At 68.3% G+C, this 81,652-nt stretch carries 48 protein-coding genes and 4 pseudogenes; 25 read left to right on the forward strand and 27 right to left on the reverse strand.

The annotated features are described in order from the left end of the window. Positions 1-737: 737 nt before the first annotated feature. On the forward strand, positions 738-4,007 hold the full coding sequence (locus tag AC07C1_RS34780) for a hypothetical protein (protein ID WP_478945677.1): 3,270 nt from the start codon (positions 738-740) through the stop codon (positions 4,005-4,007). 804 nt (positions 4,008-4,811) lie between these two features. Here AC07C1_RS34780 and AC07C1_RS34785 read toward each other — a convergent pair. Together AC07C1_RS34785 and AC07C1_RS34790 are read right to left on the reverse strand one after the other, a co-directional pair. Continuing rightward, positions 4,812-5,591: a hypothetical protein gene (locus tag AC07C1_RS34785; RefSeq protein ID WP_442702276.1), complete on the reverse strand. Its 780-nt coding sequence runs from the start codon at positions 5,589-5,591 to the stop codon at positions 4,812-4,814. A 2-nt stretch (positions 5,592-5,593) separates the two neighbouring features. Continuing rightward, entirely contained in the window at positions 5,594-6,184 is a 591-nt protein-coding gene (locus tag AC07C1_RS34790) for an RNA polymerase sigma factor (protein ID WP_478945678.1), read from the reverse strand. 446 nt (positions 6,185-6,630) lie between these two features. Here AC07C1_RS34790 and AC07C1_RS34795 point away from each other — a divergent pair, with 446 nt between their 5' ends. Further along, a complete protein-coding gene (locus AC07C1_RS34795) occupies positions 6,631-6,819 on the forward strand; it encodes a hypothetical protein (protein ID WP_351115448.1) in 189 nt (62 codons plus the stop codon). Positions 6,820-6,908: 89 nt separating this feature from the next. On the opposite strand, the gene AC07C1_RS34800 is transcribed toward AC07C1_RS34795, so the two are convergent. From AC07C1_RS34800 to AC07C1_RS34830, 7 genes are all read right to left on the reverse strand, one after another. Next, positions 6,909-7,037, reverse strand: coding sequence for a hypothetical protein (locus AC07C1_RS34800; protein ID WP_478945679.1), 129 nt, complete (start codon positions 7,035-7,037; stop codon positions 6,909-6,911). Between the two features lie 4 nt (positions 7,038-7,041). Next, positions 7,042-8,301 carry an AlbA family DNA-binding domain-containing protein gene (locus AC07C1_RS34805; protein WP_478945680.1) on the reverse strand — a complete coding sequence of 420 codons (1,260 nt, stop codon included), beginning with the start codon at positions 8,299-8,301 and terminating at the stop codon, positions 7,042-7,044. Positions 8,302-8,850: 549 nt separating this feature from the next. Then, the gene (locus AC07C1_RS34810; protein WP_478945682.1) at positions 8,851-9,942 is read right to left on the reverse strand and encodes a DUF3800 domain-containing protein; all 1,092 of its coding nucleotides are present in this window, start codon (positions 9,940-9,942) and stop codon (positions 8,851-8,853) included. A 733-nt stretch (positions 9,943-10,675) separates the two neighbouring features. Next, positions 10,676-11,296, reverse strand: coding sequence for a hypothetical protein (locus AC07C1_RS34815; protein WP_389527881.1), 621 nt, complete (start codon positions 11,294-11,296; stop codon positions 10,676-10,678). Then, positions 11,297-14,392 (reverse strand): DnaB-like helicase C-terminal domain-containing protein, encoded by a 3,096-nt coding sequence (locus tag AC07C1_RS34820; protein ID WP_478945685.1) that lies wholly within the window; start codon positions 14,390-14,392, stop codon positions 11,297-11,299. A 247-nt stretch (positions 14,393-14,639) separates the two neighbouring features. Then, positions 14,640-15,623 (reverse strand): hypothetical protein, encoded by a 984-nt coding sequence (locus AC07C1_RS34825; RefSeq protein WP_478945687.1) that lies wholly within the window; start codon positions 15,621-15,623, stop codon positions 14,640-14,642. A gap of 2 nt (positions 15,624-15,625) precedes the next feature. Continuing rightward, positions 15,626-15,889: a hypothetical protein gene (locus AC07C1_RS34830; protein ID WP_478945689.1), complete on the reverse strand. Its 264-nt coding sequence runs from the start codon at positions 15,887-15,889 to the stop codon at positions 15,626-15,628. A gap of 622 nt (positions 15,890-16,511) precedes the next feature. Here AC07C1_RS34830 and AC07C1_RS34835 point away from each other — a divergent pair. The 4 genes from AC07C1_RS34835 (at position 16,512) to AC07C1_RS34850 (ending at position 24,547) form a co-directional block, all read left to right on the forward strand. Then, positions 16,512-17,480 carry a lipase family protein gene (locus AC07C1_RS34835; protein ID WP_478945691.1) on the forward strand — a complete coding sequence of 323 codons (969 nt, stop codon included), beginning with the start codon at positions 16,512-16,514 and terminating at the stop codon, positions 17,478-17,480. 176 nt (positions 17,481-17,656) lie between these two features. Then, positions 17,657-19,570 carry a vWA-MoxR associated conflict system protein gene (locus AC07C1_RS34840; RefSeq protein WP_478945693.1) on the forward strand — a complete coding sequence of 638 codons (1,914 nt, stop codon included), beginning with the start codon at positions 17,657-17,659 and terminating at the stop codon, positions 19,568-19,570. Then, a complete protein-coding gene (locus AC07C1_RS34845) occupies positions 19,567-20,577 on the forward strand; it encodes an AAA family ATPase (RefSeq protein ID WP_470781541.1) in 1,011 nt (336 codons plus the stop codon). Before AC07C1_RS34840 ends, AC07C1_RS34845 begins: the two co-directional genes overlap by 4 nt. Next, a complete protein-coding gene (locus tag AC07C1_RS34850) occupies positions 20,570-24,547 on the forward strand; it encodes a DUF3427 domain-containing protein (RefSeq protein ID WP_478945696.1) in 3,978 nt (1,325 codons plus the stop codon). Before AC07C1_RS34845 ends, AC07C1_RS34850 begins: the two co-directional genes overlap by 8 nt. A 238-nt stretch (positions 24,548-24,785) precedes the next feature. On the opposite strand, the gene AC07C1_RS34855 is transcribed toward AC07C1_RS34850, so the two are convergent. From AC07C1_RS34855 to AC07C1_RS34875, 5 genes are all read right to left on the reverse strand, one after another. After that, positions 24,786-27,890 (reverse strand): hypothetical protein, encoded by a 3,105-nt coding sequence (locus tag AC07C1_RS34855; RefSeq protein WP_478945698.1) that lies wholly within the window; start codon positions 27,888-27,890, stop codon positions 24,786-24,788. 612 nt (positions 27,891-28,502) lie between these two features. Beyond that, complete coding sequence (locus tag AC07C1_RS34860; protein WP_478945700.1) at positions 28,503-29,867, reverse strand: AAA domain-containing protein; 1,365 nt, start codon at positions 29,865-29,867, stop codon at positions 28,503-28,505. Further along, complete coding sequence (locus AC07C1_RS34865; RefSeq protein ID WP_478945702.1) at positions 29,864-31,360, reverse strand: hypothetical protein; 1,497 nt, start codon at positions 31,358-31,360, stop codon at positions 29,864-29,866. The genes AC07C1_RS34860 and AC07C1_RS34865 overlap by 4 nt, the downstream gene beginning before the upstream one ends. Next, the gene (locus tag AC07C1_RS34870) at positions 31,357-32,418 is read right to left on the reverse strand and encodes a hypothetical protein (protein WP_478945704.1); all 1,062 of its coding nucleotides are present in this window, start codon (positions 32,416-32,418) and stop codon (positions 31,357-31,359) included. Before AC07C1_RS34870 ends, AC07C1_RS34865 begins: the two co-directional genes overlap by 4 nt. Positions 32,419-32,549: 131 nt before the next feature. Continuing rightward, the gene (locus AC07C1_RS34875) at positions 32,550-33,377 is read right to left on the reverse strand and encodes a hypothetical protein (protein ID WP_478945706.1); all 828 of its coding nucleotides are present in this window, start codon (positions 33,375-33,377) and stop codon (positions 32,550-32,552) included. A gap of 432 nt (positions 33,378-33,809) precedes the next feature. Between AC07C1_RS34875 and AC07C1_RS34880 the strand changes: the two genes are divergently transcribed. The 6 genes from AC07C1_RS34880 (at position 33,810) to AC07C1_RS34905 (ending at position 42,519) form a co-directional block, all read left to right on the forward strand. After that, on the forward strand, positions 33,810-35,054 hold the full coding sequence (locus AC07C1_RS34880) for a metallophosphoesterase family protein (RefSeq protein WP_478945708.1): 1,245 nt from the start codon (positions 33,810-33,812) through the stop codon (positions 35,052-35,054). Between the two features lie 26 nt (positions 35,055-35,080). Further along, positions 35,081-35,287, forward strand: coding sequence for an AAA family ATPase (locus AC07C1_RS34885; RefSeq protein WP_478945710.1), 207 nt, complete (start codon positions 35,081-35,083; stop codon positions 35,285-35,287). Next, positions 35,284-38,496: an AAA family ATPase gene (locus AC07C1_RS34890; RefSeq protein WP_478945712.1), complete on the forward strand. Its 3,213-nt coding sequence runs from the start codon at positions 35,284-35,286 to the stop codon at positions 38,494-38,496. Before AC07C1_RS34885 ends, AC07C1_RS34890 begins: the two co-directional genes overlap by 4 nt. A gap of 493 nt (positions 38,497-38,989) precedes the next feature. Then, positions 38,990-40,585, forward strand: coding sequence for a transposase (locus AC07C1_RS34895; protein WP_478945714.1), 1,596 nt, complete (start codon positions 38,990-38,992; stop codon positions 40,583-40,585). After that, complete coding sequence (locus AC07C1_RS34900; RefSeq protein ID WP_478945716.1) at positions 40,582-41,355, forward strand: AAA family ATPase; 774 nt, start codon at positions 40,582-40,584, stop codon at positions 41,353-41,355. Before AC07C1_RS34895 ends, AC07C1_RS34900 begins: the two co-directional genes overlap by 4 nt. A 129-nt stretch (positions 41,356-41,484) precedes the next feature. Beyond that, positions 41,485-42,519 (forward strand): hypothetical protein, encoded by a 1,035-nt coding sequence (locus tag AC07C1_RS34905; protein ID WP_478945718.1) that lies wholly within the window; start codon positions 41,485-41,487, stop codon positions 42,517-42,519. 139 nt (positions 42,520-42,658) lie between these two features. On the opposite strand, the gene AC07C1_RS34910 is transcribed toward AC07C1_RS34905, so the two are convergent. Further along, positions 42,659-43,219: a putative phosphothreonine lyase domain-containing protein gene (locus AC07C1_RS34910; protein WP_185014965.1), complete on the reverse strand. Its 561-nt coding sequence runs from the start codon at positions 43,217-43,219 to the stop codon at positions 42,659-42,661. A gap of 47 nt (positions 43,220-43,266) precedes the next feature. Here AC07C1_RS34910 and AC07C1_RS34915 point away from each other — a divergent pair, with 47 nt between their 5' ends. Genes AC07C1_RS34915 through AC07C1_RS34925 form a run of 3 tightly spaced genes read left to right on the forward strand, consistent with a single transcriptional unit; the run spans position 43,267 to position 50,506 of the window. Then, on the forward strand, positions 43,267-44,445 hold the full coding sequence (locus tag AC07C1_RS34915; protein ID WP_478945721.1) for a restriction endonuclease-related protein: 1,179 nt from the start codon (positions 43,267-43,269) through the stop codon (positions 44,443-44,445). Then, positions 44,442-47,735 (forward strand): hypothetical protein, encoded by a 3,294-nt coding sequence (locus tag AC07C1_RS34920; RefSeq protein ID WP_478945723.1) that lies wholly within the window; start codon positions 44,442-44,444, stop codon positions 47,733-47,735. Before AC07C1_RS34915 ends, AC07C1_RS34920 begins: the two co-directional genes overlap by 4 nt. Then, positions 47,735-50,506, forward strand: coding sequence for an RNaseH domain-containing protein (locus tag AC07C1_RS34925; RefSeq protein WP_478945725.1), 2,772 nt, complete (start codon positions 47,735-47,737; stop codon positions 50,504-50,506). The genes AC07C1_RS34920 and AC07C1_RS34925 overlap by 1 nt, the downstream gene beginning before the upstream one ends. 119 nt (positions 50,507-50,625) lie before the next feature. Here the strand turns inward: AC07C1_RS34925 and AC07C1_RS34930 are convergent, their stop codons facing one another. Further along, complete coding sequence (locus AC07C1_RS34930; RefSeq protein ID WP_478945727.1) at positions 50,626-52,017, reverse strand: hypothetical protein; 1,392 nt, start codon at positions 52,015-52,017, stop codon at positions 50,626-50,628. A gap of 523 nt (positions 52,018-52,540) precedes the next feature. On the opposite strand from AC07C1_RS34930, the gene AC07C1_RS34935 reads away from it, so the two are divergent. After that, a complete protein-coding gene (locus AC07C1_RS34935; RefSeq protein WP_478945729.1) occupies positions 52,541-53,023 on the forward strand; it encodes a hypothetical protein in 483 nt (160 codons plus the stop codon). Between the two features lie 458 nt (positions 53,024-53,481). Here the strand turns inward: AC07C1_RS34935 and AC07C1_RS34940 are convergent, their stop codons facing one another. The 5 genes from AC07C1_RS34940 to AC07C1_RS34960 all read right to left on the reverse strand — a co-directional run bounded on the left by AC07C1_RS34940 (position 53,482) and on the right by AC07C1_RS34960 (position 60,040). Then, a complete protein-coding gene (locus AC07C1_RS34940) occupies positions 53,482-54,183 on the reverse strand; it encodes a restriction endonuclease (protein ID WP_234525418.1) in 702 nt (233 codons plus the stop codon). Next, a complete protein-coding gene (locus AC07C1_RS34945; protein WP_076968852.1) occupies positions 54,180-54,530 on the reverse strand; it encodes a hypothetical protein in 351 nt (116 codons plus the stop codon). Before AC07C1_RS34945 ends, AC07C1_RS34940 begins: the two co-directional genes overlap by 4 nt. A 687-nt stretch (positions 54,531-55,217) precedes the next feature. Continuing rightward, positions 55,218-57,122, reverse strand: a complete 1,905-nt coding sequence (locus AC07C1_RS34950) for a UvrD-helicase domain-containing protein (RefSeq protein ID WP_478945732.1) — start codon at positions 57,120-57,122, stop codon at positions 55,218-55,220. 3 nt (positions 57,123-57,125) lie between these two features. Beyond that, positions 57,126-59,051, reverse strand: coding sequence for an ATP-dependent nuclease (locus AC07C1_RS34955; RefSeq protein WP_478945734.1), 1,926 nt, complete (start codon positions 59,049-59,051; stop codon positions 57,126-57,128). A 326-nt stretch (positions 59,052-59,377) separates the two neighbouring features. Next, the gene (locus AC07C1_RS34960; RefSeq protein ID WP_478945736.1) at positions 59,378-60,040 is read right to left on the reverse strand and encodes a hypothetical protein; all 663 of its coding nucleotides are present in this window, start codon (positions 60,038-60,040) and stop codon (positions 59,378-59,380) included. 620 nt (positions 60,041-60,660) lie between these two features. Here AC07C1_RS34960 and AC07C1_RS34965 point away from each other — a divergent pair. From AC07C1_RS34965 to AC07C1_RS34985, 5 genes and pseudogenes are all read left to right on the forward strand, one after another. Next, positions 60,661-60,925: pseudogene (locus AC07C1_RS34965) on the forward strand (helix-turn-helix transcriptional regulator). A gap of 159 nt (positions 60,926-61,084) precedes the next feature. After that, positions 61,085-61,972, forward strand: a complete 888-nt coding sequence (locus AC07C1_RS34970) for a DUF6083 domain-containing protein (protein WP_478945738.1) — start codon at positions 61,085-61,087, stop codon at positions 61,970-61,972. 73 nt (positions 61,973-62,045) lie between these two features. Beyond that, the gene (locus tag AC07C1_RS34975) at positions 62,046-62,456 is read left to right on the forward strand and encodes a hypothetical protein (RefSeq protein ID WP_478945740.1); all 411 of its coding nucleotides are present in this window, start codon (positions 62,046-62,048) and stop codon (positions 62,454-62,456) included. Positions 62,457-62,532: 76 nt separating this feature from the next. Continuing rightward, a complete protein-coding gene (locus tag AC07C1_RS34980; RefSeq protein ID WP_478945742.1) occupies positions 62,533-63,990 on the forward strand; it encodes a UvrD-helicase domain-containing protein in 1,458 nt (485 codons plus the stop codon). A 388-nt stretch (positions 63,991-64,378) separates the two neighbouring features. Next, positions 64,379-64,987, forward strand: a complete 609-nt coding sequence (locus tag AC07C1_RS34985) for a hypothetical protein (RefSeq protein WP_478945744.1) — start codon at positions 64,379-64,381, stop codon at positions 64,985-64,987. A 64-nt stretch (positions 64,988-65,051) separates the two neighbouring features. Here AC07C1_RS34985 and AC07C1_RS34990 read toward each other — a convergent pair whose 3' ends face one another. Beyond that, positions 65,052-67,301: a GmrSD restriction endonuclease domain-containing protein gene (locus AC07C1_RS34990; RefSeq protein WP_478945746.1), complete on the reverse strand. Its 2,250-nt coding sequence runs from the start codon at positions 67,299-67,301 to the stop codon at positions 65,052-65,054. Between the two features lie 424 nt (positions 67,302-67,725). Between AC07C1_RS34990 and AC07C1_RS34995 the strand changes: the two genes are divergently transcribed. Then, positions 67,726-70,617, forward strand: a complete 2,892-nt coding sequence (locus AC07C1_RS34995) for a class I SAM-dependent DNA methyltransferase (RefSeq protein WP_478945756.1) — start codon at positions 67,726-67,728, stop codon at positions 70,615-70,617. Between the two features lie 58 nt (positions 70,618-70,675). Here AC07C1_RS34995 and AC07C1_RS35000 read toward each other — a convergent pair whose 3' ends face one another. After that, positions 70,676-71,812, reverse strand: a complete 1,137-nt coding sequence (locus tag AC07C1_RS35000; RefSeq protein ID WP_478945748.1) for a YecA family protein — start codon at positions 71,810-71,812, stop codon at positions 70,676-70,678. Between the two features lie 788 nt (positions 71,813-72,600). Here AC07C1_RS35000 and AC07C1_RS35005 point away from each other — a divergent pair. Further along, a pseudogene (locus tag AC07C1_RS35005) lies at positions 72,601-74,784 on the forward strand (NACHT domain-containing protein); the annotation flags it as partial. A gap of 1,144 nt (positions 74,785-75,928) precedes the next feature. Here the strand turns inward: AC07C1_RS35005 and AC07C1_RS35010 are convergent. Together AC07C1_RS35010 and AC07C1_RS35015 are read right to left on the reverse strand one after the other, a co-directional pair. Further along, complete coding sequence (locus tag AC07C1_RS35010) at positions 75,929-76,504, reverse strand: hypothetical protein (protein ID WP_478945750.1); 576 nt, start codon at positions 76,502-76,504, stop codon at positions 75,929-75,931. A gap of 989 nt (positions 76,505-77,493) precedes the next feature. Continuing rightward, positions 77,494-77,750, reverse strand: a pseudogene (locus AC07C1_RS35015) (IS982 family transposase); the annotation flags it as partial. 63 nt (positions 77,751-77,813) lie between these two features. Here AC07C1_RS35015 and AC07C1_RS35020 point away from each other — a divergent pair. Continuing rightward, a complete protein-coding gene (locus AC07C1_RS35020; RefSeq protein WP_478945752.1) occupies positions 77,814-78,326 on the forward strand; it encodes an N-acetyltransferase family protein in 513 nt (170 codons plus the stop codon). Between the two features lie 5 nt (positions 78,327-78,331). Here AC07C1_RS35020 and AC07C1_RS35025 read toward each other — a convergent pair whose 3' ends face one another. Continuing rightward, positions 78,332-79,372 (reverse strand): hypothetical protein, encoded by a 1,041-nt coding sequence (locus AC07C1_RS35025; RefSeq protein WP_478945754.1) that lies wholly within the window; start codon positions 79,370-79,372, stop codon positions 78,332-78,334. 286 nt (positions 79,373-79,658) lie between these two features. Here AC07C1_RS35025 and AC07C1_RS35030 point away from each other — a divergent pair, with 286 nt between their 5' ends. Continuing rightward, on the forward strand, positions 79,659-79,817 hold the full coding sequence (locus AC07C1_RS35030; protein ID WP_376494626.1) for a hypothetical protein: 159 nt from the start codon (positions 79,659-79,661) through the stop codon (positions 79,815-79,817). A gap of 401 nt (positions 79,818-80,218) precedes the next feature. Here the strand turns inward: AC07C1_RS35030 and AC07C1_RS35035 are convergent. Next, positions 80,219-81,481 (reverse strand): annotated as a pseudogene (locus tag AC07C1_RS35035) (protein kinase domain-containing protein); the annotation flags it as partial. Between the last annotated feature and the right edge of the window lie 171 nt (positions 81,482-81,652).

The raw sequence follows: 81,652 nt of genomic DNA on the forward strand, positions 1-81,652 counted from the left end.
GCGCGCCGTCTCCTCCGGAGACATGACGCGCCGTCACTACGTGACGGAGAGTTGCGCCGCCGCTCCGCGACGGTTTTGTAACGCCACTCCGTGGCGTTACAGGCTGGCTAGCACGGGCACCGGCCCTCGCTTGCCGTTACATAATTGGAGTGGCGGCATCGTGCGGCATCGTTTGGACTTGGGTGCTCATAGGTTTCTGACCTGCTCATTAATCTCTTTAGGCACTCGACTGCAGCGCTGACTTACGTTGAAGCGCCCTGGCGGACGCCCTTCCTGCTCCCAATGTGTACCCATTTATGTAACGCTCTAGAAGCAAGTGCAAATTATGTAACGGCTACTCTTCGTGTTGGGAGTACTGGTCTGAACCTCTTGTTAAATATCCGACGCCTGAAAAGGGTATACAGAAAACCTCCCAGAGGGACTCTGTAACCTGCCGAGAGAATGCATTCACTCCATTTACATTACCTGTTTTCTCGTGGAGTGTTGGTTGTTCTGTACCGATTCTCCCCAGATGGGGTTCTCCAGAGGGGTGAATCGTTGTGTGCGAAAGGTAGAGTATCAGGACCTAATTCGGGGCTCGTTTTTCTTGTGCTCGGATTTCTTTGGTCGGTTCTCGGGTCTTCCGCCGGTTCGTCACGCTTGGGCACCCGGGCCCGTTCCCGGGCCTCCTGGATCGTCCGGGCCACGACGCTGGTCCAGGCAAGACCAGGCTCGGGCCGCGCGGCTACGGTGAGCCGGTGTCTGATCCTCTTGCCCCTGCACAGCAGGCCGGGCCGTCGCTGGCCGCGTGCGTGATACGCCCGGAACTCGTCTCAGCCCTGCAGGCTCAAGGCGACAAGGGCCGGCGGGCGCTGAGCCTGATGCGGGACGCCGCCCACGTCCTGAATAACACCGACGCGTTCCAAACGCCTTATGAGGTGGCGCAATCGTGTCTGCGGGGCGCACTGGACAGTGTCCTGAGTATCGCGGGCGAGGAATTCCACGGGCTGCGCAGTGCCACCAAGGCGGTCACCGAGGCCGCCGGGGCCGTGACGGATGCCTGGCGCCGACAGCACGAGGTGGAGGCTGCGGATCTCGATGTCCTCGCTGATGCGGTTGAGGAGCTGCGCGCCGAGCAAGCGGACCGCGGCGGGTTCCGCACCCGGCAGATCGGGCACCTGGTGGCCGAGCAGACCCGACAGGAGATGGGGCTGGCTGAAACGGAAGCGGCCCGCAGCTGGAGCGCCTTCTACAGCTCCGCCTCCGGTGTGCTGCACGGATCCGACAGCGGGGCCGACGAGACACGCCGCCAGTTCGACGACATCACGGCCGCCATGGAGCAGCTCTTCCTCACCCTGCCCGAGCGGGCGGACCGGCTGCGGGAGCTGGCCCGGCTGGATGCCCCGGTGCAGCAGGACGCGGACGAGGTCGAGAGGATGACCGACCCGCGGGCAGGGATGTACTTCTTCCAGGCCGCTGTGAGCGGGCGCTGGCTCGACCTGCTGCCGATAGCCCGGCTGCTGCCCGAGCAGACGCGCTGGCCGGCCGGGCCGTACCTGCGGCGGCTGCAGGCCGAGGATCCGCAGCGGGTGTGCGCCTGGGTCAAGGAGAACTTGGAGGCGATCTGTGCGCAGGGGCCCGGTGCCCTGTCGCAGGCGGTCGCCGTTCTCGGCGAGGCGGGTATGGCGGCGGCCGCCGTGCTGGCCGATCTGGTGCGCTCCCGGCCGGAGCGGTTCGTCCTGATCCAGGCCGCGTACTGGGCCGTCGGTGTCGCCGTCGCCGAGCGGACGGGGCAGTGGGTCTCCGTCGTGGAGAACATCCTGCGGGACCGCGACTTCACCACGAGCGAGTCGTGGGAGAGTGGGCAGTTGCTACGGGAGCTGATCGCTACCGCGCACCCCGGTGGCCGGCTGCGCACCGGCCCGGACCGGCTCGGGTGGATCATCCGCTCCGCGCTCGCCGGTGTTCTCGCCGGCCATCTCGGCGACCGGGACGCGTCGTTGCAGGCCGAACTCGTCAACGAACTCGGCACGGTCACGCTGGCCGATCCTCCGCATGCGATCGTCGTGACGCTGATGCGGGCCGTGCTCGATCTCGCCCTGGCCGAGGCACGGCTGGGCGTGCCCGTCGCGCAACGGCTGCGGGGTGTGCGCGGCAAGCTGCCCGCCGCCGAGCACCGGGCACGGCTGATGGCCACGCACCTGACCGAATCCTGGCCCCACGACAGCCTGCAGGCCGAGGCTTCGGCCGACTGGTGGCAGACCGCCATCGAGACCGCACGGCAGGCAGGGGGCGGGAGGTGGCCGAACGCCGACCTCGCCGACTTCCTCGCCCTGCTGGACGCCCACTGCCCGCCCGAGCTGCGGCCGCAGATGGAGGTGGCGCTGGAGGAAGCCCTGAGCGTGCCGCCCGACGCGGCGGAGATGCGTGCGTGGGCCGATGCTTTTCCCGGGCCGGTGCCCAGCCCGTGGCGGATCGTGCGGGGGCTGTCGCCGGTGCTGCCCGAGACAGTGCGGGCGCCGTGGCAGCCGGTACTGGCCCTGCTGGAAGAGAAATACGGACCGCCGCCCGGCCGACCTGATCCGGTCATGAAGACCACCACCTCCTGGGTGGAGGCCTACGGAGGGCTCTCCCTGGAGGCCTTCACCGCACAGGCCCGGGCCGAGGGGACAGCTGCCACGGTCACCGCGCTCGCCGCCGCCCCCGTCAACAACGAAGACTATGCTGACGAAGATCGTGCCGGACTGCTGGGCGAGCTCGTGGCCCAGGACCCGCAGGCCTGGGCCGCCGACCCGGCCGTGATCGCGGCGGCCGCCCAGCGCCCTGCGTTGCAGGCTGCCTACTTCAACGCCCTCCACTTCGCCGCCGGCAGCGGCCGCCTGGATGCCGGCGCGCTGGTCCCCGTCGCCGAGGCCGCCTTCGCCGTACGCCCGCAGGAACAGGAAGGCGACGGGCCGGAGGCGGAACAGCTGCAGCTGGTCATCTCCAACCTCCTGCACCACGCCTGGGACAACGGCATGTCGTTGCAGGCAGTGGAGGCGGACGCCGTGACGTGGCTGCGCGGCCTGGTCACCGGCTGGAGCACACCGCGTCTGGACACCCCTTCGCCGCTGACCGCTGCCTCGACGGCGCCCGGCGCCAGCGCCCTGCTGTCCCTTACCGCCTGGGGCCTCCACCACGTGGGACAGACCAGGGAAGGGCTGCCCGAACCGCTGACGGCAACGCTGGAGAAACTCCTGGGCGCTGAGCCGGACGACCAAGCCCTCGCCGTCATCGGGTTCTGTCTCGCCCAGCTCCACGGCCGCGACCCTGCCTGGACCACCAGCCATGCCGACACGCTCCTGTCCCTGGATCACGCCTGGCGCCCCGCACGCGTCTGGCTCACCCGTGGCCGTCCCGATGCTGCGTTGCTGGCCCGGCTGGAACGCACCGGCCTGTGGCATGCCCTGTGTGCGCCAGGGGCCGAAGGCGCCCTCGACAAAGCCTTCCTCACGCTGCTGGATGACTCCGAACCCCTCGGCCCCACGGGGGAGTTCCTCGCTCATCTCGCCGACTGCCCGGGCGGGATCGAGGCCGTCAGCGAGATGCTGTCCCGGTTGGCCACCTACACCACCCACATGGCAAGCAGCGAGGTAGCCGAGCGGGCCGCCGCCCTGTGGCGGGCCGCGCTGGAGGCCCGTCTTGCGCCCGCGGCCCTGCGCGGAGCAGGGCACTTTGCCTTCGCCGACATCCTTGACGAGAACACCTGGCTGGAGCTCACCGCCGCCACCCTCACCCAGCAGCCCGACCTGGAAGACGCCGACCACGCCGCCGAACGCGCCGCCCGCAGCCCGCACTCCCCGTCAGCCCAGCTCATCGCCGCCGCAGCCCTCGACCACGGGTCCCTGGAGGGCTACCGGCGCATCCGGACCGTCCGTCATGCCGCCGCTCTCTACGCCGGCTCCCCCGTCCAGGACACCCCCGAGCGCGAGGCACTGCGCGTGGCCCTGATCGACGCCGGAGCCATCGACGACGCATACAGAAACTGATCGACACCGCTTAAGGACGTCAAACCGGCCGCCGACACCTCTTCCATTTCCTGTTTCCTAGGTGGTCGGCGTGAAAATGACATGCCCCTTCGTCACTCATGCCAGCAACAAGTGAGCACCACCCGTCAGCGCCAACAAACAGGTCACCGCACCTGCATCACTGACGCCCAGACGACGACTTCCACCGACACTCCCCCCGCAGACCATCAACCGTCAGCACACCGCCTGGCAGGGCCTGATGGACGGGCAGCGCGAGCTCCTGGAGGCCATCGGCGTCGTACCCCTGCCGCCGGCAGGAGGGACCCGCCAAAACCCCCAAGGCGGCCTCTGGCGCCTTCGAGCGGGGCGTGGCGGCCCTCGGCCCAGTACAAAGCCCGCACGGGCTCTGTCACGGTCCCCAGGGCCCACGTAGAGCGGCTGGAGGACGGGACGGAGGTCAAGCCGTTTCTCTCGAACAGCAAGAGCAGGCGCGGGAAGCTGAGTGCCGACAAGCTCCAGCAGTTGGCCGACCTCGGGCTGGAGTGGGCAGCGTAGGGGATCCAGGGATGTGGAGTGCTGAAGACCTGGCCCGGGGTTGCAGCGCGTCGGCAGGGCCATGGCTTGAGCGCCACGCTGGTGGCAGAGAAGGTCGCGGAAGCGCCCACCGCGAGCAAGGGACGCAGCAACAGCTGGACGGCGTTCTCGTCGACCGCGGGCGGTACGCGAGCGCACGTCAGAACTGGCGGGCTGAAGGCGCGAGAGCGCACTACGGGACGGTGGCGTAGCAGCCGCACCTACACGCCGGTCAGCTGCCGTTCAGGGAGATCACATGCTGGTGAGCGCAGATGGACAGCGCTCTGGCTCGGCACGGATAACAAAGACACCTGGTCCCTCAGGTTCCGAGGCGCGGCGCACCCGTTCCTCCCACATGGCAGGCCAGCATGTCGCCGCACTCCATCTCACTCCTTCGAGAGGCACCCATTCCAGGTCAGTACTGCGAAGGTCGCTGTCCACGAAGTCGCTCACGATCTCAGTGAGTGCCTCATGCACCAAGTGCAGATCACCTGCCAAGCGCAGCACCTCCTGGCAGGCACGGACGGTGTTGGCAGGAAGCTTGTAGGAGAAGCTGTCGGCCATGGCACGCGTCATCGGTCCAAGGCAATCATTGCCATGCGCCAAAGCACGGACGCGGGCGAGGCCGTAGGCAAGATCGCGCCTGAGAGCGTGTGCCCACCGGCCAGCCACCGCCAGCCAACCTGCGTCCAGTGCTTCCGCAAGCGCGTCGGCGTCGAGCGTCGCTTCAGCGAAGGTGCGAACGATCTCCAAGACCGTGCTACGCAGCTCCATGCGCAATGCCGGGCTGCATGCCCATAGTTGGCGGGCCTCGTCAGCAAGAGAGCCAGAGCTGGACCGATCGAGCGTGCAGGTGGAACCGCTCGTCGGGGTGGAGCGCTGGCCCATAGCATCGTGCAGCCGCTCGCGGATGCGGTCTGGGATCTGCTCCCTGACCCGGCAAACGTGCTCGGTTCCAAGACTGGAAGCGTCCAGCAATGCCTCGAAGTCATCGGACGCCGACGCAGTGTTCTCACCGTGCGCTGTGGTCATGGTTACTGACCTCCCGCCTGCTCGTCGAGCCCCAGAGCGCGAAGCTTGTGGCGGCTCCGGCTCAGGCGCCGCTCCATGGCCTTTTCGGACAGTCCAACCGATGCCGCTGCTTCCCGTTGGGTGTATCCCAGCGCGCGCCTCACCAGCCCATTGCGCAGTTGCTGATCCGAAAGGGCAGCGAGTGCGCGCCTGACCTGATCCTGGATGACAGCAGCCTGATCCGGGTCGACCGCTCCCTCGTCTGCGAGGTCCACGCATGTGGGCTCATCCTCAAGCGAGACCTTTCCCATCGTGCTCTGTGAACGATCTCGGAACCATTGTTCGTACACCGGACGGAAGGACCGGACGCAAGCCCCCACGTAATAGGTCGTCAAACTCGCGCCGCCTGCCTCTTGCCACCGCCTACCCACCAAGCCGTAGGTGCGGAAGAGCTCCAGTCCGGCCAGCACGGTCTCCGTCGCGAGCAGGTAGCGGTCATCCTGGCTCCAGTCGCCGCCATGCCGCACGCAGATCGGCCGCCCCGCCAATCTGCTCTGGCGAAAGATCTCCCCGCTGTGAGTCCAAGCGAGCATGATCGGCCACCCATACTCCATCAGCCGACAGGCGAACCGGTCATAACGGGGGCCAGCGAATCCGTCGCCCCGCAGCGCCGCAACAAGACGGCCATCGGCTGCAAGGCGGGCTACCCGTTCATCAACGGGTAGGTCTCTATCTCCCAGGGACGGAAGGTGTTCAACAAGCCCTCGGTCGGCTTGGGATGGGCGTCCGCCGTCCGCTTCCGGGCGGTCGACATCGATCCCTGGACTCTTCCTTGACTCGTGACGCCTGAGGACGTGCCGAGACGGGCGTGGTTCGCTCACGTCTACGGTCTTAGCTGCCGGGTAGGCCAGTCCCCCCGCGAATCAGCAAAGTTTCTGAGCAGAAGCTCGTGACATGGAGCACAGGGGGAAGAGGACCGCGAACGGGCTACAGCATCAACACCGGAACCCCGGCGATGCAAACACTTTCTGTGTCGTCGCCTCAATCAATCGGAGTAGATGTGAACAGCCAAGAGCAGGGCCCTCTTCTGAGTCAGCGAGCTGCCATCGTGTTCGTTCTCGGCACACTTGCCGGGCTCAGTGCAGGCGTGCTCACAGCCTTCAACGGCGGCAGCCCAGCTGCTGCGCTCCTCGCTGGCGGCGCGGCGGGCGCGGGCGCCGTCCTGTTCTTTCACACGATCATCGGCTGACGTGCAGCCTCAGCCAGGCGTGCACCCCCAATGCGGGCCCCGGGGACGATGGCTGCTCCCCCGGGGCCCGTTGGTGTGTGCGACTAGGGTCAGATCTCTCCGGCCTCCGTGGCGGTGAGCCAGTCGGCGGCCACGGCATCGGTCAGCAGCGCGAGGCCAGTGCGGGCCGGCCGCACCGAGTGGTTGACGTTTGCCGTCGCCGGTGCGGCGGCCCTCACTCACTCAGAACGTGGTGCCGGTCGGAGCGTGCCGGAATCCGGCGGCGATCTCGTGGTGGCGTGCGGGCACCGTGTTCGGGCCGACGCGGACGTAGAACTCCGCGCGCTGTCCGTCGCGGTAGGCGTACATCTGGCCCCCGCCGGAGACTTCGATCGCGAGGACTGTCTTTCCGTCGTGTTCGATCACGCGTGGCTCGTAAGACGGCACCGGCTCCAGGTTGTCCCGGATCATGCCGACGACCTGGAGGACCTGCTTGTCGACGTTCGCTCCCTCGGGCAGGCCCACGATCTGCAGGTCATCGCGGACGCCGATCAGGACGGTGCCGCCGTCCTGCGATGCGAAGGCGGCGATGGTCTTGAGCATCTTCTTCCGAGAGTCGCCTTCCGGGACCTCCAGTTTGCACTCCAGGTGCTTTCCCTCCCCGTTCGCTAGGAGAAGCTCCAGCTCCGGACCGGGCTGCTCCCAGACGACCGAGGCGTCGCGGGCGCGCCCGTACGTGGGGGCCGGGAAGTGGCGCCAGTCCAGCCACTGGTCCGCGCGGCGGAGCATCAGCAGGCTGTCGTGCGCGAGTCCGCGGGGCAACGCGAAGCGGTAGGCGCCGGCGCCGTCGACGGACTGACGCTCGTTGCCCGCCGCCCAGCTCAGCTCAAGTACCGCGCCGTCCAGGTCCTCGCCGTCTACGAAGGCCGTCAGCAGGTCGGGGCCGATGGTGATCTGCTCAAGCCAGCCCGCTCGCTGCGGCAGGACGATGCGCCACAGGTCCGAGCGGCCCGCGTTGCTGTCGTGGGGGCGCTGGTGGAGGAAGGCGCTGAGGGCCTGGTCGAAGTTCAGGAAAGAGGGGCCGTCCCCAATTAGCAGGTCGTTGTCGGACTGGAGCGTGTTGGCGTCCCGGTTGATGGTCCACTCGGTGCGCGGCCACGGCGTGGTCACCCGGTCCCACTCTTGCTGGCCGCGCAGCCGAGATGTGGAGGCGCTGGAGGGCGGCGGGCCGGGGGCGACGACGTGGAGACCGTGGACATCCTGTTCGCCGCCCCGCAGTAGCGCGGCGATCGTCGGGCCGGGCAGGCTCAGTTCCAGGAAGCTCGCCGTGCTGTAGCGCCAGGCCCGCTCCGTCACCGGGGTGTCGTCGTCCAAGGTGACCTGGCCATGGTGCAGTTGCCACTGTTGTGCGTCCGCGACCAGTGCCAGCCGGACGTTCACGGCGGCGCGCTCGCTGAGCATCGCCACCAGTACGGCCGTGTCCGTCTGCCCGTTGTTCGCCATGTCCGGCCTTCCCTCTCCCCCGCAGCGTGTGGAGCCGAACCAGGCGCACCGTCACGGCCCGTGCTCCCGAGCAGGCTACGCCGGGGTACGCGAGCGGGAGACCAAGTGCTGCTGCTCAGCTCAGGCGGTAGCCGAGCAGCTCGAGGCCGGCGGCCGCGGCGCGGGGTTGCGTCGGCGGCCTCCCGCCGCAGTTCCTAGTCCGGGCCAGGGTCACGAAGGGGATTGCGGTGACCGCAGTCCCAGCACTTAACCGTGTCCGGGAGCCTTTCGAATCGCGCGCCAGAGACGCCGTAGGAGCCGTCGACACGGAAGCCGCCGCACTCCTGGCACGGAGTTGCGCGGAAGGATTTGTCACAGCTTGGGCAGTAGCCCTCCGCGATCTCCGTGCCGATACGGATGTTGAGGGAGTCCGCGCTGCTACAGCGGGCGCAGAAGACCTGTTTCGTGTCCATAGCGCTGGTTTACATCAGATCGGTCTCAACGTTCCCCCCGTCGATCCGCCCGAGCATGCTGGCGTGGAACGGCTCGGGGGCGCTTGTCAGGCGCTCTTCACATCCGGTCGCGGCTGAAGGGGTCAGGCCCTTCGGCGGGCACGAGCGATGTCTGCTCGATCAGCGGCAGGATGATCGGACGCAGCAACGCGCTGGCGTCGGTGGGGTTGCCGGTGCCGCCCTTGGCCACGCTTCCCGCCGCGCCAGCGAGCAGGTCGGCAAGCTGAATGGACGCGTGATCATGGGAACTCCCGCGCACTATGCGCTGGATGCGAAGGCGCCGGTGCATGACGGAAGGCGTAGCGCCGACCCCGGAGCGCAGGACGTTTCTGGTCACCTCCAGCCGGGCGTCCGTGAGTTCTCGGTGTTCGTCAGCAAGGACGCTGATCGCTCCCAAGCGCTCACTCCAGGCTCTTGTCAGGGTGGCGAGCGCGGTGTCCAGAAGCTCCAGGTGCGGCGGCTGTTGAGGCGCTACGTCGTCGTGAAGTGCCTCCGCGTGGGCACGCGTGTCCCGAAGCCATCGCAGGGCCTCGGTGACGTTGCGCCGGGTCGATGTGGTCCAGGCCGCCTCCACTTCTTCGTAAAAGGTCTGGATGACGGCCTGCCGGTCGCCGGGGTCTCTGCGGCGGGCGAAGGCAACGAAGGCCTGCTCCAGCTTGTTGAAGCGGTCGTTCTTCAGCGCACGCCGGCCGTCGCAGGCGAGGGCTCTGGCAAGCCTTCTGGCCTGCCTGTTTTCATGCAGGTCGATGCCGCGTAGGTAGGCCTCTTCTTCGACCAGGAGGTCGATGACCTTGCTCATGATTCCGTATCGCTTGTCGACCACGTAAACCGAACATCGTCCGTGCAGTGCGCCGTCCTTCTGCCACAGGCGGCTGAGCTTCTGCAGTCGGTCTCCACGCTGGAAGTGCTTGAACTTCAGATCGCGGACGGCCGGCTGGATGTTGGTCTCTGTGCGCAGGTCGCGCACGATGCCTTCGGCTTCCGCGTCGTCGACGGCGACTCCGGCCACCATCATGTAGAGGCCTTCGCTCAGAAGATCCTCGCCGTCGTAGCCCGACTCGTCACAGGCTATCCAGCGCCCGTCCGCTTCACTGTCGAGTGTCGGCGCGGTCTGGGTAAGCCGCTCGTACTCGGCTCCGGTCAGAGGCATGACCGCATTGTCTCAAGTGTCAACCACCTGTAGCTGGGGATTCTCCCGACATTGCGAGACTCGGACGCGAAGACGAAGCGCGCGCGATGCTCACCGCCGACAAGCTCTAGGCTCTGGCCGACCTCGGGTTGGAGTGAGCGGCGCAGCCCGAACAAGAGCTTCTCGAAGCGGCTCGGGGCCGTCTCGGAGAGTACGAGGGCGGTCGTCGATGACCGCCCGCCACTTTGGTCACCGGGGCCAGAGGTGCCGTGAAAGCTCTTCCTTGAGTCGGTTGGTGAGCTGCTCGCCTTGCTGCAGGTCCTCCACGGGCAGGCGGACGACCTGGATCCCGCAGCGCTGCCACTGAAGGTCTCGGTTTCTGTCATCGGCGTACCGGCGGCGGCCTCGGTGGTGAGGTCCGTCCCCTTCGAAGACAACTGCCCGTCCGTTCCCAAGCACGATGATGTCCGGTGTCCAGGTGTGGCCGGCCTGCAGCCGTACTCCAGGGAGGGGCGCTATGGCGATGGTGCGATCAGGCGGAGTCGTTGGCGGTCGACGTGAGAATGACATGCCCCTTCGTCACTCATGCCAGCAACAAGTGAGCACCACCCGTCAGCGCCAACAAACAGGTCACCGCACCTGCATCACTGACGCCCAGACGACGACGTTCCACCGACACTCCCCCCGCAGACCATCAGCGTGCCGTGGTTGTCGAGCGCCGCTTTGGGCCGATCAGGTCCTGCGGGCAGTCGTGTCAGGCGCCAATGCCGATGTAGGAGACGTAGGTGTAGGCGCCCCAGTCGGAGTCGAGTTCGGCGATGATGTCGTCCCAGAGGTCTTCCATGGTGTCCAGGTCGCTGGCGACGAGGGCGTCGACGGCGTCGTCCCAGATGTAGCGGACCTGCCGGTGCTGGATCCTCAGGTTGTCGCGGCGGCGTGGCTCGTCGACGGCGGTCTGGTTGACGGGGTGGATCTCGATGCGGGTGCCGCGGCCATTGCGGTTGAGGTGCTGCTTGAGGGCGCCGGGGTTGGCGAGCACGTTGTGGGCTCGCAGGTTCCAGTAGGCGGTGTCGATCGCTTCAAGGTTGGCCGGGCGCGGGCGCTGGGTGCCGCGGGTCCAGGCGCGGATCGTGGCGGGGGTGGCGTGGATGCCGGCGTCGGCCAAGGCTTGGGGGCCGCCTTTGGTGGTGGTGAGGTAACGCATGCGGGCTTTCAGGCCGCGGCGGGTGTCGACCGGGGATTTGATTCCGCCGTCGATGATCATGCGCTCGAGGGCGTCTTCGAGGGCGCGGGCGAGGGCGATTTTTCCGTGGACGTTTCCCGGGTCGCGGTCTGCCCCGTAGTTGCCGAAGTTCTTCCATCCGTCGGTCGACATCTATCGAGCGCTCTTCCTCGGCAGGGGGTACTGGTCTTTTTGTTTCATCTGGGTGGTGAGGCGTCCTTCGGTGAATACGGTGCGCCAGTCGCCGGCGACGTGGAGTTCGTCGGTGCCGCGGACGCGGACGACGGTCAGGCCGTTGCTGTGGGCTCGGTGGGATTTATACCAGAGGTTAGCGAATGCCTGGGAGCGGATGATGTGCATCCAGTCGGGTCGGCGGATGTCGCGGTTGACGCTTGATTCTCCGATGGTGGAGGTGAATTTCGAGTACATGGCTTTGATGTATTCGACGGTCATCGTGTCGTCGGCTTCGATGGCTTTTTTGCGGGCTTCGGTCAGGGCGCGGCGGAATTTTTCCAGGAGGCCTTCGCTGGCGCCGGAGGTCCAGCGCTCGGTGATGTGGGGGGCCTCGCACAGGCCGAGGCGGGCGCAGCGAATGAGGAGGCGGATGGTGGCGTCGTCGAGGAGGACGGGGCCGTCTTCGCGGCGGTTGCCGATCGGGTCGGGCAGGTGGGGGTGGTGCCAGGTGGGGCGGGTAGGGAGGCGGTAGATGCCGGAGCGTTTGGGGTCGAAGCCGCCGTGGGGGTCGTGGATCAGGGCGCCGATGGGCAGGTGGGTCTTGAAGGCGGACAGGAAGCTGGCGTTGGTGTCGAGGGCGTTGACGGTGATCGGGGGGTGGGTGCCGTTTTGGAGGGCGTCCATGAGGTGGGTGTTGGTCCAGTTGTGGCGGCCCTCCCAGATTTCGTCGGCGCCGTCCTTGGTTTTCTTTCGGAGGAATTCGAGGGTTTCCGGGTAGACGGTGTGCTCGTAATTTCCGCCGACGCGGGTTGCCTCGAACAGAGCCATTGCGTTCGGTACGGCCTTTTTCACCAGGGCTTCGGTTGCAGCCGTGATGTCACCGTCGTGGTCGTGGAGGGCTTCGTCGACGGCGCGGGTGATCATGCCGGTGAAGTAGCTGTAGTCCCGGTTTGCGTAGCCGCCCTCTGGCGGAGGTGGGGCGGTGGTGCGGCGGGACGATGGCCTGCGTGGGGCGGCGGTGTGGCCTGTCGGGACGGGCTCGGTGGGCGTGGGCTCCTGGGGCGGGCTGGTGGGGGCTTGGAGAGGCGCCTGCGGGGGCTGTGCGGGGGTGTGCAGGCTCGCGGTCGGTGGCGGCGCTGGGGTGGTGGGGCTGGCGTAGGGGGTGGCCGGGTCGGTGATGCGGGCGTGGGCGAGGTCGGCGTGGAGGGTGAGGGTGGCCTGCGGGCCGAGGTCGCGTTCGGCGACGGTGGCGTGGATCTGGTCGGCGTCGCGGGTCAGGGTGATGGTGATGTCGAGGCTGAGCGCGGCGATGAGGTGGGGGTCGTCGGTGTCGACGGCGGCGAGGACGGGGAGTTCGTGGGTGCGGGCCAGGTGGGCGAGGGCCTGGGCGGCGTCGGTGATCTGAGTCAGGCCGGACAGCGGCAGTCGGGGGTCTTCGGTGGTCTGCAGGCGGTCGACCACGACGAGGGCTAGGCCGGGCAGGTCTGGGACGCTTTCGGCGATCGCGTCGGTGGTCAGGTCGGTGCCGTCGTCGATGTACAGCGGGGCTTGGGCCAGGTGTTGGTGGAGGGCCGCGGTGTCGTCCTGTTCGGTGGGGGTGAGGCGGCCGGCTCGTAGGCGGCGGTAGTCGACGGGCAGGTGTGCGGCGACGATGCGTGCGGCGATGTCGGCTCGGGTGAGTCCGGAGGCGGCGTACAGGACGGGTTGGTGTTGGTCGAGGGCGCTGGTGCGTGCGGCGGCGGTGGCGATCAGGCTGGATCCGGCGCCTGGTGCGGCGGCGACGAGATAGAAGCGGCCGGGCTGGAGGCCGCCGAGGGCGTCGTCCAGGGTGCGGATGCCGGTCGGCAGGCCCATCAGGGGTGTGGGTGTGGTGGTTTCACCGGTGGGGGCGGTGGTGGGGAGGACGGTGTCGAGGGCTTGGGCGAGTGCGGCCAGGCGTCGCGGGGTGCGTGGCGCAGTGGCGGCTGGTGGGCCGCTGGCCGGGATGGTGGTCTCGGGGCCGGTACCGGGCGTCGTGGGAGCAGGGGCCGGCGGGCCCGGCTCGGGCGGGGTCGAGGAGGGTGCGGGGAGGGCGGTCGGCGGTGTGACCGGGTGCTGGAGTGTCGGAATGCTGGGTGTGGGGGTGGCGTGGTTTGGAACGGCAGCAGCCGACGAGCCGGTGGGAGTGGTCGGTGGGGCTGGGGTGGTGTCGGGTGAAGCGAGGGGTGTATTGGCAGGTGCAGGCGTGTCTTGGGTTGCCAGCGCCGGTTCCGGCTGTGGTTCTGAGGCCGCGGTGGGTGCAGAGGCCGCTTCGGCAGGGGTAGTTGTCGGCGCAGGTGCGAGGTCTTCGGCGGCTTCGGCTGCTGCTGTGGTCGGAAGGGGGTTCTGGGCTGCTCGCTGGCCCTTAGGGGGTGTGGTGGAACCCGGGGCTGCTGTTACCGGAGCTGCTGTGTCGGGTGCGGGCTCGGCTTGAGGTGCGGGCGGGGTGGGGGTGCCGTCCGCGGCTGCGGGGAGCAGTACGGCGACGGGGGTCTTGTGGCGGCACAGCACCTGGGGGTGGCCCTCAGCGCCGTACTGGATCAGATCCCCGAGCTTTTTGCGGGCGTCCGCGAAGCTGTGGGTGGTGGCTTGGGTGAGGTCCCAGCCCAGTTCAATTGCGTGGGCGGGGGTGGTGAGCAGTGCATGGTGCGGGCCGCGGGTCAGGGGTGTGGGTTGCCCTTCGATGGCGGCGTCGATCATCTGTCGGAGTTTGCTGCGGGCCTCGTGCAGCGTCGCCGGGCCGGTGAGCGCCGGGGCGTGTGGTGTTTCCGCGTCAGGGGCGGTGGAGGTTGTTTCCGGCTCGGTCAACGGACCGTCGGCTGCCTCGGATTTGCTGTCCTCGCTGTGCGGGCGGTCGGCGTCGTCGGAGGCTGTCTTGGCCACTGCCGACGTAGTGGGGGGCTTCGGGAAGCTTAGGGGCCAGGTGCCCTCCCAGCGTGGGGCTGGATCGGTCGACTCCGTCGGGGTTGCGGGCGCGGCGTCGTTGGCGGGATCGTCCGGCACGGCAGCGCCGGAGGCCGCCTCACCGGCGGTGTGGGACGAACGCGAGGAAGGCACGTGGGGCTCCAAGAACAGAGGCGGCAAGTGAGTTGTGAAGGAAAGATCGAGCACCAGCCCGGCGGCAGCCGCCGCTAAGCGTGAAGCGACCGCTCCACCAAAAATGTAACGCTTACTGCCCAGTTTAGCTGACGGTACATAATATGGAGTGAAGTTTGTAACGCTGAGATTGGCCGCGGGTGAGCACGGCCGTCACGCGCCCTGGCCTGTCCCGATGGGTGGATGGCTGAGTTCAGAGACCGGCGGGTCAGCTCGGGACTCGGGAGCTGTCAGGCGCGATCGGCACCGCGCCCGTGGGGGTGACGCGCTCCACCAGGGCTTTCAGTTGGGCGCGGAGGCCGGCCTGCTCGGCGGTCTGCGTCTGCCTTTCATCCTCATCCTCGGGCTCATCGTCGTCTTCCGAGTCGTCCCCGTACAGGTCGTACAGCCAGTCGTCCGCGGCCTGCTGGAACGCCCTCTCGCGCATCCGTTCCTCGTAGTCCTCGTACGTCTCGTCCGGATGGATCTGCCCGGTGCGGCGCTTAATCTCTTCGTCGCGCTCGCGGCGTTCGAGGTACTCCTGCACGGCAGGGTCGGCGTCCGCACACACGTACCCTCCCCCTCGCCGGAGCGGCTCGGGCGGTCGCTGGCGGTCCTCGATACGGTCGAGGACCGCGTGCCACTGGGCGGCGTCCGCGAGGCTCACGTCGAAGGCTTTCAGGAGCGCGGACAGCTGCTCGCGGCTGGGCAGGACCTTCCCGTTCAGGATCAGGTGCGCTGTCGAACGCGGCACACGGTGCCCGTCGGCCTTGGTCCCCTGCTCGATGGTGCTGTAAGAGGGTCGGCCGGCCCGCAGGCGCAGCCGCGTCAGTTCCTGGCCCAGGGCAGCCGGGGTGCGGACCTGCCGGGTCCGTCGGCCCCGGCCGGACAGGTGGGGGCGGGCTTTCTCGATCGCGGCTGCCTTCCAAAGGCTCCGGGTTTTCGCTTCCCGCCACTGCGTCGAGTAGCTGCCGGGGTCGCCAGCAGCACGGGCATAGGCGAGGACGGTCTCGAGCGGGGGCAGGTGGGTGCCGCGGGCGGCCTGGCTGAGGGTGGAGGCTCCGCGGTACCCGGGCGTGTTCGGTGGGCCGGTGCGCTCGGACAGGGTGGCGTAGGTGGTACGGGTCTCGTCCTTGAGCTGGCGCAGGTACGCGGCGAGGGCCCGTAGTCGGGGGTGGGCGCCGGCGGCGACGGGTTTGGTGGGGCGGCCCATCGTCACCGACTGCGGCGGCGGGAGGGCTTGGCGGGGTCGCTGGGGCGGCGGCCGGTGATCAGGTCGGCCACGGCGGCGGCCACCACGACCAGTGCGGCCGGAACGGGTCGGTTGCCGGCGGCCAGTGCGGTCGATGCCAGGACGACCACGACGATGACCACGACCTCGGGGATGCCCAGCCGACTCGGCTGGGTGCGGGCGGGGAGGTGGGTGGCGCAGGACGCTGATGGCTCGGGGCTGGCGGCGGGCAGGGACAGGGCGGACATGAGCAACTCCAGGCACGTAGGGGTACGACACCCAACTCGGGTGTCATGGGGTGTGATTGGTGCGGGGTCGTATCCCGCTGTCGATGCGTCAATGGTGCCCTCGCCGAGGCTCTCGCTGCCAGTCTGATCGGCGCCCGTTCAGGCCGACGTGTTCACCGTCCTGAAACGCGGATACTTCGTTCGTCCCTGCTCAGACCCTCTGGAAAATAGAGTTAACCCGAAACCGTCCAGGGCCTGAGCCGTCCCGGGTGCAGCTGGCCGAGGCCGTGTTCGTCTTCTTGCATGCGCCTTCGGACTGCCCGCGGTTCTGTGGGATGTGTGTCTGTCGACGCGGCTGGCTGGCAACCGCCGCGCCCCGGGAACCGTAGCCATCTCTGCTGCCCCCGCTGCCCGGAGTCGTCAACACCCACTGACTGGGGCTGGAGTTGGACCAGTGTCGGGGCGCAGGCGGCGGCGCGAGGCTTGCAAGCGCCACGGCGGTCACGTTCTCCGCAGCGTTCGCGACCGGTCGCGTCGACCAGCTGTCAGAATCGTGTTCCTCATGCGCGGCGCTTCAAGTACCGTCCTTGGCCCCGCACAAGGCAGGATGGCCTTCGCACAGTAAGGCCGGGGGAGGCTCGTGGTGGGGACAGCGAAGCCGCAGCTCGTGTTCGTTCACGGGATCGGCGGACTCCGCAACGCGGAGGCGGAACGACAGCAGTGGCTCCGAGCGTTGGCCACCGGCGTGCGGGCCGCCGGACGGGCGGAGTTAGTCTCGGCGCTCACCCAAGGCTGGCTGGCGGATGTGCGTTTCGCTGATTACAGCGATCTGTTCAACACCCAGAGAGCTCAGGGAGGCGCGCTGAGCGGTGAGTTGGACCCGTCCGACGAGCAGGTGCTCTCCGGCATGTTGGAAGCGATGGTGGATGAGCTCGCCGAGCAGTTTCCACCGGATACCGATACGCGCGACGCCAGGGTCATCGAACAGGCCCGCCACCATCTCGGCGCGCTCTCATCCGGCAGCCGGACGCAGGGCGTGGGCGAGTTCGCACGGCGACTGGTCTGGGTGACCACGACGCTGCTGCAGCTGCCCGGTCTTCGCCAAGGTGCGCAGTGGGTGAATGGTCAGGCGTTCGCGCTGCATCTCTCCCAAGTCGCACGCTACTTGAACCGACACGGTGACAGAGCTGCTCTGGGCTCGTCCATCCGCTCCCGGGTGTTGGAGGGACTGGATCCTGCTCGTTCGCTCGTGGTGGTCTCACACTCCCTGGGCACCGTTGTGGCCTACGAAGCCCTGCACGAGTATGAGGGCCCGGTCGCACTGTGGGTGACGCTTGGTTCCCCTCTCGCGCTCGGCGGCATGGTCCTGCAGCGTTTGGTGCCGCGACCGCCGTCCTGCCCGGAAGAGGTGGGGGCGTGGCACAACTTCTGGGACCGAAACGACGTCGTGGTGGGACGTCCACGGCTGGCGGACTGGATCGCGCCGAGCAGCAGGGGGGTGAAGGCGCAGACCGCGCCCGTGAAGTCCGGTGGGGTGTGGACCCATACGGCTATCAAGTACCTGGAGCACGCGGAGGTGGCCGGGCCGATCGTGGGGGCTCTTCTGCCGTGAAGGGCCGCGTCACATCAGCGGTATCCCGTCATGTGCTGGTGGTCGGCGCCCAGTGCAGGGGCGCGGAGGAACTGCCGGGCTTAGAAGGAGCGGCGCGCCGTCTTCACAGGGCGCTGGTGGACCCGGATCTCGGTGCCTGTCTGGACCGTGGTGAGGGCGAAACAGGGTCATTGCTCGTGGGCACCGCCCTGGGCAAAGCGGTTGTCGAGAAGGCCCTCGCCGCTGCAGTCGGCCGGGCGAAGGAGGACGGCGGCCCGCTCGTTCTGGCGATGCTGGGCCATGGAATAGGTGGCTGCGGTGGCCCGCTGTACTTCGTCACCTCGGGCAGCACGCAGGACGGAGCGATTCACCAACTGGATGTGGCCTCCACGATCGGTGCGGTGACGAACGAGCCCGGACTCGGTGGTCTGATAGCCGTCGTCGACACCTGCCACGCGGCCGCCGCGCTTGTGAGTCCGCAGTCCGTGACGGCCGGGCTCCAGCAGGGCAGTCTGCGTCTGTCGGTTCTCTTCGCCGCGTCCGCTCATCTGCCGGCATGGGACATGAATCTGAGTGTCCAACTTGCCGAACTGCTGGAGAGCGGGGTGGCGAATGCAGGGGAGTTCTTGGCCGTCGACGCCCAGTTGATCAAGGAACTGCGCAGCCGTATCCGCACCCAGGAGCCCGGCGGCTTCGTGTTCGACGGCGCTCCTGTGTCCGGTGAATCGCTGTGGCTGGCCCACAACGTCCAGGCCGCCGTGCGACGCTCCGCCAGCTCTCTCGGTTCCGTGGCGTACGAGAGGTTGCATAAGCTGCTGCGCCCGATGGAAGGCACGGAAGGCATTCACAGCAGGGAACAGCTCACGCACTGGCTCGGCGGGCTGGGGCAGGACCATTTTGGCCACCCCGCCGTCCAACGCATCCTGGAGTTCGATCGCGATCTGGACCTCTGCTCTTCCGCCGTCGCCGTTCTTGAGGAGACCTTCGGGAGCGCTCTGACCGACGACTTACTCCGCAAGGCGGCGGCACGCGCCCGATTCCCGCTGGAGGTGGTGGTCCGGGTGCCCTGCCCTTCCCTGCGTGACCTGGTGGAGCACGCGGTCCTCGACCAATCGGCCGTCTCCCCCGCAGGACAGCGCCGGACGCTGGTGCATTTCGTCGCCGCCCTTGCCCACCTGATCAGTCCAGAGGATGTTCTTCCGCGGCAACTGACCGTCTGGGCGGCCAAATCGGGTGCTGCCGCCGCTCTGAACAGTCGGCTGAAAGAACTGCGCGGGACGACACCCCGTCTGGTCCTGGTGGTCGCCGACGATCGCGGTGAGGACGTCGTCCGTGTGGACGCATCGCTTCTCTTCGGCTCGGCCGTGGTGCACACCGCAGAATTCCCGTGCGAGCCCGGGCCGCGCGCCCTGGTGTCCGCACTGGATGAGGCCCGCCTGTGGGCTTTGTCCTGGCTGGGGGCAGCGGGCGAGCGGCTGGTGCCGGTCGATGTGTCGGTCCCGACCTCCCTGCTGCTGGATTCCCCGCCGGAGGAATGGCGAGTGGTCCGCGGCAAACGCATGCTGGGCGTCGACTACGACGTCACGACCCGCTGGTCGGGGCTACTCACACCCCCGCCCGGTGTCCCCCTCGACGACATGCTGCACGCCGGCAGCCAGTTGCTGTCCTCCTTGCAGACCAGGGCTCAAGCCGGCCCGTCGTGGCTCGACTCCGATGATCTCAGGAGCGTTGAGACGCTGCAGGAGTTACTCAGCCGTCGTCGTACGGGCGGCTGCGTATGGGGAGTGAGCACTCTGCCGGAGAAGGACTTCGACCTCATGCTGGAGGAACTCCTCATCCACACCCCGGCCTTGATCTGGCCCCGGCGTGGGAGCGTCCCCGACACGCGGGCGCTTCAGGATGCGGTCGCGGAGCACTGGCAGTCGCTGCCGGAGAAACTCGTCCGCGCCTTCCAGGAGCAGTTGGAGAACAGCCTTGGTGAGGGCGTTCCCGGTCATCTGGCTGACATCCGTACGACATGGCACGACGCGCACTGGCAGGACTTCTGCCAACGACGCGCCGGGCGGGCGGTCGTCGCCCCACAAGACGTGACGCCGAAGGAGCAAGCATGAACTGGACGCCGTACTACACGGGTACGGGGAGCATCCCCGAGCAGCCTCAGACGCTGCCTCCCCCGCCTCCGTGGCGCGCGCCGACGGGCAAGGCCAGCGCGCCAGGCCCGGCGCAGTCACCTTCCCCGGCAAGCACCTACCGGGCGGACCCCGGACTGGTCGACGCGGTCAATGCCGCGCTCCATCTGCGTCGGCCCCTGCTGCTGACCGGGCCGGCCGGCTCCGGGAAGTCCTCCGTCATCGAGCAGATCGCCGCCGAACTCGGGCTCGGGAGTGTGCTGCGCTGGCACATCACCTCCCGCAGCACCCTCGCCGACGCGCTCTACCGCTACGACGCCCTGGGCCGCATCCACGCCTACAACCTCCGCGCCATTGACCGTCCCGCCGCTTCCAGGAACGGGCGGGCTGCGCGCCGCGCCATCCGTGCCGCGCGCGACGGCATCGGGGACTTCGTCCAACTTGGCCCTCTCGGGACTGCCTTGCTGCCCGGTGGCCTCCCCCGCGCCCTGTTGATTGACGAGATCGACAAGAGCGATCTCGACCTACCGAGCGACCTCCTCGACGTTCTGGAACGCGGTCGCTTCGAGATTCCCGAACTTGCCCGACACTCAAGGAGCCGAGTCACCGTCCGCACCGCCGATCCGGGCACCCGGCATGACATCGACAACGGCCTGGTGGAGTGCGAGGAGTTTCCAGTCATCGTCCTCACCAGCAACGGGGAACGTGACTTTCCCGCCCCCTTTCTGCGGCGCTGTGTGCGGTTCGACATGCCCGTTCTCACGGTCTCGACCCTCACCAGCATCGTCGAGGCCCACTTGGAGAGGGCCGAGGAAGACACCACCCATACCCTGGTGAACGCTTTCGTGGACCGGCTGAACCGCGGTGAGAACCTCGCCGTCGACCAGTTGCTGAGCGCCGTCCATCTCCTGCGCGGCAACCGCATCCAGGACGACCAGCAGCGGACGCGGCTGCAGGAGCTGCTGCTCCAAGGGCTCGGGCGTGGCTGAGAACCGGGCCGCACGGCTGCTGGCCGCCCTGGCCCACGCCGACCTGGGCGACCTCAGCGACAGCGCGAAGGGAGACATCCAGGAGACCCTCGACGCTCTTCTTCTCGCCGCCGCCAGATCCGGCGCCAGCCGGATTGGTGATATGGCCACTGATCCGCCTCCGGCCGCCAAGGAGACATCTCCCAACGCGTCCCTCCTGCCCGAACCGGAAACCGACGACTCCTGCGATGATCCGCCGGCCCCTGAACCCGGTTCAGACACAGGCGATCTTGGCGCCGCCGAGGTCTGGCTGAAGGACGACAACGGCAGCCACTCGATCCCCGGCAGTCCTCTGAGTATCGGCCGCGCCCCGGCCCTGCCGAACGCTCTCGACATCGGCCGCGCCCTGCGTCCGCTGCGCCGCTTCCGGCCGTCCCAGGTTCACCGGCGTCTCGACCTGGGCGCCACCGTCGATCACTACACCCAAACCGGTGTGCTCGTCCCCCAGCTCACGCCTGCCGCAGAGCTCTGGCTGGAGGTCGTTGTGGTTGTGGACCGCGGCACCTCCATGGCCGTCTGGGACGAGACCTCACTCGCACTCACCAAGGTGCTGCGCACCCTGTCCGCCTTCCGCAGCGTCCACGTATGGCATATCGAGCATCCGCCGCAGGCCGAACCTGTACTCCGCAACCACCACGGCCGGCTCCTCCCCATGGACCCGTCCGACCCCCGACATATCCAGCCGACCCACCGGCTCCTGCTCGTCGTTTCCGACTGCGCAGCTCCCGCCTGGCGCCAGAACGACCTGTGGCAGACGCTCCACACGTGGGGTCGGACAGCCCCCGTGGCCTTGATCAACCCGCTTCCCAAACGCCTCTGGCAACGCTCCGGTCTCGACCTGCCGCGGACCACCGCAACCGCCTCCGTCCCGGCATCCCCCGGACGGCTCCTCTCCTACCGCCGTCCCCGCCTCTTCCGCGACGACGCCCCAGGGACACAGCCCTGGCAGGCATTGCCCGTGCTGCCAGTGGATGCCCACCAGATCCTCGCCTGGGCACGCGCCATGATGCGTACCGACCCGAGCGGCTGCGAGGCCGTCCTCGTGCCGGCCTCAGGGCGCGTGCCCTCCAGGAACCGCAGTCCACGATCGAGTGCCACCTCGCCCGATGCGCCGGTGACCGACACACAAGTCTCAGCCGCGGCAGAGGCCTTCACGGACAACCTGCGCTCCCCCGCCGTCCGACTGGCGATCGCCGCCTCGTCACTCGACGTGTTCACACTCCCCGTTCTCGACGTGCTCCGTGAGCGCATCGTTCCCGACGCCGCCCTGGCCGACACCGCGGAGTTCCTCACCGCCGGCCTGCTCACAGCGACCCGGCACCAGGACGCAGACATCGTGTACCGGTTCCACCCGGCCGCTGCGGAACATCTGCGCGGGCTGCTGAACCGCGACCAGGTGTGGGACACCCACTTCGCCCTCACCGAGCATCTCGCAGCCCACCCTCAGGCCCCGCACGGAATCGTCGCCGCACTTTACTCACCCACGAGCCAGGAAATGCTGCCCACCGGGCTCCAGCCTGTCGCCCAAGCGGCTGCGGCAACGGCGCGGCTCCTCGGGCTCGAGTCCACCGAGCCTCGCTCCGGCCCCGACGAACAGGCCAGCCTCCCGGTCGAGTCCTCCAATGGCGAGAACGACGACACCCAGCAGGCTCCTGCCCCAGCTATCCCAGACGATCCCCCAGAGCCGGAACTGGACAGGGAGGTCGCCCCGGACGGCCCCCAGATCGACGGGGCGGTCATGTTGCATGTCCACCAGCGCGACATGCTTGATCGTCTGCACGCCGAGCGCGAGATCCACGGCCGGCACCGCAACCTCCTCGTCGCTCCCCCCGGCACCGGCAAGACTTTCATGGCCGCCTTCGACTACAAGCACCTGCGCGAGCAGCACCAGCGGGACCTGCGCCTTCTCTTTATCGCGGGCACCATGGAAGCACTGCACCAGGCGCACCGGACCTACCAAGGCGTCCTCACGACGCCAGGGTTCGGAGAGCGCCTGTACAGCGGGGAGATCCCGGGGCGTTGGAATCATGTGTTCGCCACTTGGCACTCCCTCGAACGGGTCCCGGACGAGCTGCCACCCGATCACTTCGATGTGATCGTCGTCGACGAGTTCCACGGGGCAGGATCGCCGGCTTTCGCCAACGTCCTGGAGCGCTTCGCGCCTATGGAGTTACTCGGCCTCTCGTCGGCTCCCGAGCGGACGGACGGCCCGAGCATCCACGATGCGTTCTTCGACGGTCGTATCGCTGCAGAGATGCGGCTTCGGGACGCGCTGGCCAGTGATCTCCTGTGCCCCCTCCACTACTTCGGCATTGCAGACGGCACCGACCTTCAACCACTGGGCTGGAAGCAGGGAACGTACGACGCGGCTTCACTGAAAGCCGTGCTGACCGGCAACGACGCACGAGCGCGGCTGGTCGTCAACGCTATCCGGGACACGGTCCCTGATGTGAAGGCCATGCGAGCCGTGGGCTTCTGCGTGTCCGTAGCACACGCCGAATTCATGGCTCAGTTCTTCCGCTCCGCCGGCTTCCACGCCATGGCCCTCACGTCGGCGACTCCCGCGGCAGAGCGTGAGGGAGCACTTTCCTCCCTCAGGAACGGCGACTTGCAGGTCATCTTCAGCGTCGAAATGCTCAGCCACGGCTTCAGCATCCCTGAGGTGGACACACTGCTCCTCCTACGCCCAACGTCGAGCGGCGTGCGGTTCCTGCAGCAGCTGGGTGTCGGCCTTGCTCGCTCCCCGGGCAAGCGGGTACTCACCGTGCTCGACTTCATCGGGCACCACCGAAAGGAGTTCCGCCTCGACATCCAGTTCCGGGCTATGACGCATCTGACCGGCAAACGGCTGCTCGACCACGTCGAGCGCGACTTCCCCCGACTCCCCAGCGGCTGCATGATCAGCCTTGACGAGAAGGCCAGGATTCTCGTCATCGAAAACCTCCGGGAGCAGATGCGGAGCACCGTCACCGACACGGCCCGCGAAATTGCCCAGTACGGAGAGCTGGGCCTGAGGCCATACCTGCAGCAGAGCGGGCGGGAACTCACGGACCTCTACCGCGGCGACGGCACCTGGACCGGGTTCCTACGCCGTGCCGGTGTGCTTGAAGGCGAAGCTCCCGAAGGAGAGACGGCGCTGCTCAAACGGGTGCGTTCCTTTCTCCATGTGGACGACCCGGAACGCGTGCAGGCCTACACCCGGATGCTGGAGGACGACGCTCCCCTCTACAACGATCTCGACAAGCGAGGCCAGGCGTACGCTCGGATGCTCTTCTTCCAGCTATGGCCCCGCGGAGGCGCTGAGCACGCGGGGGCCAACGGCTACGAAGAGGGATTCGCGACTCTGCACCAACAGCAAGCGGTGCGGAGCGAGCTGCGTCAGGTACTGGCACACAACCTGGAAAACGCCGAGCGCGTTCCGATCCCTCTGACCGGAATCGGCGACGGGCACAGCGTCCCTCTCACTATCCATTCTTCATACACCCGTGCGGAGATGTTGTCGGCGCTCGGACTGGCCCAAGTCGGTGGCCTCGCCCCGGCCAGCTTCGCTCAAGGAGTTGCGTGGTGCGAATCCGTGAAGACTGACGCGCTGTTCATCACGTTAGAGAAGAACGACGAACCAGTCTTCTCGCCCCAAGGCCGCCTGCGAGACTACGCGTTGAGCAAGACACTGTTCCATTGGGAGTCCCAGAGCGCCACTTCCGAGACCTCACCCACAGGGCTGCGGTACCGGAACCACGTCGAGATGGGTACCAGCGTGCTTCTCTTCATACGCCAGTACAGGAGCAGCGACATCGGGGGCACTCAGCCCTGGGTCTTTCTCGGGCCTGCCGAGTACGTCGGGCACACAGGCAGCAGGCCGATGGCCATCCGGTGGAAGCTGAGGCACGAACTCCCTGCGGACGTCTGGTCCTACGCCGGCATTTCTTGATCTGAGACGCAGCCCCGCAAGGACGCGGCTGGCTTCCCGGCCTGGGGCCCTTTCCGAACTGAAGGAACTACGCGACCACCAGGGCGGCCCAGCACCGGTGCTGGGCCGCGGCCTCGGCAACCGCGGGCGCCTGGGGGCCGCCGCGGACAGGTTTTCTGGCGTCGGCCCCCGGGGTCACAGCGCCCTTGGATCAGTGCCGAGGGCGAACATGGTCACGTCTGTCTCCGGGGGAAGCAGGTCAGGCACGTCCTCGATCAGGGGTCGTGTCACCTTCCGGGGCCGACCAGCCGAACGGGTCCATGTGCTCGATGTCGTCCGTCCAGTAGCCGTACCGCTCACCGAGTACCGACAGCAGTGCCTGAGGGTCGAGCGGGCCAGGGCGGACTGCGAGGCCGAGGCCGCGCGCGGTGCTCACCGCAGCCACGGACAGGTGTGAGCGCAGGGCACGTTCGGTGAATGCCTCTGCAGGAACAGGCGGGGCGTCGGGACGCTCGGGGGCCTGCATGGCGGCGAGGATGCGAGCTCGGTGTTCCCGGGAATCGCCCGGGGAGGGACGCAGGCCCTGCTGCTGGGCGCGATGGTTCCCGGCGGCGTTGGCGATGGCGGTCAGCAGGTGCCAGTCGCGCCATCCTTCCTGCCTCAACTGCGTCGCTGTACGCCGGAAGCCGGGGTCCGCGGCCAGGCGGGGAAGGGTGTAGCGCACGATGGGGAGCAGGTTGGCATAGCGGTTGCGGACGGTGTCGAGGGCTGTCTCGTGCTCGTAGCCGGGCCCAGGCCCGGTCCGGGCCAGCAGGGCAGTCGGTTTCGCCTGGCCGCGCGGCGTGCCTGCTCCGACGGCCGGGTCGGCGAGCGCAGCCATCGTCTGGTAGTCGTCGGCCCTCAGGAAGTCGGCCAGTTCGTCGTAGGGGCGGCCGACGAAGAGCTTGTGCCAGAGTCCGCCAGCGAGCGCCTGCTCGACGAGGTGCATGAATGCCTCGTCGGAGAGCAGCGACTGGGAGAGCACCACCTTGACCAGGGCGGTGAGCAGACGGGACGGTTCTGTTTCCAGGCCAGCGGAGGCAGTTGTGGGCAGGCGCAGCCTCCACCGGTTGGTGTCCCGGTCGGAGCTCTGGTCGCAGACGGCGGGCTGGTCGTGGGGCAGGGTGGCGTCTGCGCGGATCTCGACGCTCAGACTGCCGGGCAGGAACAGCGGGTCTCCTACGGCGAGTTCGCCGAGGAACACCTGGAGTGCTGCGGTGTAGCGTTCCGCAGCCAGCACCGACAGCCGGTCGTTCGGGCAGGTGATCTCCCAGTCGACGCCGAGCGCGTTCCAGGCATAAGGGCGTGTGGGACCGACGTCGCTGAAGGGCCGTCCCGCACCGTGTGCATCAGCCTCCTCGGCGTACGCCTCTTCGGTTGTGGTGGGGATGTCGGCGGTCGGGGCGAGCATCTCGTCGATGATGGTGTCGATACCCACCGAGGCGGTGATCGCGCGGAGCAGGGGGACGAAGCCGGGGCGCACCGCGCTGGCCACGCGCAGGGTGAGCGCCTGGTCGGCCATCATCTCCCAGACGTAGGGGTAGCGTTCGTTGTTGTACGGCTCGTCGCAGTAGTCGGTTTGTGCCATGAGGCCGATGCAGAACAGGCGGGTGGCGGAGATCCAGTTTCCGGCTTGGCGGTCGTACTGGGCGGCATGGATGATGCCGCGTGGGACGAAGCAGCTGAGCTCGGGGTTAGGCGCGGACTTCGCGGCGGTGGCGGCTGCGAGCGCGTACTGCTTGGCGGCGATGGGCAAGCCGAGTTCGCTGTAGAGGCGCGCGCACAGCAGCAGCATGATCAGGCCGCCCTCGAGGGTGTCGCCGCGCAGCCAGTTGGCCCTGGCTTCGTGGATCTCCTGGAGTGCTTGCGGGATACGGCCGCTCTTGATCAGAGCGTGGCCCCGGGACTGGGCGCGTTCGCCGCGTGCACTCTGGCCGGTGACCCGGTCGGTTGCCTGATCGAGCAGGTCACGGACCTCCCGGTACAGCGGGTGGTCCACCAGTACGGGGGTGAGGTAGTCGAAGAGGTCTGCGGTGTGCTCGATGGGGAACAGCGGTGCGTTGTCCAGGTGGTGGCCGAGCCGGAGCAGGATGTTCATGGCGGTGTCGAGGTCCGTGAGCGGCGGCCGCGCCTGGAGAGCAGGTACCGGTTCACCGGCTTCCACCGCTTCGAGGACGGATGCGGTGACCTCCGCGACGGTCGGCAGGTCCTCGGGCACGGATTCGAGGTCGGCGGTCATGTCGGTGTGCAGGGCTAGGCGGGCCCGCATGGCCAGCAGATGGGCCATGGCGTTGGCCGGCGGGCCCGCGTCCAGCAGGCGGTCGGTCTTGTCGGCCAGCAGGCGCTGCCAGCCGCACAAGTCGTCCGCGGTCAGCGCGGTGAGATTGCGCAACAGTGCCCCGAATCCGTATCCGAGGAGCACGACGGCGTCCTCGAGGATTCCCGGGTCGGTGAGGGTGTCGTCGGCGGTGACCGTGTCGAAGAAATCGCGGGCCAGTTGGTCCGCCGGGCGCATGTCGCCGAGGCCGCGCAGGGTTGCCACAACGATCTCGTAGCGGGCCCGCAGAGCGGTGTGGTCCCCCGCAGCGGCGGCCAGCAGGGCACGTGTGTGGCCGATCCATTCCGGCAGATCGGCCCGGGCCTCGTCGTGGAAGGTGGCGTGGCGCAGCGGGCCCCGCAGGTCCACCAGGTCGCCCAGGGTGCGGGCCGGCTCGTCGTTGGCCTGCCATCGCCGGCGGGCTTCGGCATACCAGTCGGGCAGTTCACCGGCTCCGTCCGGGCGCGGTGGAGTGAGGTCGGAGGGCAGGTGGAGGTACTGGACGGCGAGGTAGAACAGGTCGTAGTCGGCGAGGTGGAGGGCGAGGGCGGCCGCGTCCCAGATCTCCAGGTCGACCTGGTGCGTCCGAGCGGCTTCGTCGATCAGGTCGTGCCGCTTCCCGGTGGGCACGGCGGTCACCGTGAAGTAGATGACGCGGTCAACGGGGGTGCCCTGCCCGCAGATCGATGCCAGGTCCTTTCGGATCTTGCCGGGGATGTCGGTGCTTTGGATGGTGCAGGCCATCACCACCCTCTGGGTGGAGGCCAGCGACGCGAACAGGGACGTGCCGGGCAGCTCCCGGGGGATGTCGCTGCAGTGGCTTTCGGCGTCCCGGCCCTGGTCCCCGCCGGCGCTGACGGGGCCGGTCGCCGGCAGCAGATTGCTGGTGATCCTGCGGCGGGCCAGGCCCAGGCACAGGGCCTCGAACTCGTGGTGGCTGTTGCTCTCGCCAAGGGTGCCCAAGGCGAAGCGGATACGCTTCTCGAGCTGGACGGCATCGTCACTCACGTCGTTCCCCCTGGTCTCACAGCCGCAGTCACGCACGACCAGTGTCCAGTACCCCACTGACATCCCGGGGCATGCAGGCGTCTGCGGTGCTGAGTGCTCATGCGCGTCATGTACCGGCACCCCCGTGGGCTGAGCCTCGGCAACGCGCGGTGCGCGAGGATGGGGCCATGGCTGACGGCCCCGCTGCCCCTGATGCGCGCCCCGTACAGATCCCCGCGCGGATCCACGCAGTGGGGCCGGGCTGGCGACATCTGCTGGAACGTCTGCATGAACAAATCCACGCGCCCTTCCCCGGCTACCGTCTCCTCGATCTCAAGGAGAAGCTCGGCGGCCTGCGCGTCTACGTGGAAGAGCCGCCGGGCAGCGGCGACACCCTAAGGAGCCTGATCGCTCCGGCCGAGGTGGAGGCGGAGCGCACGTGTGAGTTCTGCGGCGCCCCCCGGCCGCATCCGCACCCGCGACGACTGGCCGGGAGGATGGCGCAAGAGCATGTGCGACAGCTGCCACAGCGACTGGTCGGCACGCCGCATCATGATCGTTTGTGGTGTGATGCGCGACCGCGGGTGAGGGCAGGCCGATGCGCGCGTTGCAGGCGTACGCGCCACGAGCTGCTCATCCGCGTCGGCGGCCGGGCCGTGCCTGGGCGTTGATGGTGTGCTCGGCCAGGTGGGCGAGGACTGCGTGGTTGGCCTCCCAGCCGTCGGCAACCTTGGAGGCGGCTCCGGGGTGTGCGGGGTCGTTGGAGGGGTGGGCGTCGAGGAGTTCGGCGATGCCGGCGCGGGCCACGACGATGCAGGCGTGGCGGTGGCGTGTGGTGAGGACGCACAGGCGGCCGGCTTCCAGGTGGAAGGCGGAGGCGTCGCCGCGGCCGGAGAGGGGGTGCAGGACGATGGTGACGCGGAATTCGCAGCCTTGGAGTCGGTTGGCGGTGTCGACGGTGATGCCGTGGAGTCGGGGGTACTGGCGGGCCAGGAGAGCGCGGATGTCGTGGGCCTGGCTGCGGTGGGCGGTGCCGATGGCGATGTCCCCAGGCTGCAGGACGTGGCCTTTGCGGTTTTCCTCGCAGGTGGTGATGGCGCGCCGGGTCAGCAGCCGCTCGGCGATGCCGAGGGCGGCCTGGAAGGCTTCGATGTCGCGCTGGCCGGTGATGCGGGCTGGTAGTTCGAACAGTGCCCATCCGGTTCGGGCGGCGTGTTCGATGACCTCGTCGGTGGGGGTGCGGATGTCGAGAGGGGAGAACGTGAGGGTGCGGTCGGCTTCACTGCTTCCAGCGTGGAAGGTCGTGGAAGGGTAGAAGGCGTTGCTGATCGGGGGGACGGCTGAGGGCGGCAGGCGCCAGGACACGGGCAGGGAGTGGACGGGCAGGTCGCGGTTGTTGGCGAGCAGGACGGTGACCGCGCTGTTCATGGGGTCGTGGGACAGGCCGTGGAAGCGGTCGGTTTCGACTTCGGAGAAGGGGTCGAGTTGGCCGGGGTCTCCGACGAAGAGTGCCTGGTCGAAGATGCTGGCGGTCCACAGAAGGGTGTCGGAGCGCATCTGGTAGGCCTCGTCGATGATCGCCCATGGCCATCGGCGGTCGGTGATCGTGGCCCATTTCATGGCGGTTCCCACGATGACGTCGGCCGCCTTTTCGAGGGTTGCGATGCGGGTGCCGATACCGATGCCGGAATGTGCCTGCAGGTCGTGCGGGACGGTGTGTTCCGTTGCGGTGAGCCGGGCGGTTCGCAGATGAGGGTGGTGCCGGGCGAATCGCCGCACGAGGTGGTCGACCTGGCTGTTGGTCTGGGCAATGACGACGCAGGGGGCGCTGGACTGCGCGAGGGCGTCGGCGGCTCGGGCGACCAGGGTGGATTTGCCGGCGCCGGGCGGGGAGTCCACGACGATTCCGCGGTGGGTGAGCGTGGGCAGTTGTTCCAGGATGGCGCGGGTGGCCTGGTCCATCTGCTGCTGTGGCGATGGCTGGTGCGCAGGTGTCACCGTTCTTCCTCGCCCTCGTCGCTGTCGTTCGGGTGGTCGGAAGGAGGCCCGCCGTGGGTCCAGGGTGTCTGGTCTCGTGCGGGGAATTCCGGCATCCGGTAGTGGTCGGGTGCGATGGTGAACGCGAGGAAGGCGCCGGTTTCGGGCAGGACGGCGTGGTTGGGGCGGGCCACGGTGCCCATGCCGGCGGTGATCTCGAGTTCGACGAGGGTGTCGCCGTCGGCCGGAGTGACCTCACAGATCTTGTAGCGGGCGTTGCGGTGGGTGTGGCAGGCCAGGGGCTGGCCGGGTTCCATGAGCACGGGGTCCGGGGTGGACACGGTGAGCCGCGGCCGCCATTGTGCTCGTCCGGTGGGTCCGCGCAGGGTGTGTTCCGGGTCGATCGCGGTGACGGTGCCGCCGAAGGCTTCGCCAGTGGTGCGCACTTCTGCCCGTGCGAAGGGGTCGTCGGCGGCGCGTTCGGCGGCGAAGGCGGCGGTTGCGTGTTCCATGCGGGCCAGGCGGACGGCGGCGGCGACGGCGTGGTCGCGGGCTGGCCGGGGGCGTCCGTCCTGGGCCAGGTAGAGACATTCGTCGGTGAATGCGGTGCGTTCGTGGTCCCAGCGGCGGGCGGTGCTCTTGGCTTCGGGGAGGGCCTGCAGGAGCGCGTAGGCCTGCCACATGAGGTCCCAGGTGGGCTGCATGTAGGCGGCCAGCAGGCGGTCGAGTTCTTGCAGGGTGCGGGTCTGCTCCTGTTCCCGGGCCTGGTGCCGGGCGCGGGCGTAGGCGTCGAACAGGGGTGCCAGGTGGTCGTTGTCGAAGGCGGCGTCGGTGGTTGGTCCGGCCGGGCGGTGGGTGGCCGGGTCTTCTGTCTCTAGTGCGGCGTCGCGTCCCGAGGCTGCGTGGCGGGTCGGGTCGATCCAGGCCAGCAGGGTGGCGAGGTCTTCGTCCTCGAGGGGGCTTTGGCCGCTGATCCAGTGCATGCCGAGAAAGCTGGTCAAGGGGATGAGGGCGGCTGAGCCGGGGAGGTCGGCGCGGTCGGTGAGGTAGGTGAGCCAGTGTCCCAGGCGCTGGACGGGGCGGGAGTGGGGAATCTGATCGTCGACGCTGCGGAACCGCAGGTCGTCTCCGAGGTCTTTCAGGTGCTGCATGGTCTGGGGGTTGGGGACGAGGATCTGGGGGGCGTCGGTGTAGCGGCGGCGTGCTGGCCTGCTGGGGGTGGCGGGCAGGTGTTCGCTGTGCCGCTGGCAGGCATCGATGTAAGTGGTGACGGCGTCTGCCAGGGTGGTGAGCATGGGGGCAGTGCTGCCTGAGGGCGGGGCGACCAGGAGCCGGGGGCGGTGCGGGTCGGTGCCCAGCATGACGGCCAGCGGTCGTGCGGCGGGGCCGGTTTGCTTCAGCGCCATCAGCATCAGCGGCTGGTCGCTGAGGTGGAGGTGGCGCAGCTGGCTGGCGCGTTGAGCGTTGCCGGTGTGGGCGGCGCGCATCCGCAGGAGGGAGGTGAGCCGGATCATGCGGTGTCCGTCTGGAGGTCTGTGTGGATGCGCTGTGCGTGGCGCAGGGCCTGGGTGATGTCTTTCTGGCCCCGTGCGGGGTGCAGGTGTCCGTCGGTGAGGGCCAGGGCCGTGGCGATGGTGTCGATTCCGGCGAGGTCGTCGCGGACTGCGGTGCCCAGGGCCGCGGTCGTGCCCTGGTTGCGGGCTTCGGTGCGGCAGTGGAAGGCCAGGTCGCAGTGGTGGCGGCAGCCGGGGTTGTAGTTCGGCCGCATGGTGGCGAGTGCGGCAGCGAGTTCACGGCGGGGCCGGGTCGGTCTCTGGTCGGGGTCCGGCGCCAGGTCGAAGGTGGTGCCCGGGGGTAGCTTGTCCAGCAGTTCGGGCAGGCGCCTCAGTCTGCCGAGGTGGCGGCTCAGGTTCTTGATCTGCTTGTGGGCGCTGAAGGGCGTGGCGGTGGGGTGGCGGGTGAAGTTGCGGGGGTTGACCAGGATCACCGTGTCGGAGACGCGGTCTGTCAGGAGGCCGTCGTCGGCGAGGAGTTCCCGCAGGGCCAGGACGTAGGCGGCAGCCTGGGTCAGCGCTGCGGTGGCCTTGATGGGGTCGGGCTGTCCGTGGATGACGGGGAAGGATTTGATCTCCACGACATAGAAGACGCCCTCGCGCTGGAAGGCAATGATGTCGGGCTCGAGGTAGGCCTGGTGGCCGGCGACTGTCAGACGCAGTACGGGGTGGTCGAGCAGGGTGCGGGGGTCCGACCTGCCGTGTGCTGCTCTGAGGATTCGGGAGCGGGTGTGGATACGGCGCAGCCGCAGGGGGGACTTGTCGTCATCACTGCCGACGCTGTTGACGTCCTCGTAGGACACCTCCGGCACACTCAGGCCCAAGGCTTGGCGGAGCAGCGGCACCAGCGGGGCTCCGCCTTGGGCGGTGACCTTGCGTTCGAAGGCGAGGCCGTAGTCGAGGGCGAGCTGGGATTTCCTCAGCGGCCGCGGGAGGCACAGATGGGCGGCGAGGGCGTCTTTGTCGATACCGGCCGCGTCCAGCAGGGAGCGGCGGTCGCAGCTCGGATTGGCGGTCAAGGCGGCCAGAGTGCGTGCATTGTGCGGGATCGGCGGCGCGGTTCCGCGCAATACGCCCAGTCGTGCGTCGAGCGAGCTCACTGATTTCCTTGGCGGGACAGGGCACAGCCGTGCTGGTTGCAGGGGCGGGTTTACGAAGTGCGGCGCAGTCGGGCGGTGTCGCGCAGGACATTGCCGAAGATCTGCTCCACGTCGCCGAGTTGCTGACGTGCGCGCCGGGCCGCTTCGGCACGGGTGTCGGCGTCGTCGTCGGCGTGGATCTCCAGTTCCGCCGCGGCGGCCCGGCGCAGTGCGTCCAGGTCGAGCGGGCCCCGGGTGGTGTCGCCGTGGATGTTGCGGCTGTAGTGCAGCAGGAGCCGCTGGACGGGCTGCGGCATCCCGGCCTCGCCGGCGAGGTGTTCTGCGGCGTCCGCGAGCCGCAGCGCCGAGGTGAGGAAGTGGACGCGCTGGGTGAGCGGTCCCACCAGGCGCTGCTCCAGTGGCCAGGTGCTCAGGGCGAGCAACCCACGGGCCGGTGAAAGCAGATCGGAGGTCAGCGCGGGGCAGATGTAGTAGGCGCGGCCGTAGGGCGCGGAGCGGAAGGAGCGTTCCTCGTCGCGGCGCAGGGTGGTCAGGCGCGCCGTGTTCAGAGGGCTGGAGAAGAACGCCTGGTGGACCTGGCTGAGCAGTTTCGGTGAGGCGGGGACGGTGAGGAGGGCCAGCGCCTGGTGGACCTGGTCGCGTACGGGCACACCCTGGTTCGGCTCGGTGATCGCCTGCGTGGGTTGCGGCCGGACCTCTGACTGGGCCGTGTCCGGGACATCACTGAGCCCGCACAGAACGTTCCAGGCGCCTCGAGTGCGCGCCAACTCCTCGCCCAGGCGGTTCGCTTGGACGCTGTCGTGTTGCGTGAGCGCATGCCGGATCGCCTCTTGCAGCTGTTGCATGCGCTTCTCGAGAGCGACCAGATGCTCGTCCATGCGCACATGTTAGCAGTCGCTCGTGGATTCCAGTTTTTCTCCAGGCAATTACGTAAAGGCCTGCACCTGACGGACCTGGTTGCACGCAGGTGCATCCCGGTCGGGCTCGCGACTGTCAACACGGATCCCGGACCGGCCATGCCTGAGGCATCCCGTAAGCGCGCACAGAACGTTTCAGACGCGTCGATCGGATGTCAAATCCGCACCTGCTAGGCGCACTTGATAGGTACCGTGTTGCGTGAGCTCCACTGGAGCGCCTCCTGCAGCTGTTGCATGTACCTACCGAGAGCGATCAGATACCCACCCACATCCGGATGCCGACACCTGCTCGGGAAATCCAGTTTTACTCCAGTGATTTTGGTGTACAGTCCCGGGCTCATAGGCACCACCGGTGCCCTCCTACGCCTCGCTTCCAGAAGGGCGCATGAAGGCATGAGCAGACTGCTCCACACCTCCGATTGGCATTTGGGCCACCTCCTGCACGGGCATCCACGCGAAGAGGACTTCGACGCTGTCTTGGCCGAGATCGTGGCCATCGCCCAGGAGAGCAAGCCGGACCTGATCGTCCACAGCGGTGATCTGTTCCACTCCTCCCGTCCCGCCGTCCGGGACCTGTTCCGCGCCATGCGCACCCTGCGCGAACTCGCCGCCGTCGCCCCCACCGTGGTTGTGGCCGGCAACCACGACTCCCCCCACTACCTGGAGTTCCTCCACTTCATGAGTGGTCCCTCCTGCGGCCGAGGCCTGTTCTTCGTCGACCGGCTCCGCCCGGCACATGACGGGGGCGTGATGACCTTCGAGGCTTGTGGTGGTGAGCAGCGCATCCGGCTGGCTGTCTTGCCGTTCGTGCACCCGAACCGGTTCTGGCGGCACGATTCCACCTCCGGCACGTCGTATGCCGACTACACCGCGGCGATGCGCAGCCTGCAGGGCGAACTGACGGAGGCCTTGCACGAGGGGTACGACCCCGACCGGGACATCCTGCTGTTCACGGCCCATGTGTTCATCACGGGCGCCAGGACCTCCCCGAGCGAACGGGCCGTGGACGAGGCCTTCGAGACCCCTCCCGAAGATCTTCCGGTGGTGTCGTACGCCGCTCTCGGACACATCCACCGCCCGCAGGCCATCGAGGGCCTGAAGTTCGCCGCCCGCTACGCGGGCAGTCCGCTTGCCATGGACTTCGGTGAAGCCGACGAGACCAAGAGCGTCGTGATCGTCGACGCCGACCCGGGGCGGCCGGTGCGGGTACTGCCACGCCGGCTCTCCAGCGGCCGGCGGCTGACCCACTTCAGCGGGACCCTTGAGGAGTTGAAGGCCGCGGCCGACCAGTACGACGGGACCTTCCTCAAGCCGGTGATCACCGGCGGGGAGCCCGACGGGCTCCTCAGCCAGAAGATCGCCGAGATCGTCCCGAACGCGATCCTCATCAACGCCGCCCCGGCGCGGGAAGCGGCCGCCGAAGCCGTCCTGGACGGTGACCTGGGCGACGAGCCGGAACTCCCCGAGGCGTTCCGGGCCTACCAGGCACGTGAGGGAGTAGACGCAGAGGCCGCGGAGTTGACCGTCACCGCGTTCCTCCACCTGCTCAACGAACTCGACGACGAGACGCTGGCCCCGACCCCGGCTGAGGAACTGCTGCGCGCCGCGCTGGAGAACCCCTGGACGGAGGCATCGTGAGGCCTGTGCGGCTCATGCTTACAGAAGTGCGCAGCCAGCCCGGCGCCTGCAGCATCGACGTCACCGGCAAGCATCTGCCTGGCATCGCTGCCCCTACCGGCGCGGGCAAGTCTGCGTTCCTCAAGGCGATCGCCTTCGCACTGTACGGGGCGTGCCCGTGGCCGAAGGACAGCAGGGGCTTTGCGGAACTGTCGCACACCGCGCTGGAAGACACCGGGATGGAGGCATCGTGAAGCCCTTGCGGCTCACCCTTACGGGAGTGCGCAGCTATGCCGGCACCTGCAGCATCGACTTCACCGGCAAGCGTCTGTTCGCCATCCTGGGCGACACCGGCGTGGGCAAGTCCACCATCCTCGAGGCGATCATCTTCGCCCTGTACGGGACGTGTTCGTGGTCCAAGGACCCCAAGGCTGCCTACGAGCTGATCGCCAAAGGATGCCCCAGCATGGGCGTGGCGTTCGAGTTCTCGGCGAACGGCCGCGAGTGGAGTGTGCACCGCACCCTGCATGCGGACCGCAAGCGAAGGCCGCAGGCCCTGCTCGAGCCCCTGGCCGAAGACAGCGCCGACTTGCAGGTCGACGGCAAGGCCGCGGTGACACAGGCGGTGACCCGGATCATCGGGCTGGACTGGGACGGCTTTGTCAGCACGGTCCTGCTGCGCCAGGGGAAGTTCGACACCCTACTCAAGGCCCCCAGGGCCATGCGTGCCGACATCCTGCGGCACATTTTCGGCATCAACGAGCTTGAGCGTGTACGCAAGCGGGCCGGCGTGCGACTGGAGCGCCTGAATACGCAGATCACCGAGGGAACCAGGGCCCGCGCGATTCTCCTGCCGGATCCTCATGCTGCCGCTTCCCAGGCGCTGCTGGACAGGGAACGCACCCGGGGTATCGCGGCCAGCCGGCGCGAGCGACTGGATGCGCTGCGCGCGGCCCAGAGCCGGGCCGTCCAGCACAAGCACCGCAAGACGGGCTTGGACAAAGCGGCGCGACTGCTGCGTGAGCGTGCTGTTGCGGATGCGAGCATCACGATGGCCGCGCTGGCGCGGAAGAAGAGGGAACTCGATGCTGAGGCAGCAGAACAGGAGACAGCCGGACGTGACCTGACCGCCAAACTGGAGGCGGCGCAGGGCGCCCTGGATACGGCCGCACAGGCCGGTGACACGCTCCGGTCCCTGTCCAGCGCGTTCGCTGTCCTGTCGCGCCTGCCGGAGCGTGCAGCTGGCCTGGACGCCGTCGAACAGCGGCTGAAGCAGGAGCAGGAGCAGTACAACGAGCACGAACAGGAGCACACTCAGGCACGACAGGAACTGGAAGAGCACGAGCAGCGCAAGGCGGCCCTCGTCGAGGCTGCCGGCCGGGCTGAGCGCATGGTGAGCGAGGCACGCACGCACACCGACCAGATCCAGGAGGCCGTCCGGGCAGCGCTGCAGGAGGCCAACGCCGCGGCCGGGCATCTGCAGACGCAGCGCACGACGCTCGAGACGGTGGAGGAACAGCGCGGCCACAGCGCCGGCCTGGAGAGCGAGCTGAAGAAGCTGCGCGGCGCTTTGGAATCAGCCCAGGACGACCTCGCAGCGCTGCAGCGCAAGGAGGCGGCCCACGCGGCGGGTTCCGGTCTGGCTCCCGGGGACGCCTGCACGGTGTGCACCCGGCCCGTCCCGAGCGACTTCACTCCCCCGCCGCTGTTGGACGGCAAGGCGCTTACTCAGGCCAGACGCAGGGTCACCACACGCTCGAAGGCCGTTGAAGCGGCGGTGGTGGCCAAGGCTGAGGCGGCCGCCCAGCTGAAGGGAACCGAGCGGAAGGTCGAAAGGCACCGCCGCGGATATCTGGCCGCCCGTGAGCGCATGGACGCGGCGCTGCTCCAGGTGCAGGAGCTGGTGGACGCGGTGCACCCGGCCGGTGCTCCTGCCACAGCCACCGCCCTGGACACGCTGGGCCGGCAGGCGACGGCTCAGGCGCATGCCCTTGCCGAGGGCGAACCAGTAGGCAGGGCAGAGATCACCCGTGCGGTCAAAGCACTTGCCGAGCCATTGCGCAAGGCGGAAGGTGAGACCCTCGCGGCACACACGAGCGCCCAGGCGGAGCTGGGAGCGGCGCAGGCCGAGCACGAGGCGGCCCGGGCCGAGCTCAAACGGCAGCGCGGCCGCTTGCAGCGTGAACGCAAACGGCTGGACAAGACCCAGCTGCAATACGAGACCGAGCTGACGAGTCTGCTGAAGGAGGTCAGCGAACTGCCGCCCTCCATCCGCCCCGCCCAGTCCTCCCCGTCACAACTGCTCTCTCTGCAGGACATCGCCTCCGCGCAGGAGGGAGCCGGCCGGCGCCTCGAACAACTCGAGCAGAGGACAGTGGAGCGTGACGACGCCCGGCAGGCCCTCACACTGCACAGCGAAAACCTGCAGGCCCTGGACGCACGCCGCCGGCGCACAGTCGAGACCCCCGCACGCAATCTCATCAAGCAGCTGGAGCGCTGGGCGGACACGGCCACCGATGCCACAGGCCTTCTCGAGGCCGAGGCATCCCCCGACCTGCCTCCCGTCCCGGACGCAGGCGACTTGGCCGCCGTCGACACCTACTGCGTGGCCCTCGCCTCGCTGCATCAGCATCTGACCGGGGCGCTCGGGCAGGCCGCACAGCACGCCGCCGATGAGGTCCGCGCATTCGAGAAGGAGCTGATCCGCCAAGCCGGCGCCACCGCCGACGAGACGGACCAGGACCCCGGCTTCTTCGTGACCGAGAAGAGCGACCTGCTCGCCCCCGCCGTTCTCGACCCGCTCAGCCGCAAGACAATCCAAGCGGAGGGCGCGCACGACAAGGCCAAAGCCGATCTGCGCACCGCACGGTCCCAAATCCCCCACTTCGACGCACTGGGCACCGCCCTCGAAGCCGCCCACCGGCAGGCCGCGGTGTGGAAGAGCGTGAGCGACCAGCTCACCGACGGGAAGTTCCTCACCTATCTCACCGATCAGCGCACCCATGCGCTGATCAGGCACGGCAGCAGGATCCTCCGGCAGATCTCCATGGGCGAGTACGAGTTCACCAAGGACTTCCAGATCGTTGACCGCGCCACCAATCACGCGCGCGAACCGGAGACCCTCTCCGGCGGAGAGACCTTCCAGGCCTCTCTCGCGCTGGCGCTGGCGCTCGTCGAACTCCACAACACCAGCCACAACAAGCTGGAAAGCCTGTTCCTGGACGAAGGCTTCGGCTCGCTGGACAGCACCCGCCTGGGCGACGCCCTCGCCGTCCTTAGCGACAGCGTGACCCGGGACACGAGGGTCATCGTCATCAGCCACCTGTTCCCGGTGGCTGATGCCGTCGACGACGTCCTGCTCGTCAACAAGACCGACCAGGGCTCCACGGCCGCCTGGCTCACACCGCAAGAACACACCGCAGTCATCCACGACGGGATCCGGCGCCTGCTGGAAAACACCTGAGCAGTACCAAACCGGTCACCCACAGTCGCCGAGAAGCCCACCTCCCGGTCCTCTAACAGCCTTTTCGGGCGCCGGTGGCTCACCCGGTGACCGGCGCCCCGGCACTTCCTTCCCAGCACATCACAGGGCGCCCCTGCGCCTGCGTCCGGCGCTGACAAGAACTGGCTCAGCGCCGACCGCAGCCGTCCACCCGACGGCGCCGCAGCAGGACGGCCTCTGTGCGGGCCCTCCCCGGTATCCGGCGCAAGCGTGCTCCTTGGAGCAGCCGGGCCGTCGAGGAACACGCCCCCCTTCCCAGCGAAGTTGCTGACGCTCGCACCCGGTGGGGGCTGACGGCTTCCGCCGTGCCCGCCTCCCCTGGCATGACGCCGTCTCACGGCCCTGACGGCCTGCGGCGCCCGCACCGTCCTTCCCGGACACCGTCAACTCCCTGAGGAAACACGGCACTTGTGATGCTTCCGCGATTCCTATCCGTGTAAGGAACACAGACCATATGAATGACTCTTCCGCCGGCACGCAGGATGCCGACAAAGCGGTTTTCACCGCCCGCTCGGGGCGGCTGGCCGCGCTGCCGCGGTTGCTGTCGCTGGACCAGAGCGGCGAGCTGACCAGCGCGCACGTGAAGCTGGTCGCCACGGCCGTGGGCCGCTCGGAGCGGGCAGTGCGGCGGTGGATCGCCACAGCGCGCGCCACCGGCCACGTCGATGCGGCGTCCCGGACACGGTTCAGCGTCACCCCGGAGCTGCGGCGGCTGCTGGTGCTGTGGGGAGGCAACGCCTCGGCCGTGCACCGTGAGCTGCAGCAGCGGGCCCTGGACGATCCCCGGCTGCCTGCAGCCCCGTCGCTGTCGACGATCCACCGGGCTCTGCGGCGGGACCTGACGCCCGGGGAGCGGGCCGGGCTCGCCAAGGGGGAGGCAGCCCGGCGTGCCTTCGACGTGTTCGGGCAGCGCCCTGCCACACACCGCAACGCCGCCTGGGAAGGCGATCACAAGTGTGTGCCCGTGCGGGTGTTGCTCGAGGACCAGCTCGTGCAGCCCTGGGTGACCTGGTTCATCGACTGCCACACCAAAGTCATCACGGGCGTGGCCGTAACCCCCCACGCACCCAGCGCGGATGCGGTGCTGGCGGCCCTGCGGATGGCCCTGGACCGAGCCGAGCCCTTCGGGCCGGCCGGCGGCCTGCCCGGCCTGATCCGGGTGGACCGCGGCAAAGAGTTCCTGTGTGCCACCGTCGCCTCGGCCCTGGGCGCCTTCGCCGTGCCCGTCGTCGACCTTCCGGCCTACAGCCCGCATCTGAAGGGCACCATCGAGGCGCTCAACGGTGCGGTCGAGGACATGCTGTTCGTCTCCATGCCACGCTATGTGCACCGGCAGACGCTCACCGGCGGGCGCACCGCGGATCCGGACGAGCCCGCGCTCTCCTTCGAGGCGTTCGTGGAGCTGCTGCTGAAGTGGGTGCACTGGTGGAACACCGAGCACCAGCCCAGGGCGCTGGGCGGCCGCACCCCGATGCAGGCGTGGTCGTGCGACCCCACCCCCCTGCACGACGTTGCCGCCGAACAGCTGGCCCATTTCGGGCTCGAGGACGACGGGCGCACCCGCACCATCACCACGCAGGGCGTGCAGTGGCGCAACCGCCACTACATCGCCCCCTGGATGGTCGGCCAGGCCGGCGTCCGCGTCGCGGTGCGCCACCTGCCCCACCACGACATGACCATCGAGGTCTTCGGCCTGGACGGCGTACACCTGGGCAGCGCCGTCTTGGCCGAGGCGGCCAGCGAGGAGCAGGTCAACAAGGTCCGCAAAGCCCGCACCGCCAAGGCGCGGCGGCTTCGCGCGGACATGAAGGCCGCCGCCCGGCTGCGCCGCGAGCGCTTCGAGGCCGTCACCACCGCCACCCCACCCGAGCGTCTGGGTGCGCTGACCGAGGCGGAGGCCGAAGCCGAACTTGCCGCATCGGACGCCACGGGCCTGCGGCGGGCCGATCCCGGCTACATCCCGCACCAGCCCGTCCCGGACGGCTGGGCGCACCCGGTCCCACCGGCCGCGGACGGGCGGGGAGACGACACCCCTGAGGAGAACGCGTGAGCGGCGACATGGACTACGGCAGGCTGCCCGCAGAGGACGAGGATCACTTCCACCGCCTGGATGCACATCTGGTGGCCACCGACACGCTCATGACGACCCTGGATGACGTCCAGGCCACGATCGACGCCAAGGCCATGATGGTCGCCTACGGAGCGGCCGGGTACGGCAAGACGATGTCGGTGAACTCGGCGCTGCGCAAGATCGCCCCCGACAACACCTACCGCCTGGAGCTGCGCTCGGGGCCGACGCCCCGCGACATCCGCCACGGACTGTTTCACGCCCTGGGGCTGCCCGGGGAACCGCCGACCCGGCCGATCGAATTCGACACGCTCCTGAAGGAGACGCTGTCGCAGACGTTCCGCGTGCTGGTGTGCGACGAGGCCCAGTGGATGGGCCGCAGTTCGTTCGAGTACTGGCGCCATCTGTGGGACGACCGCAACACCGACATCGCGGTGATCTTCGCCGGCGGCGACAACTGCTACAAGGTCCTCAAGCGTGAACCGATGCTGGCGTCGCGGATCTTCATCTGGCAGAAGTTCACGCGCATGCCCGAGGACGAGGTCGTCGCCACGCTGCCGGCGTTCCACTCGCTGTGGGCCGGGGTTGCCCCGCAGATGATCCGCAACATCGACCGGGCCGCGGCGCACGGCAACTTCCGCAACTGGGCCACCATCACCAAGCACATGCTCAACGGCATGAAGATGAAGGGGCTGACCGAGGTCAGGCAGGACCTCGTCAACTGGGTGTACAGCAAGCTGGGCGGCATGTAGCAACGGCCACACATCAGCGGCGGCCCGGCGAGCACGGGCCGCCGCCAACAACCTCGCGCAGCGCACAGACCAGCCTGGCATCTCTGCGTCCGGGGCAAGTCTGTGCGGTGCGCGGCCGGAAGGGAGGCGGTGGCCGTGGTCTACGGCGACGTGACGATCGTGGTGGACGAACGGGACGACCTGTTCTACACCCGGGCGGCGCTGCAGGCCCACCGGCCCGGGGAAGGCCGCATCACCGTGCAGCCGACACCGGCCAGCTCCAGCCCGGCCGCGCTGGCGCACGACATGCTGTATGCGCTGGGCAAACGGCTGGCCCCCGGACCCCACTCCCCCGATGTGTGGCTGGACTCGGTGAACGCGGCCTGGCTCGCCGCGGCTGCCTGGGGTGTCGCGACCGGGGTGCGGCACGCTGTGGTCCCCCGGGCCCATCTGCTGACGATCCGACGCATCGACCAGCTGCTCGCCTGGCGCGAGGTGACGGGAGCTCAGCTGACCCTGCTGTGGCAGAAGGCCCCGCGCGCACTGCCGCCGGCGCTGGCCCGCGTGGAGCGCTGTATCAGCGGCCGGGACCAGTTCGAGGCCCTGCTCGCCGAGCCGGGACCGATACCCGCGCGCCCGTCCTTCCCTCCCGCTGCACCGATGGCGGGGCCAGCCGCGGTGGCTGCGGGGCAGTCACCCGCCCGGCAGCCGCAGGAGACTCGGTCGGCGTCGCTGAAGCCCGGGCGGCCGGCTCCCCCTTGCACCGGCGCGATGGCAACGGCGCAGCTGGTCCAGGCCGCCCCTGCCATCGAGATCGCGTCCGCGGAGGCCGCCGCTCTGGCCGCTCTCGCACACCCGCTCATCGCCGGAGCACTGAGCGTGCTGGCCTTCACCCGGGCCGGCCTGGGCAGCCTGCGCTTCACCCGCGACCTCGACATCACCAGCGACATCTCCGCCATCAAGCTCCACGGAGTCGGCCACCGGTACTGCCCTCTGCACGCCATCCCTGCCTGGGCACGCCCGCTGCTGGCCGCCGCCCGCGCCCACCACCGTCTGACACCCCACCGGCCTGAGGACGGCATGTTCGCTCCCGTCATGGTCGCCGAAGCCCGGCATCTGCGCGCGCATGCCGGACGCCTGCCCCGGCTCGACCTGTCCCTGCCCGCTGGCGTCCTCGTCCCTTGAGCTGTGCGTAGCGACCGCCCGCCCTGCGCAGCAGGGAAACGGCAGCGCTGATGCCGGTGATGTCGGAGGTTTCGCCCGCTGTGTGGCCGGCCCCTGGCGCGACGCCTGTTCTCTCAACACGGGAGCACAGGCCGCCTGCTCAGGTGCGCTTCGGCACTGGAACCTTTCTGCGCGCCGCGGCAGTCCTGCGGGCCTGGGCTCGCGCAGCGTGCTGGTGCTCGAGCGCTTCACGGGTGCGTTTGGGGATGACCAGTTTCATCTTGGTGGCGGGCGCTACGAAGGTGCTGGCGCCGGTGCCGTAGCGGCCTTTGCGGGTGTCGCTGTCGGTCTTGTAGAGCAGGACGTCGACGATGCCGAGGGCCCGCAGGTTGGTCAGGACGCGTTGGACGTCGTCGATGTTGCGCCAGTCTCGGGTATAGACGCAGATGGGGCGGCGGGTGTCGTCGCTCTTTGTGCGGGTGTTGAGGAGCGTGGCCGCCTTGCTGCAGTAGCCGAGAAGGCCGTCTTCGGTTGCGGTGCGGATCGTGGCCCAGGAGCGGTCAAGGAGGCTGAGCGGGGTGAACCAGAGCCACTTGCCGCTCCAGGGGTGATCGTCCTCGGTCAGGGAGGTGTCCGGGGCGGCGGCCCATAGCCAGTGCTCGGTGGTCTCACGTGAGGGGGCGTCCTGCTGGGCCGATGGGGCGGTCTTGGCGATCACCATCGGCACTGTATGCGAGGTTTATTCTTTTTTTCGCTTATTTAACCGTTATGGGTCTCGTAGAACGGAACACCCTCCGATGGCGCCGTGACCTGGCGCTGACCGCGTGCTGCGCTGCCGCCGTCGCGGAAGCGGACCGCACAGGCGATCCGGGCCAGCGAGCAGCTCGCCTCATCGACTGTCTGGGAGTTCTGCGCTCGGCACACGGCGCCGGCGCAGCCGCCGCCGTGGATATGCGCGCGCTGCGGCGCGGCTTGCGCCACGGGCTCGCGCCTCTCCTGCCCGCCTGCTGCGAGGACGGTGACCCGCTCGGCGAGGTGAAGCTGCTGGACCGGGATGGTCTGCTGTGTGACGCAGTGGAGGACCTGGGCCGCGAACACCTCGTGCCTCAGCAGGCGTTGATGGAGTACTGGCCCTGGGCGCGCTTGCGTGCCGAGCAGGAGGAGCAGCAGCTGTACGCGGAGATCCGGCGCCTTCCGCCGGACGATTACGCGAAGGTGCGCGAGCTGCTGGCGAGTGATCCGGTGGCGGAGCAGGGCGTGCTCTGGGAGAAGTGGGACGGGCTGTGGGGGCGGTTCGGGTTCTTCGAGCCGGTCTCGTCCTGGCCGTGGTGCAACGCGGCGGGCTGGTGCTTCCCGTGTCCTGCCTGTGCCTGGCCGATGCGCGCGCAGCCCGCCGGGCAGGGGGTCTTCGCCGTGGCGTGCGACGCCCATCTGCTGGAGGGGGTGCAGTACACCTACCGCCAGGTGCGGGGCGGCAGTGGCCCTCCGGTCCTGGAGGGCGGCGGTGGCTCAGCCCGTCGCGTGGAGGGCTTCCCCGCCGCCGGCGACTACTTGGCCGTCTCCCGGACGGTGTGGCGGTATATGACCCTGCCGGGGCGCATGGAATTCGCGATCCGGGATGCGCTGACGGGGATCGCCGGTCTCGACGTCCTCATGTACCCCGGCGGTGACCGCTACGACCTGCGCATCACGGCCGCCGAGCCGCTGGTGGCCAGGCAGTGGCGGGTGGATGCGAAGGCCTGGCGGTCCTTCGGGGCCCTGGCCGACGCCCTGCTGGAGCGTCCCGTGCTGGGCGCAGCGGTGCCGCTGACGATCGTGGTCCCCCACCGGCAGCGGTCCGACCTTCCGCTGCTGCAGGCGCGCCTTGCCGGGCGGCCGGACCTTGAAGTGACGACCGACAAGGACTTCGTCGCCAAGGTTCTTCGCTGGTGCCGGGGTGAGTCGTGAAGAGCGGCGATGTCCGTGAGGCGTTGCAGCGTTGCGCCATTGCGGCGTATCTCGCCCTGTCCGAGCAGTACTTCGCATTCGGGACCGTCGATGGCCGTCGCGGTGTGCCGCTGGACTTCGCGCAGATGTTCGCCGCCCGGCGCACCGATGCATGGGGACGGTGGCTGTCGCTGCCGCGCGCCGAGTACGAGCTGGTGGGCCGGCTGTGGCAGGCGCTCAAGCAGGAGGGGGACCTGGCCCAGCCGGACACCTTCCGCGAGGCGGCCCTGGAATACGCGGTGGCTCCCACTGCGCTGTTCCGGATTCCGGGGGAATCGAACGCAGACGAGACCCACTGGTTGGTGGCCTGCCACGCGCAAGAGCCCCTCGTCCTGGCCGAGCATCTCGTCCAGGAGGCCGAGGAGTACCGGGCCATGCTCCAGAGGGCACTGCCGACGGCCGGCGAGGGCCTGTGGACCTTCGGGCGGGACCGTCTGTACACGGTGGAGATTCCTGCCAGCGAGAAGGACGCCTTCGTGGCCCCGGTCCGGTTGCGCACCGAGCCGTTCCTTGAGGAGGTGAGGCTGCCGCGGGAAGCGGTGATGGACCGCGTGGTGGGCCAGGCAACTGCCCTGCCGGAGAAGTTCGGGTGGAAACCCGGTCTGCTTCAGGGGTTCTTCGACCGGCTCACCGACGCGTACGGACGCACGGCGGCAGAGTTGCGGCTGCCCGCGGGGCCGATGACGCTGCTGAATGCGCCCACCGGAGTGGGCAAGAGCGTGCTGATGCGGGATGCGGCGCACCTGCTGGCCGCCAGCGGTCAGGGCCCGGTCCTCATCGTGGTGGGCCGCATCCGTGAAGGCCTGGGGACCGCCGAGCAGTTGGCCGCAGACCATGGGCTGGTCGAGGAGACGGCCGCCGCTGTACGGGACGCTGCCGAGCGGGCCGGCAAGCCGCTGCGGGTGGTGTCGTGGGTGGCGTCCTCACGCCACGACGGCCAGGCAGCGCTCGCATTCGCCCAGGGCCGCGAGGACCGCTTCGAGCAGTTCGCCGGCGGCTGCGAGATGACCAGCTGGCAGGTGGACGGCCCACGGCTGGACCGCACCAGGCTTCCCTGCGCCCAGTTGGAGTGGGTCGATGGTCCCGTCGAGCCGGAGCACGCCGGCAAGCACCTGTGCCCGCGCATGGGCGTCTGTCGGCGCTTCGAGCACATCCGGCAGGCCGCCGATGCCGACATCATCGTCACCAACCACCACAACCTGATCCGTGGACGCTGCAAGGTGCCCGTCGAGGTGGACGGCGAGCGGATCGTCCATGACATGAGCGTGCTGGAGTTCGTGCTGCGGCGCTGCCGCGTCGTCATCATCGACGAGGTCGACGCCTTCCAGTCGACCTGGTGCACGCAGGGCGCGCAGGAGTTCACCCTCATCAGCCGCGGCCGGGGCCACGCAGGGCGGCTGGAAGAGGTCGACCGGCACCGAGGCGGCCTGTCGGCGCTGGAGAACCTGCTGGTGACCGGCCCGTTGATGGAGGCGCGCCGGCTCAGCGAAACCTTCCTGGACAACGTCCTTACCGGGCACCTCTACCTGGACTCCGAGCAAGAGCGCCACAATCGCCCGGGCTCCGGCTGGTACATGGTGGGCAAGAAGGATGCCGAGCTGTGCCGTGTCCTGACCGGCGCCTCTGCGGACGCTGAGATCACCGAAGCGGTGCACCAGGCCTACCTGGCCCTCTTCCCGGGCGAGCGGTCCGGTGCCGAGCTGCTGGCGGGCTGGCAGCCGCTCGCCGATCAGATCCGCCAGGCCCTGGCCGGCAAGGTCAAAGGCACCCGCCGCAGCAGAAAGCTTGCGGTCTTCAAGGACTCCATCGCCCGCATCCTGGCCGACGCGCCGTTCAACGTGCCCGCCTCCAAACGCGCCGCTGTGGTCAACGATCTCCTCGTGCGGGCCTGGCTCGGTGCGCTCCACAACGAGCTCCACACACTGAAGTGGTCGATCCTGCCGCTGCTCGGGCAGCTGAACGCGGCCACCGACCTGGTCTCCACCATGGGGCTGCTCCCCCGCGACGAGCCGATCCCCTACGGGCCGCTCGGACAGAACCTGTACGGATTTAAGCTCGACAAGAACGCCAGCGGCACCGGCCGCCTCTCGCTGCAGTCCCTGGGCGGCGACCCGCACACCTCCACCGTCCGCCTCGGCGACACCGTCGCGCTGGCCACCGCCGGAGTACGGCGCAGCGTCCTGGGCCTGTCCGCCACCGCGTTCTTCCCCAAGGCCGCCCTGCAGCACGTGCACACCCTGCCCGCCTATGTGATGACCGACGCCGCTCCCGGCGCGGTCACCGCCCACGCCGGGAGCGTGTCGTCCACCGATTTGGGCTGGCAGCCCATCTCGATCGGCGGCGTGGAGGAAAAACGCAAACCCTCCGAGCTGCGCAAGCTGGCCGAACGGCTGTGGCACACCCAGATGTCGTCACACCTGGAGAAGATCGCCCGCAACGACCCGCTGCGGGAGCTGGCACTGCTGGCCGGGAACTCCTACTTCCACGCGGCGGTGATGGCCGCCGGGATCGCGGCCGCGTGCGGCCGCCCCGAATGGGTCGCGGTCCTCGTCAGCAGCAACCAGACCCCCTCCGGGAAGGCCGTGAATCTGCCCGAGGGCGTGGTGCGGGTGACCATCGACGAACTCGAGGACCTGCCCGCCACCCACCCACGGGTGAAGGTGGTCTGCGCGCCGCTGTCGGTGGTCTCCCGCGGCTTGAACATCCTCATCCCCCGCACCGACCGCTCGGCGCTCGCCTCCGTGTGGGTGGGCGTGCGCCCCCTCACGCACCTGCACGAGCCGGCCGTCATGTACGCGAGCATCAACGCCTGCGGCATCGCCTCCGGCACCGTCAGCGCCGATCCCGCCGGCATGCTCGCCTCCCAGCGCACCGCCGCCGTCCGCCAGCGGGAGTTGCTGCTGCGCACCGACCCGCGGTTCTCCCGCATGCCGAAGTTCCTCAAGACCGAGATCCTGGCGGGCATCCTCGTCGAACTCATCCAGCTGGCCGGGCGCGCACGCCGCGGTGGCACCCCCGTCGAGCTCTACCTGGTCGACCACGCCTTCTTCAACCAGCAGTTGGGCTGCGACTTCCCCCGGCTGCTGCGCTCCTACTACGGCCAGCTGGATGCGGACGAGCAGGAGATCCTGCGCCGCGTCTACGGCTCCACCCTCACCGCCTGGCTCGACCTCGCCCACAGCGAGGACCTGCTGCCCAACCCCGTCACTCTCATCCCCGCCCCGACCCCGGATGCTCAAGGACCCCAGTAATGCCGTCGAATGACACCCGCATGTCCATGCTGGCCGCGCCGTTGACCAGCGCGCTGATGGGCACCGTGTGGCTGTACCGCTTCCCGGACAAGATCGAGCATGAGTGGAAGAGGCTGCGTGCCGTCTACCGCGGCAAGACCGGGTCGGAGGCCAACCTGCCCTATGCCGGACTGCTGATGGTGCTGCGAGCCAGCGGTGCCACAAGCGCAACACTCAACCCGACCAGCAAGAGCAAGCCGCCCCAGTTCCTCGTCCTGTCCCAGAGGCTGTCACCGGCGCATCTGCGGGCCGCGGTGGCCTTGTGGGAGCAAGCCCTGCTGCAGACGCCGGCAGACGAGATCTCTCTGGCGTACAACAGTGACCTCGCCGATCTGTTCGCCTCGGTGGAGCCCGAAGAGGTGGCGGTGTGGGACCACGTACGCCTCGGCCCGCACGCCGTGGACGCGGACGGCTGGGTGTGGGACGCGGCCGGCTGGAACCTTGCCTCGGTGGTGGCCGGGACCGGCCTGGCGGTCGACGGCCGCATCATCGCGCTGCGCCCGGACACCGAGAACAACGTCATGGTCTGGGACGCCGAGCACCTGTGGTCGAACAACTGGCTCGACGCCCGCCCCGCCAAGGACAAGAAGAACGACAGCCTCGAGAGGGATGCCGAGGAGGCCCAGGAGCCGGAGGAGTGGAAGATCCGGCGGCACTACGCCGCGCTGCGGGTGGAGGTAGCGATGAAGTCGCTGCACTCGCTTCCTGTACCGCTGGTGGTCATGACGCCTCGGGTTTCCCGGCTGAGCAATCAGATCAACAGCGCTCGCACCGCGTGGTGGGCGCCTCGTTCCCCCAGCCGCCCGCTGCTCTGCCTGAACCTGGGCGGCAAAGGCAAGTACACCCACCTCGAGCACACCAGCCGTCTGGCTCTCGACGCGTGGGTGCGGCTGATGGACGAGCCGGTGTTCCCCCGCGGCCCCAAGGACACCGAGTTCCTGCCCGTCAGCGCCATGGATCTGTCCGGCGAACCCGGCGACTTCCGTGCGCTCATCCCCTTCTCGAAATCGTTCCCTCTCGGTAAGGGCGTCGGCCTGCACACCGTCACCGCCCTCGCCGAGCACTTGTCCGCCGTCACCGGCCAGGACCTCGTCAGCGGCACCCAGGTTGCCAAGGTCCTCTCGGTGGCTCCCCGCAAGACCGAGTACGGCCGTGACGCCACGCTGCTCGACGACACCGATCTCAAGGACATCATGGCCGCCGCGGGCTGCTCGAAGCTGCGCGTCCTGGCCCTGTACCAGCACCAGGAGATGCGCACCCGCATGCAGCGTCTGCTGGCCTACCACTTCGGTCGGCCCGACCTCGCAGACGGCATGCCTGACGACGAGATCGTTCAACTCGGCTGCCACACCGAGGTGCTGCTGCACCGGGCCCCTCAGCTGCTGTGCCACAGCGAGCACCATGACCGTCGCGGTGAGCTCACCGACGCCCTGCCCGGTCTCGCAGCCGAGGACACCGGGGTCGTGGCCCTGGTCGAGACCGAGTACGACGCCAAGGAGTGGGGCCGCCGGCGACGCGCCGCGCGCCGCGAGGAGGAAGGCGCCGTCGACCCCTACGCACTGGATGCCAAGCCGGAGGTCTCCCGGCATCTGGCCCGTCACGGCGTACTCGCCCAGTTCCTCACCCCCGAAACCAGAAAGCGGCGCTCGAAGAAGAAGGAGCGCGAGGCCGCATCCCCGCTGGAGGCCCTCGGCATGGAGCTGGCCGCGGACTTCCCCGGCCACCACGCCATCGGCGACATGCTGCGCTCCGCCGGCCTGGTCCACCCCCGCCTGACCCGCGCGATCTCCACCGGAGGCGGCCTCAAGGACCGCGTCGCCCACCTCGGCCTGCACATGCGCGCCCAGCTCGGCGACAGGCACGTCAACCGCACCGAGGAACCCAAGCTCATGTGGATCCTCACCGCGTTCGTGCCGGTCGGCGGGCACTGGAAGGCGCTGGCCTACCTGCCCGCCCATCGAGGCGGCAGCGGAGGCTGGTTCAACTACGCCCGCGCCCAGGCGCTGTCGCGCAGCCACCCCATCCCCGAGGGCAGCCGCGGCGACGACACCCTGCCCCGCCGCATCGACCACGCCCTGTACGAGCTGAGCCGGCACCTCGAGTGCGGCTACGTCCTCTACGTCTCAGGAGACTCCACCCGGCCCGTCTGGCCGCTGCTGGCGAACAAGAACGCCGACCTGCTCCCCGACAACGACGGTCTGGCCAACGGCAGGCCGGCACTGCCCGGCGCCACCCTCGCTCCCGAGCACCGGCCGCAAGCGGTCATCCGCACCACCTCCAGCGCCGACCCGAGCATCCCGCTGCCCGCGCTCTTCCACGAGATCGACGAGGACGGCAACGTCAGCGACGGCGACAAGACCAGCAACGCACTGTTCCAACTCGACGGCACCGCCACCACGTTCCTCATGAGCCGCCGCCCGCACCAGATGGACGGCAAGACCCCCTCGGCCAAGTCAGGCCGCACGCAGGGGCGCTGGGCGTGCGACGACAAGGAGCAGCAGGGCGAGACCTGGTTCAACCTCACCGCGACCGAGATCGCTGTCATCCACCACCCCGACAACGCGAAAGCCCTCCCCTACGCCCTGACGGCCGCGAGGCTGTGCAACCACGCCCTGGCCTGGGAACACCGCACCCGCCACCCCCTGCCCATCCACGCCGCCATCCAGATGGACAAAAACCACCCCGAATACCGGCGCACCATCGACTGGGACAGCGACGACGCCAGCGGATGACCCACGGAAGCGATGCATGCGCGCGGCCACCGGTGGCGGCATGCCACCGCGACAGGGCCGGTGCGGCCGGCTGCGCGGGGCTGGAAACGGGCTGGAGGCCGGAGAAAACTGCGGGTCTGCTATCGGCGAAAGCCTCGTTGCGGATTGCGGGCCACACCGTTGTCGAAGGGCTCAAACCAGGAGTCCACACGCAGGTCCCCCGCTCCCAGGCGCTGGTTCGCCGGGTTGCCGGGCGCCTCGATCCCGGCAAGGGAGGCGTCGAAGAGCATCAATACGTCGTGGTCTTGGAAGAGGAGGTCGGAGCAGGCATCCCAGCTGTAGTCGTCCTCGTGCCGGGGCAGGGTGTGGTGTTCATCGTCCGCGAGCCGGTCCTCAAGGTAGGTGGGGGCGTCCTCGATGGCCAGGTGGAGGGCCATTTCCTCGGCGGTGCAGGTGGGTTCGGGCCAGCGGCCCTTGTTCAGGTCGTCAGCGAGGTCGTCGAAGGCCCTGGCCATCCGTCGACGCCAGCGGTGATCAGCGGACCGGGTCAGCGGGGGGAGACGGTCGAAGACGGCCCAGCCGGTGGAGTGAGCGTCCGGCAGGTACTGATCGCCCAGCCGCGCGGCGTCGTCGAAGGCCTGGTCTGCGAGGACAGACAGGGCCGTGCTCAGCAGGTCAGCAGTGCGAGGGGTCAGCTGCCATCCGCAGGTCTCGCAGTCTTCCGACTTGCCGGCGCAGTCGCACTCGCGGATTGGGAACAGCGCCGCGAAGTTCGGTGTCGGCGTCTTGGCAGCGGGGCGGCTGCGCTCGTAGCGCAGCCGCCATCCGTGGTGGAACCGGATCGCCACCGGGGACGGGTTCCAGTCGGCGAGTTCGTCCCCGTCCTCGGGGCTGAGGACTTCGGCGACGCTCTGGTCCTCCAGGGTCTGTGCGCCGGGGACATTCAGATCGTCGGTGAGCGTCATGGCGGCGCCGACGAGGTCACGCGGGTCGTCGTCTCCCAGGTCGGTTGCCTGCAAAGGCTGCCATCCGCGATCGGTGGCGGCCCGGATCAGGGCGTCCTCGTCGGTGACATGGAACTCATACAGGCGGGCGATCCGTACGACCTTCCCCGGCAGGTCTTTGAGCCGCGGGTGGCTGGACGGCTCGAACGGCACGGGCGCGGCATCCTGCGCACCGTCGGATTCGGGGTCTTCGGGTTCGACGACTTCGTAGAGCACTCCAGGGCCGGTCGGCCAAGTGCCGGTCGCGGCGTGGGTGACAGCCTGGCGCAGCGAGCCGGCCGGCGCGTCGGGCATGACGGCGGTCAATGCCCGCAGTTCGTCGTCGGCGCACGTGGCCTCGCGCCTGGCCAGGACACGGCGCAGGATGTCGACGGCCTCGTGCGCGTGGTCGGGTTCCTTGCAGGTCAGGACCGCAGCCAGGGAACGGGGGCCGTGGTCGTGGTCGAGCAGGGCCATCACGCGGCTCTTGCTGGGGGTGTGCTCGCACAGGAAGTCGACGGCCTGGGCTGTACGGGGCAATGCGGTCATAGCGAAGTCTCCACATGGCATGTCCGTGCACGGCCCGAACGGCGGGCGTGCCGGGCACGGAAATGGGATACCCGCTGGTTGACGCGGTACGAGCGCATCCCCGGGCGGTGGAAAGGAAGTTGATGGGGTCGGCTGGTGCCATCGCTGCGAACGACGGCCCGGGCCTGACTGGACAACACCGTACCCCGGCTGGCGCTGGCTCATCCGTCGATTCGGCAAGGTTGAACAGTGCCAGCCGATCACGAAGAGCACGCCGTCAGGGCCTGAGCCGTTAAGGGCACCGCGCTTCTCAGCGCCACAACGACCGACCCAGCGAACTTCTACGGTCACAGTGCCAGGCGCCTAAACATGTGACGCTGTGGCAGTTCCGCCCGGGCCGGCCGCAGCGCCGGCGCACGGGTGTGCGGATGTCCGAGTCATCGGCTTCACCACGGCACGCGCTGCGATCGGGTTGCCGCCATGCCAACCGATGCGGAACGATCGCGGTCCACACTCGCTGCGGGAGCAAGGCAGGAAAGTCGCGATGCCGTGGGAAGATGGCAAGACCCGCTACGTGGGCACAGGAATGGTCACGCTCGCCGACGGGCGCGATGTTCCGGTCGTCGCCGCCCTGGTACTCAAGCTCGATCCCGAGACGGTGCCAGGCTTCACCTACGACCGTCACACCACCTGGGTGGGAAGCCTTCACACAGACACCGATGACGATCTGCGGGATGCCGCCCCCGGCCTGCTGACCCTCTCCGATGGCCGGTCCGGCACCTTCATGGCCACGAGCGGACCGCCCGACCTCGTCGGCGTCTCCGGCATCGGCCCGGCCCCGTTCGGTCCGCCCCAGGACGCCCACACTGACTGGGAGCCACCCGAACTCGCCGTCGACGTTGCGCTGTCCCGCAACGAACCTGACGACGCGCAGCGGGTCGCCGACGAACGGGAGCGGGCACAACGACGCGGCATGTCGGCCCAAGAGCTTCAGGCCCGCTACCGCGTCCGGTGGATCCCCGACTGACGGCTGCCCCGGCACCGACTGCGGTACGCAGGCCGCGCTCCACTGCGACCGGTAACGCCTCTTCAACCGGCACACGCCGGCTTCCCCCGGATCAACGCACACAACGGACTGCCAGGGCGCTGCCCGCATACGTGCCTACGTGGATGCACCACCACGCTGCGTTCACGTGCCCGCGGAATACCTCCACCACCCGCACAGAGGCGGCTGCGCCTGGCTGTCATAAGCACCTCCGCCCAGTCGCCGAGAGCGTCACGACATCCTGTAGATGGAATCGGGTTCCACCGCCCGCTGGCCCACCGGAAGAGCATCACACCCTCGCACGCCGCGACTTCCACAACCCGGCACGCCTCACCTGAACCCGTCCGGTGAGTCCGAGAAACGGACGGTCGGCTTCCCGAAGTGCTTCGGGCGGAAGCCGGCCGCACATCTTCTTGCGATCTTTGCAGGAGCGGGGGGACTCAGGAGAGCTGGGAGGGTTTGCGGGGCGGAGGAAGCGCGGGCAGCAGTTCCCACAGCGGCCGCGATCCCGCGGCCCAGGAACCGAGCAGTTGGCGGTCGACGAGGTGCAACCGCTGCTGCCGGGCAAAGACGCGACCGGGCCGGGAGATCCTGCCGTTGGTCACCATCACCACGACATCCGCCTTGTGGACCGGGCGGCCCGTCCCATTGAGGACCTGCAGATCCGGGGTGCCCACCGCGGCGCCCCGCTCACCGTGCCGGCGGTGCTTGCACTGGATCACCCAGCGCCGGCCCTGCGGGTCGGTCGCCTTCACGTCGGCCCCCAGATCGCCCTGCCCGCCGACCTGGACAGCGTCTGCGCAGCCATCCCGGTTCATCAGGTCGCGGACGGCGTATTCGAACTGCCGGTGGGAGAGCGCATCCAGCTGGGCCAGCCCATAGCGCAGGGCACGCGCCCGCGCCTGCTCCCACTGCACACGCTGGGTCCGCTGCTGCCACCACCCGATGCCGGCCAGGACAGCGAAGACGGCCCCAACGAGCAGCAGCCACCAGTGCGCGAGCAGCCAGTTGACCACCATCACCACCAGGCCGACCGCTGCCACAGCGACCACGGCCAGGACGGTGATCGGTGCGTCCTGCCGGCTGCGCCGGCGGCTGGGGCGCCGGGTGGTCCGTCGCCTGGCGGGCGGGCGCCGGGTCATCGCCCACCTCCCAGGGCAGAGAGGTCGATCGGGTACGACACGCTCGGTGCGGGCGCGGCCGTTCGTGGCGTGGGCGTGTCGAACCTGATCGGGTACGACACTGTCGGGTGCGGGACAGCCACCCGTGGAGCGTCGTTGGTGGTGTGGTCGAAGCGGATCGGGTAAGTCACCGAGGGCGTGGGCGACTGGCTGTCCGTTCCGTCCGCGGTCGAGGTGTTGCCGAAGCCGAGTACTGCCAGGCAGAAGACGGCGAAGACGGTCATCTCCCGCCGCGCACCCGGCGCCCACCGGGTGTGCCCGCGTACTGGCGTTCCGTCGGAGCGCACGTACGGCCGGACAATTGGCATGTGGTCCTCCCCCAAGGGCTCGTAAGTTCCCCGCGATCTCTGCCATGCTGGCGGCCGCCACTGACAGTCGATCAACCTGAGTGGCTCAACTCTGCTGGTTCCACGGCCAGTTCAAGACAGGCCGAACGGGATGCCCTGCTGTCGGGTCCCTACTGTCCGAGCCTCGCGTCGGGATGCCGAGTGCACTGGGGTACACGCTGCAGGGTCGCGGAAGGCTGATTCACCAGGGCAGTCGGACCATGCCGAACGTCATGGCAGGGCAGAATCCCGGCTGCAGGCCGGTCAGTGACCGAGCAAGCGGAGGGCGATCCGGCCATTTCGGGTACAGCGCCCAAGTGGCGAAAAATGAGAGTCAGCTGCCCGGGGTCTGGGGATCGCCCCTGGAGCGGGCCGCTCAGCAGGCCTACTCCGTGCGCGCCCAGCGCGTCCCACTGAGGTCGCCCTCGCGCCCTGAACAAAAGGGTGGCCCGCCGCTACGGGGGAAAGCGGCGGGCCAGCACCATCTCCGCGGTGCCACCGCCACGCACGCAGCGCACGCCGTGGCAGTGAAGTGACTGCCGTTCGGGTCCCGTTCGACGGCGGGCAAGCGGAGGGGCGCGAGGTCTGGCGCGCCGTTGCCGTTCATGCCCTGGCAACAGGTCCGGCCATGAACGGGGAACTGCGCTGCCCGCTCGGGCGATTGGAACCTCACCGCCCAGGGGCCACGCTCCGCACCAGCCACCCCCGGGCCTGTAGTGCCTCGATATGGGGTGCGATGCCGGTCCGGTGCGCAGCGAAGGCCAGCAGATGCGTGGGGCGAGTCGCTCCCACGAAGAGCAACTGAGCCGCTTTGCGCACGGTGATCGGGGCGTCGGCCACATCTTTCGACTGGGCCACCAGTGCGAGTGTCTCGTGGACGTCGTACTTACGGCCGCGGCTGTCGAGGCACTCCAGGATGAGGGTGGCCGCGTGCGTCTCGCCCTTGGCCCGCTGTATGGAAGTGGCCACCGACATCATCGGAGCCGCCTCCTCCACAACCGCTTCGGTTCGGGGAACGAGCGGCGGAATGTGGCGCAGGAGGTCGTCGATGCGGGGCGCGGTGAGCGGCGAAAGGTCGGCAAGCTGCGGCAGCACCCCTCGCAGGCGCCCCATCAGAGCGTTCCACTGCGCCGGGTCGTCGGTGTCCGCACTGAGCAGGTCGTGTAGCAGTACGCGCATCTGCAGGCCTGCCGAGTCGGCACGGCGTTCGATGCGCTGGATCGCGGGCAGGGCATTGCCGGAGCCCTGCCGGAACGCTCTGCGCACAGCGTCCCAGGTCTGGACCGTTGCGGTGCGCCGGTCACCGGTGGCCAGCAGGGCGCGCGCTGCGCGGACGGTGGTGATCAGCTCGAGGGCGGGTTGTGCAGCAGTGTGCGAGGTGAAGGTGGGCAGGTAGCAGGTCATCGACTGAGGGAAGGCTTCGGCCTTTCCGGGGACCAGCCGTGAGGCCAGGATGCGTGGTGGTGCTGTGGCCAGCAGGTGGTCGGGGACAGTCTCGCGGGTCAGGCGCTCAAAGGCGGGGATGACGCCGGGTACGCAGTCATCGTCGAAGAGCAGCAGAGCGATGGTGCCCTGGGGGCCGGCACCGTCGATGGTCTGTCGGCGCTGGACGGTCAGCCGGCTGGCCAGGTCGGCGATCTGGGTGCCGAAGCGGCGGCTGACAGGGAGCTGGGCCGCGGAGGAGTGAGGAAAGGCCGAGGGCAGCAACGGCGCCTGGGTGCGGTCGGTGAAGATGCCCTGGTTGACGTCACCGGCTCGCTGTACGACGGTGCCGACTTTGCCGAAGACCTGGTCCAGGAGGTGCTGCTGCAGGTCGCTGGTGTCCTGCATCTCGTCGAGCAGGACGAACGGGAAGCGGTGCGCGGTGGCCTGGGCGATGTCGGGGTGGCGCAGGAGATGGTGCTCGGCGATGGCGAACATGTCGCTGTAGCGGAACAGGCCTTGGTCGGCGAGGTCGCTTTTGAGGCGGATCAGTTGCTGTCCGCTGGGGCTGGTGCTCTTGAAGGGCAGGGTCCCGGTTGGTCCTGTGACGGTGAGTTCGCCGGCGTCACATATGTAGTGGGCGCCAGCGACAAGGTCCCGTCCGTCACGGCGGCGTTCGGTGTATGCCTTCAGCTTGAAGTAGCCACGGTGGTTGTCCAGCAGACGCAGGGCGGCATGTTCGTAGGCGACGTCGTCGACGGTCTGGATGTCGATGCCGCGGGAACGCAGGGCGGGCAGGGCGAGGAAGGTGTTGGTGAAGGACTGGATGGTTCCGATGAAGTGAGGGAATCCCAGCAAGCGGCGTCCGGCTGGGGAGTCGGAGAGGCGGTGGGTGATCTCGTCCTTGGCCGTGTTGGTGTGGGACAGGACGCAGATTCCGCGGGTCGCTGAGGACCATCCTTGGGCGAGAAGGGTGAGTTTGAGGCCGATGAGGCTGGTCTTTCCCGACCCGGGAGCAGCTTGCAGATCGAGTGACTCGGCGCTCTGCAGGAAGTCCCATTGCTGCGGGTGGGTGAGTTCAAGTCCGCGCTGTGCAGCCAGGGCCTCGGCCTTGTCCTTGGCGAAGGTGTCAGGGGCGAAGGGAAGAGTCATAGGTCAGGCCGCCGGGGTGCACAGGTAATCGAACGCGGCCACCAGGTAAGGAGGCAGTTCCTCGTCCGTGACCGGGGTGGACTGCAGCAGTCGGGCGGCGTGTTGGGCGGCAATGGTCTTGCTGGCCTCGTCCAGGCGCAGGGGTTTGTAAATGTCCACCGCGGCGTCGGCCAGGGATGTGCCGCTGTCCTTCCACTGCTGCACCTCGAGCTGGGCCTCATTGTCGAGTTCAGCGAGCCTTTCCGCGGTGGGCCACTTGTTCTTGGAGGCGACGGCGGAGCGGACGGCCTGGTGCATGAGGGTGGCCATGGTCCAGGAGGCTGCGGCCAGGTCGTACTCGAGGGTCCAGTGGTCGGAGACGAAGGTGCGGACATTGCCGCTGTCCTCGGCCGTCAGCCTTGTCACATGCTTCTCGATCTGCTCGGCGCTCATCTCGGCCGAGCATTTCAGCTTTCCACGCATGTCCTGGGGGGTGCCTGCGGGTACCAGGTCGCGGTCACGGATGCAGGCCACGGTGACGGGTATCTGCGCGCCGTCACGCTGGAAGATGCGGCTGTAGCGGAACAGACCCACGCTGCCGACGTTGACGATGCTCACGCCGCATTCGTTGAACGAGCGGTCCACCGCCTTGGCAAGGGCCGGCAAGAAGATGGCCTCAGCGTCACCCTCCACAATGGCGACGCCGCGGGCGAAGAACAGGTTGGCCTTGGTGACGTCGAGGAAGCGGGAAAGGAATGCGTAGTCATCGGAGTGCAACAGGGTCTGCCCTGGGGCCAGGCTGAAGGTCGCACCACGCGAGACAAGCGTGAGATGTTCCACCGGTGTGGCGGAGGCGAGGTTGGGACTGTGGGTGGTGCAGATGACCTGTACCGGCAGGGCCGGCTTGTCGCTGGCTTCTCCGGCGCGTTCGCGCAGCAGGTCCATGATGCGGGTCTGCAGTTGCGGGTGGAGATGGGCCTCGGGCTCCTCGATGAGCAGCAGCGGAGCGAGTTCGCTGTTATTCAGCAGGAGCAGTTCGGCGGCCATGAACAGCGCGTTGCTGTAGCCGAGTCCGTGCCGGGTCCACTCCTTGGAGCCTGCGAACAGACGCAGTTCCAGACGCTCCAGGGCACGGGCCAGGGTGGCGTCACCGGAGACGCCGATCTCACCGCGCAGGACGTCGGAGCCGATGGCGAACCTCTGCAGGTAGCTGGCGTTGATGTCGTCGCGGGCCGCGATGATGGCCTTGTTCTCGCTGAGGTGGTGCTCGGTGCGCTGCAGGATGCCGACCAGGGTCGTGGCGGTGTCTTCGACCGGGTCAAAGTCGCTTGTCCCCTGGTCCTTGATGGTGGGATAGCCGGCGAGGATCTGCGCCAGACGCGAGCCACGGCCAGAACGCAGCTCCGCTTCAGCGTCCCGCAACGGGCGCAGGTAGGTGGCTTTGAGCAGTTCTCGGGCAGTGCCGTCGAGGGTGGGACCCTGGCCGTCGGGGCCGGTGCGGGTGACGAGAGAGACCCTGCTTGAGTGCAGGGGGTCGATCAGCTGGGCCCGCACGGTGACGTACAGGGAACTTCTGCCGTCCTCGTCGGTGGTCAGCAGTTCAAGGAAAACGGCCTGCTCTTGCGGCGTGAGGTCTTTGAACCCACAGGTGAGGGTGAAGCTGTCGGCACGGTGGCCGTTGCGGATGTGGAAGTCGTCGGCAGTGATCCGGTAGTAGTCCCCCGCCGTGGTCTGCAGACATAGGCGGATGGCATCGATGACCGCAGTCTTCCCGCTGCCGTTCTCGCCGACCAGGACGTTGGTGGCGGGGCCGAAGCCCATCCGAAGGCGGGTGTCTGTATCACCACCCTGCTTGGGAGCGGGACCGAAGATCCGGAAGTTTTCGGCAGACAGGCATGCCAGATACACGAAGCGGCCCCCCGATGGTTCCTGCGTTCCCACGTCCGGCATGACGCAGGCGCTCCAAGCCGCCTTCATCTCCCAACCCCTGGCCAAACAGACGGCTTTGACGCATCATAAGCACCTTTCCTTCACTCTATGTCCACAGTTTCAGAACTGTGTCACTTGCCGCACACGCCTCAGCCAGACAGAAACCCGCGCGCGATGTGCGCGGCCGCCAATCACCCACCCACCCGAACCACGTCCCTGTTCGATCAAAGCGACCACGTGGCCGGACTGCTTCTGAGCGACGCCTCCTGTCCATTCCTGGCGGGTCTACTGCCGCACTTGCCGACAGGGCGAAGGTCGCACTGCCGGCCGTCAACCCATCGGCGGTCTCAGCAGGTTGACGGCGCTCGTCGTTGTAGGGCGCAGGGCCGGGTGATCGTTCGATTCTGTGCCCGATCCGCAGGGTGTTCGGGATCTTTCGAGGGGACCGGCTGCCGATCTCCCCCTGGGTACGCCAGAGTCCAGTGCAGGTCTCCCCAGTTCGGGCAGGTGTACCAGGAGCTGAGCAGACCCGTCACGGTCAGTTGATCAAGGGTGGGCAGGCGCGCGGGATGGGTTCCGCAGGCGCGTGCCATCTGGCCGGGTTCGGCCAGGCCAGTGCCGGTATCCGGGTCGGCGTTCGCTGTGAGGTAGAGGCTTGCCAGTTGCAGCTGTGGGCCGACCGTTGCCCCGGCTGTCGAGGCCGTGGTGGCGCGTAGTGCCCAGTCTGCGGCCTGCGTTCGGTCGGGGCCGGCAGGGGCCTGGCTGAGCAGTGCTGCGTCGAGCAGTTCGGCGACGACCTCGTTGGCGGCTCTTCCTGAGCCGATCCGTAGCCATCGTGCGTGTTCCAGGTCGCGCCACGGGTCTGGGTTGTCGAGGCGGAGGCTGCGCAGCATGCCTTTGGGCAGCCGCACACGCATGGTGGTGTTCATGCGTAGCGCGCACTGCAGTGCGAGCAGGCGCGCTGCGGCCGGGGTGCTTTCGGGGAGGGCGGCGGCGAGGTAGCTGAGCATTTCGCGGACTCGGATCCGGGCGCCTGGGCCCTTGGGCTGTCGTCTGCGGCGCCGGGTGGTTGCGGGATGTGGTGCGCGGGCGAGGGCTGTGTCGGGGACGACGGCGGCGTGTGCTGTGGCTGCGGCGCAGGCACTGCAGGCGTCGGCGAGTCGCCAGACTCGTCCGCCGCGTTCGCGGGCGAGGAGGAGGCGGATCGGGCCGGCGCAGCCGCGGTGGCGGGGGTGCCAGCGGCAGCCGCGTTCGTGGCATTGGCAGGTGCGCAGGTGGGGTGGGAGGAGGTCGCCGCGTGCGTGTCGTGCGAGGTGGGCGAGGGCGGCTGAGCGGGCGAAGGCTGCGGTGACCGGTCCACTGCCGTGGGGGCATTGCTGGCATACGAGGACGAGCCCGCTGGGGTGCGAGCGCAGTTCCACGGTCCAGGCGCGTGGTGTCGCTGGGCATGTTGTGCGCAGCCTCATGGGCGCGTGTTCCTCCTGCTGTTGCGTGCGCGCCGGTCCCGTCGGGGCTGGGGCGGCGGCCCACCGTAGTGCAGAGGTCTGCCCTTTCGCTGGCGTCACCACCTGCGAAATTAGGGCAGAGGTCTGCACTGACAGGGCAGGGGTCTGCACCGTCGGATGGACGGGTGACGATCTTGCCGCCCGATCCGGACCTCGACGCGCTGCGGTTGGAACTCGCGCGTCTGCGGGCCCGCGCGCGGGTGGACCTATGACGAGCTCGCCGCCCGCAGCGGCCTGGCCAGACGTACCGTCATCGAGATCGAGCAGGGCCGCACCATCGGCACGCTGAAGACCTGGCACGCCCTCGCCCACGCTCTGGGCACCCCGTTCGACGAACTCTTCAGCACGCTGTGCCGCGGGCACGACCTGCCGGGGCCGAGCGGGGACTGACCCCCGTCCGGGCGGCCGCCCCGGATCACCCAAACCGGCGAGACCGCCTCGAACGAGCGACCGTCCGTTCGCACTCCAGTGGCACCATGTGCGGCTGAGCGGGCGATCCGGCCCCACCGCTGCCGCGGATGCGGCGTGTTGGCTGGCAGGTTCACGCGCATGCGCTCCACACCTCCCGCCTCCCGCCACTGGGACCGCAGCCCCGTCCTCGCCCACCGCGCGCGCCGTTCCCTTCAGGTCACCCCCGACGGCGCCAGCCGGCTGCTGCGCTGCGGACAGAGCGGCCGGTGCCGCGACTGCGGCAACCGGATCGAGTGGTACCACCGCAGCGACCGCCGGCCGGTCCGTCTCCATCCGCAGAAACTGCCGACCGCCCGGGTGCCCGCCGCCTGCCGCTGGCAGGTCAGCTCCGGTATCGCCCACCCGGCCGGGGACGGCAGCAGCTGGTGCCGTCTGCCGCACGCCGTCCTCTGTCCCGCCCGCGACACGGCACCGGCTCCCCCTGAACTGGCCGGGCTGCGCCGGTCGCTGGCCGTGCACACCCGCCGCATGATCGACGCCGGGGTCTTCACTCCTCCCCCGGCCTCGCCGGACAGCTCGGCGCCCCAGCCGCCCGTCTGCCGCCCGGCCCGGCCCATCGTGCAGCTGTTGTACGTCCGCTACCTCGCCTCCCGGCCGGTGGATGAAATCCAGTGTGTCGCCCAGACCCGGCGCCGCCACCGCTGCACCAGCCCGCTGCTTGCCTCCGACGCCCCGGCCGGCACCTGGAGACTGGTCCCCGCCACCGCGACGGGCGGCCAACTGGCCCTGCCCGCCGAGGTCATGGCCGTCTACGACCTCACCGGCGTCCCCTACGCCGAGCAGCTGCGCTGGCGCGCCCAGCGCTGTCCGCAGCACGCGGCCACGCCCACGGCCGCCGATCTGGCGGTGGCCGGCTGGGAGCCCTTCGACCCGCTGCACCACCACGAACACATCCACACCCGCCTGCCCACCCCCGTTCGACGCCCCGGGCCTGCATGCCGTGCACGGCAGGCGGCCCGGCCGTGATGCGCACCACGCCGTCGAGATCGCCCTGACCAGGCCTGCCACTCCCGGCGAACTCCGGTATGCACACTGCGGCGTGTCCCTGGCCGCGAGCGCGGACCGCACCCGGCTGATGGCGGTCTACAGCGCACGCAGTCCCGGCGGCGCCCTGCACACGCTGCGGCGCCAGCTGGGCGCACGCTTACCGATCGACGTCCTGACCACGCACTTCCCCGACCGGCACGGCCAGGTCCTGCTCAACGTCGCCCTGGACCACACCGCCGACAGGGCACTGCGCCAGGCCGCGACAGTCCTGGGGCAACGCCCCCACAACCTGCTCCGACGGCGGGTGACCGCGGCCCTTGCCCGGGAGGATCAGGAACGCGCCCGGCGCCTGGAGGTTCGGCTCGAGAGTCTGCTCGCCCACCACACACCCGAAGACGTCCTGGCCTGTGTGGCCGGCCTCCTGCACAGCCACCAGCACCATCCCACTCGCACAGCGCCATAACTCCTTCTCCTACGCCGCTCCCGACACGGCGGCTGCAGGCCCCCCTGATCCTCTTCAATCTTTCGCGGAGCCCTTGTTGCACACGCCCACCGACGAACAGGCCCACGCCGTCGACGCCTTCCGGGCCGGTCACCATCTCGTCCTGCAGGCCGGAGCCGGGACGGGAAAGACCAGCACCCTCAGCCTGCTTGCCGCCAGCACCCTCAGCCGCGGCCGCTACCTCGCCTTCAACAAGGACATCGCGCGCGATGCCACCACCCGCTTCCCCCGCACGGTGGTGTGCAAGACCGCCCACGCCACGGCCTACGCCGCCGTAGGGCACCGCTATGCGAGCCGGCTCAACAGCCCCCGCCAGCCGGCCTGGAAGACCGGCCGGGCACTCGGCATCACCCGCCCGGTCCGCATCGGCGATCACGAGATCAGCCCCCGGACGCTCTCCCACACCGTGCTGCGCACCGTGACCCACTACTGCTACTCCGCCGACCGCACCCTGACCCGCCACCACGTACCGCACCTGCGCGGCCTGTCCACCTTCGGCGAGCACGCCCAACTTGCGCATGAAGTCCTGCCGTTCGCAGTCAAGGCCTGGGCCGACCTGCACCACCCCGAGACAGGTGTGGTCCGCTTCGAACACGACCACTACCTGAAAATGTGGGCCCTGACCCAGCCGAGACTCGAAGCCGACTTCCTCTTCCTCGACGAGGCCCAGGACACCAACCCGGTCCTTGAGGAGGTCTTCGCCGCCCAGCGTGGCCATGCCCAGCTCGTCATGGTCGGCGACTCCGCCCAGGCCATCTACGGCTGGCGCGGTGCGCGGGACGTGATGACCGGCTTCGACGCCACTGCTCTCACCCTGACCCGCTCCTTCCGCTTCGGCCCCTTGATCGCGGAAGAGGCCAACCGGTGGCTCACGCTCGCCGATGCACCCATCCGCCTGACCGGCACCGACGCCATTCCTACCGAAGTCGGGGGCCTCACCCGGCCGGACGCGGTGCTGTGCCGCACCAACATCGGCGCCATGGCCGAAGTCATGCGCCTGCTCGCCGCCGGCCACCGCGTCGCCCTCACCCGGGGCGGGCAGCAGCTGGCCGCGCTCGCCCTTGCGGCTCGCGATCTCAAGGACGGCCGCCGCACCTCTCACCCCGAGCTCGTGCTCTTCGGCTCCTGGGGCGAGTTGCAGGACTACGCCGCCCACGATCCTGCCGGGCGTGACCTGCAGCCCTTCGTCGACCTCGTCGACACCCACGGCCCCGACGCCATCCTCGCCGCGGTCGACCAGCTCACCGACGAGACCCATGCCGACGTGACCGTCTCCACCGCCCATACTGCCAAAGGCCGCGAGTGGCCCACCGTCCAGATCGGCAACGATTTCCCACCGCCCAAGGACACCGACCAGCACGACGACCAAGGACGCCCTGTCCCGGAACCCGTCAGCGACACCGACGCCCGCCTCGCCTACGTCGCCGTCACCCGCGCCCGACAGCACCTCGACCTCGGCGGCCTGTCGTGGATCAACTCCCACCCACCGCGCTGAGTGAGTCAGAGAAGCTGGGGCACAGATTTTCTCCGCACGGGGCAGCCTCATGAGGCGCGTGGTGAACCTCCTGGTACATATCCGGAGAACTCTTGATCAGCCAGTGGCCTTCTACACCCTGGCAACCTGCTTCGCGTCAACAGTCACACCCTCTGCCCCACAAAGCACCCTCGCACTGACCCACGTGCAGGTCCTGCCGACGGCAATCTCAGCCATGCAGCAGAGAACGCCGCTGGTGTCTTCCGTACTATCCCTACAACACAACTGTGCAGCAGTAACTACTACTGCTCACACGGCACACCAGGCGGAAAAGCACATGCGTTGGATTTCGCATACGCGGCCCCCTCGCTGCTCGCGGGCCGTGGCGCCCAGGAAGGGTTGAGACAACATGTCCGAAACCGCTACCGGAACCACCGAGTTGACCTCGCAGTACAGCGCGCAGGTGGCCGGTGACCTTGAACGCAATCTCAAGGAGCAGGAACGCCTCAGCGGTGAAATCGAAGGGCTGCAGGCACAGTTGGCTGCCCTGCGGCACGACCACACCGTCCTGGTGAACATCCAGCAAGCCCTCGGCGTCCCCGCGACGACCGCTGCGCCTGAACCCGTCGCGACGGTGCCAGCCGCCCGCAAGAAGGCAGCAGGCGCATCAGGCACGGCCAAGAAGTCGCCCGCGGCCAGGAAGCGAACCGGCGAGAAGGCCGCGAAGGCGGCGGCCGCGTCGTCAACGTCGCTCACGCTCGTCGACTTCGTGCGCGAACACCTGGCAGGCCAGAGCGAACCCCGCTCCGCTGCCGAAATCACCACCGCACTGGGCCAGCAACACCCCGAGCGCACCATCAAGACAACCGTCGTGCGCACCACGCTCGAAGGGCTCGTGGCCAAGAGCCAGGCCCAGCGCACCAAACAGGGTGCCTCCGTCTTCTACACAGCGCCCGACGCGACGCAGCCGGCACCCGCCGCCCAGACCGGAAGCCAGCCCGAACCGGCCAGCCCCTGAGCCGGTCCATCGCACAGTGAAAGGCCGTGGGGCCGGGGTGGTTCGCCTAACGGATCGGACGGGGTTACAGGGCGCCGGAGGCCACTGCGCGATCGCGTAGGGTGCGCAGGCTGATGCGGACTCCTGTTGGGTCTTCGATGTGCCATTCGTTCATGCCTTGGCAGGTTTTGGTGCCGCGGGCGACGGCTCCGGCTTCGTCGACCCGGCCGTAGGGGGTGCCGCCGGTCGCGGTGAGGATGATGCCGCCGTCTTCGTCAATGGTGGCCCAGTGATCGGTGGAGCGGTAGGTGAGCACGATCCGTGTGCCGGCGGTGAGGATCTGGGCGGCGATCATGCGGGCGACATCTGTACGGCGGCGCCCGGCAACCGGCCGGCGCTGCGCGGCGGCCTGGCGGGGCCGGGTCGGCGGCTGGGCGCCGTCTTCTGGCTCGCTGGTCGGAGGGACGGGTAGGCCGAGGCGCTCAGGGTTCCAGATGTGTTCGAACAGGCACAGATACAGCTCCTGGCGGGTCTGGACGACCGAGGTCATCGTCTCCCGGGGACCGAATGGCCTGAGGACCTTGTCGAGCTTGTGGGTCTTGATGAATTCGCGCAGCAGCGGGTTTCGTTGGTCGTAGCCGGGGGCGATGATGCCCAGCAGGACGTTGCTGCGGGCGTAGTAGGCGGCCTTGTCGTTCAGGGGCAGGTCGTTGATGCTGGAGTTCTCGCGCCCCATAAGCAGGCCGAGGCCGCCCAGTTGGTTGCGGCGGCTGCGGAAGACGACGGGGTCGGGTATCTCCTCCTTCACGCGGTGGTGGTGGTTGGCCCACAGGTGCTCGATGTGGAACCGGTCCCGGTCGAGGTAGGCGAGCGCGTCGTGGGGGCGCTGGCAGGCCTCTTCGACGTAGGCGGTGGCCCGGGCCAGCAGATAGCGGATCTGATGGGCGTTGTTGCCGCGCAGCCCGAGCGTGACCGCGTCGCGTATCGAGCCTGCGTCCTGGGTGACGAGGTCGCCTAGCGCGGTGGCGACGTCGGCGACGGTGCGGCACCTGCGCAGGACGGGTACGAGGGTGTCGTGGGCCAAGGCGTCGGCGTCGGCCGACTGCACGGGCAGGTCCTGCAGGACCCTCAGGGCATACCAGCGGTCCATGTAGTCGGCGACGAGGCGGCCTTTGTCCTTGGCGTCCGAGGGCCGGTCGTCGGGTTCGATGGCGGCGAGGATGGTGACCGCCTGGCAGCTGAGTCCGTTGCGTTCGTTGAAGAGCACCGTCTCCAGGCGGTCGCCGCCTGTCTTGAGTGCGCGGCTGGCGGCGAGGAAGGGCCTGAACAGTCTGGCCGACTTCAGCAGGTCCTGCACGAAGTGCAGGAAGCTGTCGGGCCGTTCGGGCACCAGTCCCAGGTGGGCGGCGTTCTGGCGGACCCATACGTTGAGGTTGCTGTCGATCTGCCGACGGTCCTCGTCGTGGTCCTCGCGTGCGCAGCGGGCCAGCAGGAAGGCCTTGATGAAGCGGGAAGCGGCTGTGGAGTCCTCCCGGTCGGTGGCCAGTTCGCGCAGCATTTCGTGCCATTGGGTGTTCAGCTGGTCTTCGTTCGTTCCGACGTGGGAGAGCAGGTGGCTCTTGAGGAGGTCCACGGCGGTGAGGCGGGCGCCGCGGTCGTTCATCGTCTCGAACATCCGGTAGCCGTGGTCGGAGCTGGCCGCGCGGATCCCGACCAGGACCACCCGGTCCAGCAGCCACTCGGTGAACCGGTGGAGGTTCTCCGCGTCGAGTTCTTCCGCGAGCTGGGATTCGATCTGCTGGCTGCGCGCCCACAGATTGCGGCGGGAGAGCGAATCTCCCACGCCTGTTTCGTACTTGCGGGCCTCGGCGACTGCGCGCAGGACGGGTTCGTGGTCGGTGATGCCGAGCGAGAAGTGCTCTCCGTCAGTCGTGATCACCCGGTTGAGCCGGTCGACGGCCCGGCTGTCTGCGCGCTCCTGTGCCGCCAGCCGCAGCTGCAGGAAGAGCAGGTGCAGCGTGACGAAGCGCTGCTGCCCGTCGACGAGGTAGCGCCGGTTCTTCGAGGGCTCGTAGTAGACGAACGGCCCCAGAAAGTACTGCGGCGCGGTGTACGGTCGGCGCAGGTAGGACGGATTCGCCGACCAGTGCCTGAACGATCCGCACAGATCCCGCAGCAGCGTGCGGACTTCGTCCTCGCCCCAAGTGTAGTCGCGCTGGTAGTAGTCGATCTCATAGGTCACATCACGGAACAGTTCCTTCAGGCTGAAGCCCTGGGACCTGATCTCGTCCGAACCCATGACACCACTCCCCCACCTGCCCGGCTGTCTGCTCATGATCCCAACTCCCCCGGGTGGCGTACAGACAGCGTGCGCGCAGGGTGTCACGGCGGACGGTGCGGTCTGCTCACGCGGGTGAGGTCAACGGCGGTCGTCCAGTGGGCTGTTCCGGCTCCGTCCCGGCCAGTGGGCGCCCGGGGGCCGGTCGGGGCCACTCCCCCCGTGTCGGCTCGTTGGACGCGCACTGCCAGGGCCGCGTGCCGGAGATTTGCGATTCCGCCCAGGAGACAACCGCTTGGGCAGCAACGCCTCTGGCGAAGCCCCGAGATCCGGCACGCTCGTGTCCCGGCGCCGCTGCGGGCCAGGGCGAGACACGCACGCTCAGCACGCCCTCTGGCGGGGCGTTCGTGGCGCGGGCGCCCGCGGGTCTGCCGGGATGCACCACCGGGCCGTGGACAGCGCGGATAGTCTCCGGTACGTGATGAACGACGGTCTCATGCGTACCACCACCCGCCTCTTCGACGTCTTCTGGGCAGCGGGAATCGCCAATCCGCTGGAGATCGTGGAGCAGATATCCCACCTCCTGTATCTCCGCGAGCTGGACGGCATACAGGAACGCTGGGACCGGGAGGCGGTTCCGCAGGAAGCACCGGAGAGGGAACCTGTCTTCACTCAGGACGAGCAGCATCTGCGCTGGTCCCATCTCATCCGCCTGACGCCTCAACGCATGTACACGTCGATGACCGACGAGGTGTTTCCCTGGCTGCGTAGTCACGCTTTCGTCGGGCTGGCCTATTCGCAGCACGTCAGCGATGCTCGTTTCACGATCCCGACTCCCAGTCTCCTTGCCAGGGTTGTGGGCCTCCTCGAGGAGGTGCTCTCGGCCGGGGATGCCAACGCGGGCGGTCTGTACGAGCAACTACTCGCCCGGGTCGCCACGGCCGGTCCCTTCGGCGCCTTCCGTACGCCTCACCATCTGACGGCTCTGATGGCAGCGATGGCTGAGCCCGGAGCTGACGACGAGGTGTGCGATCCGACCTGCGGCACGGGCGGTCTTCTCGCTGCCGCGGCTCAGTTTGTCCACCGGTCCGGCCCGGCCGCCGCACAGCAGAGCGCGACGAAGGTGAGCGGCAGAATCCACGGGTTTGACTTCGACAAGACCATGCTGCGGTTGAGCAGCATGCGGCTGGCTCTTCAGGGCTTCGAGGATGCTGACCTGCGGTACCGGGACAACCTGTCGGAGGGCGCCGGAGCGGAGAGTGAGCGCTACTCAGTTGTCCTGGCCAATCCCCCGTTCGCGGGCAGCGTCGACTACGAGGCCGTCGCACCAGAGTTGCTCGGGATGGTTCGTACGAAGAAGGCCGAGCTTCTTCATCTCGCCATGATTCTGCGGCTGTTGAGGGCAGGGGGACGCGCGGCCGTGATTGTCCCTGCCGGGCTGCTGTTCAGCTCGAGTTCTGCGCACATCGAACTTCGGCGCCTGCTGGTGGACGGGCATGGGCTGGAGGCTGTGGTGCAGCTGCCCGGCGGCACCTTCAAGCCGTATGCGGGGGTCTCGACGGCCATCCTGTTCTTCACCAAGGACGCCGGACAGGCAGACAGCGTGTGGTTCTACGATCTCACGGCGGACGGCTGGAGCCTGGACGACCGGCGTGAGCCGCTGCTGGCGCAGGACAAGCTCGGGCTGGCTCCCGACAGTGTTCTGGATGCCGTCGATCACACGCGTAACAACCTCCCGGATCTCATGCGGCGTTGGCGGCTGCGGCACAGCAGCGAGCGCCGGCGTGCCCGGTCCGAGCAGAGCTTCTGTGTGAGCAGCGCGGAGATCGCCGCGGAGGACTACAACTTGTCGCTGGAGCGATTCCGTCAGATCCATGAGATGCAGCGGGCCGCGCAGGAAGGCATTCGTCTGGGGGACTTCGCTGAGATCTTTCCCGGGTCCGTGCGCAGATCCGATCTGGACGAGGAACCGGATACGACGGACACGGACGGGCGACGGCGGGTTTTGACACCCACCCTGCTGACCAGCACGCTGCCGGATGTGGCAGACCTGCCCCTGCGTGCAGACCAGCGCGAACCCCGCCGCCGGTTGCGGCAGGGCGACATCGTCGGAAGGGATCTCGCCGGTACCCGCCACTGGACGTGTGTGCCGAGCCAATACGACGGCGTGCAGCCCGGCCAGGGCCTGATCGTCATCCGGCTCACTGAGGAGGTTCTGCCCCACGAGTACGTGATCGCCTACCTGTCCAGCGCTCTGGCTGAGCAGCAGCTGCCGAAGTACGGAGTCATCCCGCGCATCAAGGCCCGCGAGATGGCCGACGTCTGGATACCCAAGTGTGACGGCGGCCTGTCCGAAATCCGCGCCTCCCTCGCCATGCTCGACGAAGGGGAACGAGAAGCCGCACGCATCCAGGACGACCTCCACCGGATGCGGATGCGGATTTTCGAAAGCGGAACGGGTTCAGCCCGGCGCGGGCGGCTGGATGACGCCGCCGCGATCAGCTCCTTGACCGCGCAGAACCTGCGCCGGCACAACGAGCCCTACAAGCTGTTCCAGGAGTCATACCCCTACGCCGTAGCCCGCGCGGTCCGCAAGTTTCGGCACTCCCTGTCCCTGGCAGAAAAGCACGAGGCGGCCATCCAGTGCGCCGAGTCCTTGATCCTGTCTCTGGGCATCATGGCACTTGCTCTGACTGCCGACCGCGGCCGACAGGATCTGCCGGCCATCGCCCAGTGGAGCCAGTCCGTTGAGCGGGGCGGTGTCTCCCTCGGCCACTGGGTGGGGGTGGTCAAGGCAGTGGCCGAAGACGCACGCCAGCATGGTGACCCCGCCGCCGGCCTCGTCGAGGCAACAGCCCGTAAGAAGGGCGGGAAAGGCCTGATTGCCGATCTCGACCAACTGGTCGTGCTCCGCAACAAGATCCGGCACGGCGCAGGCCCTCGCACACGAGCCGAGCTGGAGAAGAGCCTTGAGCGCATCGAACCGCTGATGCTCAGCAGCCTGTCGGGATGCGCATTCCTCGCCCACACCCGATGGGTTCACACCGACCGGCTCCAATGGATGCCTGACGCCGGGAAGTTCCGCGTATCAGGCCTGGCCCTGATGGGAGACCACCCCGACTTCGCAACGGTCTCCTTCGACACGGCACATCCTCTGGCAGACGACCGGCTCTACCTCATCCCCCCAAACGACGATCCCCTCCCCCTCTCACCGTTCTGCCTCCTAAGCGACTGCCCTGCATGTCTGGCACCCGAGCTGTACTACCCCGACCGCATGACGAGTTCCACGGCTCTCCTCAAGAGTCTGGATCGAGGCCACGAGCTGGACAGCGACTCTGTCTTCAAGGCGCTGCGCGAGTGGGGCACCTCGTGAACCTATGGCCGGTTCCTCCACGGAACCAGCAGCGGGACTAGAGCTACGGCCTGGCTTCTCAGGGCGAAGCGGCCGGTGGGGGTGGAGTGCTTGGCTGCCCCCACCGGTGCACACATCGCTTGTACTTGCGGCCGCTGCCGCACGGGCAGGCGTCACTGCGCTGGGGTGGCTGGTCGCTGCCGCCGGCGTAGGAGAGGCGGTTGAGGCCGTGGATCTCGGCCGTCAGGGCGATGTCGTCCATGGCCCACTTCACGAGCGAAAGACTGCTGTGGACCACATCGGCGGCCAGGACGAGAGCGTCGGCGGCGGCGTGGGCGACGGTCGGCTGCACGGCGTAACCAGAGGCGGCGAGCGGCTTCAGGGGGCGGCGTGCGTAGTGCTCAATGGCATGGGTTTTGGCCCGGTCCGAGGCCCGCAGCACGGTGTGAGTGGTGGCGGAGCCGAAGCTGGGATGGACCGCGTCGCACAGCCATTCGTACAGGTCGAGCACGTCGGCGGTGGTGGTGTTCTTGGCCAGTTTGTTGATGTAGGTCATCACGTTGGTGCTCTGGAGCACCGGCGGCCGGCCGGCACTTTGTCCGACGCGTGAGGCGTACTGGAGTTTGGCCAGGCGGTTGTTGAGGTCGGCACTGAATCGGGTGAGCGAGGCCGTGGTGGGCGGGCCAGCCTTCTTGAACGCGTCCCATGCCTCGTGGAGGAGGGTTGTTTCGTGGGTGAGTGCGGCCGCGCCCTCCAGCAGAGAGCGGGAGCATGCGGCCGCGACGAGCAGCCGCCAGCGGCCCAGGGATTCCACGGTCTGCTCGGCCAGCTCGGCGGCGCGCCACAGCTGGGTCAGCCGCCAGGCCGCCATTCTCATGTGCAGGTCGGACAGGGCGAAGTGGGCAATCCAGTCCCGTGAGCCGAGCGCGGTGGTGTCCTGCATGAACGGGCTCGCCTTGCCCGACCACGTGCCGTCGGGATGGGAGACGGTGACGAACGTCCAGGTCTCCTCCGGTGCGGCCGCGTTGAGCAGGTTGGTGAGCTCGGTTGTCGCGTCGTGGGCGTTGTGGGCGTGCAGCGGCACATTGATGTGAACCACGGCCTGCGTGCTTTGGGCATCGTCGTCGGCCAGCGTCATCAGCTGCCGGGCTGCCGCCTGAACACGGTCGGCCCGTTCCCTGCCCAGGGCCCGAGCGACTTGTTCCTCGAAGCTCACACATCCCCCCACTGCACGCTCCATTGGTGGGGCGTCACGCGCCCAGACTACTGGCGCGCTCCAAAGGCAAGACCGTTGGTCAATGACCGGAAGCCGAGCGTGGCAAGCCGTTCGTTTCCCGCATCCTGGCGCTGCGAGCGACCGTCGTTGATTCGTGGCAGAACGAACACAGTTGACGGGCGAGAGAAACGTCGGACGGCTGGCCAACCCCAGTGCGCCCGGTCCGCGCTCGCCCGCTGGACGCGGCGTACTGGGCGCCGGCCTCCAGTCTGGCCATCCCGGCGATGGCCGGCGGGGACGGCGGCCGCACCGTCCTCGCTCACCGCCCCGCCAGCTCGCCCGGTCCGCGACCACCTCGACGGACCGAGGCACGCCCAGCGTGGGAGCGGCCCGAAGGACCATCCGGGACATGCCGCCCCAATGCGCGGGCCTTTCCCGGATCTCGGCCCCTTCAGCCCCTCATCGCGGACTTGCTGTCCCGGGCCGGGCCTCGTGTCTCGGTTCAGACCCCACAAGTGACCCCAACTGCCGTCGGCGCAAGGGCCGTTACCCTGGCGGCGTGCACGACCAGGACCCGCCACGGCCAGCGACACCGCCACGCTCCCCACAAGGGCCTCACGCCTCTGACCAGTACAAACCCCGCACCCGCTGTAGCAGTCGGCATGAGAATGACCTGGCCCTTCGTCACCCATGTCAGCAACAGGTGAGCACCATCCGTCAGTGCCAACTACCAGGTCACTGAGGCTGCGCCACTGACATTCAGATGACGATGCCCAGCTGACACTTCCCCGCAGACTGTCACCCTGCGCACTCTCACCCGGCACGGCGAACGCCTCCCCGCCCCTGCGCACTTCCTTACCGCCGTCGGCTGCCCGCTGGCCGGCACCCAGCCGGAAGGCTGGGAGCACCGCGTCCTGACCAGCGGGCGCGGACTCGTCCTGGTTGACGGCCTTGATGAGGTGCCGGAGCCCGAACGCGAACGTACAAGGACCTGGCTGCGCGACCTGCTGGAGGCCTACCCCGGCAACCGCTGGCTCGTCACCTCACGTCCCTCGGCCGTGCGCGAGGACTGGCTCGCCGCCGATGGATTCACTGAACTCGGCCTCTCGTCGATGAGCCCGTCGGATGTGGCAGCCTTCATCAGGCGCTGGCATCGGGCGGCCGCCACCGGCGCGTCCGACGAGGACGCCCTCCTGGCCGCCTATGAGACCCAGCTGCGCGATGCCGTCCGCACCAAGCCTGACCTGGGGCGCCTCGCCACGAATCCGTTGATGTGCGGCCTGATCTGCGCCCTGCACCGTGACAGGCGTGGCTACCTTCCACACGGTCGCAAGGAGTTGTACGAATCTGCGCTCTCCCTGCTGTTGGTCCGCCGCGACCGCGAACGTGACATGGTGACCCCGCAACTGAGCGAGGAGCCCCAGCTGCAGCTTCTCCAGCGACTCGCGCACTGGCTCATACGCAACGGCCGAACGGAGTTGGACCGCAGCCGGGCAGAGAGCATCATCGCGGAGGTGCTCCCGGCGATCCCAGCGGCGCAGGTCCTCGGGGACGCCGATGCCGTGCTGCGCCACTTCCTGATCCGCACCGGCCTGCTCCTCTCCCCCACCCCGGATTCGATTCATTTCGTGCACCGCACATTTCAGGACTACCTGGGGGCGCGGGCGGCCGTGGAAGCCGGCGACTTCGGCCTGCTGGCGGAACACGCCGCCGACGACCAATGGGCGGACGTCATCCGCATGGCGGTGGCACAAGCCCGGCCGCGTGAAAGGGCCGAGCTGCTGAATCTGCTGACGGCCTCCTCGGACAAGCGTGTCCACCTGCTGGCGATGGCGTGCCTGGAACACGCCACGGAACTCGACCCGGCCGTGCGACGCCAGGTCGAGGTGGCAGCAGCAACGCTGCTGCCACCTCACACGGACGCCGAGGCCAAGGAACTGGCACAGATCGGGCCGTTGATCCTGGAACTGTTGCCAGGCCCGCACGAACTGTCCGACGACGAAGCCGAAGCCGTAACGGCGACGGCAGCGCTGGTCGGCACGGAAGCGGCGGTGCCCGTGCTCGCGCAATACCGGAACCATTCCGCGCAGAGGGTCCGGATCAATCTGATGCGGGCGTGGAATTTCTTCGATGCAGAGGTGTACGCCGACGAGGTGCTGAGCCACGTCGACACCCACGACCTGTTCCTCTTCGCCGCCTCGCCCGCACAGGTACGCGCCCTGCCCCGCCTCGGCGATCGGACACGACTAGGCGTAACAGGCGACCATGATCCTGCAGAGATCCTCAAGGCTTTGCCCGAACGGGTGGAGTACCTTGGCCTCTACGAAAACACCCTGCTGAACGACCTGCAGCCGTTCGGCTCTATGTCCTGCGTCCGCCACATCAATCTTGTGCGCTGTCCAGGAGTTGAGGACCTGACGCCCCTGACGGAGGCGGGGCTGACCTCACTGTTTATCCGAGACCTTGGAGGGACAGCCGGGCTGGACCTCCTCTCCACCCTCCAATCGCTCACCGCCTCGACACCTCTGCCGGGCGGGCTGTCCACGCTCCCGCAGGACGCTTCTCTGACCATGTTGTCACTGGGCGGAGACGCAGTCGCGGAGACTGGGCTGCGCGGTCTGAGCACCTGGCCGACGCTAGAGAGCCTCTACATCCAAGAGGATATCGGCGACCTCACCCCCAGGGACTGGGCCGAGATCGCCACACTCCCGCGTCTCAGCTCAATGAGCATCGCAGCTAAATACCTCCCCGGGCTTCTCTCCGCCCCACACCTGCCCAGCCTCAAGACCGTGTATGTGACGAGCGTTCATGAAGACACTGGCCTCACGCCACTATCCGGTAGCTGTCCACAGGTCCGGACGGTCGGACTGTACCTGGAGCAGCACTCCACAGGGCTAGTAACGGCCCCCTACCAGGCCCTTTTCCCCGAAGCCGAGGTCACGGTCCACCCCGCTCGCCCTCTGCTCTTCTGAGGCAGTCCGGCACAGCGCAGGGGGCAGCGCTCTAATGTGCGGGAGGATTCCGTCCCGCCCGCCGCTGTGCGAGGTGACCCTCCGGACACCCGAGACGGAGGGCCGGTGCACGACGATCGGCACGCTGGTCACGCCTCCAGCCTGGCCCCGTGTCCTGTGTCACCGAGTCGTCCCTGACGCGGTCGCTCTGACCTGCAACGAGGAATCTTGAGTGGCGAAGTGACCGTGACCCGCGGGTGCCACCGTTCGGAGATGGGGAGAGCTCTCGCCAGTGGATCTTGCTGGATCGTGAGGATGCTTGGCGAGTGCTGCTGCGGCGAGTTCGATGGCGTCGGGGTAGATCGCGGCGTGTGTGTAGGTAAGAACTCACGAACCTGAGAGAGCATCAGCTGTCATGCGATAGAGCCCCACGACAGTGGTCCCGTCCATCAATCTCTCACCTCATGACAGCGACCTACCCCACCACAACACCCGCTGACCAGCCCCGGACCGACCCCACCCCAGAACATCACCACCGACTCTCACCACCACCGACGCGAAGCCGAGAGATCGCAGAGAGGGCACCCCCTACCAGGCGAAACGGCCGCGGCTGCCCGACCGAGGGTAACGCCAGCTCCCCGCCCCAGCCCGGGCGCCCCGTAGCTCGGCCGGCAGACAGCGAAAAGCCCACAGTCCCGGGAGCACGAGCGCCAGGACTGTGGACTGCACTGTGGACTGCAGCGCGACTGGTGCTTCAACTGCTGTCGCCGCTCGGATAAGCCTCTGCGTCCGAGGCCTCTTGCCGCGGCGGCCACTCCTGGGACTGTGGCGCAGGGCAGCGCTCGGGCGTGGGCGGCGCGTCGTCCAGCAGTGGATGCTGGAACACGTCCTCGGCCTTCCACCACACGGTCGCCAAGCAGTACTACCAACGGGAAGGCCACCTGCGCGTACCAAGAAGCCACATCGAAACGATCACCGTCACTAGCGGGACGACAGTCGCGACGGCGAGAGTGGCGGGGACCAGGAAGAACACCTTCTACGCCTCGGGGAGCCGCGTCCCTATCACCCGAGCGGATCGAGCAGCTGTCCGCCATCGCCATGCGCTGGACGTAGTCACAGCGTTCCCGGTCGCACGGGGGTGCCAGGCAGACCGGGTCGTCCGTGCTCAGAAGGGAGGTTCGTCGCTGTACGCCTGCTGACTGCTGGCCTTCTTCTGTGGCGTTCCGGTGGCCCAAGGATCATCCTGCGGCTGCTGCGAAGCGCCCCACCCCCCTGAGGGCGCGTTGCTTCCCCAGCCCCCCTCCGGGGCGGGCGGCGGTGTCGGCTCCGGGACCGGCGCTAGCTGAGGGGGACCGTCATCCACCTCAACGCCGTCAATAGCGTTATTCCACAGATCGCGGATGTACTCGCGAAGGGTGCGGGTGTCGTTGTCCTCGTCGTAGTCGGAGGAGTCAGGGAATCTCCTCCATGTCGGGTCGTGGTCTGCCATCTGGCAGAGAACCTCATGCACCGCTCTCACCTTGGGCCATGTGCTGGTGGTCTCGCCTTTGAGGAGCCTGCGGACCGTCTCACGGCTCACAGTTACGCGGGCGGGTTGAGGCCCTTGAGAGGCGGCTGCCGCGATGCTGGCCGGTGAGGGGCGCCCTGCTGTGCGGAAGTAGGTGAACAGCTCACTCACGAAGATCCTCTTAGGCCCGTGCGGGAGCTCATCCTCGCTCGGCATTCGCAGAATCTGGGGCATGCCTAACTCCCGCTCGCTACAGCCCACTTGAACCTACACAGCCTAGCTTGGACCAGGCACGACACCCATCAAAAGCAAGAAGGGACCACCATCGACCAATAGGACCCCGTCAAAGCCTCGGGAAGACACACTTCTGCGTGGTTCGCCTCGTGCAGGCACAGGGGAACTTTCTTGAGCAAAGCTCTGTTTTCGCTGGTCAGAGCGGTATTCGGGGTGCTTTCGTTGGTGTCATCCGCCCCACGGGACGCAGTGGCGTCTCAACAGGTGGACAGCGGCAGTGCCGTCACCGGAAACGGCGACGGCCCCCTGGTGGACAGGGAGCCGTCTGCAGAAGACCGAACATCCCCGATGAAGGAGAAGCGCAAGTCCATGACCGAGAGACTACGGGTCCGACCTCGGCACGGAAACCCCCCATTACGTCCCGGTGGGCGGCACGCGCACGACGGATTCGCGACGAGGCCGGCCTCTACCTGCTCCGCGGCTCAGCGACTGCCGCCGGAGGCGCCCTCGTGGCGTACGGCGGCGTCTGGCTCCACTCACGCTGAGGGCCGTTCCAGACCGGCCTCGGAGCGACCTGAAGTTCGGGTAAGGAGCCATGTACCGCTCAGCCCGGTGAGCCGCCGAGAATGAGCGGAGGGCCGGTCGACCGAAGTCGAGTTCCGCGAAGTCGGCGGAGGCCAGGCTGGGTGGGGGCTGCGGTGCACCGTCCTGGCGAGCGGCTTCCCGGGCGCTCGGCCGTCCGTACTTCCACTCCTTGGCCGGCGGCTGCTGGGCACCCCAGACGGTGAGCTGGGCGCGCTTGCAGCCACCGGCGGGGCGTGGGGGTCGCCTTGGGATTCTTCAGGCGGGGCGTGAAGCGCTCTGCGTGCAGAAGTTCTCCCGCAAGAGGATGGTGGAAGGCTGACAGGTCAGTTGTCTTGTTCAGCGGGAGCCATCCCTCGGGCATGGGGGAGCTCGCGAGCGAGGGGGGTTGGGCGCCGACGGGTGCGTAGCGGCAGTGCCGCCCGCAGTCGCTTGTTCCAGCCCGGCTGCTTCGGTACGTACGGGAACATCGCGCCAAGGCGGGAATGGACGAACCGCAGCCACCTGGACTCCGAGGTGAAGCCCAGCATCGCCTGGGCGACAGCGAGGCAGACAAGCTCAGAGTCGGTCAGCCTGGGAGGGCGCCCCAGCCATCGAGTGCCCCTGATATCGTCGTCGATCTTCACTAAAGCGCGGTGATCAGGGTATCCAGGTCGGTCTCCACCGCCCGATTTTGGACGCCATATTCGCGAGCCAGGAAGCCACGGGGCTGGTTACTGTTGCCTGCATGCCGCTGTCTCTTTCTCCGCTTCGACTCTCTTCGGGTGATATCGCCGGGGTTGTCGGCATCTACGCGTCCAACCCCGAGTACGGCCGTATATCTGGCGAGTACGACCCTGCGCGCGTTCAGGCCCAGCAGGTGGAAGCCGAACTGCGCGAGGACACGGGCACCGGCGGGTTCGACGTCCTACTCGCCCGAGACGCTGAAGGCCAGGTGGTGGGTCTGGTCTCCATTCTCCGCCAGCACCCCAGGGACGGGTATCCGTGGATCGGACTTCTGATGGTGCACGGAGACCAGCGCCGCAAAGGCCACGGAAGGCTGCTGGCAGATCTGGTCGAGGAACGCTTGCGCTCCGAAGGCCGGAACGGCGTCCGCCTCGCGGTTCTGGAGAACAACCCGACGGCCCTGGCTTTCTGGAGCTCGCTGAGCTGGCAGGAGATCGATCGCCGTCCCGACGTTCAGCACGGTCGGTCATGCATCGTCATGCACAAGCAACTGGGCCCGATCACTTCGGAATGACTCGTCTAGCTGCCGAAGACCGCGTTGAGGGCCTGTTGCCCGTGCTGGATTGTGAGGTCCAGACCAGCGGATGCTGCGCCGATCTGCGTGAGTCCGCCCATCACGGTGTCGAAGGCGGCACGGACTCGGCCTGGCTGCGCTGTCTCACTGCTGGCCTCCTCGGCGAGGACTTCGGCGTCGCGGATGAGTTCGGCTTGCTGCGCGGGTTCCATGCCATAGGTAGGGGCGAGCTGCTGGACCAGGGCCGCGAACTCGCGCATGGCGCTGGGGTCGAAGGACTTGTTGTGGTTGTGCTGCTCGACCTTGCCCTGCGAGCCAGCAACGACGTTCGTGCCGGTGATGCTGTAGTAGTCGCCGGGGCGGGTTCGGTTGAGGTAGTCGCTCACGGTCGCTCCAGACAGTACGCAGTCGATGCCGTCGATGGTGATGGCGACGGTCTTGGGCTCGGTGCCGGCGTCCTCAGCGAGCCCGGAGTGGATGAGGCGAGCCAGGGCGTAGTGCAGTTCCGTTCCTGAGAGTTCGTCTCCGGCGAAGTGAGATTCGGCGGTGGTCAGGAAGGCGGAGGGGTCGGTGGGGCGCTGGTCGTGGGCTGTGGTGTAGAGCCAACGCAGGAACGCGTCGGTGGCGTAGCGGTGCCGAGCGGCGGGGTCACTGCGCAGTTGGGCAAGCCGCCTCAGCTCCACCCGCCCGTCGTCGGTGACCCTGTAGGCGTCGGCCTGATCGAACGATCCCATCGAATCGATCAGACCGTCCCTCTCAAGGGCGTGCGCCAGGACCTGGACGTCCTCCAGGGGAACTCCTGACTGCTCGGCGTAGGCGGCTTGTTCTGCGAATCCGTGGCGTGGCTGCTCACTCAGCCAAACCAAGAGTCGAACCAGCTGCGGGTCCTGCTCAATGCCCACCCCGAGGATTCCGGCAGAGGTGGTGAAGCCCTTGCCGGTGACCGGCACGGTGACCGGGTATTTCTTGGCAGCACGCTGGTAGGCCTTGTTGATCTCCTTGACATGCTTCTCGATCGCTCGATGGTCTATGTCCTTGTTGGCCACCTCATCCCCCTTCGTAACGTCCTCTTCGAAGAGTAGTGAGGAGCACTGACACCAGAGGGGTCACGTGCCGCGGGAAGAGCAGGGGCTGCCCGTACCAAGGGCATGAGGAGGCTGGAGATTTTGGGGCCGGCGGGCTGGTCTTTGAGAATCCCGCAGGCCTTACACCTGGCGCACGGCTCTGCGGATCCGCGGATCGACGGTCCGGTCGTCCGCGAAGTGGCTGAAGTGCTCCGCCGAGTCCGGGTGGTCCCGCAGGACCGCCGCGGCAACGGCCGCGGCGTCGTCCTTGAGCGACCCGAGCCAGGGGCTGATTATGTCCCGCGCGTCCCATCGGTCCCAGGCACCGTCCCACGTGCACATGGCTTGCATGGCTTCTTCCAACAGGTCCCACTGCCGCTCGGCGGCCGCGTGCGCGGCGACGCCCTGGAGCCAGACCGTCACCTGAGAGGCTTCCGCGTACTCGACCCTTCGGGTGTCGGCCCCGCCGACGTGCTCGGTCAGGGCCTGCAGGACGGTCTGTGCTTGGAGAACGCTGTGGCCGAGTGCTGGGGCGGCCAAGTGAGCTGCGAGAAGGGGAAGCTGGACGGCATACAGCTCGAAGTCGTCCGTGTGGTCGGTGAGCAGAGCAAGGAAGGCGTCGGCGGCGGCGCTGTCGCCGCTGTTGGCCTGCTCAAGCAGTTCCGCAGCCTTCTCCAAGGGGTCTGCCGGGATCTCAGCGTGTTCCCGTTCGATCAGAGCTACCAGGTCGCTGACGCTCTGGAGCCGGCGGGAGGGGTCCTCCTGTGTGGCGGCCCGGACGATGTTGCGCCAGGGACCGGGAGCCGGGAGCAGCTGCTTGTTGGGCAGCGGCATGGTGCCGGTCAGGGCCCAGGCGATCATCCTGCCGATGCTGTAGATATCGCTGCAGGGCTGAGGCCGCTCATCGGGGTGGGTGAACAGTTCCGGGGCGGAGAAGCCTTCGGTGCCGATCCCGGCCCGAGTCCGGTCGACCTTCGTGGTCTGTCCTGCGGGACGGCGCACGGTCCCCCAGTCGGCCAGCACCCACCGTCCCTCCCACAGCAGAATGTTGGGCGGTTTGATGTCACGGTGAACCCAGCCGAGGTCGTGTGCCTTAGCTAGTACCGAGGTGAGGGCGTCGACCAAGGCCCGCAGCCGCGTCGGATCGGCCAGTGCCTGGAGGTGGTCGAATGCCGTGTCCTCAGCCCAGGGCATGACGAACCACGTGTAGTTGGCGGCATGATCCAGAATCGGCATCGCATGCGGATGGCCTGCCAGCGCCTTTCCGCAGTCGATCTCCCGCCGCATGCGGGCCGCCTTCATTCCTCCCGGCGCCTTCTGTCGCAGCTGCTTGACTGCGACAACCAGACCGGTTGCTTTGTGCTTGGCCTTGAATACGTCCGCCTGGTTACTGTCGGGGTGGGGGCGGCTCTCCCGGAGATAGGCCTTGGGATCGCCCAACGCATGGACGACGCGGGCTTCAGCGTGGCTGCCCTGTTCGTGAGCAGGAGGTTCCATGAGCACACCGACAGACGGCTGTGGAGCAGGGGTGATACGGACATCAGGGCGCAGTACCGGGAAACGGGCCTCGCCGCCCTGGGTGACCTCGGCTGAGTGGGCGGCATCGTGCCCTTCGCCGCTGAGAACACCGCGTACGGGCGTCCGGGTGTCCCGGAGGCTGCCGCGCGTACGCTCATGCACGCTCTGCCCTGACAGAACGTGGCTGACGCCTTTGGGGGTAATGGCGACCGAGGCGGGGTTGGTATCGATGTGTTCGATGAGGTCGCTCTCCGCCAGGTAAGCGAGCGCCTGATGCACGTCGGCCCCCGGGATATCAGCTCCGGCGAATGACGCTTCGGGGTCCATCAGGAACAGATTCGGGTCGACAGGCGTCTGGTCTCCGGCTGTGTCGAACAGCCACCGCACGAAGGCGTCCATCGTGTAGCGCAGCCGAGCGGCGCGATCCTGTTGCAGCTTCTTGAGCCGGTACACCGCAACACGGCCTTCGTCGGTGAGATGGACATCGGGGGTGCCCGCGAGGTTGCGGGCGATGTCCGCTAGGCCGCGCTGTTCCAGCTGGAGGGCAAGGACGGTCGGATCCTCGTCTTCCATCTGGAACTCGTCAACAAACTGTGTGACGTTGACATACTCCGCAGGGCGCTGCTGAGCGTGAGCGTCCAGCCATATCTGAATCGCTCCGGGATCGGTGGAGGCTCTATGCGTTGACTCCAGCCGCCGGTTGGGGCTGGTGTTGAGCGTAGTGGTTGGTCTCGTACTCGTGGG

Source organism: Streptomyces sp. NPDC045022, assembly GCF_056432605.1.

Coding starts and splice junctions, on each gene's coding strand:
- AC07C1_RS34785 (WP_442702276.1), bottom strand. CDS start 5,591: ATGACCACAGCGCACGGTGAGAACACTGCGTCGGCGTCCGATGACTTC.
- AC07C1_RS34790 (WP_478945678.1), bottom strand. CDS start 6,184: ATGGAGTATGGGTGGCCGATCATGCTCGCTTGGACTCACAGCGGGGAG.
- AC07C1_RS34805 (WP_478945680.1), bottom strand. CDS start 8,301: ATGGCGAACAACGGGCAGACGGACACGGCCGTACTGGTGGCGATGCTC.
- AC07C1_RS34810 (WP_478945682.1), bottom strand. CDS start 9,942: ATGCCTCTGACCGGAGCCGAGTACGAGCGGCTTACCCAGACCGCGCCG.
- AC07C1_RS34815 (WP_389527881.1), bottom strand. CDS start 11,296: ATGTCGACCGACGGATGGAAGAACTTCGGCAACTACGGGGCAGACCGC.
- AC07C1_RS34825 (WP_478945687.1), bottom strand. CDS start 15,623: ATGGGCCGCCCCACCAAACCCGTCGCCGCCGGCGCCCACCCCCGACTA.
- AC07C1_RS34830 (WP_478945689.1), bottom strand. CDS start 15,889: ATGTCCGCCCTGTCCCTGCCCGCCGCCAGCCCCGAGCCATCAGCGTCC.
- AC07C1_RS34845 (WP_470781541.1), top strand. CDS start 19,567: ATGAACTGGACGCCGTACTACACGGGTACGGGGAGCATCCCCGAGCAG.
- AC07C1_RS34865 (WP_478945702.1), bottom strand. CDS start 31,360: ATGATCCGGCTCACCTCCCTCCTGCGGATGCGCGCCGCCCACACCGGC.
- AC07C1_RS34875 (WP_478945706.1), bottom strand. CDS start 33,377: ATGGACGAGCATCTGGTCGCTCTCGAGAAGCGCATGCAACAGCTGCAA.
- AC07C1_RS34880 (WP_478945708.1), top strand. CDS start 33,810: ATGAGCAGACTGCTCCACACCTCCGATTGGCATTTGGGCCACCTCCTG.
- AC07C1_RS34895 (WP_478945714.1), top strand. CDS start 38,990: ATGAATGACTCTTCCGCCGGCACGCAGGATGCCGACAAAGCGGTTTTC.
- AC07C1_RS34910 (WP_185014965.1), bottom strand. CDS start 43,219: ATGGTGATCGCCAAGACCGCCCCATCGGCCCAGCAGGACGCCCCCTCA.
- AC07C1_RS34915 (WP_478945721.1), top strand. CDS start 43,267: ATGGGTCTCGTAGAACGGAACACCCTCCGATGGCGCCGTGACCTGGCG.
- AC07C1_RS34925 (WP_478945725.1), top strand. CDS start 47,735: ATGCCGTCGAATGACACCCGCATGTCCATGCTGGCCGCGCCGTTGACC.
- AC07C1_RS34930 (WP_478945727.1), bottom strand. CDS start 52,017: ATGACCGCATTGCCCCGTACAGCCCAGGCCGTCGACTTCCTGTGCGAG.
- AC07C1_RS34935 (WP_478945729.1), top strand. CDS start 52,541: ATGCCGTGGGAAGATGGCAAGACCCGCTACGTGGGCACAGGAATGGTC.
- AC07C1_RS34940 (WP_234525418.1), bottom strand. CDS start 54,183: ATGACCCGGCGCCCGCCCGCCAGGCGACGGACCACCCGGCGCCCCAGC.
- AC07C1_RS34945 (WP_076968852.1), bottom strand. CDS start 54,530: ATGCCAATTGTCCGGCCGTACGTGCGCTCCGACGGAACGCCAGTACGC.
- AC07C1_RS34950 (WP_478945732.1), bottom strand. CDS start 57,122: ATGACTCTTCCCTTCGCCCCTGACACCTTCGCCAAGGACAAGGCCGAG.
- AC07C1_RS34955 (WP_478945734.1), bottom strand. CDS start 59,051: ATGCCGGACGTGGGAACGCAGGAACCATCGGGGGGCCGCTTCGTGTAT.
- AC07C1_RS34960 (WP_478945736.1), bottom strand. CDS start 60,040: ATGCTCAGCTACCTCGCCGCCGCCCTCCCCGAAAGCACCCCGGCCGCA.
- AC07C1_RS34970 (WP_478945738.1), top strand. CDS start 61,085: ATGCGCTCCACACCTCCCGCCTCCCGCCACTGGGACCGCAGCCCCGTC.
- AC07C1_RS34985 (WP_478945744.1), top strand. CDS start 64,379: ATGTCCGAAACCGCTACCGGAACCACCGAGTTGACCTCGCAGTACAGC.
- AC07C1_RS34990 (WP_478945746.1), bottom strand. CDS start 67,301: ATGAGCAGACAGCCGGGCAGGTGGGGGAGTGGTGTCATGGGTTCGGAC.
- AC07C1_RS34995 (WP_478945756.1), top strand. CDS start 67,726: ATGAACGACGGTCTCATGCGTACCACCACCCGCCTCTTCGACGTCTTC.
- AC07C1_RS35010 (WP_478945750.1), bottom strand. CDS start 76,504: ATGCCCCAGATTCTGCGAATGCCGAGCGAGGATGAGCTCCCGCACGGG.
- AC07C1_RS35020 (WP_478945752.1), top strand. CDS start 77,814: ATGCCGCTGTCTCTTTCTCCGCTTCGACTCTCTTCGGGTGATATCGCC.